Source organism: Pseudomonas sp. GW456-12-1-14-TSB6 (assembly GCF_059424205.1).
In genome coordinates, this window is the sequence record NZ_JBWKZE010000011.1 from 1 (window position 1) to 115,343 (window position 115,343).

The following is a 115,343-nucleotide window of genomic DNA, read 5'->3' on the forward strand; positions in this document are numbered from 1 at the left end:
CTGGACGCTCCGCGTCCCATGCCGAAGCGGACGCGGAGCGTCCAGTGAGGCATTCCCACGCGGACGGTTCGACGCCTCGACGTGGGAACGATCATACGGTCAGTAACCGACCGTAAACCGCTGACGCGAGTGCTTCGGCGTTTCCACTTCGTCGATCATCGCAATCGCGTAATCGGCAAAGGTGATCGAGCTCTGACCGTCAGCACTCACCAGCAAGTCATCCTTGCCCACGCGGAATTTACCGGTGCGCTCGCCTTCGACAAACAGCGCCGACGGCGACAGGAACGTCCAGTCCAGTTCCTTTTCCTGACGCAAGGCCTCAAGGAACGCCGCACCGGCGCTGGCCTCAGCCTTGTACTCGGCCGGGAAACCGGCGCTGTCGATCACGCGGGTGCCGTCCGGCAGCAACAGCGAGCCGGCACCGCCGACCACCAGCAGACGTTTCACCCCGGCCTGTTTCACCGGGCCGATCAGCGCGCTGGCCGGCACCGTGGCGAAATGCGCGGCGCTGATCACCACATCGTGACCGGCGACGGCGTCCTGCAACGCGGCGGCGTCCAGCACGTCGACATTCTTGCTGACCACACCGGCACGAGCGCCGATCTTCGAGGTATCCCGGGCGATAGCGGTGACGCTGTGGCCGCGACGCAGGGCTTCTTCCAGCAATTGGCTGCCGGCACGGCCGGTGGCACCAATGATTGCGATCTTGCTCATGACATTCTCCAGTTGGCTTGAGAGTGCTGCGTTTTTCAGAATCGGGTTACCACTGCATTTCGCCCTTGGCGACTTTGGCGCTCAGCTCCAGCGAGCTTTCTTCGCCCAGTGACGGGTAGCGTTTTTTCATCGCGAAGATCAGCGCGGCAGAGTCTTTGGCCTTGGCAGTTTCTGCGTCGAACGCCTTGATGTAGTCGGCGGTGAATTTCACCGCTGCCAGCGAACGGGCGCTGTCACCCAGGTAGTGACCCGGCACCACGGTTTTCGGTTTCAGGGTTTCGATCGAGTGCAGGGTTTGCAGCCAGTCGGCATGGGATTGCGCGGTCTGGGTGTCGGCCATCCACACGTGGATGTTCTCGGCGACGACCACACCGCCGACCACCGCTTTCAACGAAGGGATCCACACGAAGCTGCGATCCGGTTGTTTGCCGTCCAGGCCGACCACCTGCAATTTCTGCCCTTCGAGCATCAGGCTGTCGCCCTTGAGTACGCCAGGCACGATGGTTTTGGCCGGCACGTCGGCGCCCATTTTCGGACCCCAGAAGGCGAGTTTGCCGTCGACGGTCTTTTTGATGTGATCAACGGTCGGTTGCGAGGCCAGCACTTTGGCATCCGGGAATGCCTTGGTCAGGGTGTCGAGACCGAAGTAGTAATCCGGGTCACCGTGGCTGATGTAGATGGTGGTCAGTTGCTTGCCGCTGGCGCGGATCTTTTCCACCACTTGCTCGGCCTGGGATTTGCCGAACTGCGCGTCCACCAGAATCGCGTCCTTCTCGCCGCTGACCAGTACCGAAGTCACCGGGAAGATCGCGTGGGTGCCCGGGTTGTAGACATCGAGGGTCAGATTCGCGGCCGCTGCGTGGGCAGCAAAGCCGAGGGTGGCGGTGGCCAGTAAAACGCGCTTGAGGGTGGTGAAGCCGATCATGGGTTGCTCCGCTGTTCGAATGCCGTGCTTGGCGATGGGGACAGAGCTTAGTTGCCAGACTCGTTACAAAAAATGCGATGCTTGAACATAGTTTGTTTCTGAAAGCGGGCAAATCATGGATCGTCTCCAAGCAATGCGGGTGTTTGTCACGGTGGTGGATCTGGGCAGCCAGTCGGCGGCGGCCGATCACCTGGACCTGTCACGGCCGGTAGTGTCGCGGTATCTGGCGGAACTGGAAGACTGGGTCGGCGCGCGCCTGATGCACCGCACCACGCGCAAGTTGAGCCTGACCGCCGCCGGCAACGAAATCCTGCCGCGCTGCCGGCAGATGCTGGAGCTGTCCGGCGACATGCAGGCCGCCGTCAGCGAACCCGCCGATGCGCCACGGGGTTTGCTGCGGATCAGCGTCAGCACCTCGTTCGGTCAGGCGCAACTGGCCGATGCCATGGCGGCGTTCGTCAAAGCGTATCCGGGGGTGAGCATCGACCTGCAAATGCTCGATCGCACCGTGAACCTGGTGGACGAGCGCATCGGCCTGGCGATCCGCACCAGCAACGACCTCGACCCCAACCTGATCGCCCGGCGTCTGACGGTGTGCCGCTCGGTGGTCTGTGCCGCGCCCGCTTATCTGCAGGAACATCCGCAGCCGCAGCGGGTTGAAGATCTGAGCCGGCACAACTGCCTGACCCATTCCTATTTCGGCAAGAGCCTGTGGCATTTCGAGGAAGATGGCGAACCGGTTTCGGTGCCGGTGCAGGGCAACATCAGCGCCAACGAGGCCAGCACCCTGCTGCGCGCGACCCTGGCCGGCGCTGGCGTGGCGATGCTGCCGACCTATCAGGCCGGGGTGCATGTGCACAGCGGCGAACTGGTTCGCCTGCTGCCCCACGCCGAGCCCCGGCAGATGAACATCTACGCCGTCTATGCCTCACGCAAGCACATGCCGGCAGCGTTGCGCTGCATGCTGGACTTTCTGGTGCAGCGTTTTCCCGAAAACCCGCAATGGGATCAGCTATAAAGCTGCAAGCTGCAAGCTGCAAGCTGCAAGCGGAGAGTCTGCTTCATTCTTGAAGCTCAAAGCTCAAAGCTTGCAGCTGCTCTGCCGTGGCCTATGCTGAAAGTAGTACCCAAGGGTATTCGTTCAGAGGTCAACGCCATGAACACCAGAACAAGAAGATACTTCGCGATTTTCATCACCTGTGCGGCCACGCTGGCGCTGTACGGCACTGCGGCATGGCGCGTGGAGCAGTTGCGACAACTGCCCCGTGAGTACGCGAGCTGCAACTTCGAGCGCTGCATCCCTCACAACGCCACCCTCAACGCCCTGCGCTGATACCAGGTTCAGGCGTCGTCGTTCTGCTCGGCCTTCAAGCGGTCGCGGAACGCCTTTGGCGAGATCCCCACCCGGCGCCGGAACAGGCGCGTGAAGTTGGTCGGATCGGAAAACCCCAACACCTCGGACATCTCGTAAATGGTCATGCTGGTATAAGTCAGCAGGCGCTTGGCTTCCAGTAGCTGACGTTCATGCATGATCTGCAACGCAGGTTGCCCAGCCAGTTCGCGGCAGGTGCCGTTGAGGTGCGAGACGGAAATCCCCAGCCGATGGGCCAGGTCTTCGACCTTGACGTGCTGGCGGTAGGTTTCTTCCACCAGCTGAATGAACCCGTTGAGGTATTCGCGCTGACGCTGCGGGCGTTGCGTGGCGTTGTGACGGTGGATCGCCTGGCGGCTGACCCAGACCATGATCACGCTGACCAGCGAATGCATGAGCATTTCCCGCGCCGGTTGATGGCCGTTGTACTCGGCCTGCAACGCGGCAAACAGACTGTTGAGGTACTCCGCGTCCTTGCCCGCCGGATAGCTTTCGGCCTGGGCCAGGGCCTGCACCGAGCTGCCCAGTTGCGCCTGCAAATGGTTGATCAACGGTGTGGCGAGGGTGACGACGAATCCTTCGACGTCCTCGGAAAAACGGAATCCATGCACCGATAACGGCGGCAGGATCTGGATCGCGGCTTCGTTCAGTTGCGTGCGTTGGCCTTCGATTTCAAGCTCTGCCTGACCTTTGAATACGAAGAGCAACTGGCACAAATCGGCGTGGCGGTGGGGTTTGATTTCCCATTGGTGTTCGCGGCTGCGTTTGGAAATGGTTTCACAGTGCAGCAAGTCAGGGGTCGGCCAGTCCAGGCTTTCACCGTAGAGCTTGAACACCGGAATCGAAGGCAGGTCAGGCTTGTTCATCACTTCAATCCAGGCCTCGAGGTTTGCGGGCGATAATCGCACCGATTGGCAGAATGTACAGGTATCGGCTCAGTTTTCACCTTCAATTGACAGACCCGCAAGGGAAAAATGCAAGCACTCGAATCCTGAAACTCATTCACCGGCCGTTGTCGCGTGAAGCTTGCGAGTCATAAAAACAATGAAAACGCTGAAAACCCAAGTCGCCATCATCGGCGCCGGTCCGTCCGGATTATTGCTCGGCCAACTGCTGCACAACGCCGGCATCGACACCCTGATTCTGGAGCGCCAGACACCTGACTACGTGCTCAGCCGAATCCGCGCCGGCGTGCTTGAACAAGGCATGGTAGAGCTGTTGCGCGAGGCTGGCGTGGGTCAGCGGATGGACGCCGAAGGGCTGGTGCACGGTGGTTTCGAACTGGCCCTCGACGGGCGCCGGATCCACATCGACCTGCAAGCCCTGACCGGTGGAAAAACCGTGATGGTCTATGGCCAGACCGAGGTCACTCGCGACCTGATGGCCGCTCGTCGGGAGACCGGTGGGCAGACAATTTACGAAGCCAGCCATGTCGTTCCCTGTGACATGAAAAGCGACGAAGCTTATGTCACCTTCGAAAAGGACGGCGAAACCTGGCGCGTCGATTGTGACTACATCGCCGGTTGCGACGGTTTCCACGGCGTGGCCCGGCAGTCGATTCCCGAGGATTGCCTGAAAGTCTTCGAACGGGTTTATCCGTTTGGCTGGCTGGGGATTCTCGCCGACACGCCACCGATTCACGAGGAACTGGTCTACGCCCGCCACGAGCGCGGCTTCGCCCTGTGCAGCATGCGCTCGGCGACCCGCACCCGTTATTACCTGCAAGTGCCGGCCGAGGAAAACGTCGACGACTGGTCGGATCAGCGTTTCTGGGATGAACTGCGCAAGCGTCTGCCGGAGGATCTGGCGCAGAAGCTGGTGACCGGCCCGTCGATTGAAAAGAGCATCGCGCCGCTGCGCAGCTTTGTGGTCGAGCCGATGCAATACGGGCGGATGTTTCTCGTTGGGGACGCGGCGCACATCGTTCCGCCGACCGGCGCCAAGGGGCTGAATCTGGCGGCCAGCGATGTCAGCACGCTGTTCAGGATTTTGCTGAAGGTTTACCGCGAAGGTCGCACTGACTTGCTGGAGAAATACTCGGAAATCTGCCTGCGCCGGGTGTGGAAAGCCGAGCGGTTTTCCTGGTGGATGACTTCGATGCTGCACCGCTTCGACGAGCACGATGATTTCAGTCAGCGGATCTGTGCTTCGGAACTGGACTACTTTGTCAGCTCGGAGGCCGGTCAAAAAACCATTGCAGAAAATTACGTCGGGCTTCCTTATGAGGCTATCGAATAGCCTGCTACCGACTTACACTGGCGAGCATCCCCGCTCGCCTGGCGATCTGCGGGACCCTCACTGCCCGCAGGTTTTGCCCGTGACCAATCTCAACCATCCCGAAACGCCCAAACCGGCCATTCGCAGCGTACTGGTCGCGCTGATGATGGCGATCTTTCTCGGCGCGCTCGACCAGACCATCGTCGCCGTTTCCATGCCGGCCATTTCCGCACAGTTCAAGGACGTCAGCCTGCTGGCCTGGGTGATTTCCGGCTACATGGTGGCGATGACCGTGGCGGTGCCGATCTACGGCAAGCTCGGCGATCTGTACGGGCGGCGCAAACTGATGCTGTTCGGCATGGGCCTGTTCACCCTCGCCTCGCTGTTCTGCGGCATGGCCCAGAGCATGGAGCAACTGGTGCTGGCGCGGATTTTCCAGGGCATCGGCGCTGGCGGGATGATTTCGGTGAGTCAGGCGATCATCGGCGACATCGTGCCGCCCCGCGAACGCGGGCGTTATCAGGGCTATTTCTCCAGCATGTACGCGGTGGCCAGCGTTGCCGGCCCGGTGCTCGGCGGCTACATGACCGAGTACCTGTCGTGGCGCTGGGTGTTCCTGATCAACCTGCCGCTGGGCCTCGGCGCGTACTGGGTGGCGCGACGCAACCTGATCGGCCTGCCGATTCCCCAGCGCAAACCGGTCATCGATTATCTCGGCACCCTGTTGATGATCATCGGCCTGACCGCTCTGTTGCTGGCGATCACTCAGGTCGGCCAGGGCCATGCGTGGCGCAGCAGCGAAGTGCTCGGGCTGTTCGCTTGCGCGGTGGCGGTTTTGGCGGTGTTCGTCTGGCATGAGCGGCGCGCCCGGGAGCCGTTGCTGCCGATGCACCTGTTCACCAACCGCAGCGCTCTGCTGTGCTGGTGCACGATTTTCTTTTGCAGCTTCCAGGCGATTTCGTTGATTGTGCTGATGCCGCTGCGCTTTCAGAGCGTGACCGGCGCGGGGGCCGACAGCGCGGCATTGCACTTGCTGCCGCTGGCGATGGGTTTGCCGATCGGCGCGTATTTCGCCGGACGTCGCACCTCGATTACCGGGCGCTACAAACCGCAGATTCTGACCGGCGCGCTGCTGATGCCGATCTCGATCCTCGGCATGGCCTTCAGCCCGCCGGATGCGACGCTGCTCAGCAGCCTGTTCATGTTGCTCAGCGGGATCGCCGGCGGCATGCAGTTCCCGACCTCGCTGGTCGGTACGCAGAATTCGGTGGAGCAAAAGGACATTGGCGTCGCCACCAGCACCACCAACCTGTTCCGCTCCCTGGGCGGTGCGGTAGGCGTGGCGTTGATGTCGGCGCTGTTGCTGGCGTTGTTGCAGGACTCCAGTTTCGCCCACCTGGCCGGCAGCTCGCTGATGAGCGAAGGGCATTCCGGCAACGTGCTGCTCGATGGCCTGAACGCGGCGCCCGGCGATGCGCAGAACGCCTTGCGTGCCGAATTGCTGGTGACGTTCCGGCATTTGCTGATGGTCAGCGCGGCGGTCTCGCTGCTCGGGCTGGCGGCGGCGATTGCGATGCCGAACCGGTTGCTGCGGGGCCGTGAGCACGGCGCCCGCTGATTGATGCCGATCGCTCCCACGCGCCGCGTGGGAGCTTTCAGCAATCAAGCACTGTAATAACCGACCGCCACCAGCATGTTCCCGACCTTCTTCAGGTAGGCATGTTTGTTCTCGACCTTGCCGGTCACCGGGTTTTTCCAGCGGTACTCGTACTCGCCCTCATCCTGTTTGCCGATCAGCGCCAGAATCGGTTCGCCCACCGGTTTGCCTTCGGGATCGTCGACCTTGGCGAAATCGGTGTTGATCAACCGCAGATTGGTGCCGTGGGCGACGTAGCGGTGGTTGTCGAGATTGACCACGAACACATACAGGTCGTCCTGGAGGTAACCGCCCTTGAGCGAGTTGATCGCGGACAGCGTGCCCTTCTCATCCTTGGTCAAATCGGTAGCAGCCTTGTCGAGCAACGCTTTTGCCTGTTCCGCCGACGCGCGCGACAGGTAATAACCCACCGCCAGAATCCGCTGACCGACGCGTTGATAGTAAACGTGCTTGCGCTCGACCTTGCCGTCGGACCAGTTCTGCCAGCGGTATTCGGCCTGCTGGATGCCGTTGCCTTCCGGCACTTTCAAGGCGTCCTTGAAGGACTTCTGCAAGTCCGGCCCGAGCACTTCGCTGACGTCGCGCCCGATCAACGCCGATGACGGCCCACCGCTGGCGAGCATCACGCCCTTGGTATCGACCACGAACACATAGCGATCCTTGTCGACGAATTCGCCCTGACGGCTGAACGCCGCAAACGCCTTGTCGCCGTTGTCGTGGTAATAGGCCAGAGCCTTTTCCAGCAAGGCGATGGCGGCCTTGCTGTCGTCTTTTTCCGTGGTGGCCGCATTGGCCTGACCGAAACTCAACAGCAGCATCGCGCCGAGCCAGGCCAGCTTGTGCACAAACCCCATGACGCATCCCTCGTTCTTGTTGGTGTTTCAAGAGCGTAGACGGCCTGAAGGCATGTATGGATATTCAGAAAGCTTCTGAATGTTGCTGTGGCGAGGGCGCGCGCCCTCGCCACACAAGAGGCTTACGGACGCGCGTTGAGTTGCTGTTGCAGGTTCTGGATCTGCGCTTGCAGGGTGTTGATGTTGCGGGTCATCTGCGCGCGGAACGCGTCGAACTCGGCAGTGTTGGTGCCACCCTGCGCAGCAGCCGGACGGTTGTCCTGCTCGCTCTTGAGGATGACGATTTCCTGCTCCAGACGGTCGATGGCGGCGCTCGGATTGCCTTGTTTTTTCAAGGCCGTGATGTCGGCACCGAGGCTCTTGAACTGCGCATCGAACCCCTTCACCTGGGCATCGAAGTTCTTGAGCTGGGCATCGAGCTTGCTGGTGTCGGCCGGGGTGCTTTTCAGCGTGGCCAGTTCGGCGCTCAGGGCTTTGACCTGTGCCTGCAACTGGGTGTTGGCGTTCTGCTGTTCGGTGGTCTGGGCGGTCATCTGCGCCAGGCGCTTGTCCAGATCCGTCGCCTGCCCGGCCACGCCCTGCTGCTGTTTGCTCTGATCCTGAAGCGCACTTTGCAGCTGTTTGATCTGCAGCTTCAGGGCTTCGCTGTCGGTGGTGACGTTGGTCTGGCTGGCCACGACCTTGCCGGAAATGTCCTGCAGGCGCCCCGCCGCTTCCTCACTGATGCGCGCGAAACTTTCCTGGGTCGCCACCAGTTGCTGCTCCATCAGCGAAATCTGCTGGAAGCTCCACCAGGCCAGACCAATGAAGGCAAAAAACAATGCGCCAACCAATGCCCACAACGGCCCGGTGCTGGCGGCCTTGACCTTGACCACCGGCGGTGTGCGCGAGTGCACGGAGGTACGGGTGGTGGCCGGAAAATCGTCGTCATCAAGGGTATCGGCGCGCAGGCTCGGTACATCGTCGAAATCGTCGTGGGCATCGTTACGCATGGACATTGAGGCAACCTTTGTGAAACGCGGTGATGGCAGATTGGCGCGAAGTATAAACCCCGCGGCCGCTGGGGTTGACCCTCAAGCCGTAGCGCGGTTCAGTGCCGGCCGGCAGATTCGTATCAACGAATGTCCTGAGCCTTCCACCAGCCACAGAACTCATCGAGGGCCGTCCACAGACTGACTTTCGGATCGTAGTCCAGATAATGCCGGGCGCGACTGATGTCGAGGGTGAAATTTTTGTTCATCACCTGCATGCCCAGGCGCGACAGGGTCGGCTCGGGACGCCCGGGCCAGAGCTTGCACACACCTTCGTTCAGCGCCGCCACGCTGTAGGCCAGGCCATAGGAACGGTACTTGGTGACCTGCGGGACTTCCATCTTGCGCATCACGTAATTGACCACATCCCACAGCGGCACCGGGGCGCCGTTGCTGATGTTGTAGGCCTTGCCCAGCGCGGAAGCGTCGGCCAGCAGGCTGCTGAGCAACGCTTCGTTGAGGTTGTGCACGCTGGTGAAATCGACCTTGTTCAGACCATTGCCGATGATTGCCAGACGGCCCTTGCGCTGCATGTTCAGCAAGCGCGGGAAGATGCTCATGTCGCCGGCGCCGGTGACGAAACGCGGTCGCAGGGCGAGGGTTTCGAGGCCGAATTCCTGGGCGCCGAAGACCTTTTGCTCGGCCAGGTATTTGGTCGCCGCATAGTGATGCTTAAAGCGCTTGGGCACTTGCTCTTCGGTCAGGCCGAGATGGTCGCGACCGTCAAAGTAGATCGAGGGCGACGACAGATGCACCAGCCGACGAACCCTCTGCTTCAGGCAGGCTTCGACCACGTTTTCGGTGACCTGCACATTGCCCTGATGGAAGTCCTGATAGCGGCCCCACAGGCCGACCGCGCCAGCGCAATGCACCACGGCTTCGACGTCATTGCACAATTCCCGCACCAGATCCGGATCGCTCAGATCGCCTTGAACGAACTCGGCACCGCGACGCACCAGATGCTCGACACCCTCGGCCCGGCGACCGTTGACTCGCACGTCCAGGCCCTGCTCCAGGGCGAAACGCGCAAAGCGTCCGCCGATGAAGCCGCTTGCGCCGGTGACCAGAATTTTCATGTAGAGCTCCAACAAAACCAGCTGCAAGCTTCGAGCTTCGAGCTGCAAGGTAAAAACAGTACGCAAGCGCTTTACTTGCCGCTTGCAGCTTGACGCTCACAACTGCTTTCAGGCCACCAGCCATTGCGCCGACGAGCGCACCAATTGCTCGGTCAACAGCCCGAGCAACTGACCGCCATTGCGCCAATGATGCCAGTACAAGGGCACGTCGATCGGTTTATCTGGCAACAGTTCGCGCAGCACGCCGCGCTCCAGTTGCTCGCGGACCTGTAATTCCGGCACCAGGCCCCAGCCGAGCCCGGCTTCGGTCAGGCGGAGGAAACCTTCGGACGACGGGCACAGGTGATGTTCGAAACCGCCATCGACGCCGAGGGACGCGAGGTATCGATGCTGGAGAAAATCGTCAGGGCCGAAGACTAATGCGGGGGTGCGCGGCAATTGCTCAGCCCGCACGCCGTCGGGAAAATGCCGCTCGATGAATGCGGGGCTGGCCAGCGCTCGATAGCGCATCGCCCCGAGCAACACGCTGCGTGCCCCCGCCACCGGCCGCTCACTGGCGCACAGGCAAGCGGCCACTTCACCGGCGCGCATGCGTTTGAGGCCGACGGTCTGGTCCTCGACGATCAGATCGAGCAATAGATGTTGTTCGGCGCAGAAGTCGCCCACCGCCTCGGCCCACCAGGTGGCGAGACTGTCGGCATTCAGGGCGATACGCAGACGCTCCGGCAGGCCCTCTTCGTCCAGCGCCGGCACCAGCGTCTGCAAATCTCGCTCAAGCAGACGTACCTGCTGCACATGGTTGAGCAGGCGCCGACCGATCTCGGTCGGCGACGGCGGTGTGCCACGCACCAAAACCGGCTGGCCGACCCGCGCTTCCAGCAGTTTGATCCGCTGGGAAATCGCCGATTGCGAAAGGCCCAGCACCTGCGCCGCCCGTTCGAATCCGGCCTGCTCGACCACGGCGGCCAAAGCAGAAAGTAATTTGTAGTCGAACATCAGTTTTCCTAATGAGCGATCAGCACTATTGGTTTTTCTTATACAGCCTCAACCGGGAGAATAGCCAGCAAGCACTCTTTATCAAGGACCACCATCATGGCTGGCGAAACCTCGTTGACCACCCTGCTGCGCAGCATGAGCCCGCAGCTCAATGCCGGCGAATACGTGTTCTGTACCTTGCGCGACGGCCAATTGCCGAGCGGTCTGGAGGTCGTGGGCAGTTTCCGCGAACAGGAAGGCCTGACGGTGATTCTCGATCGGTCCCACGCCGAGCGCGCCGGGTTCAGCTTCGACTATGTCGCGGCGTGGATCACGCTGAACGTGCATTCGGCACTGGAAGCCGTCGGCCTGACCGCCGCCTTCGCCACCGCGCTGGGCAAGGCCGGGATCAGCTGCAACGTGATTGCCGGCTACTACCACGACCATTTGTTCGTCGGTCAGGCCGAAGCCGAACGTGCCATGCAAGTGCTGCGCGATCTCGCAGCCAACGCGGAGTAATCGTCATGTGGCAAAGCTATACCAACGGTTTGCTGGTGGCGTTCGGGCTGATCATGGCGATCGGCACGCAAAATGCCTTTGTCCTGGCCCAGAGCCTGCGGCGTGAACATCACCTGCCGGTCGCCGCGCTGTGCGTCGCCTGTGATGCGTTGCTGGTGGCGGCAGGTGTGTTCGGTCTGGCCACGGTGCTGGCGCAGAACCCTACGTTGCTGGCAGTTGCCCGCTGGGGCGGCGCGGTGTTTCTGATCTGGTACGGCAGCCAGGCGTTGCGCAGGGTGTTTTCGAAACAGAGCCTGCAACAGGGTGAAAACCAGACCGTACGTTCGCTGCGGGCAGTGATGCTCAGCGCACTGGCGGTGACCTTGCTCAACCCGCACGTCTATCTGGACACCGTTCTGCTGATCGGGTCTCTCGGTGCGCAACAGTCGGTGCCCGGCGCCTATGTCGTGGGCGCGGCGAGTGCTTCGTTGCTGTGGTTTTTCACCCTCGCCCTCGGTGCAGCATGGCTGGCACCGTGGCTGGCACGGCCGAGTACGTGGCGGATTCTCGATCTGTTGGTGGCGATGATGATGTTCACGGTGGCGGGGCAATTGATATTGGCTTCATGATTTATTCCAAACAGCTCTGGAACCTCTATCCCACACAGTTGTTGCGTGGTTAAGCCGCACCCCCGGTGCTATGATCCGAACCCTGCGCCGCAAAGAGTAAAAACTCGCCGGTGCATTTCTGGCCGCCCGTGATCGGCCTTGCGCTCACCGCAACAGACCTGATTAGGAGAATCATCATGGCTTTCGAATTGCCGCCGCTGCCTTACGCACACGATGCCCTGCAGCCGCACATTTCCAAGGAAACCCTGGAATTCCACCACGACAAGCACCACAACACCTACGTCGTGAACCTGAACAACCTGGTGCCAGGCACCGAGTTCGAAGGCAAGACCCTGGAAGAAATCGTCAAGACTTCCTCGGGCGGCATCTTCAACAACGCCGCTCAGGTCTGGAACCACACCTTCTACTGGAACTGCCTGGCGCCAAACGCCGGCGGTCAACCAACCGGCGCACTGGCTGAAGCCATCAACGCGGCTTTCGGTTCGTTCGACAAGTTCAAGGAAGAGTTCAGCAAAACCTCGATCGGCACCTTCGGTTCCGGCTGGGGTTGGCTGGTGAAAAAGGCTAACGGTTCCCTGGCCCTGGCCAGCACCATCGGCGCCGGCAACCCGCTGACCAGCGGCGACACCCCGCTGCTGACCTGCGACGTCTGGGAACACGCTTACTACATCGACTACCGTAACCTGCGTCCTAAGTACGTCGAGGCGTTCTGGAACCTGGTCAACTGGAAGTTCGTGGCCGAGCAGTTCGAAGGCAAGACCTTCACCGCTTAAGCTGCACGCCAGAAAAAAACCCGGCTTTGCCGGGTTTTTTTATACCTGCGGAAGTAATCGTGAGTGCGTTGCATCACAAACAAGGCTTTTTCCCACACATGAAGCAGCCCTTCTCGCCTTGCTCCCAAGCCACGGCGAACTAACATCAAAAGAGGAAAAATTGTCCGACGCCCCTCAAGTTGGAGACCGAAACTACCGACACAGTACAACCAGGGCAAATACTCCAGACAGCAGCATATCGGCCAAGGCAACGGACAAATTTTCCGCGGCTCGATTGTCCCTTTGACTGCCAACACGGGATTGCCAATACTCATGGCAACTTGACGCTACCCGCACGGAACAAGGAATAACCCTTTGAAGCTGGAACTCAAGAACAGCTTGTCGGTGAAGTTGCTCCGGGTCGTGCTCCTGTCGGCATTGATCGTCGGCGTGGTCTTGAGCTGCGCGCAGATCGTGTTCGATGCCTATAAAACACGCCAGGCCGTCGCCGGCGACGCCGAACGCATCCTCGACATGTTCCGCGATCCCTCCACCCAGGCGGTCTACAGCCTGGACCGGGAGATGGGCATGCAGGTGATCGAAGGCCTGTTCCAGGACGACGCTGTGCGTCAGGCGTCCATCGGCCATCCCAATGAAGCGATGCTCGCGCAAAAGTCGCGTGAGCTGCAGCAATCCAACAGCCGCTGGCTGACCGACCTGATCCTCGGCCAGGAACGCACGTTCACCACCCAACTGGTGGGGCGCGGGCCTTACAGCGAATATTACGGCGACCTGAGCATCACCCTCGACACGGCCACCTACGGTCAGGGTTTCATTGTCAGTTCGGTGATCATCTTCATTTCCGGCGTGTTGCGCGCCTTGGCCATGGGTCTGGTGCTGTACCTGGTCTATCACTGGCTGTTGACCAAACCGCTGTCGCGGATCATCGAACACCTCACCGAGATCAACCCGGACCGCCCCAGCGAACACAAGATTCCGCAGCTCAAGGGTCACGAAAAAAACGAACTGGGGATCTGGATCAACACCGCCAACCAGCTACTCGAATCCATCGAACGCAATACCCACCTGCGCCATGAAGCGGAAAACAGCCTGCTGCGCATGGCCCAGTACGATTTCCTCACCGGCCTGCCGAATCGCCAGCAATTGCAGCAGCAGCTGGACAAGATTCTGGTGGATGCCGGCAAGCTGCAACGGCGGGTCGCCGTCCTTTGCGTAGGTCTGGACGATTTCAAAGGCATCAACGAACAATTCAGCTACCAGACCGGTGACCAGTTGCTGCTGGCCCTCGCCGACCGGCTTCGCGCCCACAGCGGTCGCCTCGGCGCCCTCGCCCGTCTCGGTGGCGACCAGTTCGCGCTGGTGCAGGCCGATATCGAACAGCCTTACGAAGCGGCGGAGCTGGCGCAAAGCATCCTCGATGACCTGGAAGCGCCGTTCGCCCTCGATCATCAGGAAATCCGCCTGCGCGCGACCATCGGCATCACCCTGTTCCCGGAAGACGGCGACAGCACCGAGAAGCTGCTGCAGAAAGCCGAGCAGACCATGACCCTGGCCAAGACCCGCTCTCGCAACCGCTATCAGTTCTACATCGCCAGCGTCGACAGCGAGATGCGCCGCCGTCGCGAACTGGAAAAAGACCTGCGCGACGCCTTGCTGCGCGACCAGTTCTACCTCGTCTATCAGCCGCAGATCAGCTACCGCGATCACCGCGTAGTCGGGGTCGAGGCCCTGATCCGCTGGCAGCATCCGGAACACGGCCTGGTGCCGCCGGACCTGTTCATCCCGCTGGCCGAGCAGAACGGCACCATCATCGCCATCGGCGAATGGGTGCTGGATCAGGCCTGCAAGCAACTGCGCGACTGGCACGATCAGGGCTTCGTCGACCTGCGCATGGCAGTCAACCTGTCCACCGTGCAACTGCACCACGCCGAGCTGCCACGGGTGGTCAACAACCTGCTGCAGATGTACCGCCTGCCGCCACGCAGCCTGGAGCTGGAAGTCACCGAAACCGGCCTGATGGAAGACATCAGCACCGCCGCCCAGCATTTGCTGAGCCTGCGCCGCTCCGGCGCCTTGATCGCCATCGACGATTTCGGCACCGGCTATTCTTCGCTGAGTTATCTCAAGAGTCTGCCGCTGGACAAGATCAAGATTGACAAGAGCTTCGTTCAGGACCTGCTGGATGACGACGATGATGCGACCATCGTTCGCGCCATCATCCAACTGGGCAAGAGCCTGGGCATGCAGGTGATCGCCGAGGGCGTGGAAACCGCCGAACAGGAAACCTACATCATTTCCGAAGGCTGCCACGAAGGTCAGGGCTACCACTACAGCAAACCGCTGCCGGCGCGCGAGTTGGGCATTTATCTCAAGCAGGCCCAGCGCAGCAACGCGGCCATCCTTTGAAACGTGCCTGCCAGGCCCGACGCAACCCGGGTTCTGCCGGGCATCAACCTCGCTGTTGATCCAGCGCAGACCCCGCGCAAATAAGAAATATTTCCAGCTACAACCCTTTACACATAATGCGAAAGATTTGCATTATGTCGCAGTTTTGCGCACCCCCGCGCCTGTCCACTCAATCACCGAAGCAGGATGTTCGCCATGATTCGTATGCCTCTGGCTACCGCCAGTCTGCTGGCCATCGCTATTTCCCTCGCCGGTTGCGGCGAAGGTAAAGACAAAGAAAAGGCCGCCGCTCCTGCGCCGACTCCGGCTGCCAGCACCGCTGCACCGGCTGCGCCTGCTGCTGCCGGTAAAGTCGACGAGGCCGCCGGCAAAGCCGTCGTCTCGCACTATGCCGACATGGTCTTCGCCGTTTACAGCGATGCCGAATCCACCGCGAAAACCCTGCAAACCGCCATCGACGCATTCCTCGCCAAGCCGAACGCCGACACCCTGAAAGCCGCCAAGGCTGCCTGGGTCGCCGCCCGCGTTCCTTACCTGCAGAGCGAAGTGTTCCGCTTCGGCAACACCATCATCGACGACTGGGAAGGTCAGGTGAACGCCTGGCCTCTGGACGAAGGCCTGATCGACTACGTCGACAAATCCTACGAGCATGCACTGGGCAACCCGGGCGCCACCGCCAACATCATCGCCAACACCGAAGTACAGGTCGGCGAAGACAAGGTCGACGTCAAGGACATTACCCCGGAAAAACTCGCCAGCCTGAACGAGCTGGGCGGTTCTGAAGCCAACGTTGCCACCGGCTACCACGCCATCGAATTCCTGCTCTGGGGCCAGGACCTGAACGGCACCGGCCCTGGCGCCGGCAACCGTCCACCGTCGGACTACCTGGAAGGCAAAGGCGCCACCGGCGGTCACAACGACCGTCGTCGTGCCTACCTGAAAGCCGTGACCCAGCTGCTGGTCAGCGACCTGGAAGAAATGGTCGCCAACTGGAAGCCGAACGTGGCCGATAACTACCGCGCCACCCTGGAAGCCGAACCGGCTGAAAGCGGCCTGCGCAAAATGCTGTTCGGCATGGGCAGCCTGTCCCTGGGCGAACTGGCCGGCGAGCGCATGAAGGTGTCCCTGGAAGCAAATTCCCCGGAAGACGAACAGGATTGCTTCAGCGACAACACCCACAACTCGCACTTCTACGATGCCAAGGGCATTCGCAACGTTTACCTGGGCGAGTACACCCGCGTCGACGGCACCAAACTGACCGGCGCCAGCCTGTCGTCGCTGGTGGCCAAGGTCGACCCGGCTGCCGACACAGCGCTGAAAGCCGATCTGGCCGCCACCGAAGCCAAGATTCAGGTCATGGTCGATCACGCCAACAAGGGTGAGCACTACGACCAGTTGATCGCGGCTGGCAACACCGCCGGCAACCAGATCGTGCGCGACGCCATCGCTTCGCTGGTCAAGCAGACCGGTTCGATCGAAGCCGCTGCCGGCAAGCTCGGCATCAGCGACCTGAACCCGGACAACGCTGATCACGAGTTCTGATCACAGCGTCCGCGTTAAAAAAGGCGACCTTCGCAGACTGTGTAAAAACGCGCCAAAGGCATATCTAACCAACGCCCCGACTTGTTCGGGGCGTTGTTTTTTGTGTCCCCCCAACAAAGCTGGCAACTCCTGATGTGAAACGGCGAGACCAAGCAGCGCCGTGTGGCACATGCCCATTTCACTCACAAGACATCTTGCCTAAACCAAAGACAGGAAGAACTGACAGCCGATCACACCAGCAGGTGTAGGACGGTTCTTGATCCTCCACGCCCTATTGAAGCGCCAAATTCTCTCTGCCTAGAGTGCCAGCTAGCTTGGTCTTCAACACGATCGACCACGAACGCGTCCGGATACGGCGACACCATCTGGTAAGCAACTGCCCAGATGCAAACCAAGGAGGTTTCATGCCCTGCCAAAGCGACCTGCGTTTCACCTTCGAACCCCTGAAAGGCGATCCCTTCGAAGTGGTCTCGTTCACCCTTCAAGAAGGTCTGTCCCAACCCTTCAAGCTTGAACTGGAACTGGCCAGCCATAACGCCGCCATCGACTTCAATCGGGTGCTCGATCTGGCGGGGCTATTCACGATCTGGCGTGGCGAAACACCTGTGCGTTACGTCCACGGCCTGGTCAGCCTGTTCACCCAGGGCGACACCGGCTTTCGCCGCACCCGCTATACCGCCGTGGTCGAGCCGACCCTGAAGCGTTTCGACCTGCGTTCCAACTGGCGCATCTTCCAGGGCCAGACCGTGCCCGACATCATCACCCGCGTCCTTACCGAACAAAAACTGACCGACATCCGCAGCGAAATCTGTTTCGAGCACCAACCCCGCGAATACTGCGTACAGGCCGGTGAAACCGACCTCGACTTCATCGCCCGCCTCGCTGCCGAAGAAGGCCTGCTTTACACCTTCGAACACCGCGCCGACGGCCACACCCTGGTCCTCACCGACCGCGTCGGCGGCCTCGGCACCATCGGCACCCACACCGATTGTCCGGTGATCTACCAGCCGATGGCCGGTGGAGACGCCTCGGAACCGGCGTTGAATCGCTTCCACTACACCGAACAGGTCCGCACCGCCGTGCAGGTGCAGCGCGACTACACCTTCACCCACCCGCGCTACAACCAGCAGCACACCGCGACGGGCGATCAGGATCTGAACAACCAGCACAAGGACTACGAACGCTACGACTATCCCGGCCGCTACAAGCGCGACATCGCTGGCAAACCCTTTACCAAAACCCGGCTGGCCGCCCTGCGCAATGACGCCAAACTGGCCCATGTGGAAGGCGACGATGCTCGCCTGCAACCGGGATTGGCCTTCGACCTCAACGAGCATCCCCGCGACGATTTCAACGATCGCTGGCGCACCATCGCCATCCAGCACGAGGGCAAGCAGCACACCAGCCTGCAGGAAGAATCATTTGGCAGTGGCCTTGGCACGTCCTATGAAATGAAGGCCAGCGCCATCCGCTGGACCTCGGACTGGAAAGCGCCGCTACGCGACAAGCCCTGCATCGACGGCCCGCAGATTGCCACGGTGGTTGGGCCTCCCGGTGAGGAGATTTATTGCGATGAATGGGGCCGGGTCAAGGTGCAGTTTCCGTGGGACCGCGCGGATAAAAACAACGATCAGAGTTCGTGCTGGATTCGTGTGGCGCAAGGTTGGGCGGGCGCCACCTGGGGCGCGATGGCGATTCCGCGTGTGGGCCAGGAACTGATCATCAGCTATCTCGACGGTGATCCGGACCAGCCGATTGCCACCGGACGGGCGTACCGGCAGACCAATCTGCCGCCGTACGAGCTGCCCAAACACAAAACGCGGATGACCATCAAAAGCCGCACTCATAAGGGCTCGGGGTTCAATGAGCTGCGTTTTGAGGATGAGCTTGGGCAGCAAGAGGTGTACATCCATGCCGAGAGGGACAAGAACGTTCATATCAAAAACAACAACGGGATCTTCGTCGGCAATGATCGCAGCGAAAAGATTGTTCATGACGAGAAAATAGAGATCGGCAATGATCGAATCGAGATAGTTGGTAACGATGAGGAGGTAAAAATCACGCAGGATGGGTTTTTCTCAATTGGTCGTAACCAAACGATAAACATCGGAAAAGATCGCACAGAAAAGGTAGGCAACAGCCGCTATGACCAGACGACCGTCAATCACACAATAGAAATTGGAGGAAATGTTGAGCACACGATCCAAGGACACCATCGACTTGAGGTAGGAAAAGCAATCGAACAAAAGACCACCCGCTTTATTTTGCAGGCCAGCCAAAGTCTTTTTATAGAAGGCCCAGGAGGAAGCATCTGCATAGATGCCAATGGCATCACGTTAAATGGGGTAATGATTCATATAAAAGGCCCAACGGAGTTAGTAGCGGCCGGGGACGGCAACACTTTGGCTGTGCCCAGTTCCGTGAACACCGGGAAAGTCATGGATCAGTTTTGCGGTCTCCGCGCCGACGGTATCTGCCTGCGCATCCCTTGCAACTGCACAGAGAGGTCCCAATAAATGGCCGTTGTTGAAATGCAGCCTTGGTCCCAGAAAACTCTGCAACCGGTTAGTAAACCCACCCTGTCAACATTAATGCACCAAGGCCGTCCTTGGCTTTGGCTTAATGGTACTGATAACCCAATGCTTGATAGCGATGTAGCGGCTATCTCCGGACGATTACAGCACCATTGGCTTTGGCGCGGAACAGAGTGGGAGTACAACGGCCCTGGGTACCGTGAAGGACCGTTATTAGTACCACTTGACGATAAACTCCTACAGACTTTCTCAGAAAAGTGGGCACAAGAATCAGGAGGACTGATCATTGTGACCAACGCAGACGATGAAATGCTGCTCAGTCATTTGCGCAACCTTCGAGTATTGACAGCGCCGGATGGAAATCAGTTGTTTTTCAATCTCGCAATTCCACGACAGTTAGAGGAGCTGGCCGAAGCTTTGTCCTCCTCTCGCTGGACGCAACTTTGTGGCCCTATTCATTCTTTGATTTGGACATGCCTTGAATGCAAAGATAACGAATGGCTACAGGCGCGAAATCCTCAACCCTGCCCTGCCCTTACAGAGGCAGGTGAGTTCATTCTGACGCCCGATGAAGAAGCAGCTCTCAATCGAGCGAGCCATGAATGGTTCATGCGTTCTGCGGCCAAACGTATCAACCAGATAAACCCAAAGTTAGCTCAATCATTGGAAACATGCGAGCTATCCCACCGGCTGAATATATTTATCCAAGAAGCCACCGGACTAGACTTGATTCGGGAGCGCGATGCTTTTCACTACTTATATCTACGCTTGACCTACCCACAACAGTATTTTCTCAGTGATAGCCCTCTAAGAACCGTTCTTAGCAACAGGGCTATCGACGCTCGCCAGCGCTTGGCTGAAAGCGAAGTACGCCTTAAACAACTAATATCCGAGTCGGCTTAAGGACGGACCATGTGTACATCTCATAAAAAAGCACTGCAACCTCCTCATCCCAGCGAAGCAGTGGTTGGTAAATTCATCAATAACCTGCCCTGCCAGCGCTGTATACCGATCTATCCATTGCGCTATGCAATTTCCGATACCCCGCTAGGCAAAGTATCCGGGAAGTTGAGTACAGCTGGGTACCCAAAACTTAAGGGAGCCAAGCATTACGGTTTGCGGGTGCTACGTCCCGGCAAGTATGTCTACCTTTTCTATTTCAAAAACGGGCGTATGTGGACCCAACACTATCTGGTCACCGACGATGGACGTTTTGCATCCTTTTGGTGGAGTGAAAAGGATGAAAACGACCCCATACCTGGCAGCCACGCCCGTCCAGATATATTTGGCGCTACCGCCTACATCCCCGCACCAGAATCCCGCACCGCCGATACAGTTTGGGTATTGGTTAGTGAAATCATGCTTAGCCATTGCACGCTTTGGAAGATTGAGCAAGACACACATCAATTACGTAGTCGCCTTGCAACCCAAGTAAAACCAGCCCAAGGTGCAAAACAGTCCCATGTATTTCCCAGTAGCCAACTCAAGGAACTGGTTCCAGAGCTTGTACCCGCGCTCGCATGGACAAGCCTATCGTCGATTGCCAGCGGCCATCCGATGCCCTGGAGTGAAATCCAATCCAGGCCAATCAACGGAAGCAGGATTAATGACGAAATGCTCAAGGCGTTGATGGCCCGCATTGACATCCAGCCGATGGCCTTGGTTCTTCATGACCCCATTGGTATCGCCAGTGAACTCAATCACCTCGCTACCCGCGCCGTGCAGGCGAAAACAAAATTTGCTGGTGACAATTCTCATAAACTCAGTAGCTCTCAATTGATCAACGGGTACTTTCAGCAAGCTCATCCTCCGGCATTGAAAGAAGCATTAGACCGGCAAAAGCGATTGGTGAATTTAGCTGAAGCCCAGCGTTTTCCGTCAACCTATGCCCAGAAAATTTCTGCATATGAGGCCCCCGTTACACTCGCCGTTGAAGATGTAACGTCCTGGGCAAAACTTGCGCATCTTGATCATTTACTTTGGCTCGCTTTCAAAATTTTTGATTTTAGTGTCATAGCCAATGCTAAGGCGTTCGAAGATACCGTACTCCAGTGCATCGGAGCATTAGTACATAGCGAAGAAGGCATTGACGAGCTGAGCGCCCATATAAATGCACCCATCGAGAACAGCCTTTATTGGCTGGCAATGACGCAGGGAAATCCAGACATTTTGACGCGATTATCGAATCCCGCGAAAGTTTCCAAGGGTCTCTTCGAAGTGCTGGATAAATATTTAGATAGCCATCAGGGCACTCCAACGACTAATGCGATGATTAGTCTCCTTCAAGCAGTTCCTTCGGCCAATAAAGGCGATATTTTGATCCGTCGGCTACGCCATGTGATGGAGATGCGGTTTGATGCCACGCTGATCCTACACGAGATCAGCGCCGCCCAATACTTGCAATTTATCCAGGAACTCCAGAACTATCAGGCACTTGGCCCGGATGTACTCCAGCGTTGGAATGGGATCTTCGATACCACGGTCACTTCAGACGCCATCGGAATGCGGGTCAATGTGTATGAATGGGTCAAAATCGGTGAGTTTGAATATCACGCTGTAAATGGAACTCATATTGAACGTCCAGCCTTACCAGCGACGCAGCCAGTCCTGCCAGAAGGAAATCCACTGATCAACGGATTGAAACGACTGAAAGAACCGATGGGCCATTTATTTGTAGGGATAGGTGGATTATTGGCCGTTGTGGGAATGTGGCAAACCGTGCAAGCCGCCAAGAAAAGCGATTTCGACAGCGCAAGCCTCGCGGCTTTACTAGGAGGGGTAGGAGCACTCATTGGAACTGGAATAGAAGTAACTTCCGCATACGTAGCCTTTACCGCCACCAAAAATGGAAACCAAGCATTAGCTAACACTGCAAGATATGTAGCTGCCAGACACGGAGTAGCCATTTTTGGTGCCGGAGCGGCTGCGTTGTTCGCCATCTCAGACGGAATCAAAGCTGTAAACTCTGTAAATAACGGGAATCCAGAGCAAGCTAAATGGTATTGGGGCGCAGCTCTCGCTGGCATTATTCTAACAGGCGCTACATACGCTGGAGGTATTGCAACAGCGGCTACCATAACAACTGGCGCCACCGTAACTGTAGGCTGGGCAGGACCTATCGGGTGGGCTGTAATCGGATTAATATTTCTGGGTGCGGTAATCTATTTCACTCTAAAGGCTGGAGAGGCTGAACACGGCCCAATTGATATATGGCTCATACATAGCGCTTGGGGAACACACTCAAAGCACTTTACTCAACATCAAGAACTGGAGGCGTTTTACAGTCTAATCTACCGTCCTCGCCTAAGTGCAAAATGGGATCAGCGCCGCCTGAGTAATACCGGCACTCTAACCATCAGGTGTATCTTTCCAAGCTTTAAGGGAGGTGAACGCTTCGCCTGGAGTATAAGTGTAACGCTTAACGGGCGAAAGCTTACCGGCATTGAAGGCCCCATCAATCATGCCACCGGAAGCCAGCCACTTAACTACGAGCATCAATACTTAATTAGACGCAACAAACAAATGGAGCCAGAAAGCGACTGGACAATTTCAATGCATGAAGATGCGAAAGTTTCATTGGAGTATCTATATCAGCCTAACCCCCAAGAACAACCAACCCTAAAACTGACACAATCCACGTCCCCCACCCCCCTCATTTTTACCGCAAGTGGGTGGTTCAGCGAAACAATAGATGACAAACAAATAGCTCCAGTATCTCCCCCGAAATAACTTTCGACTGCCTGACAAAACATAGGGCGCAGCGTAAACACCCAACACAAAATGAAGACCTGAAAAAGGGCAGATCATGCAACTTTCCAGCACAAGCAACACAAGCAACACAAGCAACACAAGCAACACAGAACATAACGTAACAATAACCACTCGCCTACATCAAGCGAGTATTATAATTTCGCTCACCGGGCCTTTAATCATACTCGCCACACTTGGAGAGCACTTGACTACGGCTGAAATCTTAGCAAGCACAACAACAGCGTTAGTATTGCCAGTATTTTTCTCAATGATTATATTCCCTCCTGCTGAAGAACATGGAGTAGTTCACGAGGACCATATAAAATTCTCCAAATATAAAACCATATACTTCTCACAAATCCAGCAATTTAACCTAGACGACTATATAAAAATCCGAAGAGCGGGAAACATCACTTTACTTTTACAAGGGAACAGAAAAAACATTGAGCACTACAAGGCATTTTATAAAGACTTTGAATGCGCTATAAAACTATGGCAACAAAAACAGATAAAACTTAAAGAGGCCCTCCCCATGCAAACCTATTTTTATGGTTCATTCAAGGCACGATTATGGGGAGGAGCACTTCTCGCAGGCTATATCAGCTTACTTCTCATAGCTATTATCTTTGACGCCAACTATATACTGGTCATCGCAACAGGCGGAGCAATAGTTCCTGTTGGAATTTTTCTTATCTCAAGCGTGCGTCGCAACTGAAACATGATTACCGCAGCGCCTTCACCGACACCGTCCGGGGCAGAATCAAAAACAAGCGCCCGGACGGCAGTCTGGTGATGGACGAGCACTTCTACCCTACCAGCCTGTCCCTGCAAGCCGTGCCGGCGCTGCACCGCTACCTGGGCGAAGTGGCCGGACTGATGCGCGAGCGCGCCAAAAAACTGGCCCAGCGCATCGGCTCGCCGGGGCAGTCGGGGGTGGCCGATGTCACCGACTTCAACCTGCTGCAAACCCTCAACCGCTTGTTCCCGCTGTTTCAGCACCTGGCCCGCCAACGCCAGGAACTGGTGACCTTTACCGACGAAGGCCACCTACCCCAGGAATACCCGGCCTACCAGCATGACAAGTAGCCCGTGTCGGCGACACCACCGACCACGATGGCGAACTGGAAAACGGTGATAGCAGTTGGTTGATCGACTGACATTCACACACTCGACAGGGAGGCCCCATGCCCCGCCAAAGCGACCTGCGTTTCACCTTTGAGCCCTTGAAGGGCGATCCCTTCGAAGTGGTCTCGTTCACCCTTCAAGAAGGTCTGTCCCAACCCTTCAAGCTTGAACTGGAACTGGCCAGCCATAACGCCGCCATCGACTTCAATCGGGTGCTGGATCTGGCGGGGCTATTCACGATCTGGCGTGGCGAAACACCTGTGCGTTACGTCCACGGCCTGGTCAGCCTGTTCACCCAAGGCGACACCGGCTTTCGCCGCACCCGCTATACCGCCGTGGTCGAGCCGACCCTGAAGCGTTTCGACCTGCGTTCCAACTGGCGCATCTTCCAGGGCCAGACCGTGCCCGACATCATCACCCGCGTCCTCACCGAACAAAAACTGACCGACATCCGCAGCGAAATCTGCTTCGAGCACCAACCCCGCGAATACTGCGTACAGGCCGGTGAAACCGACCTCGACTTCATCGCGCGCCTCGCCGCCGAAGAAGGCCTGCTCTACACCTTCGAACACCGCGCCGATGGCCACACTCTCGTCCTCACCGACCGCGTCGGCGGCCTGGGCACCATCGGCACCCACACCGATTGCCCGGTGGTCTATCAGCCGATGGCTGGTGGAGACGCCACGGAACCGGCACTGAACCGCTTCCACTACACCGAACAGGTCCGCACCGCCGTGCAGGTGCAGCGCGACTACACCTTCACCCACCCGCGCTACAACCAGCAGCACACCGCCACCGGCGATCAGGATCTGAACAACCAGCACAAGGACTACGAACGCTACGACTATCCCGGTCGCTACAAGCGCGACATCGCTGGCAAACCCTTTACCAAAACCCGGCTGGCCGCCCTGCGCAATGACGCCAAGCTGGCTCATGTGGAAGGCGACGATGCCCGCCTGCAACCGGGATTGGCCTTCGACCTGAACGAGCATCCCCGCGACGATTTCAACGATCGCTGGCGCACCATCGCCATCCAGCACGAGGGCAAGCAGCACACCAGCCTGCAGGAAGAATCGTTTGGCAGTGGCCTTGGCACGTCCTATGAAATGAAGGCCAGCGCCATCCGCTGGACCTCGGACTGGAAAGCACCGCTGCGTGACAAACCCTGCATCGACGGCCCGCAGATCGCCACGGTGGTTGGGCCTCCCGGTGAGGAGATCTATTGCGATGAATGGGGCCGGGTCAAGGTGCAGTTTCCGTGGGACCGTGCGGATAAAAACAACGATCAGAGTTCGTGCTGGATTCGTGTGGCGCAAGGTTGGGCGGGCGCGACGTGGGGTGCCATGGCCGTGCCTCGGATAAATCAGGAACTGATCATCAGCTTTTTGGATGGCGACCCGGACCAGCCTATCGCCACGGGTCGCACCTATCGCCAAACCAATCTGCCGCCGTACGAGCTGCCCAAACACAAAACGCGGATGACCATCAAAAGCCGCACTCACAAGGGCACGGGCTTCAACGAACTGCGCTTTGAGGATGAACTGGGGCAGCAGGAAGTGTTCATCCACGCCGAGAAAGATCAGAACACGGTGGTCAAGAACAACCAGACTCAATCGATTGGCACGGACCGAAGCAGCCAGGTTGGCCAGGACGAGACCATCACCGTGGGCCGCACTCGCATGCGGGTGGTGAGGGTCAATGACACCGTGAAAGTGGGCGGCAGCAAGAACGATCACGTCGCTGGTGAGTACTACATCGGTGTGGGCAAACAGCTGCGCCTCGAATGCGGCAAGACCGTCATAGAACTCAACGAAAACGGTGACCTGAACATCACCTGCGAGAACTTCAACATCACTGGCATGAAGGCCGGAAAGGTCAACACCCTCTCAGGAAAACTCGATTTGAACATGAGTGGCAAGGCTTCCGGCACGACTGCAAACGGTGTCAGTGGCGCTGACATCCAGGGCGATGTAGACGGCTACTTCAACCATGAATAACTCCATAAGGACAGCTCCAATGCGCGAATACATCACCCGAGATCTGATCATCGGACTAGGCAATGAAACGCCCGACGACAACAGCGTCAACATGCTGGTGTTCAAACCCCGTGGCACCACCTTGGTTATCGCACGCGGCCCCATGGACCCACATAAATCCTTGGCCGAAACCCATACCCAACAGCTCAGCGAGTTGCGCAAAAAAGTCACCGCCTTCAAATGCACAAAGCCCGCAGAGGTGCGGGTAGGTGTCGACCGCAACATTGTCGCGATGGAAGTGCAAACCGAGTTCACCCAAGGCAACGCGCTGTCCTGCCAGTACCAACTGGCCTGTGAGGTGCCTGGCGAGGCTCGTCTGCTGGCGCTGACTTACAGCAAGGGCAGTGCACTGACTGAAGCAGATTTCGACCATTGGGAAACCCTAAAACAGTCAATTCGGTTCGCCTGAACGAATGACCTGATCGCAAGGAAGATGATTTGTGGCAGACACCGTACACGCCGCCCGTGTGGGCGACCCCATACTGCACACCTCCGTATGGGCTGAAATCCTCGCCACCGTAGCGGAAGCGGTCGTGTATGCCGCGGTCACTGCTGCAGTGATCGCGGCGGCGCCTTACGTGCTGACAGCGGTGGGTATCGCAGCGGTAGGCGCAGTGGCGATCGGTGTAGGCGCCGGGTTGTTGGTGACAGCGACGAGCTTGATTCCTGCCGGTGAAAAATCCATCGGGGAGCATTTCAGCGATGCGTGCAGTGGCTTTTTCAACGCGCTGATTCCCCCCACGCCACAGGGCAACATTGCAAGCGGTTCCGTCGACACTCGAATCAATAGCGAACTGGCGGCCCGGGCCGCCGGCATACAAACCGACGAGCCCGACGAGCCTGCGGCCAAGCCCAATGTGATGGACACCATTCTTGGCGTGGTTGCCGGACTCAACCCGGTCGTCGCGATCTACCAAGCCATCGACGGCGTTATCAACCCGCCCATGGTGGCCACGCCTGCAAGCGGAACCCGCCCCGCCGAGCTGGACCAGGTGGTGTGCATGCGGCATCTGCCCATGCCCACGCAATACCTGGCTGAAGGCTCCTCAGAAGTCTTCATTAACAGTCAACCTGCCGCACGTTGCGGTGATCGCACCACCTGCGAGGCCACCGTAGGCCCAGATACCGATGTATCACCGGACGTTCGCATCGGCGGCGAACCGCTGGTGGTACGGCCCATTCAAGGAGGAAAAAGCAAGATCGGCATGGTGGTGGGCATCATTGCCGGCATCCTCATCGCGCGGAAGTTCGGCTGTACACGTATTTTCAACGCGGGAAATCCGGTGGCCGTATCCACTGGCAGCAAATTCCAGGATGGCCCGGAAGATCTGGACTTCACCCTCCCCGGCCTCCTGCCCATCGTGTGGGCACGCCGCTACAACAGCCTCGACCGTCGCGACAACGGCCTATTCGGCGTCGGCTGGAGCGTGTTCTACGAAGTTGAAATCGTGCGCGTGCCTCACCCCGACGGTGGTGACCTGTGGGTATACATCAACGCCGAGGGCGAACGCCTGGAACTAGGCCAACTCAAGCCCGGCAATCGCTTTGTCAGCACCCTCGATGGCTTGGCGTTCTTCGAGATGGGCAACGGCCTGACGGTGGTCGAGGACATTCATGACGGCCTGTATCAGGTCTTTGAAACCGATCCCCACAACCCGCAACGTTCACGTCTCGTACGCCTGGGCGACCGCAACCGCAATACCGTCAACCTGCACTATGACGATCAGGGCAGATTGCTGCACCTGCTCGACCCCAACAGCCGCATCACCGTGCGCCTGCGCTACAACGACCTGCACCCACGCCGGGTTGAGCAGGTTGAGCGCCTGTACTTCAGTGATGAAGGCCCCGGCCATCTGGAGCGCACCGAGCCTTTGGTGCGCTACCGCTATGACAGCCATGGCGACTTGAGCACCGTGCTCGATACCAGGGATCAAGTGCTGCGACGTTTCACCTACACGCCCGAGCGGTACATGAGCAGCCATACGCTGCCCACCGGCGCCACACGTCACTATGCATGGGCGTCTTTCGCCGTTCCCGAGCAAGGGCCGCAACCCGTCCGCACCGACGGCACGCCCTACACACTGCCGCCCTTGCTGGAACCGCAACCCGAACACGAATGGCGGGTCATCCGCCACTGGGGCAGCGACGGCGAGGACTATCGCTTCGAATACGACCTGGCCAAGGGCGAAACCCTCGTCGTCGACAGCCTCGGCCGCGAGGAACGCTATTACTGGGGCGCGTTGTACGAGGTCTACCACCATATCGACGCGCTGGGCCAATGCTGGCATAGCGACCTATTGGCCGGGCAACTGCTCAAGACCACCGATCCGCAAGGCGGCGAATGGCATTACGTCTACGATGACCTCGGTCGCCTGATCGAAACCCGTGACCCGCTCGGCCGCAGCGAATACATCCTCTACACCGAACACTGGGCCCTGCCCCTGAGCATCACCGACCGTGGCGGCCACACCAGCACCTTCAGCTACGACGAACGCGGCAACCTGCTCAGTGAAAAAGATCCACTCGGGCACACTACCCGCTACCGCTATGACCCCCAGGGCCAAGTGGTGGAGATCATCGACGCCCACGACAAACACAAGACCCTGGCCTGGAACCGTTATGGGCAACTGCTGCTGTATCGCGATTGCTCCAACTCGGAAAACCATTACCGCTACGACGAACGCGGCTACCTGAGCGCCAGCACCAATGCCCGTGGCGAGACCACTCAGTACCGTTACGACCTGCGCGGCCACCTGATCGAAAGCGAGCGCCCCGACGGGCGCATTGATCGCTACCAGCGCAACCTAGCCGGCCAGCTCACTGACTACATCGATCCGGCCAACTTGCGCACCCAGTACCACTACGACCCCAGCGGGCGGATCCAGCAGCGTATCGATGCGTTGGGGCATAAGGTACGTTTCAGCTATGACGCGTATGGGCGCCTGCAACAGCTGAGCAATGAGAACAACGAAGCCTACCGTTTTGAGTGGGATGTACTGGATCGTTTGACCACCCAGATCGATCTGGACGATAGCTACCGTGTTTACCACTACAACGCGGTGGACGACATCACCGGCACCGACGCCCATCCCACACCAGCGCCGGAACCGCGCAACACTTATGAGGACGGCCCGCCACCATTCGAATCCGATGCGCCGATACGGCATCGCTTTACCCGTGATGCGGTGGGTCGCTTGCTGCGTAAAACCACCGATGATGGGGTTACCGACTATGCCTATGATCCTGCTGACAACCTGCTGGCGATCACTTTTAAAGCTCACAACGGCGAACAGCAGCAACTGGAATTTCGCTATGACGCCCTCGGTCAACTGCTCAGCGAAAGCAGCGATGCCGGTGAACTGGGTTATCGCTACGACGCCCTGGGCAACCTGGAAACCCTGACCCTACCCGACCAACGCCAACTCAACCACCTGTACTACGGCAGCGGCCACCTGCATCAACTCAACCTCAATGGCCGGGTGATCTGCGACTTCGAACGCGATCAACTGCACGACGAAGTCCTGCGCACCCAGGGCAGCCTGCTGACCCGCACCCGCTACGACCGCAGTGGCCGCCTCAGCCAGAAAGCCCTGCACTACCGCAACGCCGCCCGCGAAGAACTGCCGCTGCTGCAAAAAAACTACCAGTACGACGCCAGCGACAACCTGATCATCGAGCGCCTGACCCAGACCCAGCGTCGCGGTGGTAGCGATCCACGCCAGCCGCTGCCGGACGACGGCCTGCTCGGGCGATTTCTCGGCCAGAGCCACGGCAAAAGTGTCGAAGGCAACGAGCACTATATTTACGACGCCACCGAGCGCCTGCGCGACCATCGCCACAGCACGCCGCAGAACCCGGAGCTACACCGCGAAACCTACAACTACGACGCCGCTGCCAACCTGCTGCAAAGCGGTCGGGGCAGCGGTTACGTCAAGCAAAACCGCGTGCATGTGTTCGAGAACAAACGCTACCGCTATGACCGGTTTGGGCGCCTGAGTGAAAAGCGTATCGGCAGCCACACCGTGCAACGCTTTCGTTACGACGCCGAACAGCGGCTGGTCTGCGTCGAGCAGGATCAAGGCTGGCAGCGGCTGCGCAGCGAGTATCAGTACGACCCACTCGGACGGCGCATCGGCAAACGGGTATATCGCAACGACAGCGAACAGCCACAGAGTGATGTGCAGTTTGTGTGGCAGGGGCTGCGGCTGTTGCAGGAGGTAGAACACGGCTTCGGCAGTGTGTACGTATATGCCGATCCCGACAGCTATGAACCACTGGCGCGGATCGATGGTAAGCCCGGTAGTGAAGAGATCTTCTACTTCCACACGAACCTCGCCGGGTTGCCGGAACAGCTCACTGACGAGACCGGCCTGAGCATCTGGCACAGTGAGTACGAAGGCTGGGGCAAGAGTCGGGATGAGTGGCACGACCAGCGGATCAGGCGTGAGCAGAACCTGAGGTTTCAGGGGCAGTACCTTGACCGGGAAACGGGGCTGCACTACAACACGTTCAGGTTTTATGATGCGGATGTGGGGCGGTTTACGCAGCCGGATCCGATTGGGTTGTTGGGTGGGCTGAACCTATATCAATATGCTCCGAACTCGACTGGATGGGTTGATCCATGGGGGTTGGCTTGTGCGAATGGAGGCAATGCAAGGCCCCATGGTGGGGTTGCACACAATCGCCACATAGACAACCTTATTGCAAGATTAAAGACGCTGGGGGCTACCGACATCAGAAAGAACCAAACACAAGTGGATATAAATGGCGTTAGGGTCGGCAATAACCGACCCGACATACAATATAACCTGAACGGAAAACACCACAATATCGAATATGATACGACTACCAAAGGAAGTCTAGGACATCAAAGAAGCATCCCTTCGAATGATCCGAATGCTCGAAATACCTTCTGGCTAATAGACAACAATGGAAATATCCTTTCGGGCCACTCGACTTTTTAAAGGCTCCCCGATGACAACCATAATATCCAAAGTAAGCTTTACTCAAAACGATGTCATAGAATACATCCAGCACGGCTGCGAATGGCAGCACCCCCCATCTCACGCGGTAAAAAACATCAAACATATATCATTAGAATTAACCTCAGAAGGAGGGCAGCCTGCTAAAGGAGTCTTTTTTTACCCTTCACCAACACCATCAAGCTTAATATTTATTAGCACCTTATATGACGGGTGGGACTCCCTACTTTACTGCATTGCCAACTTTACATCCTCCAGTTATACAACCATTAGAATAATCGATGCTGATGAGCCACTCAGGGAGTTCAGGCACTACTCTCACACAAAAACTGAAAGAATAATAAGAGCATCAAAAGAGAACAGGCGATGGGAGTTCTTCCAGCATGGAGCTCCCCTATCTCTGGAAGAGACAGATCACTACACATCGAGAAAAATCTCAAACCGCCTACCTGCAACTTTACTGCATTCATATGCGAAAAAGTTAGACGCCAACTACTTACTTGACAATTTTTTTACAACAAACAAACCATCACTATGGATTAACGAATCATGGCAGGATTCAACTATTCCATGAAAATAGGGAACAACTTCAGAAACGCCCTGAGCGATATCACCGGCACCGACACCTATCCCATACCCGCACAAAAACCGCGCAACACTCACAGGACGGCCCGGCACCGAACGAGTCAGGCGACCCGATCCTGCATCGCTTTAGCCGCAATGCAATGAGCCGATTGCTCCGTAAAACCACCGATGCTCATCCCACGCTAGCACCGGAACCGAGCAACACGTGTGAGGACGGCCCGCCGCCAGTCGAATCTGATGCGCCGATCCGACACCTCTTCACCCTCGATGCGGTGAGCCGCTTGCTACGCAAAACCACCGACGACGGGGTTACCGACTATGCCTACGATCCCGCTGACAACCTGCTGCAAAGCGGTCGGGGCAGCGGTTACGTCAAGAACAACCGCGTGCATGTGTTCGAGGACAAACGCTACCGCTATGACCGGTTTGGGCGCCTGAGTGAAAAGCGTATCGGCAGCCACACCGTGCAACGCTTTCGCTACGACGCCGAACAGCGGCTGGTCTGTGTGGAGTAGGATCAAGGTTGGCAGCGGTTACGTAGCGAGTACCGGTACGACCCGCTCGGAAGACGCATCGGTAAGCAGGTGTACCGCAACGACAGCGAACAGCCACAGAGCGATGTGCAGTTTGTGTGGCAGGGATTGCGACTGTTGCAGGAAGTGGAACACGGATTCGGCAGTGTGTACGTGTATGCCGATCCCGACAGCTATGAACCGCTGGCACGGATCGATGGCAAGCCCGGTAGTGAAGAGATCTTCTACTTCCACACCAACCTCGCCGGGTTGCCGGAACAGCTTACCGATGAGACCGGGCTCAGTGTGTGGCGCAGTGAGTACGAAGGCTGGGGCAAGAGTCGGGATGAGTGGCACGATCAACGGATCAGGCGCGAGCAGAACTTGCGCTTCCAAGGGCAGTACCTTGACCGCGAAACCGGGCTGCACTACAACACCTTCAGGTTTTATGATGCGGATGTGGTGAGGTTTACGCAGCCGGATCCGATTGGGTTGATGGGTGGGCTGAACCTCTATCAGTACGCACCGAATCCAATAGATTGGGTTGATCCATGGGGACTTTCAGCTTGCGCACCGACTCACCATATTGCCACCAACAAACACAAGGTATGGTCTGAACGTTTTAGGGCCTTGTTTAAACAAAATGGGCTGGGGAAATTTAAAAATGGGAAATCAAGGAAAGATGTTCTCAACGACCCATTAAACAATTAGACGTGCCCGGACATAAAGGTCCCCACCCAGAAGGTATGCACCAAAAAATGTTTGATCGTTTGGAACGCGCGAGTGAGCGAGGGCGGGACTCATTCATTAAAGAGATGAACAAATTAAGAGCCGAAGCCACCCCCCCCCTGGCACTTGGCTAAACAACATGCTAACAAAGGTATCGACATGAAGTACTTCAAGATCAACCCTAATGTATCAAGCAAGAAGTGGGCGGGATATTTAAACCCTCAAACAAAACTATTTGAAGGCACAAAGCCCATCAGCTCCATATCACTATCAGATTCGGACCAAAAAATAACTAAAGCATTATCCTACAAGCCACTTACAGATGGACCTATTCCACCAATAAATACAATCGGATCACAATTTATTGCTTTCGATTCGAATATAAAGGGCATTACGAGCATAGATGGAGACGGCACCCAACTTGTATCTATAAACAACTCCACCATCCAACACACCTACCTTTTGATGCACGTCTACAATCACATCGACTGTGTGAATTGGAACTTATCAGAGTTCGACCCTTGGCCAGAAAATTACGCACCTGAAGAATGGGAGAGCAAAAGAGCGCGCTTCTTTATAACCCCAGTAATTTACTTGAATAAGATACCTAAAGAGCTGAATTCATTTCGATTAAAGGATTGGAGCGACGCATTCAATATAGTCGTTACCGAAAAACTAAAAAACAAAATACTATCCCTTAACTTTGACCATTCATTTTTAGAGTTTCACGAACTAAAACTCACATGAGCATTTAACACTCAAAAAAATCTCAACGACCATTTGCACATTACTCCCGTTGCTGGAACCACAGCCCGACCACGAATGACGGGTCATCCGCCACTGGGGCAGCGACGGCGAGGATTATCGCTTCGAATACGACCTGGCCAAGGGCGAAACCCGCGTCGTCGACAGCCTCGGCCGCTACCAGCGCAACCTGGCGGCCAGCTCACTGACTACATCGATCCGGCCAACCTGCGCACCCAGTAACACTACGACCCCAGCGGTCGGATCCAACAGCGCATTGACGCGCTCGGTCATAAAGTACGATTCAGCTACGACGCCTATGGCCGCCTGCTGCACCTGAGCAATGAAAACCACGAACGCTACCGCTTCGAATGGGATGCGCTGGACCGCCTGCTGGCCCAGCAGGCCCTGGATGGCAGCGGGCGCATCTACCAGCACAACCCGCTGGGTGATGTCACCGGCATCCACCATATTCCCGCGCCGAGTGCAGAGCCCGATCTGGACGGCAAGACAGCATCGAACCGCACACGCCACTGGAGCATCATTTCGAGCGTGATGCCCTCGGGCGGTTGATCCGCAAACACACCAGCGATATCGACCATGAATCCAGGACGGCCCCTTGATGATATTTGGCGCGGTAAGCGCCCTCGCGGGCATTTATGGATCAAGAATCTGGAGAGGGAGCATGCCCCCTCTCCACACTCGTGGTCAGGCGATCACGATCCCGTCGGCACTCAGGCTGTTCAACGCAACCCCGACCAGCGTCACCGAATCAGCACCGAATTTCAGCAGCGTGTCCTGTCCCACCGCCGTGGCATGGGCGCGGAAGTTGTCGCCCGGCAATACGCCCTGCACGCCGAGGAACACCAGTTTGTCGTTGGCGGTGTAACCCACCACGCGATCCTGGCCGAATGCGCCGCTGAACAGGAAGGTATCCGCGCCGCCGCCCGACTCCAGCAGATCATTGCCGGCGCCGCCGACGAACACGTCATTGCCCGCCCCGCCGATCAGGTGGTCGTTGCCGTCCAGCCCGAACAGCCAGTCTCCGCTGGCCTTGGCCTTGAGGGTGTCGGCACCGCCGGTGCCCTTCACGCTTGATTCGTATTGAGTGACGTTGTTGCCGACCTTAAGACCGGCCGCCGTGACGCTGTGGGTCACGTCGTCCTTGAACAGGCCCCAGAGGAAGCCCGGCTCCTTGGTGACGATGCTGCCGATGTCGCGGGTGATGCTGATCCCGCCGTTGGCATCGCGGATGTACAGGTTGCCGGCGCCGTCGTTGGCGAAGTCGAAGGTATTGACCGGCTTCTGCAACTCCAGGGTGTTGTTGCCCGAGCCGCCGAGCAGGATGTTGTAGCCGCCGCCGTCGCGGAACGTGTCGTTGCCGGCGCGGCCCTCCAGGTAATCGTTGCCGCTGCCGCCCTGGATCAAATCATTACCGTCGCTGCCGATGATGAAGGTGCTGCCCTTGTGGGTTTCGGCGTTGCGGTTCAGGTCTTGCACCCAGGTGTTGGCCCGCGCCGGATCCGACAGGTTGGCGACGATGATCGTCGAGTCCTTGCTGGTCAGGTCGTAGAACTTCGACTCGATCACCCGGTTCATGCCGTCGCCATAGGCGGTCGGCAGGTGCGAGATCCAGGTCGGAATGTTGACGATCGAGAACGGCAGCACGTTCCACGCCGCCGAGGCGTAGTGGTCGTTGAAGCTGACGATGTTGTCGGTCGCCGACTCCTTGGGCGCGTCGTGCACGCCGAGCGAGGCGCCGGTGAAGGTCGAGCCGTCGAGGGCGCGGAACACCGGATCGTTTTCGTAGCCGACGTTGAGCACCTTGTCGGTACTGCTCTGGGTCGGCGAGGCGTAGGCGATGTAGTTGGAATCCTGGAAGAACCCGCTCCATTTGCTGGTGCTCAAGTCGGCCATGCTGTTGACCGCCAGCCCGCCGAGGCTATGACCGCTGACCAGCACGTCCTTGCCGCTCAGGCCGTTGGCCTTGGCGAACGCCACCACATCGGTCATCAGGTTGCCGAAGGCTTCACCGACGTAGTTTTTGGCGTAATCCTTGGGCCCGAACGCGGCGAGCAAGTCGTTGATCACGTCGCCGATGGAGTCGCCGATCAGGATTTCCCGTGGGCCGCTGGTGCCGCGAAAAGCGATGCCGATTTCCGTCAGATGGCCCTGAGCGTCGTATTTGCCGAGGATTTCCACCTGGGCGCTGGTGTAACCGGCCTTTTCACCGAAAAAGGTGCCGCGCGCGTCGGTTTTGCCCTCGTACCCCAGTTGCGAGGCGGTGATCGGGGTCCAGCCGGCTTTTTTCACCGCGTCGAGTGCGGCTTTTTCCGAATCGGGATTCCACGGAATACCGGGGATCACCCCCTGGGAATCCGTGCCGCCGATCAGCGCGGTCACCAGCGTGGCCGGCAAGCCGAGGCCGAAGCCGTTGTGCTGATAACCGACGGCAAAGCCGTTATCGAGGTTGTGATAGGAATACAGCGTAATGGCCATGGCGTCGCTGAACAGCGCCTTGGATTCCGCCGTACCGAAGTTCTTGTAGTCATACACACCCATTGCTGTTGCCTCTCTTTTTGTTGGAATTGTTCAGAGATAGCTCACAACCAGAACGCCCCTCCCGAGGCGCCCCGGAGCATTTCAGTACAACTTTCGTTTGTCAGGCGAAGACGAAACTCGAATCCGACAGGTTAGCCACACCGACCCCGATCAGCGTCACGGCAAAGTCGCCAATCTTCAGCACGGTATCGCTTCCGGACTGCGACGCGTGTTGCTTGTAGTCGTAGCCCTGCCCCGCGCCTTCGACGCCCATGAACACCAGTTTGTCGCTGCCCTGGTAGCCATTGATTGCGTCGAAGCCGAAGGCACCGCTGAACAGGAAGGTGTTGTTGCCACCCACCGCGCTCATCACGTCATTGCCGGCGCCGCCGACGAAGGTCACGTGGGCCTTGTCGCTTTGCAGGTGATCGTTGCCGCCCAGGCCGAACAGCCAGTCGCTGTCGGCGGTGGCTTTGAGGGTGTCACCCATGGCGCCGCCGCTGAGCGAGTGGTTGTACTGGGTCAGTTCGGCACCGTTGGCCAGGCCTTTGGCGGTGACGGTCCAGGTGATTTCCTTGCTGCCCCACCACGAACCCGACTCCTTGCTCACCAGCGCGCCGATGTCACGGGTCATGCTGATGCCGCCGTAGGCGTCACGCACGTACAGCGTGCCGTCGCCGTCGTTGGCGAAGCTGAAGTTCTGCAGCGGCTTTTGCAGCTCGAAGGTGTTGTGGCCCTGGCCACCGAGCAGGATGTTGAAGCCGCCGTCGTCACGGAAACGGTCATCGCCGCCCAGACCTTCGAGGAAGTCGTTGCCCGCCCCGCCCTTGAGCCAGTCACCGCTGTCGGTGCCGATGATGAACGTGCTGCCGGTGTGCGGCTCGCCGCTGCGGCCCAGATCCTCGACCCAGGTCTTGCCCCGCGACGCTTGCTCAAGGTTGGAGACGATGATCGTCGAGTCCTTGTGAGTCAGGCCGTAGAACTTCGACGCGATCACCCGATTCAGGCCGTCGGCATACCCCAGCGAGCTGTGGGCCGACCAGTTCAGCGGATTGGCGATGCTGAACGGCACCAGGTTCTGCGCGGTGGACGCGTAGTTGTCGTTGAAGTTGACGATGTTGTCGGTGGTCGAATCGTGTGGCTTGTCGTGCTTGCCCATCGATGCGGTACTGAACGTGGTGCCGTCGAGCACGCGGAACACCGGGTCGTTTTCGTAGCCGATATTCAGCACGTTATTGCCGGTGCTGCTCTGAGTCGGCGAGGCGAACGAAATGTAGTTGGCGTCCTTGAAGAACCCGCCCCAGTTGCTCGCGCTCAACTCCGCCACGCTGTTGACTCCGAGACCGCCGAGGCTGTGGCCGCTGATCAACACGTCCTTGGCCGCAATGCCGTGGGCGCCGGCGAAAGCGGCCACCGATTTGAGCAGGTTGTCGAACGCGTTCTTCGCGTACTGGGTGGCGTAATCCGACGGGCCGATGGCGGCCAGCAGGTTGTTTTTCATGTCGCCGAAGGTATCGCTGTAACCCAATCCACCGGTGCCCCGGAAGGCCACGCCGATGCCGATCAGCTTGCCGGCGGCGTCGTACTTGCCGAGCACTTCGGCTTCGGCGCTGGTGAAGCCGTCCTTCTCGCCGAAGAACGTGCCCTGCGCCCCGACCTTGCCCTGATAGCCCAGCGCCGTGGCCCCGATCGGCTTCCAACCGGTGCCGGGCAAGGCCTGCCCGGTCGGCGTGTAGGCATACAGCGTCAGGGCGATGGCATCGCTGTACAGCGCTTTGCCGTCGGCATTTTTGTAATCGAACAGTCCCATGTTGTGCTCTCTCTTCCTTTAAAAAACGGCAGTTCTCGAAAGAACTGCCGTTACCCCTTAGAACTGCCAGTCCAGCGTCAGGCCCACGCCGTGGTCCTTTTCGTTGGAGCCGATCAGCCCGTTGTAGTCCAGGTTGACCCGGACATCGCGATTGAGCGCCAGACCGGCGCGCACGCCGACCACCGCTGCATCTCGATCCATCGACACACTTTGCACGCTGAACGCGCTGTTGCCATTGGCGAACGCCAGGTGACTGTCAGCATCCACGCTGCTCAGGTTGTGCTGCCAGCCCAGGCTTGCGCCCAGTTCCAGCTGGTATTTCTCCGACAGGGCAAACGTGCGTTTGGCCCGCACACCGAGGGTCGACAGCACCACGTCGCGGTTGTCTTCGCCGCCCTTCAGTGCGGCGGCATCACCCTTCTCGGTGAAGCTGTCGCTGTTGAGGTGCACGTAGGCCAGATTGGCGAACGGCTCCAGGTTCATCGGTTGCAGGCCCAGGTCGTAGGCCGCTTCGGTGAACAGTTGTGCGGTGGTCGCATCGCGCTTGGTTTTCTGTTTGCCGCTGACGCCACCGAATTGCAGGTCGCGTTTGACGTCGATGCGATGCCAGCTGTAAGCCGCACCGGCGGTCAGACGCAGTGCATCGATCTGATGCCCCAAGTACGCGCCCAGGTGATAGCTATCGACCGAGGCGGACGAATGTGTGCCCTCGCCCATGCTCAACGAGCTGTCGCTATAGCCGGTAACGAAACCCAGACGAGTATCTTCAGCGATCAAGCCATCGACCCCGGCCAGCAGGCCGCCAATGGAACTGGTGGAATCGGCGTATTTCGACCCACCATCGCTCTTGCCCCAGGCGCCGAGCACTTTGAGCCAGGCGTTGCTGCGATCATCGGTCGGCGCGCCGGCATCGAACAGATCACGTTCGCGCAGACGTTCGCCCACGGCATCGCGCAGGTAGCGGCTGTCGTTGATCAGCAGTGTGCCGATGGCCGGGTGAATCTCCCCGGACAGTTGCTGGAAGGCATCCTGCGCAGCGGCCGCCGACGGCGACAGCAACAGGGTTTCGAACAACGCATTGCCGGCGCCGAGGCGTTCGGCAGCAGCGCCGACCGCGCGCTGGTTCGGGGTCAGGCCGACGCTGGCGAACGAGGCGCCGTTACGGCCAACGTCCAGTTGCACACCGCTCGCCGAGTACGCCAGGGTGCCGCCGAGGAACGCGTAGTCGGGCAACACTTGGCCGAACTGCCCTTCAATGCCGCCCGCTGCCTGCAAGATGTTGAACTGGGTGCCGAGCAGGCTTTTCACTTCGCCGGTGGTCAACAGCGTCGGGCTGTTTTCCAGCGACATGGTCACGGTTGCGCCTTCGATCAGCGCTTTGCCGCCGGCGACGATCCGGTCGCTGCTGGTCGGCGAGACTTCCACCGCATAGGTCGAACCCTGCGCGAAGGTCACGTCACCCGCCACGTTCAAGGTGCCGATGGAATTGCCGGGCGCCACGATGCCGCCGCTGTTGGCGGTCAGAGCGGCGATCCGGCCGTTACCGCCGAGGATGCCGCCGTCATTGACCGTGACCGCCGATTGCAGCGAGCCATTGATTGCCAATCGCCCCTGATTGACCAGGGTCGGGCCGCTGTAGGTGTTGTTGCCGGTCAGCACCAGGGTGCCGATGCCCTGCTTGGTCAAACCGCCATGGCCGGAAATGTCGTTGCGCCAGGTGTCGAGCCCGCAGGTGATGTCGTTGCACACGCGCTCGGTGGGTTTTCCCACATCGATGATCGCGCCGATGCCCGGCAGATCGGCCACGAACTGACCGGAACCGTAGGCGCCCTGAATGCGGAATTCTTCGGGAATGTCCTGCTCGGTGACGAACATCGCCGGGCCGTCGATGCCCTTGCGCAGGTTGATCATGCCCCAGCCATACAGGGCGTCGATGCCCGGTGCGCCGAGGTCGGTGGCCGTGGTGCGCAACACGCTGGCGACCTGATCGCCGGTCATGTACGGGAAGCGCTCCATCAGCACTGCCATGGAACCGGCCACGTGCGGCGCGGCCATCGAGGTGCCGTTGTAGTTCTTGTAGCCGGTGGTCAGGTTGTCGGCGTTGGTGCCTTCTATGATCGAGCTGTAGATCTGCGTGCCCGGTGCCGAGACGCAGAAACTGGCGGTGTAGCCGCAGCGCGAAGAGAACGTACTCATGATGTACGGGTTGGCGCTGGCCTGATCCGGGTTTCTCTGCAATGCGGCGACGGTGATCCAGTTCGGCGCGATGTCCGGCACGAAGTAACCGAGGCCGGCGATGGCGTCCGGGTTGTTCAGGTTGTAGTCGTTGCCCGCTGCGAAAATCGTCACGATCCCGCTGCGTGCGGCGGCGATTGCGCCGTCGTAGGCGCCGCCGGGTTTGGTGCCCAGCAGTGTGCGGATCTCGTTGAACTGCAGTTGCGCGTCGTTGACGGTGAAGTGCGGGTACGCCGGGTCGCGGCCGCCGAGGTCGAAACGATCAGTGATGCCGATCCCCCAGCTGTTGTTGATGATCCGCGCGCCGCTGGCGATCAGCGCATCCCAGCCGGCCTTGTACACCGCGCCGTCGTTGCCGCGCACGATGCCGTCTTCCGGGCCCGGGTCGCCGTTGTCGGCGCTGATGATCTGGGCGCCGAACGCCACGCCGTGCATCGGCCCGCCGTCTCGGCTGCCGGCGGCGATACCGCCAACGTGCGTGCCGTGGGCGCCGAGCTTGCCGTCGGAACCGACCGAGGGCGAGCCGTCATAGCGGAACGCGTCCCCGGCTTTGACCGGAATGTAGGGGTCGGTGTATTCGCGGATCCCCGAGGTCACCAGGGTGATGACCTTGTTGCTGCCGGAAAACTCCGGGTGCGCGGCGTAGACCGGCTGGTCGAAAATCCCCAGTTTCACGCCTTTGCCTGTATAGCCGGCGGCGTAGGCGTGATCCGCACCGATGGCGCCCAGGCCCCAGTCGGCCTGGAATTCGGCGCTGCGCCAACTGCCTGGATCCCCTGCCCGACCGTTTTCCACATAGGGCGCCGCGTTTGCGTTGCCCCAGGTGGTCATTGCGCAGAGCAAGGCGAAATTGAGGGTTTTCAGGCGAAAGCAGCCACCCGATTGCGCGGGGGTGTTGTTGTTTTTCATCCAGCGACCTTCCTTAGTGATGTTGCGAAAAATCCGTCTATTGAAGTGATCGTTCCCCACGTCCCCCCGTTGATCGTTCCCACGCTCTGCGTGGGAACGATCATCTCTCGGTGAGTCAGAACTGCCAGTTCAGGCTCAGGCCCACGCCGTGCTGCTTCTCGCGGCTGGCCAGTTGTCCGGTGTAATCGAGGTTGACCCGTACGTCGCGGGTCAGCGCCAGGCTGGCCCGCACGCCGACCAGGGCGGCGTCACGCACCAGTGGCGAGCTTTCAACGGTGTACGGCGCGCTGCCGCTGGCGAAGCGCAAATGCTGTTCGGAGTCGATGTCGGTCAGGCTGTGCTGCCAGCCCAGATGACCGCTCACGTCCAGCTTCTGCGCGGACGGCAGATCAAAGGTCTTGATCGCCCGCACGCCGAGGGTGCTCAACACCGCGTCGCGCTGGTCGCCGCCGCTTTTCAGCGCGGCGGCGTCGCCCTTCTCGGTGAAGCCGTCGGTGTCGAGGTGCACGTAAGCCAGGTTGGCAAACGGCTCCAGGGCCAGCGCTTGCAGGTTCAGCCGATAGGCCGCTTCGCCGAACACCTGAGTGGTGGCGGCATCGACCTTGGCTTTTTGCTTGGCGCTGACGTTGCCGTACTGCAAGTCGCGCTTCACATCGGCGCGATGCCAGCTGTAGGCGGCGCCGGTGCTCAGGCGCCAGGCGCCGATGTCGTGACCGGCGTAGGCGCCGAGGTGATAGCTGTCGACCTTGGCTGAAGAATGCGTGCCCGAGCCCATGCTCAGCGAACTGTCGCTGTAACCGGTGACCAGACCGATGCGGGTCTGCTCATCGACCGCGCCGTCGATGCCGGCCAGCAAGCCACCGATGGAGGTGCTGTAACCGGCGGTGTCGTGGCGCGAGTTGGTTGTGCCCCAGGAGCCGAGAGCTTTGATCCAGCCGTTGCTTTGCGTGGCTTGCGCATCGTGCAGGCGTTCGCCGATGGCGTCGCGCAGTTGGCGGCTGTCATTGATCAGCACCGAGCCGAGGGCCGGGTAGATTTCACCGCTCAACTGTTGAAAGGCTTGTTGCGCGTCACCAGCGGTGGCCGACAACAATAGGCTTTCGTAAACGGCATTGCCCGCGCCCAGACCTTCGACGGCAGTGGCCACGGAGCGCTGATTCGGGGTCTGGCCGACGCTGGCGAACGATGTCGCGTTGCGCTCGACATTCAAACCGATGCCGTTGTCGCTGTAGGCCAGGCTGCCACCGATGAACAGATAATCCGGCAGCACTGCACCGAACCGACCCTGAATGCCGCCCGCCGCTTGCAGAATGTTGTACTGCTGGCCGAGCAGGCTTCTGGCCTCGGTGGTGCTGAGTAGCGTCGGGCTGTTTTCCAGCGACAGGCTCACGGTGGCGCCGTTGATGGAGGCGATGCCGCCGGCGACGATGCGGTCGCTGCTGGTGGGAGACAACTCCACGGCGTAGGTCGAACCCGGCGCGAAGGCCACGTCACCGGCGACGTTCAACGTACCGATCGAATTGCCCGGTGCCACCCGGCCGCCGCTGTTGGCGGTCAGCGCGCCGATTCGCCCGGAACCGCCAAGAGTGCCGCCGTCATTGACAGTCACGGCCGAGGTCAGCGAGCCGTTCACTGTCAGCAGACCACCATTGACCGTGGTCGGCCCGCGATAGCTGTTGTTACCGGTCAGAATCAGTCGCCCGTCGCCGGACTTGATCAGACTGCCCTGATACACCCGACCGGCCGCCGCTGCGTCGCGGGCCATGCCCACGGCGTAATCGGTCTGATCCTGTTGACTGGCGCCGGCCGGCACGCCGTTCTGCCAGCCTTTGTTTTGCAGTGTTTGCTGCCAGGCGCTGTGTTCGGCGAGGTCTTCGTTCTGGCGCTGGATCAGGGCTTTGTCGCTGATGTCATTGCTCCAGACATCGCTCTGCCCGGCCGCCAGATTGGCGTCGAACGCCCCGAGCAACTGCCCCGGCCCGCGCATCGCCCGGTACAGGTTGGCCACGCCCCAGCCGACTCGCTCGGTCGGTGCGTCGGTCACCGAACCGTCGAGCTGGGTGGCGGTGGTCAGCAGCACTTCGAGCGCCTGCCGGTTGTTCATGTACGGATAGCGCTCCATCACCAGCGCCAGTGCGCCGGTGGCGTGCGGCGCGGCCATCGAGGTGCCGGACTTGATCGCATAACCGCCGTCGGGAATGGTGCTGTCGATCTTCGCGCCCGGTGTGGTGATGCACCAGTATTTGGCGATGCCACACTGGTTGTACTTTTGCTGATTGCTTTGATCCAGCCCGGACACCGCCAGCCAATGCCCTTCCAGGTCCGGCTGAAAGTACGGCAGCGCCGAGCGCACGCTGGCATTCGGGTAGCCGCTGTTGCCGGCGCTGAACACGTTGATTACGCCACGACGGGAAACGTCCGCCGCTGCGTCAATCCACGTGCCCTTGTTCCAGTGCTGAGCGTAAGCGGCGTGCAGATCCGCAAGGGTTCGATAGCTGACATCCGGCGGTTGGCTGCCCCAGCTGTTGTTGATCGCTCGCACACCGGCATCGGCCAGGGCGTCGTACACCGCCTTGAAGTAGCGGGGATCGGGGTTGGGGCCGAACAGGAAACTGTCGTTCTTGTTGGTGTTGCCGACGTAGATCTGCGCGTTGTACGCCACGCCGTGCATGCCGGTGCCATCGCGGGACGCGCCCATGGTGCCGACCACATGAGTGCCGTGGGAATCGTTGTTCGGGTTGAGGGTGCCGTTGACGCTGAACAGCGAGCCGTCGACGTAGCTGCCGCTGGCCAGCACCGGGTGATAGCGATCACTGGCGAACTCGGGATGGGCGGCGTCGAAACCCGAATCCAGCGCGCCGATTTTCACGTCCTTGCCGGTGATGCCGGCGGCGTAAGCCTGATCGGCCTGCATCCGTTCCAGTCCCCAGTCGCGCAGGAATTCGGCGCTGCGCCAACTGGCCGGATCGCCGGGCTTTCCGGATTCGAGGTATTGGGCCTGAGCCTGGGTTGCAGACATCACAAGCAGCAGGGTGCCGACCGAAATCGGCTTGATGCGTACGTCCATGTTCACCACTCTTTTTGTTGTTTTGGGTCGAAGCTTTTTGTGTTGAAGCTACGGTGTTATTGCGCCCGTGGGCCCTGTCCGAAGGCCTCATCCACCCGCGCCAGGTCCTGCTCGCTCAAGGTGCCCGCGTAGTAATGCAATTTGGTCCAGGCCATGAGGTAGTCATAGCGCGCCTGGGCCAGGTCGCGGCGGGTGGTAAACAGTTGTTGTTCAGCGTTCAGTGCGTCGAGATTGGTGCGTTCGCCACCGAGAATGCTTTGTTTGGTCGATACCACCAGCGCTTCGGCCGAGGCCAGGGCCTTTTGATAGGCGCGCAGCTTGTTCACTCCGGACAGGCAGGCGCTGAACTGACGACGCAGTTCGATCAGGGTCTCGCGGGTTTTGCCGTCCAGTTCGTATTCGGCCTGTTCCATGGTGCGGCTGGCCTGGCGGGTCGAGGCCGACACGCCACCACCTGCGTACAACGGCACGCTGACTTCGAAACCGATGGTGTTGGTTTCGTAACGCTGGTTGTAGGTGTTGCCGCTTTCCGATTCGTTCTGGCGCATCGTGGCATAGGCGCTGACTTTCGGCAGATGCCCGGCACGGTTGCGCTCGACTTCGTAGCGCGCCACTTCCACCGCCTGACGCTGGGACGCCAGGTTCGGGTTGTTGCTGATTGCCAGTTCGTGCCAGGTGTCGTAGTTGGCCGGCATCAGGGCGAACGTCTGGAAGTTCTGATCCAGCGGCGCCAGATCGCTGATGTCCACCGCCGGCACCCCCACCAATGCGCCCAGTTCGCGTAGCGCGGCGTCCTGCTCGTTGCGGGCCTCGATTTCCTCGGCGGTCGCCAGTTCATAACGCGACTCGGCCTCGAGGATATCGGTGCGAGTGCCCTCGCCTTGGCGGAACATGTGCTCGTTCTGCTGGAACTGCTGCTCGTACGCCTTCTTCTTGGCCAGCGCGATGTCGATCTGATCCTGGGCAAACAAAGCCTTGGTGTAGTTATCCAGTACCCGAACCAGCAGTTCCTGGCTCTTGCCGCGGAAGTTCTCGTCGGCAAACAGCGACTGGGCCACGCCCTTGCGATACGCCGCGTAGGCTTCGTAGTCGAGCAACGGTTGTTGCAGGGTAAGGCTTGAGCCGTAGCTGCTGTAGTTGCGGTCATCGGTGCGGTTGCGCGCACGTTCGTCGAGGGAGGTGGCTTTCGACGAGTTACGGCCCTTGTTGTAGTTGTAACCCAGTTTCGGCAACAGCCCGGCGCGGCCGATGGCGCGGTTTTCGAGGCCTGCATCGCGCTCCTTGATCGCACCGAGGAACACCGGGTCATTGCGCAACGCCTGTTCGTAGATCTCGAACGGTCCCATGGCCGCCACTGCACTGTTGCCCGCGAGCAGCGCGAACGCTGCCGCCAGCATGGAAAGCTTATTCATACAGCCGAACATCCTTATTCTTCGGTCAACGCGGAACCGGCGCGGTCGAGCAGCGGCTTGAACAGGTAGTTGAGGAGCGAACGTTCGCCAGTGCGCACGAACATTTCCGCCGGCATGCCGGGTTTGATCACCAGGCCGTTGAGTTTTTCCATGGCCTGATCGCTGACGCTGCTGCGCAACACGTAGTACGGCACGCCGGTTTTCTCGTCGACCATCTGGTCGGCAGAAATCAGGCTGACTTCGCCGGGCACCCGTGGGGTTTTGCTCTGGTTGAACGCGGTGAACAGGATGTCGACCGGCAAGTGCGTGCCGACCTTGTCGATCAGGTTGATCGGCAGGTGCCCTTCGACTTCCAGGCGCGTGCCTTGCGGGACGATTTCCAGCAGAGTTTCGCCCTGACGCACCACAGCGCCTTCGGTGTGCACGCCGAGGTTGACCGCCACGCCGTCGGCGGTGGCGAGGATTTCGCTGTGTTGCAGGTCGAAACCGGCGGAAGTCAGTTGCTCCGACAGGGTGACGCTTTTCAGTTGTGCGTCGGCCAGCTGAGTGCGGACTTCCTTCTGGTATTCCTCGCCGTGCTGTTGCAGTTTCAGCCGGGATTCAAGAATGCCCTGCTCCACCCGGCCGCTTTCACCGGTGTTCTCGGCCAGTTGCTGCTGCACCTGCGACAGCTGACGCTGGTATTCCATCAAGCGGTTACGCGGGATGTAGCCGTTGTCGGCCAGCGGTTGCAGGTTGCTCAACTGCTGTTGCAGCGAATCGGCTTGCGCGTTGAGGTCAGTTCGGGCGCGGCGCATGCCCGCCAACTGCGCGGTGGCGCCCTCGATGCTCGCGCGCAGGGCGGCCTGTTCGCGGGCAAACGCTTCGCGACGGCTGCTGAACAATTGCCGCTGGCCTTCCAGCACCAGCGCCAGGCGCGGATCGGCGTTGTCGCTCAGCTCTGCCGGAAACGTCACTTGCTTGAGGTTGTCACGCTCGGCCTGCCAGCGCGCCAGGCTGGCCCAGGCCATGCGGTATTGCGCCTGAAGTGACTGCACGTCGGCGGCGACCTGAGTCTGGTCGAGTCGGAACAGTGGCTGGCCCTGCTTCACGATTTCGCCTTCACGCACCAGAATCCGGCTGACCACGCCGCTGCTCATCGACTGCACGGCCTTGCGCTTGCCCGACACCACCACGGTGCCCTGCACCGGAATGCCCTGATCCAGCGGCGCCAATGCCGCCCAGGTGAAGAAACTGCCGGCACCGACCAGTGCCAGAATCCAGCCCATGCGGGCGAAAAACCTGGCGTCGCGTTCCGGGCGCTCGGTGATGTAGTCGTGTTCCATCGTCGCTTCGTTTTGCGTGTTCATGCTCGCGCTGCTCATACACCCGAATTCCTTGTCGTCGGCTGATACTGGCGGCTCATGCTGAGTCCGGCCGGTGCTTGCGCAGGTTTTTCATTTTGTTGTGACTGGTTGCCGGGCTGGTTTGCGGACAGTGCCTTGAGCACATCATGGCTCGGGCCGAAGGCCTGCAGACGGCCGTCGTTGAGTACCAGCAGCTTGTCGGCCTGTGCCAGTACCGAAGAACGGTGGGTGACCAGTACCACGGTGGTGCCCTGGGCCTTGAGCTGCACGATCGCGCTGGACAACGCGGCTTCGCCGACGGTGTCGAGGTTGGAATTCGGCTCATCAAGCACTACCAGGCTCGGGTTGCCGTAAAGCGCACGGGCCAGTGCCACACGCTGTTTCTGGCCGCCGGACAAACCGCTGCCGTCCTCGCCCAATTGCGTGTCGTAGCCTTGCGGCATGCGCAGGATCAGTTCGTGCACGCCGGCCTGTTGCGCGGCGGCCACGACCTTTTGCGGATCGGCTTCGCTGAAGCGGGCAATGTTTTCGGCGATGCTGCCGCTGAACAGCTCGATGTCCTGCGGCAGATAGCCGATGTACGGGCCGAGCTGATCGCGGTTCCAACGGTGGATGTCGGCGCCGTCCAGACGCACCGTGCCACCGAGCGCCGGCCATACGCCGACCAGCACACGCGCGAGGGTCGATTTGCCGGAACCGGAGGCACCCAGCACGCCCAATACTTCACCGGCCGCCAGGTTGAAATTGACCATGTGCAGGGTCGCGGCGCGCTGACCCGGTGGACCGGCGCTGACTTGTTCGAAGGTGATCTGGCCTTTCGGCGCCGGCAGCGCCATGGCGTCATCGCTCGGCGGGAAGGCTTGCAGCAGCGCATCGAGGCGGCGGTAAGCCAGCTTCGCCCCGCTCCACTGCTTCCACACGGCAATCAACTGGTCGATCGGGCTCAAGACCCGGCCCATCAGGATGGAGCCGGCGATCATCATCCCGGCGGTCATGTCACCTTTGATCACCAGCAGTGCGCCGAGGCCCAGCACCAGCGATTGCAGGCACAGGCGCAGGGTCTTGCTCAGCGAGCTGATCACCGCGCCGGTATCGCTGGCCTGGTTCTGCAGGCCAAGGAAGCGCGAATGCACCTGGAACCAGCGCTTGCGCAAGGCGCCCAGCATGCCCATGGCTTGAATGGTCTCAGCGTTGTGCAGGTGGCTGGTGGCCAACTGGCTGGATTTCTGCGAGTAACCGGCGGCTTCGCCCAGCGGCTTCTTGGTCATGTATTCGTTCAGGCAAGCCAGCGCGATCAACAGCAGCGCGCCAGCGGTGGCGAGTACGCCGAGCCAGACGTTGAACAGGTAAATCACAAACAGATAAACCGGGAACCACGGCGCATCGAAGAACGCGAACAGCGCAGGCCCGGTAACGAATTGGCGAATGTGGGTCAGGTCGCCCAAGGACTGCCCGGCGTTGCCCTCGCCCTTGAACAGGTTACGTTCGAACGCTGCCTGATAGACCCGCAGGTTGAAGCGGCGCTCCAACTGGCTGCCGATGCGGATCACGATAAAGCTGCGCACCACTTCCAGCAGGCCGATAAACGCGAAGAAACCGACGACCATCAGCGACAGCATCGCCAGGGTGGTTTCGTTCTGCGAAGACAGCACCCGGTCGTAGACCTGGAGCATATAAATGGAGGGCACCAGCATCAGCACGTTTATCAATGCGGTAAAACACCCGACGCTGATCAGAATGCTTTTATAGTCACCCAAGGCCTTGAATAAGGGAGCGGTGGCTGGGGCCTTCGCCATCTTCATTGATTCTTCCTGAAATGATTGAACCCGCCAAATAGAGACGAGCGCTCAATTGTTATTTCGCTTACCTGCGAGAGATGACTTGCAAGTACCCGCTTACATTTTCACAACAACTTTTTCCAAGTCTTATAACTGCCGGGTACTTCTTTATATTCGTTGCGTTATTGCTCGACACGCTTGAGCGTCACGATCAGCCCCGACTTCAAAGTACTGGAATAAAGTCCGTCATGTTGTCGGCTGAAGAACTGGATTCTGGAGCCTTCCTTTCCGGTGATGGACAGACCGTCCGGATCGGGAAACCAGCCGATGGCATTTTCCTGCAGCCAGGCACTCAGGCAGTCGGCGCCGTGGCCAAGTGTCTGGTTTGGCTCAAGGTCGATCTGGCAGGTGTTGGAAGGTTTGTCTTGCAGTACCTGCGCTTCGGGGGCGTCATGGGCGGCGGTCAGCGTCGCCTGCCAATGCCCGGCGAATACCGATGGGTCTTCGAGTCTAAGGCTGCTTGCCATGGTTGTTTCTCCAGAAATCATCATCAGCATCGGCATGAAACAGGCGACTGCCATGCGGGAAAAAGAGTTTCGAATCATAGGAAATTTCACTCCGGCGTGTAGCCTTGCGCACGTAGCGAGACGAAGCAAGCGAAGAAAACGGCGCATCAAGCGCCGCTTTCCCGTGTTACATCACGCCACGATGTCGCTGGTGGCTGCCTGGCCAACGGTGCTGACCTGGAAATCAGCCACGCCGTGCCCGGAGAAGTCCACCGACAGCAGGCTGTTGCCGCCCGAGGACGTCAGAACCGCATCACCCGCCGCACCGGTGAAGGCGCTGACGAAGTGCAGGCCTGCGCCTTTGGTGATGCCGGTCAGGTCAATTTTGTCCAGACCGCTGACGAAATCGAGGATCTGATCGATCGCACCCGGCTTGGAGTCGGAGCTGGCTGCGAACACAAAGGTGTCCGAACCCGCGCCGCCCCACAGCTTGTCGGCACCGCCGGCGCCCCAGATGATGTCGTTGCCGGCACCGCCCTTGAGCTCGTTGGCCGCGCTGTTGCCGATCAACAGGTCGTTGCCCGAACCGCCGATCGCGTTCTCGATGGTGACGCCCTTGGCGATGGACACGTTGCCCACCAGGCCGCCAACGTCGGAGAACGAGGCTTCATTGAGGTTGATCTTCTGGTTCTGGGTGAAACCCGAGAAGTCGAAGGTGTCCTTGCCGCCCGCATCCCACACCGAGAACACCAGCTTGTCGGCCGACGACGAGGCGCTGAGGAAATCGCGACCGGCGTTGGAGTTAAAGCCATAGGTCGTGTCACCGGTACGGGTGGTCAGGTTGGCGCCGTAGAGCTTCTGGATCGCTGCGATGTCATCCATCAGCGGGCCGGAGGAATAGGCTTCCACCCCGCCCTTGCTGAAGTTCTGGCTGGTGTTGCTTTCGCTCCAGTAGCTCATGACGCTGTAGCCGCGGGTGTCTTGCCCGTAGGTCGCGTCATTGTAGGTAGGGTTGCCGTTGCCGGCGTTGTAGTCGCCCGGGTGCGCCAGGCCAAGGGTGTGGCCGATTTCGTGGGTCAGGGTCTGACGGCCGTAGTTGTTCAGATCCGGGTTTTTGTTTTGCGTGTAGCCACTGTTGATCAGGTACCACGACGTGCCGTCGTAACCGGCGCCGGTGCCCGGCAGATAAGCGAACGCTGCAGCGCCATCCTGGCCGCCGCTGTAGTTGCCGAAGGTCATGTGGCCGTCACCGCCCGAGGCTTTCTCGGTGAAGGTCACGTTGGCCACGTCAGCCCAGGATTGCATGGCGAGCTTGGCCTGGGCTTGTTGTTGTGCACTGAACTGACTGAACCCGCTGATCCCGTGCTTGTTCATCGTGCTGGACGATGCAGAGGTCAGGAACGTGTAGGTGAGTTCGATTTTGCCGCTGCCATCCTTGTCCTGGTAGGCAGCGCCGTCGCGCAGCAACTGGGTTGCGGCCTGGTCGACGGAAAAGGAGGGTTTGCCATTGACCGTGAGGTTGCCGCCACGATCGTACTGATGGCTGAAGCTATTGATCTGGTTATACGCCGTGCTGGTCGCTGCCAGAGGTTGCGGCGCCGCGCCCAGCTGGAAAGCCTGTTCGGCGGTATCAATAGCGTTAGCTTTTACTTTCGACATAAACACACTTCCTTGTTTAGCAATGGAACAGTTTTTGTCCGATAGCGACAACCCCTGGCGAGATTGTCCTATCACTCGCCCAATGAAGGCGTAAGAAACCTGACACAATTTGAAATCTGTCGTCTAGCATTTTTTCGAGATCAAATTGAACTGTTCCGGGAAACTCCCGTAAACAAAGCACGTGCCGCCGAAAGAAGTTTGAAAGTGTGGTGAGGCTGCCTAATTGTCTGACGATTTCTTATTTAAATATTAAATATCGGTAAGTTGTTTTTTGTTAGCAGCGTCTCACTTTGCTGCACTTTACCGATGCAATGCCAGTGTATTGATATCAAGTAGATCCAATAGAACATAGTCAGGCGAGGGCTGTGCCGCCCTCGCCTTTTTTCCTTCAGCTGCCGGTCCGAATCTTGTTCCACACCCGAGTCCGAATCCGGTCGATGTTCAGCGGCATCGCTTCCAGTGCGAACAGTTTGCCCATCATTTCCGGGCTCGGATAAACCTTGGTGTCGTTCTTGATCGCCGGGTCGATCAGGCTGTCGGCCTGTTCGTTGCCATTGGCGTAGTGAACGTAATTGCTGATGCCGGCCATCACGTCGGGCTGCAGCAGGTAGTTCATGAACGCGTAGCCGGCCTTCTCGTCCGGTGCGTCGGCAGGCATGGCGACCATGTCGAACCAGATGGCGGCACCTTCCTTGGGAATTTCGTAGCCGATGTCGATGCCGTTCTTCGCCTCTTTGGCGCGGTTTTCCGCTTGCAGGATGTCGCCGGAGAAACCGACAGCCACGCAAATGTCACCGTTGGCCAGGTCGCTGGTGTACTTCGAGGAATGGAAGTAGCTGACATACGGCCGCACTTTCATCAGCAGCGCTTCAGCTTTCTTGTAGTCCTCAGGGTTCTTGCTGTGATGCGGCAACCCCAGGTAGTTGAGCGCTGCCGGCAACAGTTCCGGGCCGTTGTCGAGGATTGCCACACCGCACTTCTGCAGTTGTTCCATGTATTCGGGTTTGAAGATCAGGTCCCAGGAGTCCACCGGCGCGTTGTCCCCCAGCACAGCCTTGACCTTGGCGACGTTGTAGCCAATGCCGGTACTGCCCCACAGGTACGGAAAGCCGTGTTCGTTGCCCGGATCGTTGGTCTGCAGGGCCTTGAGCAACACCGGGTTGAGGTTCTTCCAGTTGGGCAACTGGCTCTTGTCGAGCTTCTTCAGCGCCCCGCCCTCGATCTGCCGCGCCATGAAGTGGTTGGACGGAAACACCACGTCGTAACCGGATTTACCGGTCATCAACTTGCCGTCGAGGGTTTCGTTGCTGTCGTAGACGTCATAGGTGACGCCGATGCCGCTGGCCTTTTCGAAGTTCTTGGCGGTGTCCGGCGCGATGTAGTCGGACCAGTTGTAAACCTTGACCGTATCCGCGGCCTGAGCAAGGGAAACGGCGAGCATCAAAGGAGCGAGCGCGAGGGTCTTTCGGATCATGGATCGATTCCTGTATTGGCTATTGTTGTTGGCAGGCAATCAAAAGGATCAAAACGTCAGAAAATCAGGACATAGGTCTTGCGCACGGTTTCCTGGATGTCCCAGATCCCGAGCGTATTGGCCGGCAACATCAGTGCGTCGCCACCTTGTATGTGCAGGGTTTCGCCGCCGTCGTCCGGGGTGAACGTGCAGCGACCGGAAATGAAATGGCAGAACTCCTGGGCGGTGATCTGCCGCCGCCAGCGCCCGGGTGTGCATTCCCAGACGCCGGTTTCGACGCCGTCGTCGCGCTCGACGCTGGTGGTCGAGGCAATCGCCACCGGCGTGCCGAGCGGCACGGCCACCGGGTTTGAATCTTCCAGTTGCAACGTGGCGGTGTTCTTGAATTGGGTGATGCTCATGGCGTTACCTGTCTGGTAGTAAACAACGTTCAGTGCATGAAACCTTCCATGAACCCGGCCACCTGGCTGGCAAGCTTGCGCCGCCAGGGCGCAGTCGCTGGGTTGGCCAGGGTCTGGTCTTCGTGGACGAAGCTTTTGATGATCGCGTTGTAGCCGAGCCAGCGGCACGGTTCCGGCTCCCATGCCCGCAGCGCGTGGATCCCGCCGTCGGGCAGCACCCACGGCTGATGCGTCAGCTCGGTGTCGCGCTCGAGAATCAGATCCGCAAGCGTGCGCCCGCCCAGATTGGAAGCGCCGACACCCTCCCCGCCATAGCCGCCGGACAGCGCGATGCCGTTGGCCCGGTCACACAGCATGTGCGGTTTGAAATGCCGGGACATGCCGAGGTTGCCGCCCCAGGCGTGGGTGATCTGTACGTTTTTCAGTTGCGGAAACAGCTCGCCGAACAGGTAGCGCCGCAGTTCGACTTCATCGCGGGTCAGGTCGAAGTTATGCCGCAGTTGGCCGGCGAACTGATAACCGCCGCGGGCGCCGAAGATCAGTCGGTTGTCGGCGCTACGCTGGCCATAAGTAACCTGACGGCTGAATTCGCTGAAGGCTTGGCCCCGGTTGAGGCCGATTGCGTCCCAGGTCGCGGCGGACAACGGTTCGGTGGCTACGATCAGGCTTTGCACCGGTAATTGATAACGACCCAACGGTGGCAGCGTGACGGAGTAGCCTTCGATTGCCGGGACGATCCAGCGGCTGCGCACGCTGGCGTTGTCGGTGCGCAGGCTGCCGGCCTGCCAATGGGTCACCGGGCTGTTTTCGTAGATTTTCACTCCCAGGCGTTCGACGGTTCGCGCCAGGCCGCGTACCAGTTTCGCCGGGTGAATGGTCGCCACATGCGGGGCGAAGATGGCGCCGTAAGGTTTAGCGATGCGCAGCTGCTGCACCAGTTGTTCGGGGCTGAGCCAGCGGTAATCGTCGTCGGTCAGGCCCTGAGCGTGGAGTTTTTTCAGGTATTCGCGAAGATTGGCTTCCTGCTCTGGATAGCGCGCGGCGCAATACAGCACTCCGCCCTTACGGTAGTCGCAGTCGATGCCTTCGCGCTCGAGGACGACTTCTACTTCATCGGGAATGCTGTGCAACAGGTCGAACGAAGCGCGGCGTTGTTGCGGTGACAGGCCCGCCAGCAAACGATCCTCGCCCAGCAGATTGCCCATCAACCAGCCGCCGTTGCGACCGGACGCGCCGAACCCGGCGGTTTGCGCTTCGATGATGGCAATGTTCAGGCTCGGAGCCTGTTGTTTCAGGTAGTACGCGGTCCACAGTCCGGTGTAACCGGCGCCGATGATCGCCACGTCGACATCCAGGTCCTGCGCAAGCGACGGGCGCGCGGTCAGCGGCTCGTCGAGTTGGTCCATCCACAAACTGATAGTGCGCCACGCCGGCATGCAAGACTCCGCCAATCCAGGTTTCGATGGCGTCGATCCTAGTGGCTGGACTCAGGGATTGTCTTGCGCGCGTGTCCGCAAAGAAATTTGCTTCGCATAAGCTTTCGGCGATTGCCCGGTGTGCTGGCGAAAGCAGCTATAGAAAGCCGACAGTGAATTGAACCCGGCGGCGAAGGCCAGCTCATCGATGCGCAGCGGCGGCGTAGCCTTGTCCAGCGACTGCAATAGATGTTGCAGACGCGCCTGATTGACGTAGCGGTAGAAGCTTTGCCCCAGCACTTGGTTCAGCAGGTACGAAATCTGATTGCGGCTGTATCCGCACTCCTTCGCCACCCGTTGCAGGTCGAGCTCCGGATCGAGATACGGTTGCTGGCGCTGGAAATACTGCTGCAAGTCATCGGCCATGAAGCTCAACTGGCGCGGCGACAGGCCCAGGCGACTCACCGCCGGACGCTGGCGGGTTGTCGTCGGACTTTCAGCCTGTTCGCGCACCAGCGATGCATATTCGTTGACCCGCCAGATCCGCCCGTCCTTGACCGTGATCGCTTCACTGGAGCGAAACGACACCAGCCCGTTACCACCGCGCAACGTCACTTCGTATTGAATGAATGCGGTGTTGCCGTCGATGCGGATGCGGTCGCAATGCTCCAGCGCTTCGTCGGATTCGCGTGGCATGCTGACTCGGACGTACTCGCGCAGTTCGTCGAGTCCGAGCACGCGGTTCTGGAAAAAATCGTTGTACTGGATGTCCGGGTGATACAGCGCCATCACGCCATCCAGGTCCCGGTGTTTCCAGCACAGGTGATAGCGCATGACCGTTTCGGCCGTGGCCCTGGTCTGTTCCGGGCCGTCATCATCGGCGTGCATAAGGACTCTTGGAAAAAGAACCGAGCTTGCCCAACTTCCGGCGCTGCTTCAACAACCGGTGGTGATGGCATTTTGGCGACGATTGGGTTGTATCGTGACTTACATCAAAAGAATCCTCGCAATCGCTAAATGAACTGAAAATTCTCACAGGAATTTCACATTCAGATGCTACTTTTAAAGGCAGTCACCGGTTGAGCCAATGAAGGCTCTTCCCACCTAACATGAGCAAACGGAAGCGCTCGATGAAGAAGGCGGGCAACACATGAACAAAGGGTCAAGCAAAGTCACGTTTCCCAATGCCTGCCAGCTCATGCGCTGGCATTTTCATCCCATGGGTTTCGAGGCCACTATGGATGCGCCGGGCAGTCTGGTCGCTCGCCTGTTCGATCGGGCCAGTGGCGAAACCCTGATCGCGATCGCCGGCATTCCCTGTGCCACGGTGATGAATGCGGCGGATGTGGAGCGAATAATCGAAGCCGTCGAGGACGAATTGGAGGCTTTCACTCCTCCAGAATCTCTCAAGAGTTATGCGTAACTATTTGATTTAAAACAAAAAGCCCGCCGTGTGTGGGCTTTTTCATGGGCGCTGGATTCAGGCCGTTTTCTTTTCAGGCCGATGATCGACGAAGAACGGTTTACCTTTGGCGACCCGGTCCGAGGCCCGAGGCATGTTGACCGCCTGAGTGTCCTGCGGCTCGACATACCAGTAGCAATGGCTGACTGCGCGGGTGATGCCAACATAGGCCAGGCGCAGGATTTCGTCTTTCTGCGCGCTGTCGTACGGCTCGCTGTCGCCGGCCTTGCCCAGTCCGGCCATGCGGTACACCTGATTCTTGTACGGTGAACTGGTCAAGTGCTGGCAATCGCCCAGCAGAAAAACCGCGTCGGCCTGCAGACCTTTGGCGCTGTGATAGGTCAGTTGTTTCAGTCGACGGGACTCGTACGGCAAGCTCGAATCCACATTAACTACAGACTGAATATGCTGCTCAATCAATAACTTATCGCTGCTTTTTCGATAGAGCATCAGGATTGAATCGCCCTTTCGATAGTGTTCCGCCAGGCGCTGGCCGAGTGCCTGATCGTCGCGCTCCAGCACGTTGACTGGCTGCAACGGCCTCTCCTCGCCGCTGGCCTTGGCCTTCTTGCCCGGGATCGCCGGCGCTGCCCGGACGATGTGTTCTGCCGCGTCGATGATGTGCTGATGGCTGCGATAGTTGTCGCTGAGCATCACCCGCGTCGTGCTCGGCGACGGGAATTCCTTGTTGAACTCCATGAAGTAACTCGGCGAGCTGCCGCGCCAACCGTAGATCGATTGCCAGTCATCGCCCACGCAAAGCAGCGACGATCGCTGCGCACCTCGTCCGACGTGCATGGCAGGGCCACGACTGCGGATTTCCGAGAGGCTCGCGCGGATCCACGAGACGATCTGCGGTGAAACGTCCTGAAACTCATCAATCATCAGGTGCGACATCGGCCGCAGCAGCTCATCACTGAGCAGCTTGAAGTTTTCCGGCGAATGCTCGCTGAACAGCGCGAACATCCGGTTGTAGGTCATCACCGGCGGCTTCTGATCCAGCAAGTGATCTTCCAGCGCTCGCCAGAACAGGCTTAAAGCTTCGAAGAAAAACCGGTCCGGATCGTCCTTGGCGAAACTCATGCGGCCAACGGCGTCCGGCACATCCAGGCCCAGGTTCTCGATAAAGCCTGCAGCAGCGACAAAACAATCGAGCAACGGCGCGGAAGCGAGCTCACCCTTTACCTTGTAGTCGAAGCCCGGACCGGCGCTGACATCACCCGCCAGCGTGGCCAATAAACGCTTTGACGACTCGTAACTATCTAGCCAAATCAATGGCTTACGACAGAAAGCTTGAAACAGGGTGCGCTTGACTGCCCACTCTGCACGCACTGTCAGCTTGGCGTTGGGACGGCAGACCTGCGGGTTTTCCCGAGGGTCGAAGCCCAATACCACCCACGCGTCCAGGCTCGGAATGTAGCCGTGGCAATGGAAGGACGCTCCGTTGATTTCGAAAGTCTGGCGGCTCGGTTCGATGCCCTTGATCGGCCAGGCGCCGGCGCGGAGCCACATGTCCTCGATCATGTCGCACAGCTCTTCATCGCGGCGAGCCGCCAGTTCCGTTACAGCGACGCGCTTTTGCACGTCCGGGTGATCGCGTTCCAGCTCCTTGAGCTGCAAGGCATGCCGGGACAGCGGCTGGATCAGTTGCGCAAAGCGCGGATCTGCTTTGTAGAGACGGTGGTAACAGGCGTTGAGCTGTTGGCGTTGTGCGTCGTTGATGCGGAGATCGAACGGATTGCTGTCGACGTCTTCATCCCCGCCAGGCGCGCGGTGGCTGAGGTTTTCGAATGCCTGCAAGCGCTCGAATCCGGGCAGACTGCGAACCATCGGCAAGATCCGCGAGTGGAAGGTGCGCACCAGATCCCGCGCGTCTTTCTGACTGAGTGAACGACCCCACAATGCGAACAGTTCGATCAGTTTGCTGATGAAATCCTTGCGCGACTCGCGGGTGAAGGTCACCACGGTCATCGAATCCAGCTCAAATCCCAGGTAGTGAGTCAGCAGCAGGATCCGCAGCACCAGCGTGGTCGACTTGCCGGCTCCGGCGCCGGCAATCACCGAGGTTGACGGGGTATCGCTGAAAATCATCTTCCATTGCGCAACGCTCGGCTGTGCATGGGCCGGTAACAGGCGCGCGACGTCGGCTTTCATGCGCTTCTTCAGCTCTGCGCTGAGCGGCAGGCGCCAGTCGTCGAACAGGTGTTTGTCGATACCGGGTGGCCGATGCTCGGTATTGCGACTGTCGCGGATCAACAAGACCTGGCGGCCCTCTTCCAGCCCGTCAGCCTTGCCTTCCTTGTACCCGTAATCCACGCCGGCGGTATGCCCGCTGCGAAAACCGTCAGCCTGGCCGTGCAGCCACGAGGCACGGTGCTGAGCACGCAGCCGCGTCAGACCGTGGCCAAGGAAACGCGCCGCCAGGCGTTTGAACCAGGGCATCTCGGCCAGGGGACGAAGTTCGGGAGGAAGATCGGGGGTGTGTTGCGCCACGCTGACGGACTCCGGATGTGAGGCTGTTGAGGGCTATGGTGTCTGCATTTGCTTTTTTGTTCTAGCGAAATGCTTACAGGTCATTGGTTTAGGCGATCAATTGAAGGTGAGATGAGACGGTTTCGAGCTTTTTAAATATCAACTGATTCGATTGGAATGCCGCACTTTTTACGCTTTTTCTCGATGATTGACTGATAGATGATGGCTGCCATCAATCACCGGTCTCGCTTCGTGGCTCAGGCATCACGCCCCATGACGAACCTTTTGAGGAGACGATCATGCTTGAACTCAGACCTTTCAGCTCGCTGGGCGGCGCCCATCACGGCTGGTTGGATGCCCATCACCATTTTTCGTTCGCCGAGTACTACGATCCGCAACGCATGAGCTGGGGCAATCTGCGCGTATGGAACGACGACATCATTGCCGCCGGCACGGGCTTCCCTACTCACCCGCACCGCGACATGGAAATCATCACTTACGTGCGTGAAGGTGCGATCACCCACCAGGACAACCTGGGCAACAAGGGCCGCACCGAGGCTGGCGACGTGCAGGTGATGAGCGCCGGCACCGGGATCGCCCACAGCGAATACAACCTGGAAGCAACGGACACCAGGATTTTCCAGATCTGGATTCTGCCGACCGAAACCGGCGCACCGCCGTCATGGGGCGCCAAACCGTTCCCGAAAGGCGACCGCGAAGGTTTCGTGACTCTCGCCAGCGGCAAGGACGGTGACGATCAAAGCCTGCGCATCCGCGCCGACGCGCGTTTGGTGGCGGCCAATATCAAGGCCGGGGAAACCGCTGAATATCGCCTCGATGCCGGACGTCGTGCGTATCTGGTTCCGGCTAAGGGTGTCATTGAAGTCAACGGCTTGCGCGCACAAGCTCGAGACGGTGTGGCGGTGGCCGATGAACAGGTGTTGACCGTCACGGCGCTGGAAGACAGCGAGATCGTATTGGTGGATCTGGCCTGAACGGCGAATCACGGGCACAAAAAAGGGCGACCTCAGGGTCGCCCTTTTCCATGGTCTGGCTTTAATTAGTGCTGATCGCACCGTCTACCAGAGTTTGCGCTTCAGCCACCAGTTGCTTGAGGTGGTCGTCGCCGATGAAGCTTTCGGCGTAGATCTTGTAGATGTCTTCGGTGCCCGACGGACGCGCAGCGAACCAGCCGTTTTCGGTCATCACTTTCAGACCGCCAATGGCCTGATCGTTGCCTGGAGCCTTGCTGAGAATGCTCTGGATCTTCTCACCTGCCAGCTCGGTCGAGGTGACCTGTTCCGGCGACAGTTTGCTCAGCAGGGCTTTCTGCTCCGGGTTGGCCTTGGCGTCGACACGCACGGAGAACGGCTCGCCCAGTTCGTCGGTCAATGCACGGTAGGCCTGGCTTGGGTCGCGGCCGGTACGGGCAGTCATTTCAGCGGCCAACAGGGCTGGGATCAGACCGTCCTTGTCGGTGCTCCATACACCGCCGTCCTTGCGCAGGAACGAGGCGCCGGCGCTTTCTTCGCCGCCAAAACCCAGCGAGCCGTCGAACAGGCCATCGGCGAACCATTTGAAGCCGACCGGCACTTCGTACAGACGACGGCCCAGACGCTTGGTCACGCGATCGATCAGACCGCTGCTGACCACGGTTTTACCCACGGCTGCGTCGGCACGCCATTGCGGACGGTTCTGGAACAGGTAGTCAATCGACACCGCCAGGTAGTTGTTCGGTGCCAACAAGCCGCCGGACGGTGTGACGATGCCGTGACGGTCGTGATCCGGGTCGCAGGCGAAGGCCACGTCAAAGCGCTCCTTCAGACCGATCAGGCCTTGCATGGCATGGCTGGACGATGGGTCCATGCGGATCTGCCCGTCCCAGTCGACGGTCATGAAACGGAACGTCGAATCGACTTCCTTGTTCACCACGTCCAGGTCCAGACGATAGTGCTCGGCAATCGCCGACCAGTAGCGCACCCCTGCTCCGCCCAGCGGATCGACGCCCAGGCGCAGTTTGGCGCCGCGAATGGCATCGAAGTCGATGACGTTGATCAGGTCGGCGACGTAGGTGTTGACGTAGTCGTGACGGTGGGTGGTGCCGGCCTTGAGCGCTTGCTCGTAGCTGATGCGTTTGACGCCGGCCAGTTTGTTGGCCAGCAGTTCGTTGGCCTTGGCTTCGATCCACTTGGTGATGTGGGTGTCGGCCGGGCCACCGTTGGTTGGGTTGTACTTGTAACCGCCGCTCTGAGGCGGGTTGTGCGACGGCGTGATGACGATGCCGTCGGCAAGACCCGTGGTGCGACCCCGGTTGTAGCAAAGAATGGCGTGAGAAACGGCCGGAGTCGGGGTGTATTCGTCGCCTTCGGCGATCATCACGGTCACGCCATTGGCCGCCAGTACTTCCAGGGCGCTGGCCCCGGCCGGAGTCGACAGCGCATGCGTGTCGATACCGACAAACAGCGGGCCGGTGATGCCCTGGGCTTCGCGGTACAGGCAGATCGCCTGGCTGATGGCCAGCACGTGCCACTCGTTGAAACTCAAATCAAAGGAACTGCCCCGGTGCCCTGAGGTGCCGAACGCCACACGCTGGGTGGAAACCGAGGCGTCGGGTTGACCGGTGTAATACGCCGTAACCAGTCGCGGGATGTCGACCAACAATTCTGCCGGTGCCGGTTTGCCCGCAAAAGGACTGAGTGTCATGCAAAACCTCTGAAATAGAGTGGTTCAGGAAATTACAACGGAGTTTACTGGCAGTTGCTCCGGAGCGCGATGGGGTCTATTGCGTACAAGCCGGGTGTTTTCGCGCATCTGTCCGCGGGGCCAGTCGCAACGCATCCCCAAGCAGTCCGACAAGTCTTAACAACTCGTGTTCCATGCTGCTTGTCACGCTTAGACGCAAGTGCTGTGCATGCAGGCCCTGAAGACTGAACAACTCCCCCGGCGCGATCAGTACATGCTGTCTGAGCAGCCGTTGAAACACTGAATCCATCGCGACCGGATGCGCTGAATGCAGCCAGATCGTCGCGCCGCCCTGGGGCTCGACGAGCTGCAGAACGTCGCCCAGGCGCTCTCTTATCAGCTCGACCCATCGGGTCCGACGCTCCCTGAGTATGCGCCTGAGTATCGGCAAGTGCTGTTCGACCCGCCCGCTCCCATAGAGTCGGGCAATGGCCTTCTGACGGATCGGTGACAGACGAAACGAACGCAACAGGAAGTGACGCTGCAAATCGGCGCGCCATTGTCGCGACAGGACAAACCCGTAGGGCGCTTCAACCCCGATGATTTTTTCGAACATGGAAAAGACCAGCAGCCGGTCGGGATCCACCAGTTCGCGCAGTGGCTCACCGTCATCTTTGTCCAGCAACTCGCCATGACAATCATTCTCCAGAACCCAGGTGCCATGATTCGCGAGCAACTGCGCGACGGCCTGGCGACTGTCCTGAGGTATACGGCTCCCGTGGGGCATGTTCAATTTCGAGGACAGCAGGATCAGCCGTACCCGCTCGGTTTCGAGCAGCCTCTGCAGTGTCTGCAGATCGAGCGCCCCGTCTGGTTGAATCGGGAGTTCGATGACCCGGACTTCGGCAGACTCAAGCAAGCGCAGGATCATCCAGTCACACGGCGACTCGACGACTACGGTTGCGTGGCGCAATTGGAGCACTGCGATCAGGATCTCCAGCACTCCTCTCAGATCGGCACCGATGTAGACATCCTCGGCGTGCCAGCAATGCTTCGCCGATGAGGTGTAGCGAGCCGCCAGCAATGTGCGCAGTTCCAGCTCTCCGCAAGGCTGGGCAGGCGCTTGCAAGTGCTGGGGATACTGGCGCAACAGTTCTCGCTCAATCGTCAGCAAGGGGCGATCCAGGGGCTGGACCAAGGCCGGTTCATCGGCACTCAGTACGTGCATGCCGGCGCATCTGGCGTTGACGTAGACCGTTTCCAGCAAATCACTGCCGCGACCGGGCGGCATGATCGTGGATGTCGCCTGCGCAAAGTAACCGGATTTGGCCACGGAATAGACCCGGCCTTCTTTCTCCAACAGTGCGTAGGCGTACTGAATGGTCGAGATCGATACGTTCAAACGCTCGGCCAGTTGCCTTAACGATGGCAGTCGAACAGGTCCCTGATTGCCCGGTTCGCTGATCAGTTGCGTCAGGTAGCGATACACCGCCTGATAGGCAAAATCGGACGCTTGCGACTCACTCATGACCAGATGCCCGCAGACACATCCGCGTGACGGAGCAGCAAATTCGCACTCAACCTTCCGCCGATCGGTCACTCGCAGTGACCTCGTGCTCGGGCAGCTCATGCGTCTTGGCGTGATCGCCCATCCGGACTGCATCCATTGCATACAACCGGCAGATCAGGCGCAAAGGCATGCCGCTGACATCGGTCATCCATTGCAAGACCTGCTCTGGCGCGTGCAGGCCTTGCATGGCACGGTGCAGATCCGGCATGGCGACCAGCATGCCGGGATGGCAGGTTCGCAGGAAGCGTTCAAGGCCGGCGCCGGCATTGATGAACGGCGCGAACAACAGGCAAACCAGCTGCGGCTCGTTGAGGCCGAAATTCTTTTGCAACGCCGCCGCTGCCAGCGCCCGCTGTCCGACGGGATCGGACAGATTGCAGAATGTGGCAATGAAACGTTCGCAAATCTGTTCGGGTGTGTTCCTGCGGCGCATCGCCGCCAGGTATTGCTGCAGATAGTCCGATACACCGGCTTCGTAGTCGCGCCCTTCGATATAACTGGCTTGCAACCCCTTCAGGTAGGCGCCCACCAAGGGGTCGGTGCATTCACCGGTGCGGGCTTCAAGCATCAGGTCATCGGCCTGAAACCCGAGGAAATCGCTGAGCAAGGGCCAGCGTTCCTCCATTTTGCCGACGACCATATCGTCGATGCCGATATAGCCGGTTCGACGACAGGCTTCGAATTCGCCAAGCGGCCGCCAGGGTACCCGATCATCCTGGGAATAGACTTCGCGAAAGCAATCGCCACCGACGCTATCGAGCAATCCGAACAATTCATCGAACCCACCTCCCTTTCGCGCCAGTCCGCCAAGGCCGGCCTTGCGCACTGCGCGGTCCAGACCGTCGATAAATTGCTCCTGACGGCGCGCGTTGTCGCTACTGATCAAGGCGTCGACACCGTTATTCCAGCGGGCGACCTGACCGTAGAATTCGGCAGTGGTCAGAAACAGGTCGTCCCAGAGTGTCAGATCTTCATCCCATCCACGGCGATGCCCTATCATCAGCAGGTTGAGTCTGCCGGCCTCGCGCCCCTCGTCGCAGACAGGTGCCAGATGGTTGAACGGCAGGATCTCGCGATGATCCACCATCAAAAGCTCGACCCTTGGATCGTCGTGCAGGAACAGCGCGCTGAAGCTGCGATGCATGTTGTGCAATGCCGAAGCCGGTACGCCATTGCAACGCAGCGTCGCGACCCTCAACTGGAATGTGGCAGGTGCTCGGCCGGCAATGCTCAGTTGCGCTGCACGTAACAAGGCCAGGCTGTAGCAACAGTCGCGTGTGCCGGATTGAGTCACCAATACCTTGAATTCACCGATACGCTCCATGCCCCCGGCAGCAACCGCAATGCGCTGGATCAATAGCTGCAATGCCGTTCGTTCGGCACGGGAAAAGAAACTCAGCAGTCTCTGCAATACTTGCTGGTAGACATAATTCATTGCCTGATCATGGATCGTGCTCATCAGTACTTCACCCGGTATCAAAGGTTTTATATCACGCACCCACGCGGGGCGAGCGCGCAATCACGCTTCATTAATTAATAGACGCTGAAATGCTAACACTTAAGTTTTTGTAGTTATTTGAAACAGTTATGCGCGTGGCATTTAGTCATCATGACCAATGCGAGCTCAGGCCCCGTCATTGCAGGGCTCTCGGTAAGCTTTAGTTTTCCTAGGAAACTTCTTACAAGACCCTGCACATAATGAGCACAAGAAATAAAGAAGGGATTACATGGATCCCCTACAAACTTTAAACAGAAGTTTGAAGTGCGATGATAAACAGCTGATCGATACTGCACGGGACAAATAGAATGCACAGACATAGCTCATTCCTTGAGATGAAAGTAGTCATTCAATTATCAGGGTCTGGAGGGCAATTAGAAGATACAGATCAAGAGCAAAAACCAGTTCAGTTGCTGAACGTCCCCAGGTGTCTGACCCAGGGGTTCTTGATGTCTGAAGGATAAAACGCACAAGAGTCCGTGGGGCCACGGACTCTGATTGGAAAGGTCAGGCAGTTTCGATTTGCAGGGCAACCCGCTCGCGGCACGGACATTCATCCATGTAGCGGTGAGCTTCGACAAACTCGTTGAACGGGAAAACCCGGGTCTTGAGCGGAAGCAGTACACGGTCAGCGGTGAGTTGGTTGATATCACGCAAGGCACGCTGCAAGGCGACGTGATCCTGGATGATGCCCAGCTCCGGCTTGCCGGTGAAGTTGCCGATGCAGTGCACGAAGAACTGAATGTTCTTCTGGAACGCCGCACAGGCCGGGAACGGCGTCTGGTTGCCACCCTGCAAGCCGTACAGCACCAGGCTGCCACGGGGTGCCAATACATCACCGAGCAGCGACATCTGTGGCCCGCCGAGACCATCGAACACCACATCGACGCCGCGGTTGTCGGTGATCTTGTTGATTCGCATCAACAGGTCTTCTTCTTCGGTGACGATTACTTTTTCGGCACCGAGAGACAGCAGATACTCACGTTCCTCCGCCGTTTTGGTGGCAGCAATCACCCGCACACCCAGCGCCTTGCCCAACTGGACAAAGGATGGACCGGCACAGTGGCTGGCGTCGGTCACCAGGGCGAACTGCCCGGGTTTGACCCGTGCCAGATCAACGTAACCAAAATAGGCAATCAACAACGGCGTGTAATGCACGCTGGCTTCAACCGGGCTGAGCACGTCCGGATACCGGGTCAGCGCGGTGCGCGGCAGAACGATCAGTTCGCCGTAGACCGGGTAATCGTTGGGGCTCTCGGCCGGGAAGCTGGCCACCTTGTCGCCCACCGTCAGATCTTCGACACCGTCGCCGATCGCTGTGACCACGCCGGCCATTTCATGACCGAGGCCCGAAGGCAGACGCGCCTGGGACGACGCCAGATTCTGACGCCAGAGCGTGTCATACCAGCTGATGCCGATCGCCTCGACACGCACCTGCACTTCGCCAGGACCTGGCTGAGCAGCCGCATGCTCTTCGCATTTGAGCACCTCGGCCGGACCAAACTTGTGAAAACGGATCGTGCGGGACATCGCAAACCTCGTCAAAGTAACCTCTAATGCCATGAACTCTATCTGGGCTTTCCAGCCAAGACTATCAGTGGCTATTAATAGTCGACATGCCTGTCATTGATTCCGCAGCATGGCCAGCATTGAAAATATCCATGAAAAAACTGCTGCCGCCTTCTCAGTAAAGCTGAATTACCCGGTGCAGAGTACCAGCCTTTCCCCGTAAGATTCATGCCGGCCATTGTTCTCATATGGTCGCTCTCGTCAAGCTTGATGACTCTGCCAGGACTCCAGATGAATCGTAATGACCTGCGTCGTGTCGACCTCAACCTGTTGATCGTGTTCGAAACGCTGATGCATGAGCGCAGCGTGACCCGTGCGGCGGAAAAGCTGTTCCTCGGACAGCCGGCGATCAGCGCGGCGCTATCGCGCCTGCGCGGCCTGTTCGACGATCCCTTGTTCGTGCGCACCGGACGCAGCATGGAACCTTCCGCCCGCGCGGTGGAAATCTTCGCCCTGCTCTCCCCGGCCCTGGACTCGATTTCCACCGCCGTCAGCCGTGCAGCGGAATTCGACCCGGCCACCAGCACTTCGGTATTTCGCATCGGCCTGTCGGACGATGTCGAATTCGCATTGCTGCCGATGCTGCTCAAGCGCCTGCGCGCCGAGGCGCCCGGCATTGTGCTGGTGGTGCGTCGCGTCAACTACATCCTGATGCCCGGCCTGCTCGCCTCCGGCGAAATCTCCATCGGCGTCAGCTACACCACCGACCTGCCAGCCAACGCCAAACGCAAGGTCTTGCGCCGTAGCGCCCCCAAATTGCTGCGCGCCGATACCGTGCCGGGACCGCTGAGCCTGGACGATTACTGCGCCCGACCGCACGCGCTGGTGTCGTTTGCCGGCGACCTCAGTGGTTTCGTCGATGAAGAACTGGAAAAACTCGAACGTAAACGGCATGTGGTCCTGGCGGTGCCGCAGTTCAATGGACTGGGTACGCTGCTGGCGGGCACCGACATCGTCGCGACCGTCCCCGATTACACGGCGGAAGCCCTGACAGCCGCTGGCGGCCTGCGCGCCGAAGACCCACCGCTGCCGACGCGCACCTTCGAACTGCACATGGCCTGGCGCGGGTCGCAGGACAACGATCCGGGTGAGCGGTGGTTGCGATCGCGGATTCAGATGTTCTTCGGCGACCCTGACAGTCTCTAGGTTTCGCCGGGCGGGCTGTTCATCTGATCATTTCTGGCTTTTCATGGATCCTGGAAATCCAGTCACTTCCAGTGCACTTCGCGATTACAGCCCACCCGCTACCGGTACCCAAGGCTGTAGCGTGCAAGCCGGATCAAAGGTGCAACGCGGGTTTGGCCTGGCGAACGCCATGGACAGAAGGCACGCGGACCCGCAGAGCAATCAGCAGCGCGGCCAGTAGCATCAGCGCGGCCGCTGCGACGAATACGCCTGCGCTCCCACCGAGGCTGAATACCGCACCGCCAGCGGCGGCGCCTGTTGCGATGGCCGACTGCACAGACGCCACCACCATGCCTCCAGCGCTTTCCGCCTGATCAGGTACCGCGTTGGCGACCCAGTTCGACCACGCCACCGGCACACCACCAAAGGCCAGACCCCAGATCGCCAGCAATACCGCCTGCCCCGGCACCGACGCCGGCAACAGCACCAACGCCAGTGCTGCGACGCCGACCAGCGCGGGCATCAACACCAGAGTGGCCAGCGGGTAGCGCTCCAGCAGCTTCCCGGCTAACAACGTGCCGACGAAGTTCGCCACACCGAACCCCAGCAGCATCAGCGACAGCCCTTGCGGGCCGATGCCGGTAGTCCCTTCAAGGAATGGCCGAACATAAGTGAACATCGCGAAGTGCCCGCTGTGCACCAGTACACAACCGAACATGCCCATGGCGATGCCCGGACGCTGCAACACCTCGAAAACGGTGCGCAGTCTTGCCGGCCGGCGCGGCGCGAGGCGCGGCAGAGTGAGCGACTGGAAAGCCAGGGTCACCATGCCTACCGCCGCCGCTGCAAAGAACGCGCTGCGCCAGCCATATAACCCGCCCAGATAACTGCCCAGCGGCACTGCAACTACCGTCCCAATGGCTATGCCGCTGAAAATGATCGAAAGCGCCCGAGGCAACAAGGCACTCGGCACCAGGCGCATCGCTACCGCTGCCGCCATGCTCCAGAACCCGCCAAGGGCAATACCCAGCAAGATGCGCATCAACAACAGCACCGCGAAGCTGGAGGAAACGGCGACCAACAGATTCGAGGCGACCATCAACGTGGAAAAGCCCAGTAACACCCAACGTCGGTCGATGCTGCGGGTCAGACCTGGCACCAACAAGCCAGCGAACAGCGCCACCACGGCTGTCACCGTCACCGCCTGGCCAGCCAACGCTTCGGACACTCCCAGGTCGGTGGCCATCAGCGTCAACAAACTCGCCGGAAGGTACTCAGCGGTGAGTAACCCGAACACACCCATTGCCAAAGAGAAGACGGCCATCCACGCGGGCGTCGCAGGCTCTACATCCGCGCCGACGCCGCAATGGCGGTCGGATACGGCGTTACATACACAGTCATTCATTGCACGGATCTCCCAATGTTCATTGCGAGCCGAGTCTAGGCGCTGAAAACTGGATGATCTATGATCCAAAGTCTCTACTTTTTGATCAAAACCCCTGAACGATGTTTGCAGACCAGTTTGCTCTTTCCTCGGACCTCATCAACGAGCTGTTGCGTGGCATGCGCCTGCGAGGCGTTGAATACCGGCGTATCCAGGCGGGTCCAACGTTCGGATTGAGCTTCGCGGAAAAACCTGGGCACGCCTGGTTCCACTTCATGGCCATCGGCAATGCGCAATTGCGAATGGAGGACGGCAACAGGTACGCGCTGTCTGCCGGCAACGCCGTGTTCATTTCCCATGGCGCGGCTCATCAACTGTTTTCCCATCCGGACGCGCCTGTTCAAGACATCGACGGTCTAGACGGCGAAACCTTGGGTGAAACCGTCAGCGCGGTGGATACCGGAGCCGACGCCAGCCCAACGCCGAGCACTATTTTGTTCAGTGGTTGCATGGAGTTTGAGTTGGGCAGTATCCATGGCCTTGGCCAGCTGATGCCGGGCCTGATGCTGATTGATGCCGGTGGCCAGCGTTATCCCGGGCTGGTACCGATCCTGACCACCATGGAGCGCGAGGTCAGCGCCGCCCGCGTGGGCTTTGCCGGCATCCTCGCGCGGTTGGCCGACGTGGTGGCCGCCATGGTCGTTCGCGGCTGGGTGGAATGCGCCTGCGGCAATGCTTCGGGTCTGATCGCCGCCTTGCGCGATCCACGCTTGGCCGGTGCACTGCTTGCGCTCCATCAACAACCGGGCCGCGACTGGACCGTTGCGCAGTTGGCAGAGCACTGTAATACCTCACGTTCGGTATTCGCGGAGCGCTTCCAGGTCACGATTGGCATGACTCCACTGCGCTACGTGACCGAACTGCGAATGCGGCTTGCAAGCCAGTGGCTGACGCTCGAAAGGCTGCCGATTGAAGAGGTGGCGCAGCGTTTGGGTTATACCTCCCAGGCTGCGTTCAGTCGTGCATTCAAGCGTATTACGGGCAGGACACCGGGCTTGAGTCGCAAGGCGAGGCAGCCCGCGATTACTTGAAGTCGAGCGCAAGGAATCGATGATCCTTGCCCCTGTCTCACTTACCGCCCGTTACGTCGAGGAATGTACCGGTCACAAATGATGCCTCTGCGCTGGCCAGCCACAAAATGGCCCGCGCCACTTCCTCTGGCTGCCCGCCCCGGCCCATCGGGATTGAGTCCTTGACCCGATCGACCCGCCCCGGTTCGCCGCCGCTGGCGTGCATATCGGTATAGATATGTCCGGGTCGAATACAGTTGACGCGTATTCCTTCCCGGGCGACCTCTTTGGCGAATCCGATGGTGAACGTTTCCAGCGCACCCTTTGATGCTGCGTAGTCGACATATTCATTCGGACTGCCCAGACGGGCCGAGGCCGACGACACATTGATCACCACGCCGCCCGCACCGCCGTGCCGCAGAGACATGCGCTTAACGGCCTGTTGGGCGCACAGAATCGGCCCGAGCGCATTGACCGCAAAGATGCGTTGCATGCGTTCGAAGCCGAGGTCCTCCAGACGTGACTGTTGCGCCAGCACCCCAGCGTTATTGACCAGGACATCGATTCGCCCGAACGTGTGGTCGATCTCGGTAAAAAGACTCGCGACCTGCTCGGGATCGGCACTGTCGGCGCGCATCGCCAACGCCTTGCGCCCCATCGCTTCGATATCCGTCGCCACCGCCAGCGCGGCGGACTCATTGGCAACGTAACTGATCGCGACATCGTAGCCTTGGGCAGCAGCGAGTCGGGCGGTGGCGGCGCCTACTCCACGACTGCCACCCGTGATCAGAATCAGCGGAGCCTGCGAGACGTTGATCATGAAAACTACTCCTGAGCAAATAAAGCCGAATCAGCCGATGATGATCGCGCCGCTGGCGATCACTACACAGGCCAGCACCCGGCGGACGGTAAGTGTTTCGCCGAGGAACAGGTAGCCAAGCAGCGCCGCAAACAGCACGCTGGTTTCTCGCAGGGCTGACACCGCGCCCAGCGGGGCTTCGTTCATCGCGTAGATAACGATTGCATAGGCAAGCAGAGAGACCAGCCCGCCCATTGCCGCAGCGAACATTCCGGGCCGAATCGAAAACAGGCTGCGGGCATCGCGCAGAACGATGTAGACCACCGGCATCAGCACGCCCCACAAGGCACTCATCCACACCGTGTAGGCCAGCGGCGCACCGGAAAGCCGCGCGCCAATGCCGTCGACCACGCTATAAACCGCGATAAAGCAACCGGTTCCCAATGCGTAAGGCAGGCTGGGCACCGACAGGCTGCGTCCCCGGAAAGCCAGCGAAATGATTCCGCCTGACACCAGCGCAATGCCGAGCATTTCGCCGGGGGTGATGGTTTCGCCGGCAAACAACGCGGCGCCGAGCGTAATCAACGCGGGTGATGAACCGCGCGAAATCGGATAAATCTGTCCCAGATCGCCGACCCGGTAACTGCGCACTAGAAACAGGTTGTAGCCAACGTGCAGCAATGCCGACAGCAGTGCATATCCCCAGCTCCGAGGTGCAGGCGCCACCATGAACATCGCAGCGACTGCGCAGACTAAGGCGATGGCAACGCACATCACCGTCATCGACCAGAGCCGATCGGCACCGCCGCGCAGCAGCGCGTTCCAGCTGGCGTGCAGCAGCGCGGCGAACAGGACAAGGAGGACGAGATGAGTAGGCATTGGCCATTTTAAGCAGCCCGAACGGTCGGATTACAGAGAAGACTCCTCATTGCTCCATGAGTGATTATTCATGCCTTCAAACCTGCCCGCCTTGCACTTTGAGCGCCTCACCGAGCAGCCATTCGCGAAAACTCTCAATGTGCGGCTGCGTCTCAACACCCTTGGGGCAAACGAAGTAGTAGGCGAGCGGTGACTGAAACGGCACATCGAACAGCCGCACCAGCCGGCCATCGCCGATTTCCTTCTCGACATGCCCGCTGCGTACCAGGGCAATGCCATGGCCGAGCAAAGCCGCCTCCACCGTCATATTGGTATCGCCAAACCTGACGCTTTCCCGCAGCGGCAAAAATGCCAGTCCGACGGACTGGAACCACGCTTCCCATTTCGGTGCCAGTTCAGCGCCGTCACGTGCCAGCAGCGGTAACTGCAACAGATCGGCGGGACTGCCCGGCATTCCGACGCGTTGCAGCAGTTCGGGGCTGGCCACCGGGAAAACCTGCTCACCGAACAAAAACTGTGAATACAGACCGGGATAGTTGCCCTTGCCCAAGCGGATCGCGACATCGGCTTCGCTGCTGGCGAAATGGATGACCTTGTCCGTGGTGTCCAGCGACACCAACAGTTCCGGGTGCTGGCGGGCCAGGCTCGGCAAGCGTGGCAGCAACCATTTCAATGCAAAGGAATAGGTTGTGCTGACGCTGAGCCGGACCCTGCCCTTTTGCTCACGCAGATCAGCCAGCGTCGCCTCAAGGCTCATGAAGAACTCGCGCACGATCGGCGCCAGCGTAGCGCCCGCAGGTGTGAGGCGTAACGACTTGCCCCGTTCAAACAGCTGCAAGCCCCAAAGTTCTTCCAGATGCCGAAGCTGATGGCTGACCGCGCTCTGGGTCACATGCAATTCCTGCGCGGCGGCGGTGAACGTCGGGTGCCGGGTGGATACTTCGAAAGCCCGCAAAGTCGCGGTCGGGGGCAGATCTCTCATAAACAAAGAGTCCGGGATTGGCAAAACATCGAGGTATGAGTATCAGGTCATGTTAGAGCGAAATGTTGTGGGTTGCCTGTTCGGGGTAACAGGACTCTTGATGTTGGCGTATTGATCCAGCAGCCAGGCGAGGTCTTTGTAAACAAGCGCCATATGCTCCGCAAGAATGTCGAGGCTCGGTAACTTCAGCGCAGCATTTAATCGCCGCATAATCCTCACCCAGCAATTTCGCCTGCGACAGTTGCCGATCGCGCAACACAGAATTGTCATCAGGCCAATTGATAGCCCCCTAACGAAAGGCGCATGCTAGAGGGCTTCTCTCGGGCTTATATCATTCCGAATGATAGTTACCTTCGTGTCATTCGATTCGTTTTGCTATCGACCCGCCGAGCATCATCCGCCCATCTTCAATACATTGGCGGATGCATCCATGGAACAATCACTCAAACATTTGCGCTTCCCGTTGGCTCTGTTGGCCGTGCTGGTGATGAGCGCCTGCGGCAAGACTCCGGAAACCGCGGCGGCCATGCCTGCTGCCAAGGTCAGCGTGGCCAAGGTGCTGGAACAACCGGTCAACGAGTGGGACGAATTCACCGGGCGCCTCGAAGCACCGGAAACCGTTGAAATCCGTCCGCGGGTCTCCGGCCAGATCGACGAAGTCGCCTTCACCGAAGGTGCTCTGGTCAAGAAAGGCGACCTGCTGTTCCAGATCGACCCGCGTCCGTTCCAGGCTGAGGTCCGCCGCCTCGAAGCGCTGGTTGCCCAGGCCCGTGCCAATGCCACACGCAGCGAAAACGAAGCCGGCCGTGGCGAACGCCTGCGTGCCAGCAACGCCATCTCCGCCGAATTGGCCGACTCGCGTACCAGCGCCGCACAAGAAGCCCGAGCCGCTGTTGGCGCGCTGCAAGCGCAACTGGACCTGGCCAAGCTGAACCTGAGCTTCACCCGCGTCACTGCGCCAATCAGTGGCCGCGTCAGCCGTGCCGAAATCACCGCGGGCAACCTGGTGACCGCCGACACCACTCCGCTGACCAGCGTGGTTTCCACTGACAAGGTATACGCCTACTTTGACGCGGACGAACGTGTGTTCCTCAAATACACCCAGCTCGCCCGTCAGGGTCAGCGCGGCGCCACTACCCCGGTGTACATGGGCCTGTCCAATGAAGACGGCAACCCGCACCTGGGCCAGATGAACTTCGTCGACAACCAGGTCAACCCGAAAACCGGCACCATCCGTGGTCGCGCCGTGTTCGACAACAGCGACGGCACTTACACCCCGGGCCTGTATGCACGCCTGAAACTGGTCGGCAGCGGCACCTACAACGCCATGCTGATCAACGATGAAGCGGTCGGTACCGACCTCGGCAAGAAGTTCGTGCTGGTGATGGATGGCGACAACAAGACCGTCTACCGCGCCGTTGAACTCGGTCCGAAGATCGAAGGCCTGCGTATCGTGCGCAGCGGCCTGAACAAGGACGACACAATCATCGTCAAGGGTCTGCAACGGGTTCGCCCTGGCTCCCCGGTTACGCCTGAAGTGATCCCGATGGCCAGCGAGCAAACCATTGCCGCTCTCGCTCAACAACGACAAGCGCTGGAAGCCAGCAACCTGCCCAAAGTCGCACCAGCCAAAGGCGCGCCGGGTTCGGTTGTGAAACTGGCTGCTGCGACCCCACGCGGTTAAGGGACGACAACTCCGATGAATTTTTCCCAATTCTTCATTTCACGGCCGATCTTCGCAGCGGTGCTGTCGCTGTTGATCCTGATCGCCGGTGCGATTTCGCTGTTCCAGTTGCCGATCAGCGAATACCCGGAAGTCGTGCCACCGACCGTGGTGGTGCGTGCCAACTTCCCGGGCGCCAACCCAAAAGTCATCGGTGAAACCGTGGCGGCTCCACTGGAGCAAGCCATCACCGGCGTCGAGAACATGCTGTACATGTCCTCGCAATCCACCGCTGACGGCAAAATCACCCTGACCATCACCTTCGCCCTGGGCACTGACCTGGACAACGCGCAGGTGCAGGTGCAGAACCGCGTGACCCGGACCGAGCCGAAGCTTCCGGAAGAAGTGACGCGCATCGGTATTACCGTCGACAAGGCATCGCCCGACCTGACCATGGTTGTGCACTTGACCTCGCCTGACAAACGCTACGACATGCTGTACCTGTCCAACTACGCGATTCTCAACATCAAGGATGAGCTCGCTCGCCTCGGCGGTGTCGGTGACGTGCAGTTGTTCGGTATGGGCGACTACTCGCTGCGTGTATGGCTCGACCCGAACAAGACCGCTTCGCGCAATCTGACCGCGACTGATGTGGTGACCGCCATTCGCGAACAGAACCGTCAGGTGGCCGCCGGCCAGTTGGGCGCGCCCCCTGCCCCGACTGCGCAAAGCTTCCAGCTGTCGATCAACACTCAAGGCCGTCTGGTCTCCGAGGAAGAGTTCGAAAACATCGTCATTCGCGCCGGCGACAACGGTGAAATCACTCGCCTGAAGGACATCGCTCGCGTCGAACTGGGCTCCAGTCAGTACGCCCTGCGTTCGTTGCTGAACAACCAGCCAGCCGTAGCGATCCCGATCTTCCAGCGTCCGGGCTCCAACGCCATCGAAATCTCGAACGAAGTTCGCGGCAAGATGGAAGAGCTGAAGAAAAGCTTCCCGCAAGGCATGGACTACAGCATCGTCTATGACCCGACGATCTTCGTGCGCGGCTCCATCGAGGCGGTGGTTCACACCCTCTTCGAAGCACTGATTCTCGTGGTTCTGGTGGTGATCCTGTTCCTGCAGACCTGGCGCGCCTCGATCATTCCGTTGGTGGCGGTGCCGGTATCGTTGATCGGTACGTTTGCGGTGATGCACCTGTTCGGCTTCTCGCTCAACGCCCTGTCGCTGTTCGGCCTGGTACTGGCGATCGGTATCGTGGTGGACGACGCCATCGTGGTGGTTGAGAACGTCGAGCGGAACATTGAACTGGGGCTCAACCCCTTCGATGCGACCAAAAAGGCCATGGGTGAAGTGACCGGCCCGATCATTGCGACAGCGCTCGTGCTGTGTGCGGTGTTCGTACCCGCCGCGTTCATCTCGGGCCTGACCGGTCAGTTCTACAAGCAGTTTGCTTTGACCATCGCGATCTCTACGGTGATCTCGGCGTTCAACTCGCTGACCCTGTCGCCAGCGCTGGCCGCTGTGTTGCTTAAAGGTCACGACGCACCGAAAGACCGCTTCTCGCGAGTGCTGGACAAGATCTTCGGTGGCTGGCTGTTCCGTCCGTTCAACCGTTTCTTCGACCGCGCCAGTCATGGCTACGTCGGTACCGTGCGCCGGGTCATCCGTGGCAGCGGCATCGCCCTCTTCCTGTACGCAGGCCTGATGGTGCTGACCTTCTTCGGTTTCTCCAGCACCCCGACCGGTTTCGTACCGGGCCAGGACAAGCAATACCTGGTGGCCTTCGCGCAACTGCCGGACGCCGCGAGCCTGGACCGCACCGAAGACGTCATCAAGCGCATGTCCGACCTGGCACTGAAACAGCCAGGCGTGGAAAGCGCCGTAGCGTTCCCGGGCCTGTCGATCAACGGCTTCACCAACAGCCCGAACGCCGGCATCGTGTTCGTGACCCTGAAACCGTTCGACGAGCGTAAAGACCCGAGCATGTCCGCCGGTGCGATTGCCGGTGCCTTGAACGGCCAGTACGCGGGAATTCAGGAAGCCTACATGGCGATCTTCCCGCCACCGCCGGTACAAGGTCTGGGCACCATTGGTGGTTTCCGCCTGCAAATCGAAGACCGGGGCAACCTGGGTTACGAAGAGCTGTACAAGGAAACCATGAATATTATTGCCAAGAGCCATAACGTTCCGGAACTGGCCAACCTGTTCACCAGCTACACCGTGAACGTGCCGCAGGTCGATGCCGCCATCGACCGGGAAAAAGCCAAGACCCACGGCGTGGCCGTCAGCGACATCTTCGACACCCTGCAGATCTACCTGGGTTCGCTGTATGCCAACGACTTCAACCGCTTCGGTCGTACTTATCAGGTCAACGTTCAGGCCGAGCAGCAGTTCCGCCTCGAATCCGACCAGATCGGCCAGCTGAAAGTACGCAACAACAAGGGCGAAATGATTCCGCTGGCGACCTTCATCAAGGTCAGCGACACCTCGGGCCCGGATCGTGTGATGCACTACAACGGCTTCATCACCGCTGAAATCAACGGTGCGGCAGCCCCGGGCTACAGCTCCGGCCAGGCCGAAAAAGCCATCGAGAAACTGCTCAAGGATGAACTTCCGAACGGCATGACCTACGAATGGACCGACCTGACCTACCAGCAGATTCTGTCCGGCAACACAGCGCTGTTCGTGTTCCCGCTCTGCGTATTGCTGGCGTTCCTGGTGCTCGCGGCGCAATACGAAAGCTGGAGCCTGCCACTGGCGGTGATCCTGATCGTACCGATGACCCTGCTGTCGGCCATCACCGGTGTGATCATCTCTGGCGGCGACAACAACATCTTCACCCAGATCGGCTTGATCGTACTGGTGGGACTTGCCTGTAAGAACGCGATTCTGATCGTCGAGTTCGCCAAGGATAAGCAGGAAGAAGGCCTCGATCCGCTGGCCGCCGTACTGGAAGCCTGCCGTCTGCGTCTGCGGCCGATCCTGATGACCTCGTTCGCGTTCATCATGGGTGTGGTGCCACTGGTTTTCTCCAGCGGTGCCGGTGCCGAGATGCGTCATGCCATGGGCGTGGCGGTGTTCTCCGGGATGCTCGGTGTGACCTTCTTCGGTCTGCTGCTGACCCCCGTGTTCTATGTGCTGATCCGCAACTTCGTGGAGCGCAGCGAAGCTCGCAAAGCGACCAAGATGCAAAATCTTCAAAAGCCACTGGAGGCGCACCAATGAGTCTGAAAGTCTTCCTGCCGAGCCTGCTGGTGCTGGCCCTGAGTGCCTGCGCCGTCGGCCCTGACTACAAGACCCCGACGACGGAGGCGGCGAACATCACGTCCGCCACCGACGGCGCCGCCGGCCAGAAGAACTTCGACCGTTCGAAATTCGAAGGCATCTGGTGGCAGCAGTTCGACGATCCGACTCTCAACCAGTTGGTGACTCAATCGCTGCAAGGCAACCGTGAACTGCGCGTGGCGTTCGCCCGCTGGAAAGCCGCCCGGGCGATCCGCGACGACGCCAGCAACGATGCAATGCCGACCATCACCAGCCGCGCCAGCAGCGATCTGGCCAAAGGTCAGATCCCGGGCCAGACCACCAATCGGGTCAACAGTGAACGCTATGACCTGGGCTTGGACATGGCCTGGGAACTGGACCTGTTCGGACGTATCCAGCGCAATCTGGAAGCCAGCGACGCCGACCAGCAAGCGGCCGAAGCCGATCTTTACCAACTGCAAGTCACCATGATTGCCGAACTGGTGGACGCTTACGGTCAACTGCGCGGTGCTCAACTGCGGGAAAAGATCGCGCTGGCGAACCTGAACAACCAGCAGGAGTCGCGCAAGATCACCATCAGCCTGCGTGACGCCGGCGTTGGCGATCAGCTAGATGTTGAACGGGCCGATGCGCGTCTGGCGTCGGTCGAAGCCAGCGTGCCGCAGCTGCAGGCAGAACAGGCCCGGCAGAAAAACCGCATCGCCACCCTGCTGGGTGAACGTCCGGACAAGCTGACCGTCGACCTGAGTCCGAAAGACCTGCCGGCGATTGCCAAGGCCTTGCCGATCGGTGATCCGGGCGAACTGCTGCAGCGTCGTCCGGACATCCTCAGCGCCGAGCGCAGACTGGCTTCGGCCACGGCGCGTATCGGTGTAGCCAAGGCCGACCTGTTCCCACGGGTCAGTCTCAGCGGTTTCCTCGGCTGGACGGCCGGGCGTGGTTCGCAGATCGGTTCCTCGGCGGCCAACGCCTGGGCACTGGGCCCGAGCATCACCTGGGCGGCGTTTGACCTTGGCAGCGTGCGAGCCCGTTTGCGCGGCGCCGATGCCGATGCCGAAGGCGCACTGGCGACTTACGAGCAGCAAGTATTGCTCGCGCTGGAAGAGTCGGAAAACGCCTTCAGCGATTACGGCAAGCGTCAGCAGCGCCTGATCTCACTGATCCGTCAGAGCGAATCGAGCCGCAAGGCTGCCGACCTCGCCGAAATCCGCTACCGCGAAGGCACCACCGATTTCCTGGTGCTGCTCGACGCCCAGCGTGAACGCTTGAACGCCGAGGACAGCCAGGCCCAGGCCGAAGTGGATCTGTATCGCGGCATCGTCGCGATCTACAAGGCCCTCGGTGGCGGTTGGCAGCCAGAAACGGTGGCCAGCAAGTAATCGTTTTTTAAAGAGCTCCTTTGGTTGGCCGCAACCAACCAAATTTTTTGCCCCGCGTATCATTCGGTCGCGGGGCTTTTTTGTCTCTGTCTTTCATGGTTTTCCAGCACCGTGACCGTCGCGGTGGTACCGGCTCTGAGTCGGTCCTTGCCCGCGTAATCGGGATCGATGCCAATCCGCACCGGCACCCGTTGCGCCAGTTTCACCCAGGTGTAGCTGGGGTTGATGTTGGCCAGCAATCGACTTCCCGGGGCGTTTTCCCGGTCGGCAATGGCGAAGGCGATGCTTTGCACGGTTCCACCGAATTTTTCCCCGCTCATCAATTCGATCCGCACCCGATCACCCTCCTCGATCCGTGGCAGTTTGGTTTCCTCGAAATAGCCGCTGACATAAAAGGAGCCGCTGTCCACCAGTGCCAGCAGGGCGCTACCGGCCACCGCGTAATCCCCCTGACGGGTCAGCAGATTAGTGACATAACCGCTGACCGGCGCTTCGACTCGGGTACGTTGCAGATCCAGTTCGGCCTGGGTCAATGCAGCAATCGCCAGTTGCACGTTGGCTTCGGCGAGACCGAGATTGGCCTGATTGCGCAACAGATCGGCCTGGGCCACGGCCACGTCGGTACTGGACTTCTCCCACTCTTCCCCGGAAATCGCGAACCCTTGCTTGAGCGTACGTCGCCGGCGCTCTTCACTCTGGCGTTGTTTGAGCAACGCTTCGCTGGCGACGATGGCTGCTTGCGACTGCCCGAGCGTGGCCTTGGAGACCTCCACCGAGCGTTTCGCATGCTCGACCGCGAGGCTGTAACGAGCCGGGTCGATCTCCAGCAACAACTGGCCCTTGTCGACATGCTGGTTGTCCTGCACCGCCAGTGTGACGATGCGGCCCGAAACATCCGCCGAGAGTGTCACCACATCCGCCCTCACCCGCGCATCCCGAGTCCACGGGGCCCGGGTGTAATGTTCCCAGGCAAACCAGCCGAGCACGACGGCCAGCAGCACCACCGCCAATGTCGTCAATCGAGTGAGCAACGTCTTCAAGGTTTCAGGCTCCCATCAGCAGAATCAGTGCGGCGCACACACAGGCATAAAGGGCGCCTTCGAACAGCGCCTCATGCCAGACAAAACGCAGGACGCCGAGCCGGCGCAAACCCCAGTCGAGCAGCAGAAAAACCGGTATGGCCAGCAGCAAGGCCTGAGCGATAGGCGGCAGGTAAACGCCGCCGATCTCGAAATCAATGGGCAAGGATGGGCTCTCCTTCAGAACGGTCGGGCTGCAAATGCTCGCCATGTCGTTCCAGAAACGACACCACGATCAACAGGGCCACGCGCATGCGAAACACCGACCACAAGTGCTCATGGGTGGCGACATGCAAGGCATCCAGCTCATCGCCGAGCGCATGCAGCGTAGCCAGTAACGGTGTCAGACGTACATCCGGTCGGCCGGCGACGAAACGGCCGGTCTGACGCAATGCCGTCGACAGCTGCCGATGCAAATCGTCCGTAAGCAGAGCATTGTTTTGCGCCTGTTGCCTGAGCTGGTGCATGGCCACGCCCAGCGCTACACAGGCGAGGCTGATTTCATACAGGCGCTGCATGTCCCGTTCGTTGGCGGCTGGCAGCACGCCAAGCATCGAGGTCAGGCGATCGACCATGCGGCTTTCGAAGGCGAATTGCTGTTCATCGGTGGCCGGGCTCTTGGTCAATTGGTAGACCTGCTCCCGTGCTTCGTTGTAGAAGCGCCGGATGCGCAGAGCCGGGCGGAACGGGAAAATCCAGGCGTAGACGATCAGAGCCAGCATCGCCGCACTCACGTAGGCCCCGGCAAATTCGAACCATTGAATGGCGGTGTTCTGCCCGGTGCCGACGTTCTGCGGGCCGAGCATCAGGAAGCTCGACAGCCCCAGCCCCATGCCGATACCGGCGGTGGCCGGGCTGGACAGTCCGACTGCGATCACATACAGCAAAGGCGCTAGCAACAAGGCCAACATTTCGAAATCGCTGATCGCCGGGACCAGCATGAACTGATAGAAGGCCGACACCACCAAGGCCAGTCCCAGCCCTCGGGCGTAACTCTGCGCGGCGATCAACGGGCGCGGAAACGTCGCCATCAACGAACACAGGATTCCCACCAGAATCATCCCGCCCCGCGCGCCGTCCCACGCGGTTTCGATCCAGATCAGTCCGGCCACCAACAATGCGCTGAAGGCGCGGATGGCGTTCATCGTCGCGAGGGTGAAATCCAGGTGCAAGGGGCTGGACTGGCCACGGAACATGCAACTGGCCTCCCGCCCTTCCTGTATCGCATCGCTCAGTTCGAGAATCTGCTCCAGTTGCTGCAACAGCCGCGCCTGTTCCCAGCGCAATGCCCACGCCAGCGAGCGCAGGGTTGCACTCATGTCTTCCGTCAATTGTTCGGCCCTGTAGGCGAGCCCTTCGAACTGCTGTTGCAGCGCGACGAACTGGTGCCGCGCCTCGGCCGGCAATGAGCGCCCTTGCTGTGCGAGCTGGTCGAGCAGTGCCAGTTCTTCTGCACGCAATTGCTGGATCTCCAGCGGCAGATCGCCCTCCCATCGCTCAGTGAGCAGCTCCCGCTGGTGACGCAGCGCGGTCAGGCGTGAGGTCAGCAGCATCAGTTGATTGCCCAGCAACAACACCAGATTGTTGGCGCTGCGCAGGCGTGGAGCATCGAAATACAAGTGCCGGCGCAGACCTTCGAGGGCGCTGATTTCCCCCAGCAGCTGCATTTGCCGGCGCTGAAAGTCCGCTTCGCTTTCTTCGGTGCGAAGCACAGCGGCGGCATGGGTGGCGGCGAGCTTGATCACCTGATCAACCTTCGCGAAATAGTTGCGTGATACCGCTTCGGGCCGCGCCGTCAGCAGGCTGACCACGCATACGCACGCTACCGCCAGCAAGGTTTCGGTAACCCGGGTCACCGCCAGCAGAAAGGTGCCGTCCTGATCCGGAATCGCCAGCAGCGCCACCACCACGGCGGTGTACCCGCTAAGCACGAACGCCTGGGAACTGGTATAGCGCAATAACGTGCCGCCGGCAGTGCACAGGGCCAGCCAAAGCGCCAGGGTCGTGATGAACGGCAACGGCGCCTGGGGAAAGATGGCCATCAGCAGCACTGCTACCACCGCGCCAAGGGTTGTCCCGATGATTTGCCCGAAGCTGCGTGCCAGCGCCATCCCGGCCAGTGGCTGGCTGATGATCACTACGGCCATGATCGACCATTTCGGCTGGTCGAGATCGAACAGAAACGCCAGGTACAAGGTCAGCAATCCGGCGACAATGGTGCGCAAACCAAACAGCAGTACTGCCTGGCTGGGGTGGATGACTGCCTTGAAATAAATGAGCAGGGACTGCATGGATGGCCTCGTAGAAACAACTTCTGCAAGCGTAGACACTGCATGGAGAGGATGACGGCAAACAGGGTCGACACAAGCTGTAGGTCGATTCAACGCCTGTAGCAGGCCATATCGGGCAGAGGGTTTGACTCACGGCGCGAGCTGACAGAAGCTTGCGACCTCCGCTGCAAAACGAAAGTTTCGGAAATTCGCATGCCTCAGTCTCGCCGCTATTTGCTCATCAGCCTCGGCCTTGCGCTGGTCCTGATCGTCGCCTGGCTGTCTTTGCGCAGCACTGCGCCGGTTGTGCCGGAGGCGATCAAACACGGTTACAGCGAAGCGCTGGCCGCTGCTCGTGCCGGTCAACCGGGAGCTGCGCGGATGCTGTACCAGCAACTGGGGCGCCCGGATCTTTCAGTCAAACGGCGTGTCTGGCTGCACGCCGAGCTGCCCAACTACCCGAGCCCCCAGGCCCTGAAACTGGCGGATGCCGATCTGCAAAACGAATCGCCGGACGTGCGGCTGGCCGCGATCAAAAGCGTGACCGGCCTGGTGCCGGGCGGGCAGCGCAGCCTGCTGCTGGGCCCGTTGCTCGACGATGAAGATCAAACCGTACGCTTCGCCGCGATCAACGCCCTGCTCGGCTTGTCTCCGGATCAACTGGGCCTGTATTTCGCCCCGCTCCAGCAAGGCATCGACGTGTGGGAGCAGGCGCTGAGGGCCCAGCCGGAAAGCGCTGCCAATTACGCTCAACTGGCGCGCCTTTATCTGCACAACGCTGAATTGAAACAGGCACAGCAAGCGCTGGAACAAACCCTGCGCCTCGACCCCGGCAACCTGCCGGCGCTGGTGATGCAGATCGAAATGCTCGACCGTCAGGGCCAGAGCGACGCTGCCCGACAACTGCTCGCCCGACAACTGAAGGCCCAGCCCGACTCGGCCTATCTGCAACATGCCCTGGGCCTCTGGCTGCTGCACCACGATCAACGCGAGTACGCCCTGCTCGGCTTGTCCAAGGCCGTGGAACTCGAGCCCGACAACAAGGATTACCGCTACGACCTCGCCACCACCTTGCACAGCGCCGAAGAACTGGAAGCGGCACAAAAGCAGTTGCAGGAAATCGTTCAGCGCCACCCCGCCGATCGCAAGGCGCGGGTGCTTCTGATCAACTATTGGAAAGAAAGCGGTCAGTTGCAGAACGTGCAGATCCTGTTGGCTCAGCTCGAGCAGATGAACCCCGATGATCCCTCGTTGCAGCAAGGCCTCTAGCGGCCTTCTCCACACATCCCGCAAGAAAATCGGAACCGTCGTCACGGCAAAAGGTCAAGTAATCAGGCAGTGCCAAAACGGCGTCCGGCGCCCGCTGCCTCGTTTCCCCTAGTCATGAGAGGGCATTTTTTGTCTACATCGAACGCGTTGATCAGTGCAAAAGCCGCCACCGGCATCGAAGGGTTGGACGATATCCTGGCCGGTGGTTTGTCCCGCAGTCACGTTTTCTTGCTGGAGGGCGAGCCTGGAACCGGTAAAACCACAGTCGCGTTGCATTTTTTGCTGGCCGGCGCCCGAGCCGGCGAACGTTCGTTGTACATCACGCTGTCCGAAACCGAGCGAGAGTTGCGCCAGGGCGCAGCGTCCCACGGTTGGGAACTGAACGAAAATATCGAGATTTTCGAGCTGACGCCCCCGGAAAGCCTGCTTAACGCCGAGCATCATCAAAGCCTGCTGTACTCCTCGGACCTTGAGCTGGGCGAAGCAACCAAGCAGATTTTCGAAGTGGTCGAGCGCTTCAAACCCACCCGTGTGGTGCTCGACAGCCTCTCGGAAATCCGCCTGCTGGCGCAAAGCTCCCTGCGCTACCGTCGACAGATTCTGGCGATCAAGCATTACTTCGTGCGCTACGACGCCACGGTTTTGCTGTTGGATGACCTGACCACCGAATCCCTGGACAAAACCGTTCACAGTGTCGCTCACGGCGTGATTCGCCTCGAAGAACTGACCCCCAACTATGGCGCCGAGCGCCGTCGCGTGCGGGTGATCAAGTACCGAGGCCAGAAGTACCGTGGCGGCTTCCATGACTTCACCATCATGGGCGATGGCGTGCACGTCTTCCCGCGTCTGGTGGCGGCGGAGCATCGCGGCGATTACCCACGCCTGCAGCTGTCCAGCGGTATCAAGGAAATGGACGCTTTGCTGGGTGGCGGTATCGAGACCGGCTCCAGCACACTGATTCTGGGCCCGGCGGGCACCGGCAAATCGTTGATCACCATGATTTTCGCGGCAGCGGCCGTGGCGCGTGGTGAAAAGGCTGCGCTGTTCATTTTCGATGAAGAGCTGGGCTTGCTGTTCGAGCGCATGAACAACATCGGCATTGACCTCAAGGCTTTGCAGGCCACCGGCAATCTGCTGATCGAACAAGTGGACGCCGCCGAATTGTCCCCCGGCGAGTTCTCTCACCGGGTGCGACGCTGCGTCGATGAAGGTGACATCAAGACCGTGGTGATCGACAGCATCAACGGCTATCAGGCCGCGATGCCGGAAGAGAACGCGCTGGTACTGCACATGCACGAATTGCTGCTGTACCTGAACCGCAAAGGCGCCGCGACGTTCATGACCGTCGCTCAACACGGTCTGGTCGGCGACATGCAGGCCCCGGTCGACATCACTTACCTCGCCGACACTGTGATTTTGCTGCGCTATTTCGAAGCCCTCGGCAAGGTACGTCGCGCAGTTTCGATCATCAAGAAACGCACCGGCAGCCACGAATCGACCATCCGCGAATATCGCATTTCCAAACAAGGCATGACCATCGGTGAGCCGTTGGAAGCTTTCCAGGGCGTGCTGCGTGGCGTACCCACCTACCTCGGCGCGAGTAACCCGCTGCTTAAGGATGAAAACTTGTGACCGTCACCGTGCCGCTGTCGGAACGGGCGCTGATACTTGCACCCCAGGGTCGCGACAGCCAGGTTGCTCTGATGATCCTCAACGAGGCCGGATACGGTGGCCTGATCACCCCCGATCTGGCCACCCTGTGCAACGAATTGGAACCCGGCGCCGGGCTGCTGTTGATCGCCGTCGAGGCTCTGCATGGCCCGGAACTGGAATCCCTGCTGTTATATCTGGAGCAACAACCTGCCTGGTCAGATCTGCCGATTGTGTTGTTGACCCATCACGGCGGATCCGGACAGGGCCCCTCTTCGCAGCTCAGCAAGTTACTGGGTAACGTGACGTTTCTTGAACGCCCCTTCCATCCGGTGACGCTGGTCAGCCTGATCTCCACCGCCCTGCGCGGTCGACGACGACAATACGAGGCCCGCGACCGCCTGATCGATCTGAGCGAGAGCGAACGGCGCCTGCAATCGACCCTGGAAACCCTCGAGCAACAAGTCGAGGAACGCACGGCGCAACTGCGGCACAACGAGGAAGCGCTACGTCAGTCGCAGAAAATGGAAGCGGTCGGTCAATTGACCGGCGGTATCGCCCATGACTTCAATAACATGCTGACCGGCATCATCGGCAGCCTCGAATTGATTCGCCGTCGACTGGCGCGTGGCCGCACGGAGGATCTCGACAGTCTCATCGACCTCGGCGTGACCTCCGCCAACCGCGCCGCCGGCCTGACTCACCGTCTATTGGCATTTTCCCGTCGCCAGTCACTGGACTCAAAAGCGGTGAAGATGAACGATCTGGTGCAATCGATGGGCGAACTGCTGCAACGCAGCCTCAACGAAAGCATTCAACTGGACATGCGCCTGCACGAACAATTGTGGGTAGCCGAGGCCGACCCCAATCAACTGGAAAGCGCCCTGCTCAACCTGGTTATCAATGCCCGCGACGCGATGCCCGACGGCGGCAATCTGGTAGTCGAGACGAGCAATCAGGTGCTGGGTAGCGATTTCACCGCCGCTTACAGCAACCTGAAGCCCGGCGATTACGTCCTATTGAGCGTGACCGACAATGGTTGCGGCATGCCCGAGAGCGTGATCAATCGCGCATTCGACCCATTTTTCACCACCAAGCCGATCGGCCAGGGCACCGGCTTGGGTCTGTCGATGATCTACGGTTTCAGCAAGCAATCCGGTGGCCACGTCTCGATCGACAGCAAAATCGACGAGGGCACCACCGTCAGACTCTATCTACCGCGCTTCCAGGGCGAATCGTTGTCTCACGCGCCAACGCACACGGAGCAGGCGCCCGACGCCGTGGAAGGCGAAACCGTATTGATCGTCGAAGACGATCCGGCCGTGCGGGTGCTGGTCAGTGCAGTGTTGAGCGAACTGGGTTATGGATTTGTCGAGGCCAGCGATGCCGACAGTGCCGTGCCGATTCTGGATTCGGAGCAGCGTATCGATCTGCTGATCAGCGACGTCGGCCTGCCGGGCATGAACGGCCGGCAACTGGCGGAAATCGGCCGGCAATACCGGCCCGACCTGAAGGTTCTGTTCATTACCGGTTACGCTGAACACGCCGCTGTGCGCGGCGGGTTCCTTGATTCCGGGATGCAGATGATCACCAAGCCGTTCACCTTCGATCTGCTGACGGCGAAGGTGCGGGAGATGATCAAGAGCTGAGGCGGTTCACGCCTCAGGCCAGCAGTTCCTGAATCTTCTCCTGCAATACATCCAGATCGAACGGCTTTTCCAGGATCGGCGCCCGGCGGGTGATGGGGCTGCCGGTCTCGCGGATTTCCTGCGGATAGCCGCTGATGAAGATCACCTTCAGATCAGGGCGCAATTTGACGGCGGGTTCGGCGATCTGCACGCCCGAGATGCCTCCCGGCAAACGAAAATCAGTAATCAACATGTCCAGATGCGGCTTGCTCGCCAGAATCTCGAACGCCTGCTCGCCGTTCTCGGCCTGCAATACGCGATAGCCCTGCCCTGACAGATAGTCTGTCAGCACCATCAGGATCACCGGTTCGTCCTCGACGACGAGTACTACATCTTGTGCATCTACGCTCATGGGAAGCCTTTGTTCGGTCAATAGCTGCTGATACGACCGTGCGGTCACTCAGAGGTTGCGTTTGTTTCGCCGTTTTCCTGGAGCGGCAGACAAACGCGAAACAGGGCGCCCTCGTTGATCTTGCTTTCGACGACGATGAAGCCGCCATGGGCGGCGACGATCTGTTCGGAGATGAACAGACCCAGTCCGAGGCCGGCCACCACCGTCTTGGCGGAGACGCGTTCGAACTGTTGAAAAATACGTTTCTGATTTTCCTCGCTAATGCCGATGCCGTGATCCTGGACCTCGACACGTGCCTGGTTGCCCTGGCGATAGACGCGCACCTGAATCGGGCTTCTACCGCCATAACGCAAGGCATTGGTCAGCAGGTTGGAAATCACCTGTTCGATGCGAAACTCATCCCAGCAGCCTTCGACCGGACTCTCCGCTTCGAAGGAAACGGTGGTTTCCGCCGCCTCGATCTGTTGCGCAAAGTTTTGCAGCAAGTTGCTCACCAACTGCGCGAGATCGAAGCGACTCGGGCGAATCGACAGCTTGCCGGTGCGGATCCGCGAGACGTCGAGCATGTCCTCGATCAGCCGGATCAGGCTTTTGATCTGGCGCTCGTCGCGGTCAACCATCGCGTGCATTTTGTCGAGGGTGAACGCGGCAGCGTTGTCCCGGGCCAAGTGCATCTTGCGCAGTTGGGTTTCGAGGATAAGGCCGTTAAGGGGCGTGCGCACTTCGTGGGCGACGATCGACATGAAATCGTCACGCATGCGTACCGCCTGCTCCAGTTCGCCCTGGGTGCTTTGCAGTTGCTGCAACAGCGCTTCCTGTTCGCGACGGCTCTGCTCCAGCGCTTCGACCTGTTGCTTCATCGCCTTGCTCTGGCGGTACAGATCGACAAAGACATTCACCTTGCTTTTTACCGCATGGATGTCCAGCGGCTTGTGCAGGAAGTCCACCGCCCCGGTTTCGTAGCCCTTGAACGCGTAATTGAGTTCGCGGCCAGCGGCGCTGACGAAGATGATTGGAATGTTTTTGGTTTTCTCGGTACCGCGCATCAATTCGGCCAGTTCGAAGCCGTTCATGCCGGGCATCTGCACGTCGAGGATGGCCATGGCGAACTCGTGTTGCAGCAGCAGCGACAGCGCTTCGTCCGCCGACAGCGCTTTGTAGACGGTGCGGTCTTCGCGTTTGATCAGCGCTTCGAGGGCCAGCAGGTTCTCGGGCAGATCGTCGACGATCAGCAGTTTTGCCTGGATATTACTCAGCATGCGATTCGTTCCAGCTCGACAAGCAGACGGCCGATGCCGTGTATGGGAAGGATGTAATCCGGTTGATGCGTTTTCAGTGCCGCGCGAGGCATGGTGGCGACCTGCGCCTCGTCGGGGTCCTGCACGATGGTCAGCCCGCCCAGGCGTTTGACTTGCGCCAGGCCTCGCGCGCCATCGTGGTTCGCGCCGGTCAGCAGCACTGCGGCCAGCGCCGGCCCATAGGCATCAGCGGCGGACTCGAACAGGAAATCGATCGAAGGCCGCGAATGGTGCAAGCGGTCTTCAAGGCTCAGCGACAGACTGAGGTCCTGTTCCACCGACAGGTGATAACCCGGCGTCGCGAAGTACACGGTGCCGGGCGTGATGTCCTGTTTATCGATGGCTTCTGCTACCGGCAGCGCCAGCCGCCGGGCGAACACCTCGGCGAGCTGGCTGCGGCGCTCTTCCGGCAAATGCAGCACGATGATGATCGGCAGACCGAACCCGGCCCGCAGCGAGCCAAGCATGGTCAGCAAGGCCTCGACGCCACCGGCGGAAGCCCCGACCACAATCGCCTCGACCCGAGGCAAATCCGCTGCACTGTTCATGATTTGCGGTAGATCCGTTCTTGTTTCACCAGCGGTTCGAACTGGTTGGAATAGCCGGAAAAATCCAGGGTTTCCTTGCTGCCCAGCACGAGGAAGCCACGGTGGCACAGCGATTCATGGAACAACCCGAACGCTCGATCCTGAAGTTTTTTGTTGAAATAAATCAACACGTTACGACATGAAATTAATTGAGTTTCGGAGAATACACTATCGGTCGCCAGGCTGTGATCGGCGAACGTCACGTTTTCACACAGGCTCTTGTCGAAAATCGCGTAGCCGTACGCCGCAGTGTAGTAGTCGGCGAACGAGCGCTGACCGCCGGCCTGCTGATAGTTGGCCGTATAGGCGCGCACGTTCTCCATCGAAAAGATCCCCTGCTTGGCCTTGTCCAGCGAGCGCGGGTTGATGTCGGTGGCGTAGATGATCGTACGATCAAGCAGGCCTTCTTCGCGCAGCAGGATCGCCATCGAGTAGACCTCCTCACCGGTGCTGCAGCCGGCGATCCAGATCTTGATCGACGGATAAGTCTTGAGCAGCGGCACCACCTCCTGACGGATCGCCAGGAAGTGCGATGGATCGCGGAACATCTCGCTGACCGGGATCGTCAGCAATTGCAGCAACTGCATGAACGCCGTCGGGTCATGCAGGACTTTCTCCTGCAAGGCCGAGATGGTCGCGCACTCGAACTGGCTCAACGCATGTTGCACACGGCGCTTGATCGAGGCGCCGGAGTAATCGCGAAAATCGTAGCTGTACTTGAGATAAATCGCCTCGATCAGCAACCGCAGTTCGATTTCACTGTTCCGCTCAACGGAATTACTACGTTCCACTAAATGCGTTCCATCTTGGGTAACCACACGCGAATCAGCGAGAACAGGCGATCCAGGTCAATGGGCTTGGCCAGGTAATCATTGGCACCCGCCTGCAGGCAGCGCTCCTGATCGTCCTTCATGGCCTTGGCCGTCACCGCGATGATCGGCAGCTTGCGCCAGCGCGGATCCTTGCGGATTTCCATGGTGGCTTCAAAACCATCCATTTCCGGCATCATCACGTCCATCAGCACCAGGTCGATGTCCTCGACTTCATTCAGTTTTTCAATCGCTTCGCGACCGTTTCGGCCAATCACCACGACTGCACCCTTGGTTTCCAGCGCACTGGTCAGGGCGAAAATGTTACGCACATCGTCGTCCACCAGCAGCACCTTGCGTCCTTCGAAGACCTTATCGCGGCTGCGGGCGGTCTTGAGCATCTTCTGCCGTTCATGGGACAACTGCGATTCGACTTTGTGCAGAAAGAGTGTGACCTCATCCAGCAGACGTTCAGGCGACCGTGCGCCCTTGATGATGATCGAACGCGAGTACTTGCGCAGTTCGGCTTCTTCGTCGCGGGTCAGATTGCGCCCTGTGTAGACAATGACCGGCGGGAACGAGCAGATGTCCTCGGTGGACATGCGCTTGAGCAGATCGTTGCCAAGCATGTCCGGCAGCTTCAGATCGATGACCATGCAATCGAAAATCGTCGTGCGCAGCAGCTCCAGTGCGTCCTGCGCCAGGCCTACAGCGGTGATTTCGATGTCGTCGTCGCCGATCAGGCGGGCAATGCTTTCCCGCTGCAGATCGTCGTCCTCCACCAGCAGCACACGTTTGACCTTCTGCGTGAGCTTGGCTTCGAGACGGGCGAACACGTCCTTGAGCTCTTCGCGAGTGGTCGGCTTGACCGCGTAACCGATGGCGCCCATGTGCATGGCCGCTTCGACGCGGTCTTCCACGGAAATTACGTGCACGGGGATGTGCCGGGTCTGAGCGTTTTCCTTCAGACGCTGCAGAACGGTCAGGCCCGAATGGTCCGGCAGGCGCATGTCCAGCAGGATCGCGTCCGGCACGAACTCTTGCGCCAGGTCATAACCTTCATCCGCCCCGTGCGCGACCAGGCACTGGTAGCCCAGTTCATGGGCCAGGTCATAGAGGATGTGGGCGAAATTCGGTTCGTCTTCCACCACCAGAATGCAGCGGGTATCGAACGGCGCTTTATTGCGGTCATCGTTGAAGCGCGGAATGTCGACAGAGGCCAGCGGCGAAACCGTCACGGCGGATGCAATGACCGGAGCGGCAGCGGGCGGGCTGAACGTCAGCGGCGCGACCGGCGCGTCGCCCGGCTCGCGGTATTGTTGCGGCAACACCAGGGTGAAGGCACTGCCCTGCCCCGGCGCGCTGCTGACGCTGATTGAACCGCCCAGCAACGTCGCCAGATCCCGGGAAATCGACAGCCCCAACCCGGTGCCGCCATATTTGCGGTTGGTGGTGCCGTCGGCCTGGCGGAAGGCTTCGAAAATGCTTTCCTGTTGATCCTGCGCAATCCCGATCCCCGAGTCGCGCACGATGAAAGCAATGCGATCGTCCGGCTGGCCGGCGATGGTCAGGCTGACCGTGCCCTGTTCGGTGAATTTCACGGCGTTGGACAGCAGGTTCTTGATCACCTGCTCCAGACGCTGGCGATCGGTAAACAGAGTGATCGGCGCATCAGGCTGCAACTCGACGGTGAACGTCAGTTTCTTGTCCGCCGCCAATGGTTCGAAGACGCTGCGCAGGCCGTCGGCCAGGCGCGCGACGCTGGTGTTTTCCGGCACCACTTCGAGTTTGCCGGCTTCCACCTTGGAAATGTCGAGAATGTCGTTGATCAGGTTGAGCAGATCGTTGCCGGCAGAGTAGATCGACTCGGCGAACTTGACCTGCTCGGCGCTGAGGTTGTCCTGCGGGTTTTCCGCCAGCAGCTTGGCCAGGATCAGCGAACTGTTCAGCGGCGTGCGCAGCTCGTGGGACATGTTGGCCAGGAATTCGGATTTGTACTTGCTCGAGCGCTGCAACTCTTCGGCGCGCTCTTCGAGCTGCACCTGGGCCAGATTGAGCTCGGTGTTCTTCTGGTCCATGGCGTCGCGCTGCTCGGCCAGGGTCTGGGCCTGTTCGGCCAGTTGCTCGTTGGTCTGTTCCAGCTCGACTTGCTGGGTTTCCAGATGCGCCTGGGATTCCTTGAGAATCCGCGATTGCTCCTCCAACTCTTCGTTGGCGGTTTTCAGCTCTTCCTGCTGCACCTGCAACTCTTCATTGAGTTGCTGGGTTTCAGCCAGCACTTCCTGCAAGCGCTGGCGATAGCGCGCGGCTTCGATGGAGGTGCCGATATTGCCGGCGATCAGTTCCAGCAGCGCCACATCACGGTCGGTGAGCGGACGCAGGAAACCGAGCTCGATTACGCCGTTGACCCGCTCGTCATCACTGGTAGGTACCACCAGCACGCTGTGCGGCAGGCCTTCGCCCAGACCGGAACTGACCTTGAAGTAGTCGGACGGCACTGAATCGAGACGAAGCAGCCGAGCCTGCTGTGCGACCTGTCCGACAAGGCCTTCATCGCTGTAGATCAATTGATTCTGCTGTTCCTGTTCGCGGGAGAATCCGTAAGTCGCCACGCGTTTGAGGCCGCCATGTTCCTCGCGCACATACAACGCGGCCACGGCGGTGCCGAGGTACTGGGCGCAGAATTGCAGGATATTGCGCCCCAGCAGATTCAGCGTCAGTTGCCCCAGCACCTGCTCTGCCAGCTGAGTCTGACCGTTGCGCAGCCACGCTTGTTGTTCCAGACGAAGGGCGCTGGCCTCTTGCGCCGCGAGGGTCGCACCATAACTTTGCGAAAGGTTGAGCAGATCGCGTCGACCGACATAGGCCAACAGACCGCTGATGCCGGCCACGAACAGCAGATAAAGGCTGATGCTCCAGACCGTGGTGCGGCGCACGTCCTCGTTGCGCGAGGCGCGCAGCAACTGCTCGGTTTCAATCACATCTTCGAACTGTTTACGTATTTCATCGGTCAGGCGCTTGCCCTTCCCCGCTTTGACCGCCGACTTGTAATCGCCACTGGCCCGTTGCAGATCGATCATCGATTGCGCATACGTCGCCCACTCGGTTTGCAGCGCCTGAAGTCGACGCAGGCGATCGGTTTGCGCCGGGTTGTCGGCAGTCAGCTCAAGCAACGTGTTGAGTGCCACGGCAATCCGGGGCTTGGCCGTCTCGTACGGGTCGAGGAAGTGCTCGTCGCCGCTGAGCAGATACCCGCGCATGCCGGTTTCCAGATCCACGGTGAGTTTCACCGCTTCGTTGGCGTTATTGATCACCCGGTCGGTGTGCTCCACCCACTGAATCACGGACAACAAATAGGTGATCAATGAAATGAAGAACACGGCACTGATGACGCCGACGCCCAACGGCAAACTGACGTTGCGGGTCAGGAGTTTGCGAAACCGTTGCTCATCAACCGAAGACGGAGAGGACATGTGGCAGCCTTGTCGAACTGTTGAAAACCAGGGAGTTTGCCCCAAAACGGCACCATGGATCCATTTTTCTCACAGCTTTAGTACTGTTTTCCTACATTTGCCTACGCCGAATCGCGGCCCAACAGTTATCCTTGCCCGCCCGTTTGCGCCTATCCTTTTTTTGTATGCCGTCGGGAACTTGTGGCTATGCGCCACTTACTCATGCAAGAGCCCGGCATTTTTGATCGACCGGCGCCCCGTCCCCCATTCTTGAGAGCCGCCATTATGTCCAGCCCTGTGTCCACCATCCTTGTAGTAGAAGACGATGCCATCGTGCGCATGCTGATCGTCGATGTGCTGGAGGAGCTGGAGTTCAAGGTTCTGGAGGCAGATGGCAGCGAGCAGGCGCTGGAAATCCTCAAGGATACGAATCAGCACATCGACCTGATGATGACCGACGTCGGCTTGCCGATCATGGATGGCCGTCAACTGGCCACCGAAGCCCGCAATATTCGCCCCACACTGCCGATTCTGTTTGCCAGCGGTTATGCCGAGACCATTGAAGTACCGATGGACATGCATGTGATCGGCAAGCCATTTTCCATTGATCAACTGCGAGACAAGGTCAAAGCCGTTCTCGGGCAATCCTGAGCACGAGACTTCAATGTCTGAATGAAGCTTTCACACGCCCTGTCGATCGCCTTCTCCCTCGCCCTCGTCCGATGCAAACCCGATAAAAACGGATCACCCGACGCCTGGGTTATGGTCTAATCCGCGCGCCTTTTTTCCGTCACTTCGTTCCAGGAACCGTTTCTCATGAGTCAGCCCGCAACCAAAGTCCTCGTCATTGGTTACGTCTGGCCGGAACCTCGTTCCTCTGCGGCAAGCGGGCATGTGATGCAAATTCTCGAAACGTTCCTGCGCCAGGGTTGGCAAATCACCTTTGCCAGCCCTGCCGGTGTTGGCGAACATCCGGCCGATTTGGGCTCGCTGGGAATCCATACGGTCCCGATCGAGCTGAACAGCAGCAGTTTCGACACCTTCATCAGCGAGCTGGCGCCGGATATCGTGCTCTTCGATCAATTCATGATTGAAGAACAATTCGGCTGGCGGATAGAAAAACACTGCCCCGACGCGTTGCGTGTTCTGGAAACCTCGGATCTGCAAAGCCTGCGGCATGCCCGGCACCAGCGATTGAAGGACCGGCTCAAGCACAGCGATGATGCCAACGACTTCAATCAGTTGTTTGCGCCGGCGCTGGCCGAAGAGTTCGAGCTGATGGCTGACACCGATCTGGCAAAACGCGAGATTGCCGCGCTGTATCGCTGCGACCTGAACCTGATGATCTCGCAGGTGGAAATCGAGTTGCTGGTGCAGCAGTTCAAACTGCCGCGCGAGCTGTTGCACTGGTGTCCCTTGATGGTCGAAGCGCCCAGCACCCCTGCGAAACCCTTCGAAGAGCGTGCGCACTTCCTCAGTATCGGCAATTTCCGTCATGCGCCGAACTGGGATGCGGTCTTGTGGATGAAATCGACCGTCTGGCCGTTGATTCGCGAACAACTGCCAAAAGCCCAACTGCATGTTTATGGCGCCTACACGCCACCCAAGGCAGCGGCGTTGCACAATGTTGCGCAGGGTTTTCACATCATGAACTGGGCAGAGGATGCGTTGCAGGTCATGTCCGATGCACGTATTTGCCTGGCCCCTCTGCGTTTCGGTGCGGGCATCAAGGGAAAACTGATCGACGCCATGCTCTGCGGTACCCCCAGCGTCACTACCCCTATTGGCGCGGAAGGCATGCACACCGATCAGCCGTGGCCTGGCGCGGTCTGCCGCACGGCGCAGGACCTGGCGAATGCCGCGGTACAACTTTATCGCGACGAAGTCCGTTGGCAAGTTGCCCAGTCTCAGGGCAATACCCTGCTCAAGGACATTTATCAGCAAGCGGTCCATGGCCAGGCGCTGATCAATAAACTGCAGGAATGTCGCAAGAATATTGCAAAACTGAGACTCAGCAACTTTACGGGCGGCATGTTGCGACATCACGCTCACAAGAGCACGCAATACATGGCGCAATGGATCGAGGCGAAGAACCTGAACAAGTAAGCACACCTCCGAAACAAGCACAAACAACAACCAACAACCTGAATTAAATAATGAGTGGCCACTTAAACCCCCAAACAATATAAACATCCTGCAAGCGCCATCACCTTTCAAAGTCGGCGCCATTAAAAACTTGCAGGCATGTATAGATGAATAATTTTTTGGATAATAACTTTGAGCTTCACAATTGGATGGCTGCCACGCCGGCGATCGATGACCTGTCTCTTACGGAGATGACTTTGCCGGGTGCTCACAATGCCGGCTGTGACCGTGAAGCATCTTATGCAGTGCCTCTGGCTGAAACCTGGATAGCTTGTCAGGATGTGCCGATCTATGCCCAACTCAACCGTGGCGCCCGGGCACTTGACCTCCGTCTGGGGTACTACGCCAAAGCGGACGACATGAAGAAATTCCAGTTCCAGCACAGCGGATATCTGTCTTCACGCCATTTAGGTGATCTGGTAATCGAGATCGAATCGTTTCTTGAAAGAAGTCGAGATGAATTTATTATTCTGGACTTTCATGAACTCAACAAAGGTTCAGACGAATTTGATTACCAGCTGTTCAACGACACCCTGCTCAAAAAACTTGGCGATCGAATAATTCCTGTAGAAAACAGGCATCTTGCGTTGCACGAGCTAAAAGCCGCGAGTCCTTTGCAACGATTATTAGTGGCAGCCCCCTATCACCACCAACTCGATCGCAGGTATTTCTGCGACAGGATCCCGCACTCGTGGATCAATAAAGAAATGGTCAGCGTCGATGATCTTTATCAATACATTAAAAGTGTCATGAAAGCTCCACCCGGTGGGAGGCCTTGGTCACTAAGCACGACCTGTTATGGCATTATCGGCCCCCTACGCATCCTTGATGAGCTGGATAACTGGTTTGATCCGGACAAAACTGAATGGGCGCAGCGATGCAGCATCATTAATTTCGACTTCATAAAAAATAGTCGGATCGTTTCATTCTGCCGAACGGCCAACCTTGCAAAAGCCCGTAGAAAAATCTAATCACACCAGTGATTCAAAGCGCTGTCGAAGCCGCACACTGGTGCTAAGCACGGAAAACGAGGCATGATCGTCAGGCGATAACAAGAAAAGCACTCAGCCATGACCCGAACCGCTCGCGTGACCGATCCCTCCTACGAGCTGATGGATGACCACAACGGGTTGTCCATCATCTATCGCCAGCATGGTTTCCCCTGCCCGCTGGTGCGCTGGCACTTTCACAAGGAATACGAGCTGCACCTGATCGTCGCCAGTTCGGGCAAGGTGTTCATCGGCGACTACATCGGCAATTTCTACCCGCAGACGCTGTTCCTGACCGGCCCCAATCTGCCGCACAACTGGATCAGCCAGGTGGCCGAAGACGAAGTGGTCGAGAAACGCGACATGCTGGTCAACTTCACCGATGAGCTGTTTGAAAGCGGCCATCAGGTATTCGCCGAACTCAAGACCCTGGCGCCGCTGCTCGAGCGTGCGCAGTACGGCATCGAATTCCGTTCCCCGCACACCATTCGCCAAGCCATGACCCTGATGCAACGCATCGCCGATTCAAACGGCATCACCCGCCTCGGGCATTTTTTCATCCTGATGGAATTGTTGGCGGCCTGCGACGACTACCAGTTGCTGTCCGGCGCGACCACCCCGCAACTGGCCGACGAGCACAACATCGACCGCACCAACCGCGCAGTGGATTACATCTTCGCCCACTACGCCCGCGAGTTGCCGCTGGAGGAAGTCGCCGAGCACCTGGGCATGAAGCCGACCTATTTCAGTCGGGTGTTCAAGCAGGCCACCGGGCGCAACTTCATCGAATTCGTCAATCGCCTGCGTATCAGCAAATCCTGCGAACTGCTGGCGGACGGCGACAAACCGGTGACCGAGGTGTGTTTCGAGTCGGGCTTCAACAATATTTCCAATTTCAATCGGCGTTTTCAGCAGCTCAAAGGCATGACGCCTTCGCATTATCGGCGGTTGGTGGTGCAACGCCTGACCGAGCAAAACCACGGCTGACGCCGGAAAACCTGTACGGATTCATGCCGGCCGTCCTTCTGAAACGCCCTTCCCTGCGTTTGCCGCGCCAATCCCGAGTGCAAAAAAGTATCGATTCAAGTGCTAGGGATGATTTGTCAGCCCTGCGTCAGAAGGCTGTAATCAGTGCACATTCTTCCCCCGCTGGAAGAACACAAAAACAATAACTGTCCTTCTGCCCCCGCCGGGTGCAGAAAAGGAGTGCACGATGCAACCCACTGCAAAAGCTCTGCTGGCCCTCACCTGCATGACCCTCAGCAGCGTCAGCCTTGGCGCCCAGACCTTGACCATCGCCACCGTCAACAACAGCGACATGATTCGCATGCAAAAGCTCTCGAAGACCTTCGAGACCGAGCATCCGGACATCAAGCTCAATTGGGTGGTGCTGGAAGAAAACGTCCTGCGTCAGCGCCTGACCACCGACATCGCCACTCAGGGCGGTCAGTTCGACGTGTTGACCATCGGCATGTACGAAGCCGCACTCTGGGGTGCAAAAGGCTGGCTCGAACCGATGAAGGATCTGCCGGCCAGCTACGCCCTCGACGATGTATTTCCGTCGGTGCGCGAAGGCCTGTCAGTCAAGGGTTCGCTGTACGCCCTGCCGTTCTACGCCGAAAGCTCCATCACCTACTACCGCACCGACCTGTTCAAGGACGCCGGCCTGACCATGCCCGAGCGCCCGACCTGGGAACAGATCGCCGGCTTCGCCGAAAAACTCACCCACAAGGACAAGGAACAGTACGGCATCTGTCTGCGCGGTAAGGCTGGCTGGGGTGAAAACATCGCGTTGATCACCACCGTCGCCAACGCCTACGGCGCACGCTGGTTCGATGAGCAGTGGAAACCCGAATTCAGCGGTCCGGAGTGGAAGAACGCGCTGAACTTCTACGTCGACACCATGAAGAAATCCGGCCCACCGGGCGCCTCCAGCAACGGTTTCAACGAAAACCTCGCCCTGTTCAACAGCGGCAAGTGCGCAATTTGGGTCGATGCCAGCGTCGCCGGTTCGTTCGTTACCGACAAGACTCAAAGCAAGGTCGCCGATCACGTCGGCTTTACCTACGCGCCGCATCAGGTCACCGACAAAGGCTCGGCGTGGCTGTACTCGTGGGCACTGGCGATTCCGACCAGTTCCAAGGCCAAAGACGCCGCCAAAGAATTCAGCGCCTGGGCCACCTCAAAAGAGTACGGCGCACTGGTCGCCAAGACCGACGGCATCGCCAACGTTCCGCCGGGCACCCGTGCCTCGACCTACAGTGACGCTTACATGAGCGCCGCACCGTTTGCCAAGGTCACGCTGGAATCGCTGAAAGCCGCTGACCCGAGCAAACCGACCCTCAAGCCTGTGCCGTACATCGGCATTCAACTGGTGACCATTCCTGAATTCCAGGGCGTGGGCACCCAGGTCGGCAAGCTGTTCTCCGCCGCGCTGATCGGCCAGACCACGGTCGACCAGGCACTGACCGCCGCGCAGCAAACCACCGAACGCGAGATGAAGCGCGCGGGTTATCCGAAGTAATCCTGCGCATTTCCATGTGGGAGCGAGCCTGCTCGCGATAGCGGTAATCCGGTCTCAATAAATGTGGCGGATGGGCCACCCTCATCGCGAGCAGGCTCGCTCCCACAGTGGATCGAGTCTGCCTTTTAAAACGGTTGTGATCACCATGAATACTTCAACTGCCAAAGCCCACATCGACCTGTCGCAGCCCCGGCGCAAAAGCCGTGTGGCCAATCCCGGCTGGTTTCTGGTCAGCCCTTCGGTGGCCCTGTTGCTGCTGTGGATGATCGTGCCGCTGGGCATGACCGTCTATTTCTCGATGATCCGCTACAACCTGCTCGACCCGGGCACCAACGAATTCGTCGGGCTGGAAAACTTCACCTACTTTCTGACCGACTCCGGCTTCATGCCCGGCGCTACCAATACCTTGCTGCTGGTAGGCAGCGTGCTGCTGATCAGCGTGGTGTTCGGCGTATTGATCAGTGCGCTGCTGGAGGCCAGCGAGTTCTTCGGTCGCGGCATCGTGCGGGTGATGCTGATTTCGCCGTTCTTCATCATGCCCACGGTCGGTGCGCTGATCTGGAAGAACCTGATTTTCCACCCGGTGTCCGGGATCCTCGCCTACATCTGGAAACTGTTCGGCGCGCAGCCGGTGGACTGGCTCGCTCACTACCCGCTGCTGTCGATCATCATCATTGTCTCGTGGCAATGGCTGCCCTTCGCGATCCTGATCCTGATGACCGCCATGCAGTCCCTCGACCAGGAACAGAAAGAAGCCGCCCGCCTCGACGGCGCCGGCCCGATCGCGATCTTCTGGCACCTGACCCTGCCGCACCTGGCACGGCCGATTGCCGTGGTCGTGATGATTGAAACCATCTTTCTGCTGTCAGTGTTCGCCGAAATCTTCACCACCACCAACGGCGGCCCGGGCTACGCCTCGACCAACCTCGCCTACCTGATCTACAACCAGGCGCTGGTGCAGTTCGACGTCGGCATGGCCTCGGCCGGCGGCCTGATCGCCGTGGTCATCGCCAACATCGCCGCGATCATTCTGGTGCGGATGATCGGCAAAAACCTGACTGACAAAGCCTGAGGCCTGCCATGACTCTTCAACAATCCCGCCGGCTGCAAAGCCTGCTGCTCGGCACGCTGGCCTGGGCCATCGCGATCATCATTTTCTTCCCGATCTTCTGGATGGTGCTGACCAGTTTCAAAACCGAAATCGATGCCTTCGCCACACCGCCGCAGTTCATCTTCACGCCGACGCTGGAGAATTACCTGCACATCAACGAGCGCAGCGATTACTTCAGTTTTGCCTGGAACTCGGTGGTGATTTCCTTCAGCGCCACGGCTCTTTGCCTGCTGATCGCGGTGCCGGCGGCCTACTCGATGGCGTTCTACGAAACCCAGCGCACCAAGGGCACGCTGCTGTGGATGCTCTCCACCAAGATGCTGCCGCCGGTGGGCGTGCTGATGCCGATCTACCTGCTGGCCAAGAGTTTCGGCCTGCTCGACACGCGCATCGCGCTGATCGTGATCTACACGCTGATCAACCTGCCGATCGTGGTCTGGATGGTTTATACCTACTTCAAGGACATCCCCAAAGACATCCTCGAAGCCGCCCGCCTCGACGGTGCCACCCTGGCTCAGGAAATGCTCCGCGTGCTGCTGCCGATCGCCAAGGGCGGCCTCGCGTCGACCGTGCTGCTGTCGCTGATCCTGTGCTGGAACGAAGCCTTCTGGTCGTTGAACCTGACTTCGTCCAAAGCCGCGCCGCTGACCGCATTGATCGCTTCCTACTCAAGCCCCGAAGGCTTGTTCTGGGCCAAGTTGTCGGCCGTCTCGACCCTGGCCTGCGCGCCGATCCTGATCTTCGGCTGGATCAGCCAGAAACAACTGGTGCGCGGCCTGTCGTTCGGTGCCGTGAAATAAGAATTCGCATGAGGAGCGCCACCATGGCCAACCTGAAAATCAAGAATCTGCAAAAAGGCTTCGAAGGTTTTTCCATCATCAAGGGCATCGACCTTGAGGTGAACGACAAGGAATTCGTGGTGTTCGTCGGCCCTTCGGGCTGCGGCAAATCCACCCTGCTGCGTCTGATCGCCGGCCTTGAAGAAGTCAGTGGCGGCACCATCGAACTGGATGGGCGCGACATCACCGAAGTCAGCCCGGCCAAGCGCGATCTGGCGATGGTGTTCCAGACCTACGCGCTGTACCCGCACATGACCGTGAAGAAAAACATGTCGTTCGCCCTCGACCTGGCCGGCGTGCCGAAAGCCGAAGTCGAGAAGAAAGTCGGCGAAGCGGCGCGCATTCTGGAACTGGGCCCGATGCTGGAACGCAAGCCGAAACAGCTCTCCGGCGGCCAGCGTCAGCGCGTGGCCATCGGCCGGGCGATCGTGCGCAACCCGAAAATCTTCCTGTTCGACGAGCCTCTGTCCAACCTCGACGCCGCCCTGCGGGTGCAGATGCGCCTGGAACTGTTGCGCCTGCACAAGGACCTCAAAGCCACGATGATCTACGTGACCCACGATCAGGTCGAAGCCATGACCATGGCCGACAAGGTGGTGGTGCTCAATGGCGGCAAGATAGAGCAGGTCGGCTCGCCGCTGGAGCTGTACCACAACCCCGCAAACCTGTTTGTCGCCGGTTTCCTCGGCACACCGAAAATGGGCTTTCTCAAAGGCCAGATCGCGCGCATTGACGGCGCGAGCTGCGAAGTCTCGCTGGACGCCGGTACCCGCATCAACTTGCCGTTCAACGCGGCGAACCTGAGTGTCGGCAGCGCCGTGACCCTGGGTATTCGCCCGGAACATCTGGAACTGGCGCAAGCGGGCGACTGCACCCTGCAAGTCACCGCCGACGTCAGCGAGCGGCTCGGCAGCGACACCTTCTGCCACGTCAAGACCAACGCCGGCGAAGCCCTGACCATGCGCGTGCGCGGTGATCTGGCGAGCCGTTACGGCGAACAACTGAACCTGCACCTGGACGCTTCCCACTGCCATCTGTTCGATGCCGACGGCGTGGCGCTGACCCGCCCGTTGCGCGCGGCCGCCTGATTTCGAGACTGACCCGATGAAACTGAACAAGCAAAACCTCGACCGCCTGGCCGCCGAAGTGAAGCTTCCGGCCTACAGCCTGAGCGAAACCCGCCAGGGCATCGCTCACATTGGCGTCGGCGGCTTCCATCGCGCGCATCAGGCGTATTACACCGACGCGCTGATGAACACCGGCGAAGCGCTGGACTGGGCAATTTGCGGCGTCGGCCTGCGCGCCGAGGACCGCCGTGCCCGCGATGACCTCAAGGAACAGGACTACCTGTTCACCCTGTTCGAACTGGGCGACAGCGACGACACCGAAGTCCGCGTCATCGGTGCGATCCGCGACATGCTGCTGGCCGAGGACAGCGCCCAGGCGCTGATCGACAAACTCGCCGATCCGCAGATCCGCATCGTCTCGCTGACCATCACCGAAGGCGGTTATTGCATCGACGACAGCAACGGCGAATTCATGGCGCACCTGCCGCAGATTCAGCACGATCTGACGAACCCGCAACAGCCGAAAACCGTGTTCGGTTTCCTCTGTGCGGCGCTGGCCAAGCGGCGTGCGGCGGGCACTCCGGCGTTCACGGTGATGTCCTGCGATAACCTGCCGCACAACGGCGCCGTCACCCGCAAGGCACTGTTGGCCTTTACTGCTTTGCTGGATCCGGACCTGCACGACTGGATCGACGCCAACGTCAGTTTCCCCAACGCCATGGTCGACCGCATCACGCCGATGACCAGCACCGCGCATCGCCTGCAACTGGCGGACAAACACGCCGTCGATGACGCCTGGCCGGTAGTCTGCGAACCCTTCGTGCAATGGGTGCTGGAGGACAAGTTCGTCAACGGCCGCCCGGCCTGGGAAAAGGTCGGCGTGCAGTTCACCGACGACGTTTCACCCTACGAAGAGATGAAGATCAAACTGCTCAACGGCAGCCATCTGGCGCTGACCTATCTGGGCTTTTTGAAGGGTTACCGCTTCGTTCACGAGACCATGAACGACCCGCTGTTCGTGCGCTACATGCGCGCCTACATGGACCTGGACGTAACCCCGCAACTGGCGCCGGTGCCGGGCATCGACCTGACCGAGTACAAGGACACGTTGGTGGCGCGGTTTTCCAATCAGGCGATTGCTGATCAGCTGGAGCGGGTTTGCTCGGATGGTTCGTCGAAGTTTCCCAAGTTCACTATTCCAACGATCAATCGGTTGATTGCCGATGGGCGTGAGACCAAGCGTGCGGCGTTGGTGGTGGCGGCCTGGGCGCTTTATCTGAAGGGTGTGGATGAGAATGGCGACACTTACTCGATTCCGGATCCTCGGGCGGCGTTCTGTCAGGGGTTGGTGGCAGAGGATGCTTTGATCACTGAGCGGTTATTGGGGGTTGAGGAGATTTTCGGGGTGGCGATACCGCGTTCGCCAGAGTTTGTTGCGGCGTTCGAGTGGTGCCTGAATAGCTTGCGTGAAGAAGGCGTGACACGAACTCTGGAAAAAATTCTCGTCGCCTGATCGTTCCCACGCTCTGCGTGGGAATGCAGCCCGGGACGCTCCGCGTCCCATTCAACAGCGGACGCAGAGCGTCCATTGAGGCATTCCCACGCGGAGCATGGGAACGATCTTTGTGGAGAGCATATGACAACCCAGCAACTCTTCCTCGGCATCGACTGCGGCACCCAAGGCACCAAAGCCATCATCCTCGACGCCACCAGCGGTCAGGTGTTGGGCCAGGGCGCCGCCGCCCACACGATGATCAGCGGCGCCAACGGCCGTCGCGAGCAAGACACCGCGCAATGGCTGGAAGCCTTCGCCCTCGCCACCCGCCGCGCTTTACTGGCGGCGAATGTCGACGGTCAGTCAATCCAGGGCATCGGCGTTTCCGGCCAGCAACACGGCCTGGTGCTGCTCGACGATCAAGGCCAGGTCCTGCGCCCGGCCAAGCTCTGGTGCGACACGGAGACCACACCAGAGAACGATCAACTGCTCGCTCATCTGGGCGGTGAGCAAGGTTCGCTGGAACACCTCGGCGTGGTCATCGCGCCGGGCTACACCGTCTCCAAACTGCTGTGGACCAAGGAACAGCATCCGGATGTGTTCGCCCGCATCGCGCGAATCCTGTTGCCCCACGACTACCTGAATTTCTGGCTCACCGGCCGTGCATGCAGCGAATACGGCGATGCGTCCGGCACCGGCTATTTCAATGTGCGCACCCGCCACTGGGATTTGCAGCTGCTGCGCGACATCGACGCCAGCGGTCGTCTGCAATCCGCGCTGCCGGAACTGATCGACGCCCATCAAGCGGTCGGCACGATCCTGCCCGCAATCGCCGAACAGCTGGGCATCAACCCCAACGCGGTGGTGTCCAGCGGTGGCGGCGACAACATGATGGGCGCTATCGGCACCGGCAATATTCAGCCGGGGGCGATCACCATGAGCCTCGGTTCTTCCGGCACGGTGTACGCCTACGCCGAAGCGCCGAAGGTCAGCCCGGACGCGTCGGTCGCGACCTTCTGTTCCTCGAGCGGCGGCTGGCTGCCGTTGATCTGCACCATGAACCTGACCAACGCCACCGGCGCGATCCGCGAACTGTTCAACCTCGATCTCGACGCCTTCAACACCTTGGTGGCCCAAGCCCCGATCGGCGCAGAAGGCGTGAGCATGTTGCCGTTCCTCAACGGCGAACGCGTGCCGCCCCTGCCCCACGCCAGCGGCAGCCTGCACGGCCTGACCATCGATAACCTGACCCAGGCCAATCTGTGCCGCGCCGCCGTCGAAGGCACCACCTTCGGCCTGCGTTATGGGCTGGATCTGTTGCGCCAGAATGGTTTACAAAGCCGCAGCATTTGCCTGATCGGCGGCGGCTCGAAAAGCGCGGTGTGGCGGCAGATCGTCGCCGACATCATGAACACCCCGGTGATCTGCACCGAGCAGAGCGAAGCCGCAGCCCTCGGCGCGGCGATTCAGGCGGCGTGGTGCAAATCGTGGTCGAACGGCCACGAAGACACCCTGGCCGATCTGTGCCAGCGCTGCGTGAAGCTCGATCTGAACAGTGAAACCCTGCCGGTTGCCGCGAATGTCGCGGCCTTCCAGCAGGCCTATGAACGCTATCGACTGCATGTCGCAACCTTATAAAGAGCAAACAACTATGTACCTGGTGTGTGGCGAAGCACTGTTCGATTTCTTCAGCGAAGACGATGCCGGCGGACAGGCATCGAAAGTCAATTTCAAGGCGATTGCCGGTGGCTCGCCGTTCAACGTGGCGGTGGGTTTGCGCCGTCTGGGCGTTGATTCGGCGCTGTTCGGCGGGCTGTCCACCGACTACCTCGGCCGACGCTTGCATCAAGTGCTGCGGGATGAAGGCGTACGCCCGGACTATCTGGTGGATTTCGCTGCGCCGACCACCCTGGCGATGGTCGCGGTGGGTGCCAACGGCTCGCCGCATTACAGCTTCCGGGGTGAAGGCTGCGCCGACCGTCAGCTGAGCCTGACCCATCTGCCATCGCTGAGCCCGGAAGTGCGCGGTTTGCACTTCGGTTCGTTCTCGCTGGTGGTGCAACCGGTTGCCGATACCTTGCTTGCGCTGGTGCAACGCGAAAGCGGTAAACGCCTGATCAGCCTCGACCCGAACGTGCGCCTCAACCCCGAGCCGAACATCGACCTGTGGCGCGAGCGGATCGCCACGCTGGTGCCGTTGGTGGACCTGATCAAAGTCAGCGATGAGGATTTGAACCTGCTGTACCCCGAGCAGGATCCACAGCGGGTCATCGAAGGTTGGCTGCAGCATCGCTGCCAAGTGGTGTTTCTGACCCGTGGCGGTGAAGGTGCAACAGTCTTCAACCGCGCTCACGGCTCATGGTCGGTGCCGGCAAGCTCGGTGAAGATTGCCGACACCGTCGGCGCCGGCGATACCTTCCAGGCCGCGTTGATCACCTGGCTGACGGAGCACGAGCTGGATTCGGTGGAAGGCGTGCAGCACCTGAGCCGCGAACAGATCGACGGCATGCTCAGGTTTGCCGTACAGGCCGCCGCCCTTACATGCAGTAAAACAGGTCCGGATTTGCCTTATCGCCACCAGTTGACCTGACCGCGTAGACTGGCGCCCTTTTTTGCACGACGGGATGACGGCTTTTGAATTCGGGGCGCACGGTTGGACTCTTGGTATTGGCGGCACTGTTGACCGGTTGCGGAACATCGCCACCGCGTTCACCGGAAAACCTCTGCGAGATTTTCCGCGAAAAGAGTGATTGGTACGACGCGGCGCAAGTCACGCAAAAACGCTGGGGCGTACCGATCCAGGTGCCGTTTGCGATCATGTATCAGGAGTCCGGCTACCGCTACGACGCCAAGACGCCGCGCAAATACCTGTTGTGGGTGATCCCGTGGGGCCGGGTTTCGACGGCCTCCGGCTATGCACAGGCCAAGGATGAAGTCTGGTCCGACTACCAGAAAAGCACCGGTCGCTACGGCGCCGATCGCGAAGACTTCGACGACGCCATCGACTTCGTCGGCTGGTACATGGACAAGACCACCTCGATCAACGGCGTGTACAAGTACGACGCCTACAACCAGTACCTCAACTACCACGAGGGCTGGGGCGGTTTCCGGCAGAAGACTTACGCCAGCAAGGCGTGGCTGCCGCCGGTGGCGCGCAAGGTGCAGAACCGCTCGGACATGTACGGTCAGCAATACGCGGCGTGCAAGGATGATCTGAATCGCGGGTTCTGGAGCCGGTTCTGGCATTGGCTCTGACCTTCGGTGCCCTTTAGGACGCCATCGTGGGCAACCCCGCGATGGCGTCAGTTCAAACACCGCCGACCTGTGGGTTACAACACCGAAAAGTTGTAACTCACAATCAACCGGGTCTCATCCACATCCCGTGCAAACTTCTCGTAGTTGGTGCGGTAAGTCGCATTACGCAAACGCAGGCTGACATCCTTGAACGTCCCGGTCTGAATCACGTACTTCAGCTCGCTGTCGCGTTCCCACTCTTTGCCTTCCTGATCGCTGCCCGGGACCTTGATGTGATCGCCGTTCACGTAGCGGGTCAGGAAACTCAAGCCGTTGATGCCGATCGCCTTGAAGTCATAGTCGTAACGCAACTGCCAGGAACGTTCCTGGGCGGCGGCGAAGTCGTTGACCTGCACGTAGTTCACCAGATACGGGTTGCTGCCATCCAGATACGGCATCGAGTTGTCACCGTTCATACGCTGCCAGCCAGCGCTGAAGGTGTGACCGCTGATGCCGTAAGACAGCATGCCGCTCAACGCGCGGTTGTCGATTGAGCCCGCTTTCGCATCGCCGCTGTCGGCGCTTTTCAGCAAACGCAGATCGGCTTTCAGCACACCGTCACCCAGCGGCTGATTGGCCAACAGACCCACGAAGTGCTGGCGATAGATGTCTTCCAGCTCGGCATAGTGGTACTGCGCGGTCAGGCGATCGTTGATCTTGTAGTCGAAGCCGTACATGTCGAAATGATCGGCGGTGGTGTTGCAGGCATAACGCTTGTTCTTGCAGTGCACGCGGATGTCTTGCGAATCGGTCGAATCCCGGGCGGTGTATTTGTCCAGACGCGCGGCCATGAAGGTCAGGTCCTTCACCTCTTTGGAGGTCAGCATCGCACCGTTGAACATCGTCGGCAGCAGGCGGCCGTCGTTGTACTTGAGCAGCGGCAGATCCGGCAGCAGCGCGCCGTATTTCAGCACCGTATCCGAGACTTTGACCTTGGCGGTCAGGCCCATCTTCGCGTACTGACCTTTCGAACCGCGCGGGTCGCCGCCGCTGGACGGCAACAGGCCGCTGTTGCTGCGATCCGGGCTGGAATCGAGCTGGAAACCCGCCATGCCCAGCGCATCGATCCCGAAACCGACAGTGCCTTCGGTGTAGCCCGATTGCAGATTGAGAATGAAACCCTGCGCCGACTCTTCGCGCTTGGACGCGCCCTGATCACTGGAGGTGTGCCCGTCACGGAAATCGCGGTTGAAGTACACCGTGCGCGATTCGATCTTCGCCGTGGTGTCTTCGAAAAAACCGCCGGCCTGGACCTGCGCGGTAAAACCGGCGCACAGCACAAAGGCTCCGAAGCCAAGCGACTGGCGCGGGGTGATGAGGGGAAATGGGGGACGCATTGAAAACTCCAACAGAACAACGATTGCGCAGAGGCGCAAACAACCAGAAATAGCTCCCGTCCCGGACCAGTGAAGAACCGGGAGGCAGTGAACACGCGGGGGTGAACGGCAATGATGGCAGATGGCTTTGACGTGCTACAGGCGACTTTAGTCTGAAACTGACTGGTTGTTCCCGGACGCGGTATTCGGCGTTCGCGACAGATTGGTTCGTCCGCAAGTGCCTGTTTTACTGGGCCAAACCGTAGGCCTAAGGGTTTTCCCTATGGGTTCTGACCACTGCCTCTACGGCATTTGCGCCTTGAACGAGGCGGTTTAATCCTGCACCATCCGCCCACGCTAATCCAAAGGACGGAAAACAAGGCATGCTGGACGCCAATGCTACCCACATTACCCTCACGCTCGAAGGCGCTTCCGCCGACCTGCAGGTCCTCAGCTTCACCGGTCGCGAAGCCCTCAACGAGCCGTTCCGTTTCGACCTCGAACTGGTCAGCGCCCGTCCCGACCTCAACCTTGAAGAACTCCTGCACAAGCCTGGCTGCCTGACCTTCGGCGCCACTGGCGAGGGCAAGATTCATGGTCTGGTGTATCGCATCGAGCAAGGCGATTCCGGCAAGACCCTGACCCGCTACAGCCTGAGCCTGGTGCCGCAACTGGCCTACCTGCGGCACAACCATGACCAGCAGATTTTCCAGAACCTCACCGTGCCGAAGATCATTGCCCAGGTGCTGGAAGATCGCGGCATCCTGGCCAACGCCTACAGCTTCCAGCTCGGCGCCGAATACCCGGAACGCGACTACTGCGTGCAGTACGACGAATCCGACCTGCATTTCATCCAGCGCCTGTGCGAAGAGGAAGGCATTCACTTTCACTTCCAGCACAGCAGCAGCGGCCACAAACTGGTGTTCGGCGATGACCAGACCGTGTTCCGCAAACTGAAACCGGTCAACTACCAGCAAGACTCCGGCATGACCGCCGACAAACCGGTGATCAAGCGCTTCAACCTGCGCCTGGAAACCCGCACCAGCCGCGTCAGCCGCCGCGATTACGATTTCGAAAAACCAAAGATCCTGCCCGAAAGCGCGGTCAAATCCGCGTTCATGCCAGACCTGGAAGACTACGACTACCCCGGCCGCTTCACCACGCGCGAGCGCGGCAAGTTCCTCTCGACCCGCGCGCTGGAGCGCCATCGCAGCGACTACAAACTCGCCGAAGGCAAAGGTGACGAACCAACCCTGACCAGCGGCCACTTCATGACCCTGGCCGAACATCCGCGCGCCGAATGGAACGATTTGTGGCTGCTGCTGGAAGTCTTCCACGAAGGCAAACAGCCGCAAGTGCTGGGCGAAAACGTCACCAGCGACGTCACCGACAACAAGAGCGATTTCCACCAGGGCTACCGCAACTCGTTCGTGGCCACCCCGTGGGACGCCCACTACCGCCCTGCCCTCGAACACCCGAAACCAAAAGTCCTCGGCAGCCAGACCGCGATCGTCACCGGCCCCGCCGGCGAAGAAATCCACTGCGACCAGTACGGCCGCGTGAAAGTGCAATTCCACTGGGACCGAGAAGGCCAGGCCGACGACAAGACCACCTGCTGGCTGCGCGTCGCCAGCGGCTGGGCCGGCGCAGCCTACGGCGGCATCGCCATTCCACGCATCGGCATGGAAGTGCTGGTGACCTTCCTTGAAGGCGACCCCGACCAGCCATTGGTGACCGGCTGCCTGTACCACAAGGAAAACGTCGTCCCCTACGACTTGCCGGCGAACAAGACCCGTAGCACCTTCAAAACCCTGAGTTCACCGGGCGGCAAGGGCTACAACGAATTTCGCATCGAAGACAAGAAAGGCGCGGAACAGATCTACATCCACGCCCAGCGCGACTGGGATGAAAACATCGAGCACGATCAGAAGATTCGGGTTGGCAATGAACGGCATGACACCGTTGAAGCCAATGTTTTAAGTGAATTCAAGGTCGAGGAACACCGCATCACCCACCTGGATCGCAAGAGCGAAATGCGCGCCAACGATCACCTGACTGTCGGCGTGACCCAGCATGTGAAAGTTGGCACCGGTCAGTTCGTGGAAGCGGGCACGGAGATTCACTACCACGCCGGCGAGAAAGTGGTGATCGAAGGCGGAATGGAACTGACGGCCAAGGCTGGCGGCAGTTTCGTCAAGGTCGATGCGGGTGGCGTGACCATCAGCGGTGCGGAAGTGAAGGCCAACACCGGCGGTGCGCCGGGTGTGGGCTCAGGCATTCAGATCCTTGTGCCTTTCATCCCTGGCCTGGCCGCCCTCGACAAGGCCGGACGCTTGATGCAAACCCGGCTGAATCAAAAGATCGAGGCTGAATCGCTGGCCGTAGTGCCGAAGCTGAAGGCGCCGAAAGGCATCTGCGTTGAGTGCCTGAAGAAAGCCATGCGGGAAAAACTGGCCCTGCAATCGGGAGCCAATTGATGACGAAGGACGACGCAGCGAAAGCCTGGGTAGAGGCGCATAAAAACGCACAGTCGAGATTCGCAATCGTTGAAGCGGGCCTGCTCTCCGAGCCGGCTCGACAGCAATTCCTCAAATCCGATCCGTCACGCCGCCCCTTGATGCTTCAATCGGAATTCGCCGAATTGCGCAACTACGGCCCATGGCTCGTGGACGTCAGCGACATGGAATTCGAGGCCTTTCTCGCCCACGAATACTTTACCGGCTGCACTGCCATGGCCATCTGGATCCGCACCGACTGCCCTGCCGACAAACTCGCGGCGCACCTGAGCGACGCCTTGCTGGCAAAAAACGAAGCCGGCGAAGTCCTGATGATCCGCAGCTACGCCCCCGAAGTACTGCCGATGCTCCACGCCCGCGACGATCTGTCTTGGCATGCCTGGCTTTTCGGCCCGTTGCAAGAGTGGTGGGTGCCAACGGCGGATGATGAGTGGCAATGCTTCAAAGGGCTCAACCTGGAACAACCGGGCAAGTACCAGCCGATTTTCCTCGACGCCAGGTTATGGAAGGACATGGAGGTCGACCCCCTGCCCTACAACCTGACCACCGAACTGGAAAAAGACGCGCCAGAGGTATTCACCAGTAGCTGCCATGGCGACCGGTTGAACCAGGTCAAGCAGGCGCTGGACGCAGGTCGCGCAGAAGGCTTGTCGGACCCGGAAGACGTCAGCCTGTTTGCCAGCCTGCAATTGATGGATCCCGAGTTTCCGGCGAATTGGCCGATGTGGAACAAAGCCAAAGAGCGGGCTGTTGGGGAGAAGTTGCCGCTTGGGGTTGTGATGAGGGAGTTGTCGGAGTGAGTCGACAACTTAATAACCACAAAGGGAAATATCGAAGTTCAGCAATCGGCATCCTGACTCTTTCCTTCCTTGTTCTGGCCTTGTTCGTTTACAACAGCACCCGAACGCCAGGTGCGGCGTTGACGTCCCATAACTACATGAACAGGCCCGTTGGCAGTTACTGGGTCAATGATCACTGGGGCGGAAATGGCGGTGTGACTTGTTGCTGGGACCTGTCCGGTGACCAGGCAAAAATAGTCTGGATCCTGAGCCTGTCAAAATCTCAGGAGGAACAGGGCATGACGATAGAGCGGCACGAAGCGTTATTGCCCATGCCCGAGCGAAAAGCAGGAGACGATACATTGCACGTCTACTTTCTCCCTGAAAACAGCATCGAACTTGTTTGGTCCTCAACAACACTGGACACAAAACACGCACCGAACGAAGCAGCCTGTTCTCAAGTAAAAGACGAAAAAGGAAGTTCCTCAAAGCGACTTCCGACTGAGCAATACCCAACATCAGGAAGGAATCTAGCAGTATGACTGTGGCTATGAACATGAAGCGGCAAAAAATCTGGCGCCGCCGCAACCTGGTCATTGGGCTGCTTGTTTTACTGCTGCCTTTCCTGGGTTCGTACCTTTACAACCAGTTTCGTACGCCTGGGGCGATGCTGACCTCTGAAAATCATATGGAAAGGCCAATTCTCAGTTTTTGGATCAATGATTTTTGGGGGGGTAATCTTTTTGCGATGAGTCGGGGCGGCGTAATGTGCTGCAAGAGAATCGAGGGGCCTACTGTTAAAGTTACTTGGATCCTCAGCCGCACCGGAGAGCAACTCCGACAAGGATTAAAAAAAGAAAACCATGAACAGACTTTGCCTCTACCCGAGCGCCAGCGAAATGACGTCTATCTTCATGTCCGCTTTCTTCCTGGCAATATTGTGGAGCTAAAGTGGAGCCCTGGCCTTATCAGTCCATTCGATGAGGTTCCGAAATTGGAAAGCAATAAAGTGCAAGGAGGCGGGGAATGAGTACCACCAATAATCTGGATCGCGCTCAATCAGTCAGTACCAAAGCAAGCAGTTGCGCAGGGAATCAAAAAAAAGCCGTTTTGCCCTGTGAAACAACATTGCAGTTAAGCTTCTTTTTTGATGGATTCGGGCGAAATTTAGCTAGTGACCTCAAGGAGGATTGCCTAAGCAACGTTGCTCGCTTATTCCTTGCGCACCCTGATGACAAGATAAAAAAAAGCGAAACAGCCGAAAAAATTCGAAGATTTTATATTTCCGGTTTGGCTACCGAGTTCGACGCCACGCTTGGCGGTGCTGTCGAATTAACGGGTGCAGGATTGGAGGGTGCAATAAGCAAAGCAAAGGATAGCGCTACCAAATCACCCGAGGATACGGCAAAAAATAGCCCATTAGATGCCGTAAAAGATGTTCTGACAGGGAAAAAGTGGTGGGAATCGCTACTCAACAACCTCAAGATCGGCAATGTCATTACAGGCGCGATCAAAGCGGCCGCACCTGCAGCTCTTGATGTTTTTGCAATTACGCGTGATAACGAAATAACAGCTACTTACCTGAAAACTGGCGTCGATACACGGCTTGAAGCAGCATTTAAAGTTGTGGAGGACACCCTCGAATCAGCAAAAGCCGAGACAGGTGTCCCGGTAAAACGAGTTGCAGTGTCTGTTTTCGGATTCGACTTCGGCGCGAGCCTGGCCCGGGCGTTTATCCATAAGCTATTTGAAGAGTGCGATCCCGGCACGACCACTCTGAAAGGCGTAAAACTTGAGGTGATTTTTGCTGGCTTGTTCGACTCTGTGGACCGAAGCGGCGAAAGCTCCATCGTCTTGGAGTATTTAATTCCAATCGTAAATACTGTCGACGATGGCGAATGCTTGGCAGGCCCTGTCAAATCTGCTCTTCATCTCGTGGCGGCACACGAATGTCAAGACACCCGCCGTTCTAGATTGATCGGGACTGGCACCTCAACCCCGAAATGGGAAGAGCGCCTGGTACCAGGTACAAGTTATGACGTAGGGGGCGGTTTAAAAAAACGAGACGTGCCTCATAGCACTGAACTTCATCTGGCGAGCCTGCACGAGATGTATCAAGCGGCTTATCGCGCCGGGGTGCCATTTCTTACTCTAAATGAATTGCATGAAGCCGATGCGGATGCTGCTGAGTTCTTTGTTCTCAATGATCACATCAATGGCACCAGCGCGATCGGGGCAAGCAAAGACTACATGAGCAATGCAGGCAACAAAAAAGTGTCTGCTGAAGGCTTTTTAGCTCACCGACGTTTATACATCCAACGATTACGCGGTCTGTGGGAGCTTTATCGCGGACAACACAAAGCATATGACGACGCGGAGGAGCGCCTTCAACGTCCTATCCTTGGCAAACAAGGTTCAATTGCACGTGCACTGGGGATGAGCAGTGAAAGCGATGCTGACGCTGCAAAACGTGATCAAGCTCTAAAGCAAACGCAGCAAGACAAGGCTGCCCTTCGGAAAGAACTGTCTTGGCTCGAAGAGGTGGATCGCGAAGCATGGAGGCTGAAAACCAGTTTTCCTTCAGGCCCCGTTAAAGCTTTGCTGGACGAATGGTACAGCCCCGTAACCAAGCCCCTCAGTTTCGATGTTGAGGATCTGCTTGAGTTTTATGTTAACGATCAATACATGGTTCAACAGTTTCCCCAGACCCTGTCCACTCCGATACCAAAGTATTTCCGCGTTAGGGAATTCGACATGCCTAGCCTAAACAAGACCAAAGGTATGGCACCGGATTATCTGGAGCAGACGATGCGTAAGCCATCGACGAGATCGTCCGGCGCATCGACCTGAAGCAAGGAAAAATCTACAGCGGGGCTCAAGACGAAAACCTCGACAATAGAGTTCTGAGTTGACCAGCCCGTTTGATTCCAATCGGGGCTAGGCGCTCACGCTTTGGGCATTACAAGCCCACACATCAACGATCAAAACGGGCAGAGATACTCCGCCCGTTCGTGTTAAACCGTCCCGAAAATCATCAAACCGGCGCCTGCCAGTTCAACATTTTCTGCTGCGCAACCTGAAGCAAATCACTGCCATCCTGCGTCAGCAAGTACAGCGCATGGGTGATGTGGGGAATGTCCTGGACATCGGCGTGCTTGAAGCACAGGCAGTGCAGGGTTTCGAGCAGGTCGGCTGCGGCGCGGATGCGTTGCACGGCGGCTTCGAAGAGGTCTTTCGGATTGGCTTGGGTGTCGATGACCAGCGGTGCGCTGTCGGTGACGCCGCTGTTGAGCGGGAGATAGCGGGCGGAGCTTAATTTCAGGATTGGCATTGGAATTACTCAAGGCAGCTTGAAAGTAACCGCCAGCACCGTGACCAAACGATGGGGAGGCGGACTGTGTACAGGCTTGGTCAACCGAGAACCACCTGACTCGGCTCGCCCGAAGGCGACCCTGCACACAGCCGCCACAGCAATGCACTCCACGGACACGAATGTTCGTCGGGGCGAATAATGGCACACATGCACAGGTGATTACGTTAGGTGACCAAACCTAAGTCGCTGATTTTGCAGCGACGCCAAACCATAACCGCCCCACTCCAGCCCCCGAAAGCAGACAAGGCATCCACCCTTGTAGGAATCCGCCGAGACTCCCCCACGAAACAATCCCCGCCCAGACAGCCGGCGTTCAGCCCGGTTAACCATCGCTTAACGCCGCGGTCAAAAACTCTACTGAACCGCACGCCCTCAGCCCTTGGCTGACGCCCAGTGCGGCAGGTTTGGCTGGCAATCCGCCGAACTCCATTTCCGTCGCACCGGAGTCCATCATGAACATTCGTCCGTTCCTGCTCACCACCGCCCTCGCCTGCACCGCGTTTGCCGGGCTGGCCCAGGCCAATGACACCTCCAAGGCTGTTCCCTATGAATACGGCATGCCGCTGCATGTCGCCAAAGTGGTTTCCCTGACCGAGCCGCAGACGCAGGAGTGCAAGGTCATCACCGCCGACATGAAGTATCTCGACAACACCGGCAAACCGGAAGAAATCAGTTACCGGAAATTATCTGACGCATGCAGCTTCCAGAACTGACAGAAAGCTCTGATTTGCGGCTTTGCGGTAGGCGAGCACGGGTCTCGAAGAGTATGCTCGGGGCCCTCCTCACTGCCGCAAGGATTCGCCATGCAGTTGTCGTTCCGCACGCTCTCGACCCTCACCTTCTCCCTGTGTTTTCTGCTTTCCTTGGCGTGGGGTCTGGCACCACAGATGTTGCTGGCGATCTGGAGCATCGAGTATTCGGAAGCCGCCGGATTCGTCGCACGGCGCAGCGCGGTGCTGTTTGCGGCGTTGGGGGTGATGTTTTATCTGGTGCGCAACGCGCCGGTCTCGATCGCACGCAATGCTCTGAGCAACGGTTTTATCGTCGGCTGTTTTGGCTTGGCGGTGCTGGGGTTTGCTGAATGGCTCAACGGCCACGCCGGCCCCGGGATTCTGCTCGCGGTGCTGGTCGAGTTCGCGCTGGGCCTTGGCTTCTTGCAGGCCCGGCGCGTGACGGTCGAACTGGGTGAAACAGTCGGTTAGACGACTCGGGATCGCGGCACTGAATGATGGGTTGCCGTTTGTTGCGCAAGATCCGAGCGCAACCCGGCGATCAGGCCGTTGATTTCGCGACAGCTGTTCAAATGACTGGCATCGATGCCACTCACCTGCAGCTCAACCTGATCGGTCTGGTGATCGCCATACACTTTGACGGTCATCGACAGATCCGGGGACAGCGTGCACTGGCAGCGTTTCGGTAGA

The 115,343-nt window shown here is 59.2% G+C and carries 90 protein-coding genes and 2 pseudogenes (1 of these 92 running past the window's edge); 50 read left to right on the top strand and 42 right to left on the bottom strand.

Annotation, left to right across the window (positions count from 1 at the left end; translation table 11 throughout):
• Window positions 1–99: 99 nt before the first annotated feature.
• Complete coding sequence (locus tag AC07Y2_RS12310) at window positions 100–714, bottom strand: NAD(P)-dependent oxidoreductase (RefSeq protein WP_103387423.1); 615 nt, start codon at window positions 712–714, stop codon at window positions 100–102.
• A gap of 46 nt (window positions 715–760) precedes the next feature.
• On the bottom strand, window positions 761–1,639 hold the full coding sequence (locus tag AC07Y2_RS12315) for an MBL fold metallo-hydrolase (protein ID WP_103387422.1): 879 nt from the start codon (window positions 1,637–1,639) through the stop codon (window positions 761–763).
• Between the two features lie 115 nt (window positions 1,640–1,754).
• Here AC07Y2_RS12315 and AC07Y2_RS12320 point away from each other — a divergent pair, with 115 nt between their 5' ends.
• Window positions 1,755–2,657: a LysR family transcriptional regulator gene (locus AC07Y2_RS12320; RefSeq protein ID WP_207273941.1), complete on the top strand. Its 903-nt coding sequence runs from the start codon at window positions 1,755–1,757 to the stop codon at window positions 2,655–2,657.
• Window positions 2,658–2,795: 138 nt separating this feature from the next.
• Complete coding sequence (locus AC07Y2_RS12325; protein WP_166225760.1) at window positions 2,796–2,972, top strand: hypothetical protein; 177 nt, start codon at window positions 2,796–2,798, stop codon at window positions 2,970–2,972.
• Window positions 2,973–2,980: 8 nt separating this feature from the next.
• Here the strand turns inward: AC07Y2_RS12325 and AC07Y2_RS12330 are convergent, their stop codons facing one another.
• The gene (locus AC07Y2_RS12330; RefSeq protein WP_039765907.1) at window positions 2,981–3,877 is read right to left on the bottom strand and encodes a helix-turn-helix domain-containing protein; all 897 of its coding nucleotides are present in this window, start codon (window positions 3,875–3,877) and stop codon (window positions 2,981–2,983) included.
• A 178-nt stretch (window positions 3,878–4,055) separates the two neighbouring features.
• On the opposite strand from AC07Y2_RS12330, the gene pobA reads away from it, so the two are divergent.
• A complete protein-coding gene (pobA, locus tag AC07Y2_RS12335) occupies window positions 4,056–5,249 on the top strand; it encodes a 4-hydroxybenzoate 3-monooxygenase (RefSeq protein WP_103387420.1) in 1,194 nt (397 codons plus the stop codon).
• Between the two features lie 79 nt (window positions 5,250–5,328).
• Window positions 5,329–6,846: an MDR family MFS transporter gene (locus AC07Y2_RS12340; RefSeq protein WP_103387419.1), complete on the top strand. Its 1,518-nt coding sequence runs from the start codon at window positions 5,329–5,331 to the stop codon at window positions 6,844–6,846.
• A 44-nt stretch (window positions 6,847–6,890) separates the two neighbouring features.
• Here AC07Y2_RS12340 and AC07Y2_RS12345 read toward each other — a convergent pair whose 3' ends face one another.
• The 4 genes from AC07Y2_RS12345 to AC07Y2_RS12360 all read right to left on the bottom strand — a co-directional run bounded on the left by AC07Y2_RS12345 (window position 6,891) and on the right by AC07Y2_RS12360 (window position 10,842).
• A complete protein-coding gene (locus AC07Y2_RS12345) occupies window positions 6,891–7,739 on the bottom strand; it encodes a cache domain-containing protein (protein ID WP_103387418.1) in 849 nt (282 codons plus the stop codon).
• Between the two features lie 122 nt (window positions 7,740–7,861).
• Complete coding sequence (locus tag AC07Y2_RS12350) at window positions 7,862–8,737, bottom strand: ATPase (protein ID WP_103387417.1); 876 nt, start codon at window positions 8,735–8,737, stop codon at window positions 7,862–7,864.
• 116 nt (window positions 8,738–8,853) lie between these two features.
• The gene (locus AC07Y2_RS12355) at window positions 8,854–9,846 is read right to left on the bottom strand and encodes an NAD-dependent epimerase/dehydratase family protein (RefSeq protein WP_039765898.1); all 993 of its coding nucleotides are present in this window, start codon (window positions 9,844–9,846) and stop codon (window positions 8,854–8,856) included.
• 108 nt (window positions 9,847–9,954) lie between these two features.
• Entirely contained in the window at window positions 9,955–10,842 is an 888-nt protein-coding gene (locus AC07Y2_RS12360) for a LysR family transcriptional regulator ArgP (protein ID WP_103387416.1), read from the bottom strand.
• Between the two features lie 96 nt (window positions 10,843–10,938).
• Here AC07Y2_RS12360 and AC07Y2_RS12365 point away from each other — a divergent pair, with 96 nt between their 5' ends.
• From AC07Y2_RS12365 to AC07Y2_RS12445, 17 genes and pseudogenes are all read left to right on the top strand, one after another.
• Window positions 10,939–11,340: an ACT domain-containing protein gene (locus AC07Y2_RS12365; protein ID WP_103387415.1), complete on the top strand. Its 402-nt coding sequence runs from the start codon at window positions 10,939–10,941 to the stop codon at window positions 11,338–11,340.
• Window positions 11,341–11,345: 5 nt separating this feature from the next.
• Window positions 11,346–11,948 carry a LysE/ArgO family amino acid transporter gene (locus AC07Y2_RS12370; protein WP_103387414.1) on the top strand — a complete coding sequence of 201 codons (603 nt, stop codon included), beginning with the start codon at window positions 11,346–11,348 and terminating at the stop codon, window positions 11,946–11,948.
• A 176-nt stretch (window positions 11,949–12,124) separates the two neighbouring features.
• Entirely contained in the window at window positions 12,125–12,721 is a 597-nt protein-coding gene (locus AC07Y2_RS12375) for a superoxide dismutase (protein ID WP_103387413.1), read from the top strand.
• Between the two features lie 354 nt (window positions 12,722–13,075).
• A complete protein-coding gene (locus AC07Y2_RS12380) occupies window positions 13,076–15,127 on the top strand; it encodes a putative bifunctional diguanylate cyclase/phosphodiesterase (protein WP_039765890.1) in 2,052 nt (683 codons plus the stop codon).
• Window positions 15,128–15,322: 195 nt separating this feature from the next.
• Window positions 15,323–16,669, top strand: coding sequence for an imelysin family protein (locus tag AC07Y2_RS12385; protein ID WP_103387412.1), 1,347 nt, complete (start codon window positions 15,323–15,325; stop codon window positions 16,667–16,669).
• Window positions 16,670–17,073: 404 nt separating this feature from the next.
• The gene (locus AC07Y2_RS12390; protein WP_494990412.1) at window positions 17,074–19,185 is read left to right on the top strand and encodes a type VI secretion system Vgr family protein; all 2,112 of its coding nucleotides are present in this window, start codon (window positions 17,074–17,076) and stop codon (window positions 19,183–19,185) included.
• The gene (locus AC07Y2_RS12395; protein ID WP_103387437.1) at window positions 19,186–20,106 is read left to right on the top strand and encodes a DUF4123 domain-containing protein; all 921 of its coding nucleotides are present in this window, start codon (window positions 19,186–19,188) and stop codon (window positions 20,104–20,106) included. It abuts the gene before it with no gap.
• A 9-nt stretch (window positions 20,107–20,115) separates the two neighbouring features.
• Window positions 20,116–22,932, top strand: a complete 2,817-nt coding sequence (locus AC07Y2_RS12400) for a toxin VasX (RefSeq protein WP_146040505.1) — start codon at window positions 20,116–20,118, stop codon at window positions 22,930–22,932.
• 76 nt (window positions 22,933–23,008) lie between these two features.
• Window positions 23,009–23,668 (top strand): hypothetical protein, encoded by a 660-nt coding sequence (locus AC07Y2_RS12405; RefSeq protein ID WP_146040506.1) that lies wholly within the window; start codon window positions 23,009–23,011, stop codon window positions 23,666–23,668.
• Window positions 23,665–24,033: pseudogene (gene tssK, locus AC07Y2_RS12410) on the top strand (type VI secretion system baseplate subunit TssK); the annotation flags it as partial. The gene AC07Y2_RS12405 and the pseudogene tssK, both read left to right, overlap by 4 nt.
• Before the next feature lie 104 nt (window positions 24,034–24,137).
• Complete coding sequence (locus AC07Y2_RS12415) at window positions 24,138–26,075, top strand: type VI secretion system Vgr family protein (RefSeq protein ID WP_494990413.1); 1,938 nt, start codon at window positions 24,138–24,140, stop codon at window positions 26,073–26,075.
• Between the two features lie 19 nt (window positions 26,076–26,094).
• Entirely contained in the window at window positions 26,095–26,523 is a 429-nt protein-coding gene (locus AC07Y2_RS12420) for a DcrB-related protein (RefSeq protein WP_158248854.1), read from the top strand.
• A gap of 31 nt (window positions 26,524–26,554) precedes the next feature.
• Entirely contained in the window at window positions 26,555–31,078 is a 4,524-nt protein-coding gene (locus AC07Y2_RS12425) for an RHS repeat-associated core domain-containing protein (protein WP_158248855.1), read from the top strand.
• 10 nt (window positions 31,079–31,088) lie between these two features.
• Window positions 31,089–31,670, top strand: a complete 582-nt coding sequence (locus AC07Y2_RS12430) for a hypothetical protein (RefSeq protein ID WP_146040479.1) — start codon at window positions 31,089–31,091, stop codon at window positions 31,668–31,670.
• A 151-nt stretch (window positions 31,671–31,821) separates the two neighbouring features.
• Window positions 31,822–32,196 (top strand): hypothetical protein, encoded by a 375-nt coding sequence (locus AC07Y2_RS12435; protein ID WP_256586988.1) that lies wholly within the window; start codon window positions 31,822–31,824, stop codon window positions 32,194–32,196.
• Between the two features lie 39 nt (window positions 32,197–32,235).
• Window positions 32,236–32,904, top strand: a pseudogene (locus tag AC07Y2_RS12440) (RHS repeat domain-containing protein); the annotation flags it as partial.
• A 177-nt stretch (window positions 32,905–33,081) separates the two neighbouring features.
• Window positions 33,082–33,669 (top strand): hypothetical protein, encoded by a 588-nt coding sequence (locus AC07Y2_RS12445; RefSeq protein ID WP_146040480.1) that lies wholly within the window; start codon window positions 33,082–33,084, stop codon window positions 33,667–33,669.
• Between the two features lie 174 nt (window positions 33,670–33,843).
• On the opposite strand, the gene AC07Y2_RS12450 is transcribed toward AC07Y2_RS12445, so the two are convergent.
• The 14 genes from AC07Y2_RS12450 to AC07Y2_RS12515 all read right to left on the bottom strand — a co-directional run bounded on the left by AC07Y2_RS12450 (window position 33,844) and on the right by AC07Y2_RS12515 (window position 55,107).
• Complete coding sequence (locus AC07Y2_RS12450; RefSeq protein ID WP_408980489.1) at window positions 33,844–34,137, bottom strand: hypothetical protein; 294 nt, start codon at window positions 34,135–34,137, stop codon at window positions 33,844–33,846.
• 237 nt (window positions 34,138–34,374) lie between these two features.
• On the bottom strand, window positions 34,375–36,228 hold the full coding sequence (locus AC07Y2_RS12455; protein ID WP_103386091.1) for a polyurethane esterase: 1,854 nt from the start codon (window positions 36,226–36,228) through the stop codon (window positions 34,375–34,377).
• A gap of 100 nt (window positions 36,229–36,328) precedes the next feature.
• Window positions 36,329–38,017 (bottom strand): polyurethane esterase, encoded by a 1,689-nt coding sequence (locus tag AC07Y2_RS12460; protein WP_103386092.1) that lies wholly within the window; start codon window positions 38,015–38,017, stop codon window positions 36,329–36,331.
• Window positions 38,018–38,074: 57 nt separating this feature from the next.
• Window positions 38,075–41,161, bottom strand: a complete 3,087-nt coding sequence (locus AC07Y2_RS12465) for an autotransporter serine protease (protein WP_103386093.1) — start codon at window positions 41,159–41,161, stop codon at window positions 38,075–38,077.
• Window positions 41,162–41,276: 115 nt separating this feature from the next.
• Window positions 41,277–44,228: an autotransporter serine peptidase EprS gene (gene eprS / locus AC07Y2_RS12470; RefSeq protein ID WP_103386094.1), complete on the bottom strand. Its 2,952-nt coding sequence runs from the start codon at window positions 44,226–44,228 to the stop codon at window positions 41,277–41,279.
• 56 nt (window positions 44,229–44,284) lie between these two features.
• Window positions 44,285–45,652: a TolC family outer membrane protein gene (locus AC07Y2_RS12475; protein WP_103386095.1), complete on the bottom strand. Its 1,368-nt coding sequence runs from the start codon at window positions 45,650–45,652 to the stop codon at window positions 44,285–44,287.
• A 2-nt stretch (window positions 45,653–45,654) separates the two neighbouring features.
• The gene (locus AC07Y2_RS12480) at window positions 45,655–47,004 is read right to left on the bottom strand and encodes an HlyD family type I secretion periplasmic adaptor subunit (RefSeq protein WP_039768319.1); all 1,350 of its coding nucleotides are present in this window, start codon (window positions 47,002–47,004) and stop codon (window positions 45,655–45,657) included.
• Window positions 47,001–48,788 (bottom strand): type I secretion system permease/ATPase, encoded by a 1,788-nt coding sequence (locus AC07Y2_RS12485; protein WP_039768317.1) that lies wholly within the window; start codon window positions 48,786–48,788, stop codon window positions 47,001–47,003. The genes AC07Y2_RS12480 and AC07Y2_RS12485 overlap by 4 nt, the downstream gene beginning before the upstream one ends.
• Before the next feature lie 158 nt (window positions 48,789–48,946).
• Complete coding sequence (locus AC07Y2_RS12490; protein WP_158248857.1) at window positions 48,947–49,369, bottom strand: AprI/Inh family metalloprotease inhibitor; 423 nt, start codon at window positions 49,367–49,369, stop codon at window positions 48,947–48,949.
• A 93-nt stretch (window positions 49,370–49,462) separates the two neighbouring features.
• Window positions 49,463–50,929 carry a serralysin family metalloprotease gene (locus tag AC07Y2_RS12495; protein WP_085667063.1) on the bottom strand — a complete coding sequence of 489 codons (1,467 nt, stop codon included), beginning with the start codon at window positions 50,927–50,929 and terminating at the stop codon, window positions 49,463–49,465.
• Window positions 50,930–51,317: 388 nt separating this feature from the next.
• The gene (locus AC07Y2_RS12500) at window positions 51,318–52,403 is read right to left on the bottom strand and encodes a polyamine ABC transporter substrate-binding protein (RefSeq protein ID WP_103386096.1); all 1,086 of its coding nucleotides are present in this window, start codon (window positions 52,401–52,403) and stop codon (window positions 51,318–51,320) included.
• A gap of 56 nt (window positions 52,404–52,459) precedes the next feature.
• Window positions 52,460–52,804 (bottom strand): cupin domain-containing protein, encoded by a 345-nt coding sequence (locus AC07Y2_RS12505; RefSeq protein WP_039768313.1) that lies wholly within the window; start codon window positions 52,802–52,804, stop codon window positions 52,460–52,462.
• 29 nt (window positions 52,805–52,833) lie between these two features.
• Window positions 52,834–54,240: an NAD(P)/FAD-dependent oxidoreductase gene (locus AC07Y2_RS12510; protein WP_103386097.1), complete on the bottom strand. Its 1,407-nt coding sequence runs from the start codon at window positions 54,238–54,240 to the stop codon at window positions 52,834–52,836.
• Window positions 54,241–54,291: 51 nt separating this feature from the next.
• Window positions 54,292–55,107, bottom strand: a complete 816-nt coding sequence (locus AC07Y2_RS12515) for a helix-turn-helix domain-containing protein (RefSeq protein WP_039768311.1) — start codon at window positions 55,105–55,107, stop codon at window positions 54,292–54,294.
• Window positions 55,108–55,369: 262 nt separating this feature from the next.
• Between AC07Y2_RS12515 and AC07Y2_RS12520 the strand changes: the two genes are divergently transcribed.
• Window positions 55,370–55,642: a DUF1652 domain-containing protein gene (locus AC07Y2_RS12520; RefSeq protein WP_039768310.1), complete on the top strand. Its 273-nt coding sequence runs from the start codon at window positions 55,370–55,372 to the stop codon at window positions 55,640–55,642.
• 57 nt (window positions 55,643–55,699) lie between these two features.
• On the opposite strand, the gene AC07Y2_RS12525 is transcribed toward AC07Y2_RS12520, so the two are convergent.
• Complete coding sequence (locus tag AC07Y2_RS12525; RefSeq protein ID WP_074690643.1) at window positions 55,700–58,174, bottom strand: UvrD-helicase domain-containing protein; 2,475 nt, start codon at window positions 58,172–58,174, stop codon at window positions 55,700–55,702.
• A 278-nt stretch (window positions 58,175–58,452) separates the two neighbouring features.
• Between AC07Y2_RS12525 and AC07Y2_RS12530 the strand changes: the two genes are divergently transcribed.
• The gene (locus AC07Y2_RS12530; RefSeq protein WP_074690644.1) at window positions 58,453–59,148 is read left to right on the top strand and encodes a pirin family protein; all 696 of its coding nucleotides are present in this window, start codon (window positions 58,453–58,455) and stop codon (window positions 59,146–59,148) included.
• A 61-nt stretch (window positions 59,149–59,209) separates the two neighbouring features.
• Here AC07Y2_RS12530 and pgm read toward each other — a convergent pair whose 3' ends face one another.
• From pgm to AC07Y2_RS12550, 4 genes are all read right to left on the bottom strand, one after another.
• A complete protein-coding gene (gene pgm / locus AC07Y2_RS12535; protein WP_074690645.1) occupies window positions 59,210–60,856 on the bottom strand; it encodes a phosphoglucomutase (alpha-D-glucose-1,6-bisphosphate-dependent) in 1,647 nt (548 codons plus the stop codon).
• 76 nt (window positions 60,857–60,932) lie between these two features.
• Window positions 60,933–62,363 (bottom strand): aminotransferase-like domain-containing protein, encoded by a 1,431-nt coding sequence (locus AC07Y2_RS12540; RefSeq protein WP_103386098.1) that lies wholly within the window; start codon window positions 62,361–62,363, stop codon window positions 60,933–60,935.
• Window positions 62,364–62,412: 49 nt separating this feature from the next.
• Window positions 62,413–63,864 (bottom strand): hypothetical protein, encoded by a 1,452-nt coding sequence (locus AC07Y2_RS12545; RefSeq protein ID WP_039768300.1) that lies wholly within the window; start codon window positions 63,862–63,864, stop codon window positions 62,413–62,415.
• 546 nt (window positions 63,865–64,410) lie between these two features.
• Entirely contained in the window at window positions 64,411–65,433 is a 1,023-nt protein-coding gene (locus tag AC07Y2_RS12550; protein WP_103386099.1) for a zinc-dependent alcohol dehydrogenase family protein, read from the bottom strand.
• 270 nt (window positions 65,434–65,703) lie between these two features.
• On the opposite strand from AC07Y2_RS12550, the gene AC07Y2_RS12555 reads away from it, so the two are divergent.
• On the top strand, window positions 65,704–66,618 hold the full coding sequence (locus AC07Y2_RS12555; protein WP_074690647.1) for a LysR family transcriptional regulator: 915 nt from the start codon (window positions 65,704–65,706) through the stop codon (window positions 66,616–66,618).
• Window positions 66,619–66,751: 133 nt separating this feature from the next.
• On the opposite strand, the gene AC07Y2_RS12560 is transcribed toward AC07Y2_RS12555, so the two are convergent.
• Window positions 66,752–68,002 (bottom strand): MFS transporter, encoded by a 1,251-nt coding sequence (locus AC07Y2_RS12560; protein ID WP_103386100.1) that lies wholly within the window; start codon window positions 68,000–68,002, stop codon window positions 66,752–66,754.
• Between the two features lie 101 nt (window positions 68,003–68,103).
• Here AC07Y2_RS12560 and AC07Y2_RS12565 point away from each other — a divergent pair, with 101 nt between their 5' ends.
• Window positions 68,104–69,072, top strand: coding sequence for an AraC family transcriptional regulator (locus AC07Y2_RS12565; protein ID WP_103386101.1), 969 nt, complete (start codon window positions 68,104–68,106; stop codon window positions 69,070–69,072).
• Between the two features lie 37 nt (window positions 69,073–69,109).
• On the opposite strand, the gene AC07Y2_RS12570 is transcribed toward AC07Y2_RS12565, so the two are convergent.
• The 3 genes from AC07Y2_RS12570 to gcvA all read right to left on the bottom strand — a co-directional run bounded on the left by AC07Y2_RS12570 (window position 69,110) and on the right by gcvA (window position 71,711).
• The gene (locus AC07Y2_RS12570) at window positions 69,110–69,871 is read right to left on the bottom strand and encodes an SDR family oxidoreductase (protein WP_103386102.1); all 762 of its coding nucleotides are present in this window, start codon (window positions 69,869–69,871) and stop codon (window positions 69,110–69,112) included.
• 30 nt (window positions 69,872–69,901) lie between these two features.
• On the bottom strand, window positions 69,902–70,729 hold the full coding sequence (locus tag AC07Y2_RS12575) for a DMT family transporter (RefSeq protein ID WP_103386103.1): 828 nt from the start codon (window positions 70,727–70,729) through the stop codon (window positions 69,902–69,904).
• Window positions 70,730–70,805: 76 nt separating this feature from the next.
• Entirely contained in the window at window positions 70,806–71,711 is a 906-nt protein-coding gene (gene gcvA / locus AC07Y2_RS12580) for a transcriptional regulator GcvA (RefSeq protein WP_103386104.1), read from the bottom strand.
• A 430-nt stretch (window positions 71,712–72,141) separates the two neighbouring features.
• Between gcvA and mexE the strand changes: the two genes are divergently transcribed.
• Genes mexE through AC07Y2_RS12595 form a run of 3 tightly spaced genes read left to right on the top strand, consistent with a single transcriptional unit; the run spans window position 72,142 to window position 78,020 of the window.
• Complete coding sequence (gene mexE, locus AC07Y2_RS12585) at window positions 72,142–73,395, top strand: multidrug efflux RND transporter periplasmic adaptor subunit MexE (protein ID WP_039768288.1); 1,254 nt, start codon at window positions 72,142–72,144, stop codon at window positions 73,393–73,395.
• Between the two features lie 15 nt (window positions 73,396–73,410).
• Window positions 73,411–76,602, top strand: a complete 3,192-nt coding sequence (locus AC07Y2_RS12590) for an efflux RND transporter permease subunit (protein WP_103386105.1) — start codon at window positions 73,411–73,413, stop codon at window positions 76,600–76,602.
• Window positions 76,599–78,020, top strand: coding sequence for an efflux transporter outer membrane subunit (locus AC07Y2_RS12595; protein ID WP_039768284.1), 1,422 nt, complete (start codon window positions 76,599–76,601; stop codon window positions 78,018–78,020). Before AC07Y2_RS12590 ends, AC07Y2_RS12595 begins: the two co-directional genes overlap by 4 nt.
• A gap of 59 nt (window positions 78,021–78,079) precedes the next feature.
• Here AC07Y2_RS12595 and AC07Y2_RS12600 read toward each other — a convergent pair whose 3' ends face one another.
• The 3 genes from AC07Y2_RS12600 to AC07Y2_RS12610 are packed head-to-tail and all read right to left on the bottom strand — an operon-like array spanning window position 78,080 to window position 81,390.
• Entirely contained in the window at window positions 78,080–79,060 is a 981-nt protein-coding gene (locus AC07Y2_RS12600; RefSeq protein WP_103386106.1) for an HlyD family secretion protein, read from the bottom strand.
• Window positions 79,061–79,064: 4 nt separating this feature from the next.
• Window positions 79,065–79,265, bottom strand: coding sequence for a DUF1656 domain-containing protein (locus AC07Y2_RS12605; RefSeq protein ID WP_039768281.1), 201 nt, complete (start codon window positions 79,263–79,265; stop codon window positions 79,065–79,067).
• Window positions 79,255–81,390, bottom strand: coding sequence for an FUSC family protein (locus AC07Y2_RS12610; protein WP_103386107.1), 2,136 nt, complete (start codon window positions 81,388–81,390; stop codon window positions 79,255–79,257). Before AC07Y2_RS12610 ends, AC07Y2_RS12605 begins: the two co-directional genes overlap by 11 nt.
• Window positions 81,391–81,582: 192 nt before the next feature.
• Between AC07Y2_RS12610 and AC07Y2_RS12615 the strand changes: the two genes are divergently transcribed.
• The 3 genes from AC07Y2_RS12615 to AC07Y2_RS12625 all read left to right on the top strand — a co-directional run bounded on the left by AC07Y2_RS12615 (window position 81,583) and on the right by AC07Y2_RS12625 (window position 85,937).
• A complete protein-coding gene (locus AC07Y2_RS12615; protein WP_103386108.1) occupies window positions 81,583–82,638 on the top strand; it encodes a tetratricopeptide repeat protein in 1,056 nt (351 codons plus the stop codon).
• 129 nt (window positions 82,639–82,767) lie between these two features.
• A complete protein-coding gene (locus AC07Y2_RS12620; protein ID WP_039768275.1) occupies window positions 82,768–84,270 on the top strand; it encodes an ATPase domain-containing protein in 1,503 nt (500 codons plus the stop codon).
• Entirely contained in the window at window positions 84,267–85,937 is a 1,671-nt protein-coding gene (locus AC07Y2_RS12625; protein WP_103386109.1) for an ATP-binding protein, read from the top strand. Before AC07Y2_RS12620 ends, AC07Y2_RS12625 begins: the two co-directional genes overlap by 4 nt.
• A 13-nt stretch (window positions 85,938–85,950) precedes the next feature.
• Here AC07Y2_RS12625 and AC07Y2_RS12630 read toward each other — a convergent pair whose 3' ends face one another.
• From AC07Y2_RS12630 to AC07Y2_RS12650, 5 genes are read right to left on the bottom strand one after another with little or no spacing between them, the layout of a single operon-like run.
• Window positions 85,951–86,328 (bottom strand): response regulator, encoded by a 378-nt coding sequence (locus AC07Y2_RS12630; RefSeq protein ID WP_007954537.1) that lies wholly within the window; start codon window positions 86,326–86,328, stop codon window positions 85,951–85,953.
• Window positions 86,329–86,372: 44 nt separating this feature from the next.
• Window positions 86,373–87,587, bottom strand: coding sequence for a hybrid sensor histidine kinase/response regulator (locus tag AC07Y2_RS12635; protein WP_103386110.1), 1,215 nt, complete (start codon window positions 87,585–87,587; stop codon window positions 86,373–86,375).
• On the bottom strand, window positions 87,581–88,174 hold the full coding sequence (locus tag AC07Y2_RS12640; protein ID WP_039768269.1) for a chemotaxis protein CheB: 594 nt from the start codon (window positions 88,172–88,174) through the stop codon (window positions 87,581–87,583). Before AC07Y2_RS12640 ends, AC07Y2_RS12635 begins: the two co-directional genes overlap by 7 nt.
• The gene (locus AC07Y2_RS12645) at window positions 88,171–89,004 is read right to left on the bottom strand and encodes a CheR family methyltransferase (protein WP_039768267.1); all 834 of its coding nucleotides are present in this window, start codon (window positions 89,002–89,004) and stop codon (window positions 88,171–88,173) included. Before AC07Y2_RS12645 ends, AC07Y2_RS12640 begins: the two co-directional genes overlap by 4 nt.
• Window positions 89,004–92,495, bottom strand: coding sequence for a response regulator (locus AC07Y2_RS12650; RefSeq protein WP_039768264.1), 3,492 nt, complete (start codon window positions 92,493–92,495; stop codon window positions 89,004–89,006). The genes AC07Y2_RS12645 and AC07Y2_RS12650 overlap by 1 nt, the downstream gene beginning before the upstream one ends.
• Before the next feature lie 264 nt (window positions 92,496–92,759).
• On the opposite strand from AC07Y2_RS12650, the gene AC07Y2_RS12655 reads away from it, so the two are divergent.
• The 12 genes from AC07Y2_RS12655 to AC07Y2_RS12710 all read left to right on the top strand — a co-directional run bounded on the left by AC07Y2_RS12655 (window position 92,760) and on the right by AC07Y2_RS12710 (window position 105,899).
• Complete coding sequence (locus AC07Y2_RS12655; RefSeq protein ID WP_039768263.1) at window positions 92,760–93,125, top strand: response regulator; 366 nt, start codon at window positions 92,760–92,762, stop codon at window positions 93,123–93,125.
• Between the two features lie 165 nt (window positions 93,126–93,290).
• Complete coding sequence (locus tag AC07Y2_RS12660; protein ID WP_103386111.1) at window positions 93,291–94,580, top strand: glycosyltransferase; 1,290 nt, start codon at window positions 93,291–93,293, stop codon at window positions 94,578–94,580.
• 146 nt (window positions 94,581–94,726) lie between these two features.
• Window positions 94,727–95,590, top strand: coding sequence for a phosphatidylinositol-specific phospholipase C domain-containing protein (locus AC07Y2_RS12665; RefSeq protein WP_103386112.1), 864 nt, complete (start codon window positions 94,727–94,729; stop codon window positions 95,588–95,590).
• Between the two features lie 99 nt (window positions 95,591–95,689).
• On the top strand, window positions 95,690–96,595 hold the full coding sequence (locus tag AC07Y2_RS12670; RefSeq protein ID WP_039768255.1) for an AraC family transcriptional regulator: 906 nt from the start codon (window positions 95,690–95,692) through the stop codon (window positions 96,593–96,595).
• Between the two features lie 226 nt (window positions 96,596–96,821).
• Window positions 96,822–98,132 carry an ABC transporter substrate-binding protein gene (locus AC07Y2_RS12675; protein ID WP_103386113.1) on the top strand — a complete coding sequence of 437 codons (1,311 nt, stop codon included), beginning with the start codon at window positions 96,822–96,824 and terminating at the stop codon, window positions 98,130–98,132.
• A gap of 145 nt (window positions 98,133–98,277) precedes the next feature.
• Window positions 98,278–99,204, top strand: coding sequence for a carbohydrate ABC transporter permease (locus AC07Y2_RS12680; protein WP_039768250.1), 927 nt, complete (start codon window positions 98,278–98,280; stop codon window positions 99,202–99,204).
• A gap of 8 nt (window positions 99,205–99,212) precedes the next feature.
• Entirely contained in the window at window positions 99,213–100,043 is an 831-nt protein-coding gene (locus AC07Y2_RS12685) for a carbohydrate ABC transporter permease (RefSeq protein WP_007957423.1), read from the top strand.
• Window positions 100,044–100,066: 23 nt separating this feature from the next.
• Window positions 100,067–101,170, top strand: a complete 1,104-nt coding sequence (locus AC07Y2_RS12690) for an ABC transporter ATP-binding protein (protein ID WP_103386114.1) — start codon at window positions 100,067–100,069, stop codon at window positions 101,168–101,170.
• A 16-nt stretch (window positions 101,171–101,186) separates the two neighbouring features.
• A complete protein-coding gene (locus AC07Y2_RS12695; RefSeq protein ID WP_103386115.1) occupies window positions 101,187–102,662 on the top strand; it encodes a mannitol dehydrogenase family protein in 1,476 nt (491 codons plus the stop codon).
• Between the two features lie 123 nt (window positions 102,663–102,785).
• Window positions 102,786–104,282, top strand: coding sequence for a xylulokinase (gene xylB / locus AC07Y2_RS12700; protein ID WP_103386116.1), 1,497 nt, complete (start codon window positions 102,786–102,788; stop codon window positions 104,280–104,282).
• A gap of 13 nt (window positions 104,283–104,295) precedes the next feature.
• Window positions 104,296–105,234, top strand: coding sequence for a carbohydrate kinase family protein (locus AC07Y2_RS12705; RefSeq protein WP_103386117.1), 939 nt, complete (start codon window positions 104,296–104,298; stop codon window positions 105,232–105,234).
• A 44-nt stretch (window positions 105,235–105,278) separates the two neighbouring features.
• Complete coding sequence (locus AC07Y2_RS12710) at window positions 105,279–105,899, top strand: transglycosylase SLT domain-containing protein (RefSeq protein ID WP_039768240.1); 621 nt, start codon at window positions 105,279–105,281, stop codon at window positions 105,897–105,899.
• 74 nt (window positions 105,900–105,973) lie between these two features.
• Here AC07Y2_RS12710 and AC07Y2_RS12715 read toward each other — a convergent pair whose 3' ends face one another.
• Window positions 105,974–107,275 (bottom strand): OprD family porin, encoded by a 1,302-nt coding sequence (locus AC07Y2_RS12715; RefSeq protein WP_103386118.1) that lies wholly within the window; start codon window positions 107,273–107,275, stop codon window positions 105,974–105,976.
• Window positions 107,276–107,637: 362 nt separating this feature from the next.
• On the opposite strand from AC07Y2_RS12715, the gene AC07Y2_RS12720 reads away from it, so the two are divergent.
• The 5 genes from AC07Y2_RS12720 to AC07Y2_RS12740 are packed head-to-tail and all read left to right on the top strand — an operon-like array spanning window position 107,638 to window position 113,399.
• Window positions 107,638–109,731: a type VI secretion system Vgr family protein gene (locus tag AC07Y2_RS12720; protein ID WP_103386119.1), complete on the top strand. Its 2,094-nt coding sequence runs from the start codon at window positions 107,638–107,640 to the stop codon at window positions 109,729–109,731.
• Window positions 109,731–110,570: a DUF4123 domain-containing protein gene (locus AC07Y2_RS12725; protein WP_103386120.1), complete on the top strand. Its 840-nt coding sequence runs from the start codon at window positions 109,731–109,733 to the stop codon at window positions 110,568–110,570. The genes AC07Y2_RS12720 and AC07Y2_RS12725 overlap by 1 nt, the downstream gene beginning before the upstream one ends.
• Entirely contained in the window at window positions 110,567–111,091 is a 525-nt protein-coding gene (locus tag AC07Y2_RS12730; RefSeq protein ID WP_178082851.1) for a DUF3304 domain-containing protein, read from the top strand. The genes AC07Y2_RS12725 and AC07Y2_RS12730 overlap by 4 nt, the downstream gene beginning before the upstream one ends.
• Window positions 111,088–111,579, top strand: a complete 492-nt coding sequence (locus AC07Y2_RS12735) for a DUF3304 domain-containing protein (RefSeq protein WP_103386121.1) — start codon at window positions 111,088–111,090, stop codon at window positions 111,577–111,579. The genes AC07Y2_RS12730 and AC07Y2_RS12735 overlap by 4 nt, the downstream gene beginning before the upstream one ends.
• Complete coding sequence (locus AC07Y2_RS12740) at window positions 111,576–113,399, top strand: DUF2235 domain-containing protein (protein ID WP_103386122.1); 1,824 nt, start codon at window positions 111,576–111,578, stop codon at window positions 113,397–113,399. Before AC07Y2_RS12735 ends, AC07Y2_RS12740 begins: the two co-directional genes overlap by 4 nt.
• 184 nt (window positions 113,400–113,583) lie before the next feature.
• On the opposite strand, the gene AC07Y2_RS12745 is transcribed toward AC07Y2_RS12740, so the two are convergent.
• A complete protein-coding gene (locus AC07Y2_RS12745; protein ID WP_025109577.1) occupies window positions 113,584–113,880 on the bottom strand; it encodes a hypothetical protein in 297 nt (98 codons plus the stop codon).
• 364 nt (window positions 113,881–114,244) lie between these two features.
• A complete protein-coding gene (locus AC07Y2_RS12750; protein ID WP_158248856.1) occupies window positions 114,245–114,382 on the bottom strand; it encodes a hypothetical protein in 138 nt (45 codons plus the stop codon).
• Between AC07Y2_RS12750 and AC07Y2_RS12755 the strand changes: the two genes are divergently transcribed.
• Together AC07Y2_RS12755 and AC07Y2_RS12760 are read left to right on the top strand one after the other, a co-directional pair.
• The gene (locus AC07Y2_RS12755; protein ID WP_011334038.1) at window positions 114,375–114,635 is read left to right on the top strand and encodes a DUF2790 domain-containing protein; all 261 of its coding nucleotides are present in this window, start codon (window positions 114,375–114,377) and stop codon (window positions 114,633–114,635) included. The two genes, AC07Y2_RS12750 and AC07Y2_RS12755, sit on opposite strands and share 8 nt — an antisense overlap.
• 90 nt (window positions 114,636–114,725) lie before the next feature.
• Window positions 114,726–115,124 carry a hypothetical protein gene (locus tag AC07Y2_RS12760; RefSeq protein WP_011334037.1) on the top strand — a complete coding sequence of 133 codons (399 nt, stop codon included), beginning with the start codon at window positions 114,726–114,728 and terminating at the stop codon, window positions 115,122–115,124.
• Here AC07Y2_RS12760 and AC07Y2_RS12765 read toward each other — a convergent pair.
• Window positions 115,121–115,343 carry the 3' portion of a DUF1652 domain-containing protein gene (locus AC07Y2_RS12765; RefSeq protein WP_039768222.1) on the bottom strand. The gene runs 47 nt beyond the window's last position, so 223 of the gene's 270 nt are visible here — the last part of the coding sequence; its start codon lies beyond the right edge, outside the window; it ends in the stop codon at window positions 115,121–115,123. The two genes, AC07Y2_RS12760 and AC07Y2_RS12765, sit on opposite strands and share 4 nt — an antisense overlap.

Excerpts from the sequence above, each read along its gene's own strand:
- AC07Y2_RS12670 (WP_039768255.1), top strand. The coding sequence starts at position 95,690 with ATGACCCGAACCGCTCGCGTGACCGATCCCTCCTACGAGCTGATGGAT.
- AC07Y2_RS12640 (WP_039768269.1), bottom strand. The coding sequence starts at position 88,174 with ATGAACAGTGCAGCGGATTTGCCTCGGGTCGAGGCGATTGTGGTCGGG.
- AC07Y2_RS12685 (WP_007957423.1), top strand. The coding sequence starts at position 99,213 with ATGACTCTTCAACAATCCCGCCGGCTGCAAAGCCTGCTGCTCGGCACG.
- AC07Y2_RS12650 (WP_039768264.1), bottom strand. The coding sequence starts at position 92,495 with ATGTCCTCTCCGTCTTCGGTTGATGAGCAACGGTTTCGCAAACTCCTG.
- AC07Y2_RS12665 (WP_103386112.1), top strand. The coding sequence starts at position 94,727 with ATGAATAATTTTTTGGATAATAACTTTGAGCTTCACAATTGGATGGCT.
- AC07Y2_RS12325 (WP_166225760.1), top strand. The coding sequence starts at position 2,796 with ATGAACACCAGAACAAGAAGATACTTCGCGATTTTCATCACCTGTGCG.
- AC07Y2_RS12500 (WP_103386096.1), bottom strand. The coding sequence starts at position 52,403 with ATGATCCGAAAGACCCTCGCGCTCGCTCCTTTGATGCTCGCCGTTTCC.
- AC07Y2_RS12505 (WP_039768313.1), bottom strand. The coding sequence starts at position 52,804 with ATGAGCATCACCCAATTCAAGAACACCGCCACGTTGCAACTGGAAGAT.
- AC07Y2_RS12465 (WP_103386093.1), bottom strand. The coding sequence starts at position 41,161 with ATGAAAAACAACAACACCCCCGCGCAATCGGGTGGCTGCTTTCGCCTG.
- AC07Y2_RS12415 (WP_494990413.1), top strand. The coding sequence starts at position 24,138 with ATGCCCCGCCAAAGCGACCTGCGTTTCACCTTTGAGCCCTTGAAGGGC.
- AC07Y2_RS12490 (WP_158248857.1), bottom strand. The coding sequence starts at position 49,369 with ATGATTCGAAACTCTTTTTCCCGCATGGCAGTCGCCTGTTTCATGCCG.
- AC07Y2_RS12320 (WP_207273941.1), top strand. The coding sequence starts at position 1,755 with ATGGATCGTCTCCAAGCAATGCGGGTGTTTGTCACGGTGGTGGATCTG.
- AC07Y2_RS12495 (WP_085667063.1), bottom strand. The coding sequence starts at position 50,929 with ATGTCGAAAGTAAAAGCTAACGCTATTGATACCGCCGAACAGGCTTTC.
- eprS (WP_103386094.1), bottom strand. The coding sequence starts at position 44,228 with ATGGACGTACGCATCAAGCCGATTTCGGTCGGCACCCTGCTGCTTGTG.
- AC07Y2_RS12610 (WP_103386107.1), bottom strand. The coding sequence starts at position 81,390 with ATGCAGTCCCTGCTCATTTATTTCAAGGCAGTCATCCACCCCAGCCAG.
- AC07Y2_RS12630 (WP_007954537.1), bottom strand. The coding sequence starts at position 86,328 with ATGAGCGTAGATGCACAAGATGTAGTACTCGTCGTCGAGGACGAACCG.
- AC07Y2_RS12740 (WP_103386122.1), top strand. The coding sequence starts at position 111,576 with ATGAGTACCACCAATAATCTGGATCGCGCTCAATCAGTCAGTACCAAA.
- AC07Y2_RS12550 (WP_103386099.1), bottom strand. The coding sequence starts at position 65,433 with ATGTCCCGCACGATCCGTTTTCACAAGTTTGGTCCGGCCGAGGTGCTC.
- AC07Y2_RS12370 (WP_103387414.1), top strand. The coding sequence starts at position 11,346 with ATGTGGCAAAGCTATACCAACGGTTTGCTGGTGGCGTTCGGGCTGATC.
- AC07Y2_RS12310 (WP_103387423.1), bottom strand. The coding sequence starts at position 714 with ATGAGCAAGATCGCAATCATTGGTGCCACCGGCCGTGCCGGCAGCCAA.
- AC07Y2_RS12715 (WP_103386118.1), bottom strand. The coding sequence starts at position 107,275 with ATGCGTCCCCCATTTCCCCTCATCACCCCGCGCCAGTCGCTTGGCTTC.
- AC07Y2_RS12355 (WP_039765898.1), bottom strand. The coding sequence starts at position 9,846 with ATGAAAATTCTGGTCACCGGCGCAAGCGGCTTCATCGGCGGACGCTTT.
- AC07Y2_RS12480 (WP_039768319.1), bottom strand. The coding sequence starts at position 47,004 with ATGAGCAGCGCGAGCATGAACACGCAAAACGAAGCGACGATGGAACAC.
- AC07Y2_RS12455 (WP_103386091.1), bottom strand. The coding sequence starts at position 36,228 with ATGGGTGTGTATGACTACAAGAACTTCGGTACGGCGGAATCCAAGGCG.
- pobA (WP_103387420.1), top strand. The coding sequence starts at position 4,056 with ATGAAAACGCTGAAAACCCAAGTCGCCATCATCGGCGCCGGTCCGTCC.
- AC07Y2_RS12430 (WP_146040479.1), top strand. The coding sequence starts at position 31,089 with ATGACAACCATAATATCCAAAGTAAGCTTTACTCAAAACGATGTCATA.
- xylB (WP_103386116.1), top strand. The coding sequence starts at position 102,786 with ATGACAACCCAGCAACTCTTCCTCGGCATCGACTGCGGCACCCAAGGC.
- AC07Y2_RS12745 (WP_025109577.1), bottom strand. The coding sequence starts at position 113,880 with ATGCCAATCCTGAAATTAAGCTCCGCCCGCTATCTCCCGCTCAACAGC.
- AC07Y2_RS12555 (WP_074690647.1), top strand. The coding sequence starts at position 65,704 with ATGAATCGTAATGACCTGCGTCGTGTCGACCTCAACCTGTTGATCGTG.
- AC07Y2_RS12400 (WP_146040505.1), top strand. The coding sequence starts at position 20,116 with ATGTGTACATCTCATAAAAAAGCACTGCAACCTCCTCATCCCAGCGAA.
- AC07Y2_RS12315 (WP_103387422.1), bottom strand. The coding sequence starts at position 1,639 with ATGATCGGCTTCACCACCCTCAAGCGCGTTTTACTGGCCACCGCCACC.
- AC07Y2_RS12405 (WP_146040506.1), top strand. The coding sequence starts at position 23,009 with ATGCAACTTTCCAGCACAAGCAACACAAGCAACACAAGCAACACAAGC.
- AC07Y2_RS12705 (WP_103386117.1), top strand. The coding sequence starts at position 104,296 with ATGTACCTGGTGTGTGGCGAAGCACTGTTCGATTTCTTCAGCGAAGAC.
- AC07Y2_RS12575 (WP_103386103.1), bottom strand. The coding sequence starts at position 70,729 with ATGCCTACTCATCTCGTCCTCCTTGTCCTGTTCGCCGCGCTGCTGCAC.
- AC07Y2_RS12655 (WP_039768263.1), top strand. The coding sequence starts at position 92,760 with ATGTCCAGCCCTGTGTCCACCATCCTTGTAGTAGAAGACGATGCCATC.
- AC07Y2_RS12420 (WP_158248854.1), top strand. The coding sequence starts at position 26,095 with ATGCGCGAATACATCACCCGAGATCTGATCATCGGACTAGGCAATGAA.
- AC07Y2_RS12460 (WP_103386092.1), bottom strand. The coding sequence starts at position 38,017 with ATGGGACTGTTCGATTACAAAAATGCCGACGGCAAAGCGCTGTACAGC.
- AC07Y2_RS12395 (WP_103387437.1), top strand. The coding sequence starts at position 19,186 with ATGGCCGTTGTTGAAATGCAGCCTTGGTCCCAGAAAACTCTGCAACCG.
- AC07Y2_RS12695 (WP_103386115.1), top strand. The coding sequence starts at position 101,187 with ATGAAACTGAACAAGCAAAACCTCGACCGCCTGGCCGCCGAAGTGAAG.
- pgm (WP_074690645.1), bottom strand. The coding sequence starts at position 60,856 with ATGACACTCAGTCCTTTTGCGGGCAAACCGGCACCGGCAGAATTGTTG.
- AC07Y2_RS12330 (WP_039765907.1), bottom strand. The coding sequence starts at position 3,877 with ATGAACAAGCCTGACCTGCCTTCGATTCCGGTGTTCAAGCTCTACGGT.
- AC07Y2_RS12445 (WP_146040480.1), top strand. The coding sequence starts at position 33,082 with ATGAAGTACTTCAAGATCAACCCTAATGTATCAAGCAAGAAGTGGGCG.
- AC07Y2_RS12365 (WP_103387415.1), top strand. The coding sequence starts at position 10,939 with ATGGCTGGCGAAACCTCGTTGACCACCCTGCTGCGCAGCATGAGCCCG.
- AC07Y2_RS12595 (WP_039768284.1), top strand. The coding sequence starts at position 76,599 with ATGAGTCTGAAAGTCTTCCTGCCGAGCCTGCTGGTGCTGGCCCTGAGT.
- AC07Y2_RS12390 (WP_494990412.1), top strand. The coding sequence starts at position 17,074 with ATGCCCTGCCAAAGCGACCTGCGTTTCACCTTCGAACCCCTGAAAGGC.
- AC07Y2_RS12560 (WP_103386100.1), bottom strand. The coding sequence starts at position 68,002 with ATGAATGACTGTGTATGTAACGCCGTATCCGACCGCCATTGCGGCGTC.
- AC07Y2_RS12760 (WP_011334037.1), top strand. The coding sequence starts at position 114,726 with ATGCAGTTGTCGTTCCGCACGCTCTCGACCCTCACCTTCTCCCTGTGT.
- AC07Y2_RS12615 (WP_103386108.1), top strand. The coding sequence starts at position 81,583 with ATGCCTCAGTCTCGCCGCTATTTGCTCATCAGCCTCGGCCTTGCGCTG.
- AC07Y2_RS12360 (WP_103387416.1), bottom strand. The coding sequence starts at position 10,842 with ATGTTCGACTACAAATTACTTTCTGCTTTGGCCGCCGTGGTCGAGCAG.
- AC07Y2_RS12515 (WP_039768311.1), bottom strand. The coding sequence starts at position 55,107 with ATGCACGCCGATGATGACGGCCCGGAACAGACCAGGGCCACGGCCGAA.
- AC07Y2_RS12570 (WP_103386102.1), bottom strand. The coding sequence starts at position 69,871 with ATGATCAACGTCTCGCAGGCTCCGCTGATTCTGATCACGGGTGGCAGT.
- AC07Y2_RS12680 (WP_039768250.1), top strand. The coding sequence starts at position 98,278 with ATGAATACTTCAACTGCCAAAGCCCACATCGACCTGTCGCAGCCCCGG.
- AC07Y2_RS12520 (WP_039768310.1), top strand. The coding sequence starts at position 55,370 with ATGAACAAAGGGTCAAGCAAAGTCACGTTTCCCAATGCCTGCCAGCTC.
- AC07Y2_RS12590 (WP_103386105.1), top strand. The coding sequence starts at position 73,411 with ATGAATTTTTCCCAATTCTTCATTTCACGGCCGATCTTCGCAGCGGTG.
- AC07Y2_RS12635 (WP_103386110.1), bottom strand. The coding sequence starts at position 87,587 with ATGCTGAGTAATATCCAGGCAAAACTGCTGATCGTCGACGATCTGCCC.
- AC07Y2_RS12565 (WP_103386101.1), top strand. The coding sequence starts at position 68,104 with ATGTTTGCAGACCAGTTTGCTCTTTCCTCGGACCTCATCAACGAGCTG.
- AC07Y2_RS12540 (WP_103386098.1), bottom strand. The coding sequence starts at position 62,363 with ATGAGTGAGTCGCAAGCGTCCGATTTTGCCTATCAGGCGGTGTATCGC.
- AC07Y2_RS12750 (WP_158248856.1), bottom strand. The coding sequence starts at position 114,382 with ATGTTCATGATGGACTCCGGTGCGACGGAAATGGAGTTCGGCGGATTG.
- AC07Y2_RS12690 (WP_103386114.1), top strand. The coding sequence starts at position 100,067 with ATGGCCAACCTGAAAATCAAGAATCTGCAAAAAGGCTTCGAAGGTTTT.
- AC07Y2_RS12735 (WP_103386121.1), top strand. The coding sequence starts at position 111,088 with ATGACTGTGGCTATGAACATGAAGCGGCAAAAAATCTGGCGCCGCCGC.
- AC07Y2_RS12435 (WP_256586988.1), top strand. The coding sequence starts at position 31,822 with ATGAGCCGATTGCTCCGTAAAACCACCGATGCTCATCCCACGCTAGCA.
- AC07Y2_RS12675 (WP_103386113.1), top strand. The coding sequence starts at position 96,822 with ATGCAACCCACTGCAAAAGCTCTGCTGGCCCTCACCTGCATGACCCTC.
- AC07Y2_RS12510 (WP_103386097.1), bottom strand. The coding sequence starts at position 54,240 with ATGCCGGCGTGGCGCACTATCAGTTTGTGGATGGACCAACTCGACGAG.
- AC07Y2_RS12485 (WP_039768317.1), bottom strand. The coding sequence starts at position 48,788 with ATGAAGATGGCGAAGGCCCCAGCCACCGCTCCCTTATTCAAGGCCTTG.
- AC07Y2_RS12725 (WP_103386120.1), top strand. The coding sequence starts at position 109,731 with ATGACGAAGGACGACGCAGCGAAAGCCTGGGTAGAGGCGCATAAAAAC.
- AC07Y2_RS12385 (WP_103387412.1), top strand. The coding sequence starts at position 15,323 with ATGATTCGTATGCCTCTGGCTACCGCCAGTCTGCTGGCCATCGCTATT.
- AC07Y2_RS12530 (WP_074690644.1), top strand. The coding sequence starts at position 58,453 with ATGCTTGAACTCAGACCTTTCAGCTCGCTGGGCGGCGCCCATCACGGC.
- gcvA (WP_103386104.1), bottom strand. The coding sequence starts at position 71,711 with ATGAGAGATCTGCCCCCGACCGCGACTTTGCGGGCTTTCGAAGTATCC.
- AC07Y2_RS12450 (WP_408980489.1), bottom strand. The coding sequence starts at position 34,137 with ATGGTGGATGCCGGTGACATCACCCAGCGGGTTGTGCTGGTAGATGCG.
- AC07Y2_RS12545 (WP_039768300.1), bottom strand. The coding sequence starts at position 63,864 with ATGAGCACGATCCATGATCAGGCAATGAATTATGTCTACCAGCAAGTA.
- AC07Y2_RS12755 (WP_011334038.1), top strand. The coding sequence starts at position 114,375 with ATGAACATTCGTCCGTTCCTGCTCACCACCGCCCTCGCCTGCACCGCG.
- AC07Y2_RS12720 (WP_103386119.1), top strand. The coding sequence starts at position 107,638 with ATGCTGGACGCCAATGCTACCCACATTACCCTCACGCTCGAAGGCGCT.
- AC07Y2_RS12375 (WP_103387413.1), top strand. The coding sequence starts at position 12,125 with ATGGCTTTCGAATTGCCGCCGCTGCCTTACGCACACGATGCCCTGCAG.
- AC07Y2_RS12475 (WP_103386095.1), bottom strand. The coding sequence starts at position 45,652 with ATGTTCGGCTGTATGAATAAGCTTTCCATGCTGGCGGCAGCGTTCGCG.
- AC07Y2_RS12660 (WP_103386111.1), top strand. The coding sequence starts at position 93,291 with ATGAGTCAGCCCGCAACCAAAGTCCTCGTCATTGGTTACGTCTGGCCG.
- mexE (WP_039768288.1), top strand. The coding sequence starts at position 72,142 with ATGGAACAATCACTCAAACATTTGCGCTTCCCGTTGGCTCTGTTGGCC.
- AC07Y2_RS12345 (WP_103387418.1), bottom strand. The coding sequence starts at position 7,739 with ATGGGGTTTGTGCACAAGCTGGCCTGGCTCGGCGCGATGCTGCTGTTG.
- AC07Y2_RS12350 (WP_103387417.1), bottom strand. The coding sequence starts at position 8,737 with ATGTCCATGCGTAACGATGCCCACGACGATTTCGACGATGTACCGAGC.